Annotated in this window: 100 protein-coding genes, 2 tRNA genes and 1 pseudogene (2 of these 103 only partly in view); 69 read left to right on the top strand and 34 right to left on the bottom strand. The window is 68.6% G+C overall.

The genetic code is table 11. The annotated features are described in order from the left end of the window. The 7 genes from BDK89_RS11290 to coaE form a co-directional block, all read left to right on the top strand. Positions 1-812, top strand: partial view of an AMP-binding protein gene (locus BDK89_RS11290; protein WP_133869040.1) — the 3' portion only. It extends 1,798 nt beyond the left edge of the window; 812 of the gene's 2,610 nt are visible here — the last part of the coding sequence; its start codon lies off the left edge, out of view; the stop codon is at positions 810-812. Between the two features lie 7 nt (positions 813-819). Then, on the top strand, positions 820-1,845 hold the full coding sequence (locus tag BDK89_RS11285; RefSeq protein ID WP_133869039.1) for an extracellular solute-binding protein: 1,026 nt from the start codon (positions 820-822) through the stop codon (positions 1,843-1,845). Between the two features lie 58 nt (positions 1,846-1,903). After that, positions 1,904-3,490 carry an ABC transporter permease gene (locus tag BDK89_RS11280; protein WP_133869038.1) on the top strand — a complete coding sequence of 529 codons (1,587 nt, stop codon included), beginning with the start codon at positions 1,904-1,906 and terminating at the stop codon, positions 3,488-3,490. Between the two features lie 34 nt (positions 3,491-3,524). After that, entirely contained in the window at positions 3,525-4,550 is a 1,026-nt protein-coding gene (locus BDK89_RS11275) for an ABC transporter ATP-binding protein (RefSeq protein ID WP_133869037.1), read from the top strand. Beyond that, positions 4,543-5,268, top strand: coding sequence for an SAM-dependent methyltransferase (locus BDK89_RS11270; RefSeq protein WP_133869036.1), 726 nt, complete (start codon positions 4,543-4,545; stop codon positions 5,266-5,268). The genes BDK89_RS11275 and BDK89_RS11270 overlap by 8 nt, the downstream gene beginning before the upstream one ends. Positions 5,269-5,489: 221 nt before the next feature. Next, the gene (gene rpsA, locus BDK89_RS11265) at positions 5,490-6,704 is read left to right on the top strand and encodes a 30S ribosomal protein S1 (protein WP_133871069.1); all 1,215 of its coding nucleotides are present in this window, start codon (positions 5,490-5,492) and stop codon (positions 6,702-6,704) included. 14 nt (positions 6,705-6,718) lie between these two features. Continuing rightward, entirely contained in the window at positions 6,719-7,384 is a 666-nt protein-coding gene (gene coaE, locus BDK89_RS11260) for a dephospho-CoA kinase (protein ID WP_133869035.1), read from the top strand. On the opposite strand, the gene BDK89_RS11255 is transcribed toward coaE, so the two are convergent. After that, complete coding sequence (locus BDK89_RS11255) at positions 7,311-8,375, bottom strand: GNAT family N-acetyltransferase (protein WP_133869034.1); 1,065 nt, start codon at positions 8,373-8,375, stop codon at positions 7,311-7,313. The two genes, coaE and BDK89_RS11255, sit on opposite strands and share 74 nt — an antisense overlap. Before the next feature lie 26 nt (positions 8,376-8,401). On the opposite strand from BDK89_RS11255, the gene BDK89_RS11250 reads away from it, so the two are divergent. The 4 genes from BDK89_RS11250 (at position 8,402) to BDK89_RS11235 (ending at position 12,145) form a co-directional block, all read left to right on the top strand. After that, entirely contained in the window at positions 8,402-9,043 is a 642-nt protein-coding gene (locus BDK89_RS11250; RefSeq protein ID WP_133869033.1) for a lysoplasmalogenase, read from the top strand. Between the two features lie 11 nt (positions 9,044-9,054). Then, on the top strand, positions 9,055-9,645 hold the full coding sequence (locus BDK89_RS11245) for a gamma-glutamylcyclotransferase family protein (protein ID WP_133869032.1): 591 nt from the start codon (positions 9,055-9,057) through the stop codon (positions 9,643-9,645). A 72-nt stretch (positions 9,646-9,717) separates the two neighbouring features. Then, on the top strand, positions 9,718-10,038 hold the full coding sequence (locus BDK89_RS11240; protein ID WP_133869031.1) for a hypothetical protein: 321 nt from the start codon (positions 9,718-9,720) through the stop codon (positions 10,036-10,038). 277 nt (positions 10,039-10,315) lie between these two features. Further along, positions 10,316-12,145 (top strand): metallophosphoesterase, encoded by a 1,830-nt coding sequence (locus BDK89_RS11235; protein ID WP_133869030.1) that lies wholly within the window; start codon positions 10,316-10,318, stop codon positions 12,143-12,145. Positions 12,146-12,207: 62 nt separating this feature from the next. On the opposite strand, the gene BDK89_RS22160 is transcribed toward BDK89_RS11235, so the two are convergent. After that, entirely contained in the window at positions 12,208-12,840 is a 633-nt protein-coding gene (locus BDK89_RS22160) for a hypothetical protein (RefSeq protein ID WP_208294047.1), read from the bottom strand. Positions 12,841-13,000: 160 nt separating this feature from the next. Between BDK89_RS22160 and uvrB the strand changes: the two genes are divergently transcribed. Next, complete coding sequence (uvrB, locus tag BDK89_RS11225; protein ID WP_133871068.1) at positions 13,001-15,046, top strand: excinuclease ABC subunit UvrB; 2,046 nt, start codon at positions 13,001-13,003, stop codon at positions 15,044-15,046. 98 nt (positions 15,047-15,144) lie between these two features. On the opposite strand, the gene BDK89_RS11220 is transcribed toward uvrB, so the two are convergent. The 3 genes from BDK89_RS11220 to BDK89_RS22150 all read right to left on the bottom strand — a co-directional run bounded on the left by BDK89_RS11220 (position 15,145) and on the right by BDK89_RS22150 (position 19,501). Next, the gene (locus tag BDK89_RS11220; RefSeq protein ID WP_133869029.1) at positions 15,145-17,652 is read right to left on the bottom strand and encodes an SCO7613 C-terminal domain-containing membrane protein; all 2,508 of its coding nucleotides are present in this window, start codon (positions 17,650-17,652) and stop codon (positions 15,145-15,147) included. A gap of 86 nt (positions 17,653-17,738) precedes the next feature. Further along, positions 17,739-18,365, bottom strand: coding sequence for a response regulator (locus BDK89_RS22155; protein ID WP_208294046.1), 627 nt, complete (start codon positions 18,363-18,365; stop codon positions 17,739-17,741). Further along, entirely contained in the window at positions 18,362-19,501 is a 1,140-nt protein-coding gene (locus tag BDK89_RS22150; protein ID WP_208294045.1) for a sensor histidine kinase, read from the bottom strand. Before BDK89_RS22150 ends, BDK89_RS22155 begins: the two co-directional genes overlap by 4 nt. Before the next feature lie 121 nt (positions 19,502-19,622). Here BDK89_RS22150 and BDK89_RS22145 point away from each other — a divergent pair, with 121 nt between their 5' ends. After that, complete coding sequence (locus tag BDK89_RS22145) at positions 19,623-20,294, top strand: hypothetical protein (RefSeq protein ID WP_208294044.1); 672 nt, start codon at positions 19,623-19,625, stop codon at positions 20,292-20,294. Between the two features lie 24 nt (positions 20,295-20,318). Here BDK89_RS22145 and BDK89_RS11205 read toward each other — a convergent pair whose 3' ends face one another. Then, positions 20,319-20,981 (bottom strand): protein-L-isoaspartate(D-aspartate) O-methyltransferase, encoded by a 663-nt coding sequence (locus BDK89_RS11205; RefSeq protein ID WP_208294043.1) that lies wholly within the window; start codon positions 20,979-20,981, stop codon positions 20,319-20,321. 59 nt (positions 20,982-21,040) lie between these two features. On the opposite strand from BDK89_RS11205, the gene BDK89_RS11200 reads away from it, so the two are divergent. The 3 genes from BDK89_RS11200 to BDK89_RS11190 all read left to right on the top strand — a co-directional run bounded on the left by BDK89_RS11200 (position 21,041) and on the right by BDK89_RS11190 (position 26,249). After that, complete coding sequence (locus tag BDK89_RS11200) at positions 21,041-21,946, top strand: TIGR03564 family F420-dependent LLM class oxidoreductase (RefSeq protein WP_133869028.1); 906 nt, start codon at positions 21,041-21,043, stop codon at positions 21,944-21,946. A 114-nt stretch (positions 21,947-22,060) separates the two neighbouring features. After that, positions 22,061-24,943, top strand: coding sequence for an excinuclease ABC subunit UvrA (gene uvrA, locus BDK89_RS11195; protein WP_133869027.1), 2,883 nt, complete (start codon positions 22,061-22,063; stop codon positions 24,941-24,943). A gap of 28 nt (positions 24,944-24,971) precedes the next feature. Then, the gene (locus BDK89_RS11190; protein WP_133869026.1) at positions 24,972-26,249 is read left to right on the top strand and encodes an MFS transporter; all 1,278 of its coding nucleotides are present in this window, start codon (positions 24,972-24,974) and stop codon (positions 26,247-26,249) included. A gap of 3 nt (positions 26,250-26,252) precedes the next feature. On the opposite strand, the gene BDK89_RS11185 is transcribed toward BDK89_RS11190, so the two are convergent. Together BDK89_RS11185 and BDK89_RS11180 are read right to left on the bottom strand one after the other, a co-directional pair. Then, entirely contained in the window at positions 26,253-27,287 is a 1,035-nt protein-coding gene (locus tag BDK89_RS11185; protein WP_133869025.1) for a GGDEF domain-containing protein, read from the bottom strand. Positions 27,288-27,376: 89 nt separating this feature from the next. Further along, the gene (locus tag BDK89_RS11180; protein ID WP_133869024.1) at positions 27,377-28,288 is read right to left on the bottom strand and encodes a rhomboid family intramembrane serine protease; all 912 of its coding nucleotides are present in this window, start codon (positions 28,286-28,288) and stop codon (positions 27,377-27,379) included. Positions 28,289-28,315: 27 nt separating this feature from the next. Here BDK89_RS11180 and uvrC point away from each other — a divergent pair, with 27 nt between their 5' ends. Beyond that, entirely contained in the window at positions 28,316-30,193 is a 1,878-nt protein-coding gene (uvrC, locus tag BDK89_RS11175) for an excinuclease ABC subunit UvrC (protein ID WP_133869023.1), read from the top strand. A gap of 22 nt (positions 30,194-30,215) precedes the next feature. Here the strand turns inward: uvrC and BDK89_RS11170 are convergent, their stop codons facing one another. Both BDK89_RS11170 and BDK89_RS11165 read right to left on the bottom strand, forming a co-directional pair. Next, the gene (locus BDK89_RS11170) at positions 30,216-31,430 is read right to left on the bottom strand and encodes a hypothetical protein (RefSeq protein WP_133869022.1); all 1,215 of its coding nucleotides are present in this window, start codon (positions 31,428-31,430) and stop codon (positions 30,216-30,218) included. Positions 31,431-31,469: 39 nt separating this feature from the next. Beyond that, complete coding sequence (locus BDK89_RS11165; protein ID WP_133869021.1) at positions 31,470-32,378, bottom strand: LLM class flavin-dependent oxidoreductase; 909 nt, start codon at positions 32,376-32,378, stop codon at positions 31,470-31,472. Positions 32,379-32,476: 98 nt separating this feature from the next. Between BDK89_RS11165 and BDK89_RS11160 the strand changes: the two genes are divergently transcribed. The 15 genes from BDK89_RS11160 to BDK89_RS11090 all read left to right on the top strand — a co-directional run bounded on the left by BDK89_RS11160 (position 32,477) and on the right by BDK89_RS11090 (position 48,067). Next, a complete protein-coding gene (locus BDK89_RS11160) occupies positions 32,477-34,615 on the top strand; it encodes a hypothetical protein (RefSeq protein ID WP_133869020.1) in 2,139 nt (712 codons plus the stop codon). A gap of 51 nt (positions 34,616-34,666) precedes the next feature. Then, complete coding sequence (locus BDK89_RS11155; RefSeq protein WP_133869019.1) at positions 34,667-35,413, top strand: class I SAM-dependent methyltransferase; 747 nt, start codon at positions 34,667-34,669, stop codon at positions 35,411-35,413. 17 nt (positions 35,414-35,430) lie between these two features. Next, on the top strand, positions 35,431-36,276 hold the full coding sequence (rapZ, locus tag BDK89_RS11150) for an RNase adapter RapZ (RefSeq protein ID WP_133869018.1): 846 nt from the start codon (positions 35,431-35,433) through the stop codon (positions 36,274-36,276). Positions 36,277-36,449: 173 nt separating this feature from the next. Beyond that, positions 36,450-37,460, top strand: a complete 1,011-nt coding sequence (gene gap / locus BDK89_RS11145) for a type I glyceraldehyde-3-phosphate dehydrogenase (RefSeq protein ID WP_133869017.1) — start codon at positions 36,450-36,452, stop codon at positions 37,458-37,460. 19 nt (positions 37,461-37,479) lie between these two features. Further along, the gene (locus BDK89_RS11140) at positions 37,480-38,598 is read left to right on the top strand and encodes a phosphoglycerate kinase (protein WP_208294182.1); all 1,119 of its coding nucleotides are present in this window, start codon (positions 37,480-37,482) and stop codon (positions 38,596-38,598) included. 75 nt (positions 38,599-38,673) lie between these two features. Next, positions 38,674-39,450 (top strand): triose-phosphate isomerase, encoded by a 777-nt coding sequence (gene tpiA, locus BDK89_RS11135; RefSeq protein ID WP_133869015.1) that lies wholly within the window; start codon positions 38,674-38,676, stop codon positions 39,448-39,450. A 190-nt stretch (positions 39,451-39,640) separates the two neighbouring features. Further along, positions 39,641-41,605 carry an ABC transporter substrate-binding protein gene (locus BDK89_RS11130; protein WP_133869014.1) on the top strand — a complete coding sequence of 655 codons (1,965 nt, stop codon included), beginning with the start codon at positions 39,641-39,643 and terminating at the stop codon, positions 41,603-41,605. 125 nt (positions 41,606-41,730) lie between these two features. Continuing rightward, positions 41,731-42,687 carry an ABC transporter permease gene (locus tag BDK89_RS11125; protein ID WP_133869013.1) on the top strand — a complete coding sequence of 319 codons (957 nt, stop codon included), beginning with the start codon at positions 41,731-41,733 and terminating at the stop codon, positions 42,685-42,687. A gap of 4 nt (positions 42,688-42,691) precedes the next feature. Continuing rightward, on the top strand, positions 42,692-43,645 hold the full coding sequence (locus BDK89_RS11120) for an ABC transporter permease (RefSeq protein ID WP_133869012.1): 954 nt from the start codon (positions 42,692-42,694) through the stop codon (positions 43,643-43,645). Further along, positions 43,645-44,640, top strand: coding sequence for an ABC transporter ATP-binding protein (locus tag BDK89_RS11115; protein WP_243839148.1), 996 nt, complete (start codon positions 43,645-43,647; stop codon positions 44,638-44,640). Before BDK89_RS11120 ends, BDK89_RS11115 begins: the two co-directional genes overlap by 1 nt. Before the next feature lie 5 nt (positions 44,641-44,645). Beyond that, entirely contained in the window at positions 44,646-45,737 is a 1,092-nt protein-coding gene (locus BDK89_RS11110; RefSeq protein ID WP_133871065.1) for an ABC transporter ATP-binding protein, read from the top strand. Next, positions 45,734-46,276 carry a hypothetical protein gene (locus BDK89_RS11105; RefSeq protein ID WP_133869010.1) on the top strand — a complete coding sequence of 181 codons (543 nt, stop codon included), beginning with the start codon at positions 45,734-45,736 and terminating at the stop codon, positions 46,274-46,276. Before BDK89_RS11110 ends, BDK89_RS11105 begins: the two co-directional genes overlap by 4 nt. Before the next feature lie 11 nt (positions 46,277-46,287). Then, positions 46,288-46,527 (top strand): preprotein translocase subunit SecG, encoded by a 240-nt coding sequence (gene secG, locus BDK89_RS11100; RefSeq protein ID WP_208294042.1) that lies wholly within the window; start codon positions 46,288-46,290, stop codon positions 46,525-46,527. A 39-nt stretch (positions 46,528-46,566) separates the two neighbouring features. Next, positions 46,567-46,656: transfer RNA gene (locus BDK89_RS11095), tRNA-Leu, on the top strand. Between the two features lie 247 nt (positions 46,657-46,903). After that, on the top strand, positions 46,904-48,067 hold the full coding sequence (locus BDK89_RS11090) for an LLM class flavin-dependent oxidoreductase (RefSeq protein WP_424955303.1): 1,164 nt from the start codon (positions 46,904-46,906) through the stop codon (positions 48,065-48,067). 20 nt (positions 48,068-48,087) lie between these two features. On the opposite strand, the gene BDK89_RS11085 is transcribed toward BDK89_RS11090, so the two are convergent. Then, positions 48,088-48,477 (bottom strand): nuclear transport factor 2 family protein, encoded by a 390-nt coding sequence (locus tag BDK89_RS11085; protein ID WP_133869008.1) that lies wholly within the window; start codon positions 48,475-48,477, stop codon positions 48,088-48,090. A gap of 116 nt (positions 48,478-48,593) precedes the next feature. On the opposite strand from BDK89_RS11085, the gene pdxR reads away from it, so the two are divergent. Continuing rightward, entirely contained in the window at positions 48,594-50,027 is a 1,434-nt protein-coding gene (gene pdxR, locus BDK89_RS11080; RefSeq protein WP_133869007.1) for a MocR-like pyridoxine biosynthesis transcription factor PdxR, read from the top strand. 114 nt (positions 50,028-50,141) lie between these two features. Beyond that, entirely contained in the window at positions 50,142-50,684 is a 543-nt protein-coding gene (locus tag BDK89_RS11075) for a class I SAM-dependent DNA methyltransferase (protein ID WP_166657528.1), read from the top strand. A gap of 75 nt (positions 50,685-50,759) precedes the next feature. Here BDK89_RS11075 and BDK89_RS11070 read toward each other — a convergent pair whose 3' ends face one another. From BDK89_RS11070 to BDK89_RS11050, 5 genes are all read right to left on the bottom strand, one after another. Beyond that, entirely contained in the window at positions 50,760-53,159 is a 2,400-nt protein-coding gene (locus BDK89_RS11070) for a DNA gyrase subunit A (protein ID WP_133869005.1), read from the bottom strand. Further along, on the bottom strand, positions 53,159-55,138 hold the full coding sequence (locus BDK89_RS11065) for a DNA gyrase/topoisomerase IV subunit B (protein ID WP_133869004.1): 1,980 nt from the start codon (positions 55,136-55,138) through the stop codon (positions 53,159-53,161). Before BDK89_RS11065 ends, BDK89_RS11070 begins: the two co-directional genes overlap by 1 nt. Before the next feature lie 119 nt (positions 55,139-55,257). Further along, on the bottom strand, positions 55,258-56,214 hold the full coding sequence (locus tag BDK89_RS11060) for a class II glutamine amidotransferase (protein WP_133869003.1): 957 nt from the start codon (positions 56,212-56,214) through the stop codon (positions 55,258-55,260). Between the two features lie 105 nt (positions 56,215-56,319). Next, complete coding sequence (locus BDK89_RS11055) at positions 56,320-57,027, bottom strand: aspartate/glutamate racemase family protein (RefSeq protein ID WP_133869002.1); 708 nt, start codon at positions 57,025-57,027, stop codon at positions 56,320-56,322. 45 nt (positions 57,028-57,072) lie between these two features. Continuing rightward, on the bottom strand, positions 57,073-58,296 hold the full coding sequence (locus tag BDK89_RS11050) for an HNH endonuclease signature motif containing protein (protein ID WP_133869001.1): 1,224 nt from the start codon (positions 58,294-58,296) through the stop codon (positions 57,073-57,075). Between the two features lie 183 nt (positions 58,297-58,479). Between BDK89_RS11050 and BDK89_RS11045 the strand changes: the two genes are divergently transcribed. Further along, positions 58,480-59,124, top strand: a complete 645-nt coding sequence (locus tag BDK89_RS11045; protein WP_133869000.1) for an SDR family oxidoreductase — start codon at positions 58,480-58,482, stop codon at positions 59,122-59,124. A gap of 133 nt (positions 59,125-59,257) precedes the next feature. Further along, positions 59,258-61,456 carry a catalase/peroxidase HPI gene (gene katG / locus BDK89_RS11040; RefSeq protein WP_133868999.1) on the top strand — a complete coding sequence of 733 codons (2,199 nt, stop codon included), beginning with the start codon at positions 59,258-59,260 and terminating at the stop codon, positions 61,454-61,456. 75 nt (positions 61,457-61,531) lie between these two features. Here katG and BDK89_RS11035 read toward each other — a convergent pair whose 3' ends face one another. From BDK89_RS11035 to BDK89_RS11025, 3 genes are all read right to left on the bottom strand, one after another. Beyond that, positions 61,532-62,515: an isopenicillin N synthase family dioxygenase gene (locus BDK89_RS11035; RefSeq protein ID WP_133868998.1), complete on the bottom strand. Its 984-nt coding sequence runs from the start codon at positions 62,513-62,515 to the stop codon at positions 61,532-61,534. Between the two features lie 144 nt (positions 62,516-62,659). Beyond that, positions 62,660-64,102, bottom strand: a complete 1,443-nt coding sequence (locus BDK89_RS11030; RefSeq protein ID WP_166657527.1) for an amidase family protein — start codon at positions 64,100-64,102, stop codon at positions 62,660-62,662. Between the two features lie 418 nt (positions 64,103-64,520). Beyond that, positions 64,521-64,934, bottom strand: a complete 414-nt coding sequence (locus BDK89_RS11025) for a bleomycin resistance protein (protein WP_208294041.1) — start codon at positions 64,932-64,934, stop codon at positions 64,521-64,523. A gap of 297 nt (positions 64,935-65,231) precedes the next feature. Between BDK89_RS11025 and BDK89_RS11020 the strand changes: the two genes are divergently transcribed. The 4 genes from BDK89_RS11020 (at position 65,232) to BDK89_RS21770 (ending at position 66,642) form a co-directional block, all read left to right on the top strand. Continuing rightward, positions 65,232-65,456: a toxin HicA gene (locus BDK89_RS11020; RefSeq protein ID WP_424955302.1), complete on the top strand. Its 225-nt coding sequence runs from the start codon at positions 65,232-65,234 to the stop codon at positions 65,454-65,456. Beyond that, on the top strand, positions 65,453-65,782 hold the full coding sequence (locus BDK89_RS11015) for a type II toxin-antitoxin system HicB family antitoxin (protein ID WP_133868994.1): 330 nt from the start codon (positions 65,453-65,455) through the stop codon (positions 65,780-65,782). Before BDK89_RS11020 ends, BDK89_RS11015 begins: the two co-directional genes overlap by 4 nt. 202 nt (positions 65,783-65,984) lie before the next feature. Further along, positions 65,985-66,173: a hypothetical protein gene (locus tag BDK89_RS11010; protein WP_133868993.1), complete on the top strand. Its 189-nt coding sequence runs from the start codon at positions 65,985-65,987 to the stop codon at positions 66,171-66,173. A gap of 295 nt (positions 66,174-66,468) precedes the next feature. Further along, positions 66,469-66,642 carry a hypothetical protein gene (locus BDK89_RS21770; RefSeq protein ID WP_166657526.1) on the top strand — a complete coding sequence of 58 codons (174 nt, stop codon included), beginning with the start codon at positions 66,469-66,471 and terminating at the stop codon, positions 66,640-66,642. Between the two features lie 95 nt (positions 66,643-66,737). Here BDK89_RS21770 and BDK89_RS11005 read toward each other — a convergent pair whose 3' ends face one another. The 3 genes from BDK89_RS11005 to BDK89_RS10995 form a co-directional block, all read right to left on the bottom strand. Further along, entirely contained in the window at positions 66,738-67,064 is a 327-nt protein-coding gene (locus BDK89_RS11005) for a type II toxin-antitoxin system PemK/MazF family toxin (protein ID WP_133868992.1), read from the bottom strand. Beyond that, a complete protein-coding gene (locus BDK89_RS22675) occupies positions 67,061-67,300 on the bottom strand; it encodes a type II toxin-antitoxin system VapB family antitoxin (protein WP_133868991.1) in 240 nt (79 codons plus the stop codon). Before BDK89_RS22675 ends, BDK89_RS11005 begins: the two co-directional genes overlap by 4 nt. 287 nt (positions 67,301-67,587) lie before the next feature. Continuing rightward, the gene (locus BDK89_RS10995; protein WP_166657525.1) at positions 67,588-68,217 is read right to left on the bottom strand and encodes a TetR/AcrR family transcriptional regulator; all 630 of its coding nucleotides are present in this window, start codon (positions 68,215-68,217) and stop codon (positions 67,588-67,590) included. 73 nt (positions 68,218-68,290) lie between these two features. Between BDK89_RS10995 and BDK89_RS10990 the strand changes: the two genes are divergently transcribed. The 7 genes and pseudogenes from BDK89_RS10990 (at position 68,291) to BDK89_RS22670 (ending at position 76,232) form a co-directional block, all read left to right on the top strand. Continuing rightward, complete coding sequence (locus BDK89_RS10990; RefSeq protein WP_133868989.1) at positions 68,291-70,549, top strand: arylsulfatase; 2,259 nt, start codon at positions 68,291-68,293, stop codon at positions 70,547-70,549. Then, positions 70,546-71,391 carry a ribonuclease Z gene (locus tag BDK89_RS10985; protein WP_133868988.1) on the top strand — a complete coding sequence of 282 codons (846 nt, stop codon included), beginning with the start codon at positions 70,546-70,548 and terminating at the stop codon, positions 71,389-71,391. Before BDK89_RS10990 ends, BDK89_RS10985 begins: the two co-directional genes overlap by 4 nt. 1 nt (position 71,392) lies before the next feature. Beyond that, entirely contained in the window at positions 71,393-72,304 is a 912-nt protein-coding gene (locus tag BDK89_RS10980; protein WP_133868987.1) for a haloalkane dehalogenase, read from the top strand. Then, positions 72,301-73,173, top strand: coding sequence for an SCO6745 family protein (locus BDK89_RS10975; RefSeq protein WP_133868986.1), 873 nt, complete (start codon positions 72,301-72,303; stop codon positions 73,171-73,173). The genes BDK89_RS10980 and BDK89_RS10975 overlap by 4 nt, the downstream gene beginning before the upstream one ends. A 12-nt stretch (positions 73,174-73,185) precedes the next feature. Then, positions 73,186-73,626 (top strand): SRPBCC family protein, encoded by a 441-nt coding sequence (locus tag BDK89_RS10970; RefSeq protein WP_133868985.1) that lies wholly within the window; start codon positions 73,186-73,188, stop codon positions 73,624-73,626. Between the two features lie 23 nt (positions 73,627-73,649). Next, positions 73,650-75,365: pseudogene (locus tag BDK89_RS10965) on the top strand (sulfatase-like hydrolase/transferase); the annotation flags it as partial. A gap of 51 nt (positions 75,366-75,416) precedes the next feature. Then, positions 75,417-76,232, top strand: coding sequence for a type 1 glutamine amidotransferase domain-containing protein (locus BDK89_RS22670; RefSeq protein ID WP_424955301.1), 816 nt, complete (start codon positions 75,417-75,419; stop codon positions 76,230-76,232). A 47-nt stretch (positions 76,233-76,279) separates the two neighbouring features. Here the strand turns inward: BDK89_RS22670 and purD are convergent, their stop codons facing one another. The 5 genes from purD to purL are packed head-to-tail and all read right to left on the bottom strand — an operon-like array spanning position 76,280 to position 84,400. Next, entirely contained in the window at positions 76,280-78,496 is a 2,217-nt protein-coding gene (gene purD, locus BDK89_RS22140) for a phosphoribosylamine--glycine ligase (protein WP_208294039.1), read from the bottom strand. Beyond that, positions 78,496-79,926, bottom strand: coding sequence for an amidophosphoribosyltransferase (gene purF, locus BDK89_RS10950; RefSeq protein WP_133868983.1), 1,431 nt, complete (start codon positions 79,924-79,926; stop codon positions 78,496-78,498). Before purF ends, purD begins: the two co-directional genes overlap by 1 nt. Continuing rightward, positions 79,923-80,876: a phosphoribosylaminoimidazolesuccinocarboxamide synthase gene (locus BDK89_RS10945; protein ID WP_133868982.1), complete on the bottom strand. Its 954-nt coding sequence runs from the start codon at positions 80,874-80,876 to the stop codon at positions 79,923-79,925. Before BDK89_RS10945 ends, purF begins: the two co-directional genes overlap by 4 nt. Positions 80,877-80,885: 9 nt before the next feature. After that, complete coding sequence (purQ, locus tag BDK89_RS10940; RefSeq protein WP_133868981.1) at positions 80,886-81,605, bottom strand: phosphoribosylformylglycinamidine synthase I; 720 nt, start codon at positions 81,603-81,605, stop codon at positions 80,886-80,888. Continuing rightward, positions 81,602-84,400, bottom strand: coding sequence for a phosphoribosylformylglycinamidine synthase subunit PurL (purL, locus tag BDK89_RS10935; RefSeq protein WP_166657524.1), 2,799 nt, complete (start codon positions 84,398-84,400; stop codon positions 81,602-81,604). Before purL ends, purQ begins: the two co-directional genes overlap by 4 nt. A 141-nt stretch (positions 84,401-84,541) precedes the next feature. Here purL and BDK89_RS10930 point away from each other — a divergent pair, with 141 nt between their 5' ends. The 4 genes from BDK89_RS10930 (at position 84,542) to BDK89_RS10915 (ending at position 88,097) form a co-directional block, all read left to right on the top strand. Continuing rightward, a complete protein-coding gene (locus BDK89_RS10930; protein ID WP_133868979.1) occupies positions 84,542-85,009 on the top strand; it encodes an EVE domain-containing protein in 468 nt (155 codons plus the stop codon). After that, positions 85,006-85,680, top strand: a complete 675-nt coding sequence (locus tag BDK89_RS10925) for a histidine phosphatase family protein (protein ID WP_166657523.1) — start codon at positions 85,006-85,008, stop codon at positions 85,678-85,680. Before BDK89_RS10930 ends, BDK89_RS10925 begins: the two co-directional genes overlap by 4 nt. Then, the gene (locus tag BDK89_RS10920; protein WP_166657522.1) at positions 85,680-86,903 is read left to right on the top strand and encodes a GMC oxidoreductase; all 1,224 of its coding nucleotides are present in this window, start codon (positions 85,680-85,682) and stop codon (positions 86,901-86,903) included. Before BDK89_RS10925 ends, BDK89_RS10920 begins: the two co-directional genes overlap by 1 nt. 234 nt (positions 86,904-87,137) lie before the next feature. Continuing rightward, entirely contained in the window at positions 87,138-88,097 is a 960-nt protein-coding gene (locus tag BDK89_RS10915) for an MBL fold metallo-hydrolase (protein ID WP_208294038.1), read from the top strand. Between the two features lie 621 nt (positions 88,098-88,718). Here the strand turns inward: BDK89_RS10915 and BDK89_RS10910 are convergent. Beyond that, the gene (locus BDK89_RS10910) at positions 88,719-89,519 is read right to left on the bottom strand and encodes an SURF1 family cytochrome oxidase biogenesis protein (RefSeq protein WP_166657521.1); all 801 of its coding nucleotides are present in this window, start codon (positions 89,517-89,519) and stop codon (positions 88,719-88,721) included. 70 nt (positions 89,520-89,589) lie between these two features. Here BDK89_RS10910 and BDK89_RS10905 point away from each other — a divergent pair, with 70 nt between their 5' ends. Genes BDK89_RS10905 through BDK89_RS10895 form a run of 3 tightly spaced genes read left to right on the top strand, consistent with a single transcriptional unit; the run spans position 89,590 to position 91,300 of the window. Beyond that, positions 89,590-90,078: a DUF4262 domain-containing protein gene (locus BDK89_RS10905; protein WP_133868975.1), complete on the top strand. Its 489-nt coding sequence runs from the start codon at positions 89,590-89,592 to the stop codon at positions 90,076-90,078. Further along, a complete protein-coding gene (locus tag BDK89_RS10900) occupies positions 90,075-90,458 on the top strand; it encodes a thiol-disulfide oxidoreductase DCC family protein (protein WP_133868974.1) in 384 nt (127 codons plus the stop codon). Before BDK89_RS10905 ends, BDK89_RS10900 begins: the two co-directional genes overlap by 4 nt. A gap of 35 nt (positions 90,459-90,493) precedes the next feature. Then, a complete protein-coding gene (locus BDK89_RS10895; RefSeq protein ID WP_133868973.1) occupies positions 90,494-91,300 on the top strand; it encodes an alpha/beta fold hydrolase in 807 nt (268 codons plus the stop codon). 57 nt (positions 91,301-91,357) lie between these two features. On the opposite strand, the gene BDK89_RS10890 is transcribed toward BDK89_RS10895, so the two are convergent. Then, positions 91,358-92,218: an alpha/beta fold hydrolase gene (locus BDK89_RS10890; RefSeq protein WP_133868972.1), complete on the bottom strand. Its 861-nt coding sequence runs from the start codon at positions 92,216-92,218 to the stop codon at positions 91,358-91,360. A gap of 43 nt (positions 92,219-92,261) precedes the next feature. Between BDK89_RS10890 and BDK89_RS10885 the strand changes: the two genes are divergently transcribed. After that, a complete protein-coding gene (locus BDK89_RS10885; protein WP_166657520.1) occupies positions 92,262-93,377 on the top strand; it encodes a four-carbon acid sugar kinase family protein in 1,116 nt (371 codons plus the stop codon). Beyond that, on the top strand, positions 93,374-94,363 hold the full coding sequence (gene pdxA, locus BDK89_RS10880) for a 4-hydroxythreonine-4-phosphate dehydrogenase PdxA (protein ID WP_133868970.1): 990 nt from the start codon (positions 93,374-93,376) through the stop codon (positions 94,361-94,363). Before BDK89_RS10885 ends, pdxA begins: the two co-directional genes overlap by 4 nt. A 15-nt stretch (positions 94,364-94,378) precedes the next feature. On the opposite strand, the gene BDK89_RS10875 is transcribed toward pdxA, so the two are convergent. Further along, entirely contained in the window at positions 94,379-95,635 is a 1,257-nt protein-coding gene (locus tag BDK89_RS10875; protein ID WP_133868969.1) for a saccharopine dehydrogenase family protein, read from the bottom strand. A gap of 271 nt (positions 95,636-95,906) precedes the next feature. Between BDK89_RS10875 and metX the strand changes: the two genes are divergently transcribed. From metX to BDK89_RS10840, 7 genes are all read left to right on the top strand, one after another. After that, positions 95,907-97,085 (top strand): homoserine O-acetyltransferase MetX, encoded by a 1,179-nt coding sequence (gene metX / locus BDK89_RS10870; RefSeq protein ID WP_133868968.1) that lies wholly within the window; start codon positions 95,907-95,909, stop codon positions 97,083-97,085. Continuing rightward, entirely contained in the window at positions 97,085-97,858 is a 774-nt protein-coding gene (locus BDK89_RS10865; protein WP_133868967.1) for an Fpg/Nei family DNA glycosylase, read from the top strand. The genes metX and BDK89_RS10865 overlap by 1 nt, the downstream gene beginning before the upstream one ends. Before the next feature lie 42 nt (positions 97,859-97,900). After that, positions 97,901-98,569 (top strand): hypothetical protein, encoded by a 669-nt coding sequence (locus BDK89_RS10860; protein ID WP_133868966.1) that lies wholly within the window; start codon positions 97,901-97,903, stop codon positions 98,567-98,569. A gap of 39 nt (positions 98,570-98,608) precedes the next feature. Next, complete coding sequence (locus BDK89_RS10855; protein WP_133868965.1) at positions 98,609-98,836, top strand: hypothetical protein; 228 nt, start codon at positions 98,609-98,611, stop codon at positions 98,834-98,836. Positions 98,837-98,896: 60 nt separating this feature from the next. Continuing rightward, a tRNA-Gly gene (locus BDK89_RS10850) sits at positions 98,897-98,969 on the top strand. 159 nt (positions 98,970-99,128) lie between these two features. Beyond that, positions 99,129-103,877 carry an ExeM/NucH family extracellular endonuclease gene (locus BDK89_RS10845; protein ID WP_133868964.1) on the top strand — a complete coding sequence of 1,583 codons (4,749 nt, stop codon included), beginning with the start codon at positions 99,129-99,131 and terminating at the stop codon, positions 103,875-103,877. 10 nt (positions 103,878-103,887) lie between these two features. Further along, positions 103,888-104,580, top strand: coding sequence for a crotonase/enoyl-CoA hydratase family protein (locus tag BDK89_RS10840; protein ID WP_133868963.1), 693 nt, complete (start codon positions 103,888-103,890; stop codon positions 104,578-104,580). 6 nt (positions 104,581-104,586) lie between these two features. On the opposite strand, the gene BDK89_RS10835 is transcribed toward BDK89_RS10840, so the two are convergent. Further along, entirely contained in the window at positions 104,587-105,318 is a 732-nt protein-coding gene (locus tag BDK89_RS10835) for a polysaccharide deacetylase family protein (protein ID WP_166657519.1), read from the bottom strand. Positions 105,319-105,468: 150 nt separating this feature from the next. On the opposite strand from BDK89_RS10835, the gene BDK89_RS10830 reads away from it, so the two are divergent. Further along, complete coding sequence (locus tag BDK89_RS10830) at positions 105,469-106,518, top strand: hypothetical protein (RefSeq protein ID WP_166657518.1); 1,050 nt, start codon at positions 105,469-105,471, stop codon at positions 106,516-106,518. Positions 106,519-106,538: 20 nt separating this feature from the next. On the opposite strand, the gene BDK89_RS10825 is transcribed toward BDK89_RS10830, so the two are convergent. Beyond that, entirely contained in the window at positions 106,539-106,934 is a 396-nt protein-coding gene (locus BDK89_RS10825) for a cobalamin B12-binding domain-containing protein (protein WP_133868960.1), read from the bottom strand. Positions 106,935-106,948: 14 nt separating this feature from the next. Continuing rightward, positions 106,949-108,583: an acyl-CoA mutase large subunit family protein gene (locus BDK89_RS10820; protein WP_133868959.1), complete on the bottom strand. Its 1,635-nt coding sequence runs from the start codon at positions 108,581-108,583 to the stop codon at positions 106,949-106,951. Between the two features lie 44 nt (positions 108,584-108,627). Here BDK89_RS10820 and BDK89_RS10815 point away from each other — a divergent pair, with 44 nt between their 5' ends. From BDK89_RS10815 to typA, 3 genes are all read left to right on the top strand, one after another. Further along, positions 108,628-109,170 (top strand): MarR family winged helix-turn-helix transcriptional regulator, encoded by a 543-nt coding sequence (locus tag BDK89_RS10815; protein WP_208294037.1) that lies wholly within the window; start codon positions 108,628-108,630, stop codon positions 109,168-109,170. 462 nt (positions 109,171-109,632) lie between these two features. Then, entirely contained in the window at positions 109,633-110,256 is a 624-nt protein-coding gene (locus tag BDK89_RS10810; RefSeq protein WP_133868957.1) for a flagellar basal body-associated FliL family protein, read from the top strand. Between the two features lie 54 nt (positions 110,257-110,310). Beyond that, complete coding sequence (typA, locus tag BDK89_RS10805) at positions 110,311-112,185, top strand: translational GTPase TypA (protein ID WP_133868956.1); 1,875 nt, start codon at positions 110,311-110,313, stop codon at positions 112,183-112,185. An 18-nt stretch (positions 112,186-112,203) separates the two neighbouring features. On the opposite strand, the gene BDK89_RS10800 is transcribed toward typA, so the two are convergent. Then, positions 112,204-114,399 (bottom strand): alpha-L-fucosidase, encoded by a 2,196-nt coding sequence (locus BDK89_RS10800; protein WP_279586814.1) that lies wholly within the window; start codon positions 114,397-114,399, stop codon positions 112,204-112,206. On the opposite strand from BDK89_RS10800, the gene BDK89_RS10795 reads away from it, so the two are divergent. Beyond that, complete coding sequence (locus tag BDK89_RS10795; protein WP_133868954.1) at positions 114,398-114,766, top strand: VOC family protein; 369 nt, start codon at positions 114,398-114,400, stop codon at positions 114,764-114,766. The two genes, BDK89_RS10800 and BDK89_RS10795, sit on opposite strands and share 2 nt — an antisense overlap. Continuing rightward, a protein-coding gene (locus BDK89_RS10790) for a 1-acyl-sn-glycerol-3-phosphate acyltransferase (RefSeq protein ID WP_133868953.1) crosses the window boundary here: on the top strand, positions 114,763-115,343 show its 5' portion. It continues 418 nt past the right edge of the window; only the first 581 of its 999 coding nucleotides appear in the window; it begins with the start codon at positions 114,763-114,765; its stop codon lies beyond the right edge, outside the window. The genes BDK89_RS10795 and BDK89_RS10790 overlap by 4 nt, the downstream gene beginning before the upstream one ends.

Genomic DNA, 115,343 nt, shown 5'->3' with positions numbered 1-115,343 from the left:
GCTTCACCATGCCGATCGCCGACACCCGGGCGCGGCTGCGGTCCGGCATGCGCACCGTGCTCCGCGTCGCCGTGCCGACACTGCTGTGGACGCTGGCGTTCATGGCCTTGGGTCAGTACACCTGGCACACCCTGACACTCGTCAACAACTACATCGGCCCGCGGTCGCACGCCGGCAACCACTGGCACTTCTGGTTCATCGAGGTCTTCGTGCACGTCGTCGTCCTGACGCTGCTGTTCACGTCGATCCCGTTCGTCCGGCGTCTCGACCTCCGGTTCCCGTACGCGTTCCCGCTGACGATGCTCGGACTCGTGCTCACCCTCCGGATGGATTGGGCCGACCTGGGCGACTGGTACAACCTGCGCTTCCGCACCCACGCGGTCGCCTGGTTCTTCGTCCTCGGCTGGCTGATCCAGCGGTCGACGCGACGCCACCTGCAGGTGCTCACGAGCGTCATCGCGCTGGTCACCGCGTACGGCGTGTTCAACAACCCCCGGCGCGAGTACTTCATCGCCACCGGTCTCGTGCTGCTCGTGTGGGTGAAGGAGATCCCGATGCCCCGGCGTGCGGTTGCCCCGATCGCCACCATCGCTGCGGCGAGCATGTGGATCCTCATCAGTCACTTCATGATCTGGCCACCGATGAAGGACTGGTTCATCGTCGAGGTGGCCTACCCCCTCACCGTCCTCGCATCGATCGGCGTCTGGTGGACGTTCACGCACGGCCCTCGGCTGGTGCGCGAGCGCGTCGTTCCGGCCGTACGATCCCGACCCGTCGCCGCCTCGAACCGGCCGGCGACCTCACTCGTCTAGGAGTTCCATGACCCCCCGAATCGATCGCCGACACGCTCGACGTCTCGCACTCCCGATCCTCGCCGTCGGCGGCATCGCCCTCGCCGGCTGCGGTGGCGACGACGACGTCCTGCGGGTCTACAGCGGACGTCACTACGGCATCGAGGCGGCGTTCGAGCAGTTCACGGAAGAGACCGGTATCGAGGTCGAGTTCCTGACCGGCAACGACGCCGAGCTCCGCGAGCGCATCGCGGCCGAAGGCGACGAGACCAAGGCCGACGCCTACATCACGGTCGATGCCGGCAACCTGGCCGCCGCAGCCGAGGAGGGCCTCTTCCAGCCGATCGAGTCCGAGGTGTTGTCGTCGGCGATCCCGGCCGAGCTGAGCGACCCCGACGGGCTCTGGTACGGGCTGACGGTGCGGGCCCGCACCATCGTCTACAACCCCGACGAGATCGCGGTCGACGACCTGCCGACCTCGTATGAGGAACTCGCCGATCCGGAGTGGAACGACCGGGTCTGCATGCGCAACGCCTCGAACGTGTACCAGCAGTCGCTCGTCGCCAGCCTGATCGAGCACCACGGCTACGACGGCGCGCTCGAGATCGTCGAAGGCTGGGCGGCGAACGCCGACATCATGGGCAACGACGTCCTGATCCTCGAAGCCGTCAACGACGGGCTGTGCGAGGTCGGCGTGACGAACCACTACTACCTCGCACGCGAATACGACGAGAACCCCGATTTCGACGTCGAGCTGATCTGGGCGAACCAGGACGACCGCGGCACCCACGTCAACGTGTCGGGTGGCGGCATCACGACCCACTCCAGCCACCCCGAGGACGCCCTCGTCTTCCTCGAGTGGCTCGCCACCGACGGCCAGCAGGTCCTCATCGGCGGCAACCACGAGTTCCCGGCCAACCCCGACGTCCCGCCCGACGAGGTGCTCGTCGAACGGTTCGGCGTCGACTTCGTGCGCGACCCGCTCCAGGCGTCGGTGTTCGGCGCGCTCAACCCCGACGCCGTCCGGCTGATGGACGAGGCCGGCTACGGCTGATCGGGGCGGCACGGTGATCGAGTTCCGTCGACCGACCTCCCGGAGCGGGTGGTCGTGGATGTCGGTGCTCATCGCCGCGCTCGTGGTGATCCCGGTGGCCATGCTGGCCGCCAGCATCCTGACGCCGCGGAGCGACGTCTGGTCGCAGCAATGGGCGACCCGCCTGCCCGGCGAGATCGTCGACACCGCGCTCCTGCTCGCCGGGGTCGGCGTCTGCTCGACGCTGCTCGGCACGGGTCTGGCCTGGCTCGTGTCGGCCTACCGGTTCCCCGGCGTGCGGGTGTTCGGCTGGATGCTGATCCTGCCGCTCGCGATGCCGAGCTACATCCTCGGCTTCCTCACCCTCGCCACGCTCGGACCCACCGGTCCGGTGCAAGACCAATGGCGGAGCTGGTTCGGCACCGACGCATGGTTCCCCGACATCGAGTCGATCTGGGGTGCGACGATCGCGTTCACCCTCGTGCTCTACCCGTACACGTACCTGCTGGCTCGCGCCGCGCTTCGCGACCAGGCGGGTGGCGCCTACTTCGCGGCACGGATCCTCGGCGCCGGCCCCACGGAGGCCGCACGGCGTGTCGTCCTCCCGCTGGTGCGGCCGGCCATCGCGGCCGGAGCGGCGGTCGTGATGATGGAGACGCTCACCGACTTCGCCACGGTGCAGTACTTCGGTGTCGACACCGTGTCGGTGGGCGTGTTCCGGATCTGGCGCGGCACCTACGACCGTGATGCGGCTGCCGAGATCGCCACGGTGGTCTTGGCCTTCGCCCTCGTCGCGATCGCGATCGAGCGGATCGCACGCGGTCGGGCCCGGTTCGGGCAGAGCGGGGGAGAGGGTGCCGGTCTCGAACGTCGGGTGCTCACCGGGTGGCGCGCCGTGGCGGCGTCGGTCGCGTGCGGCGCCGTCGTGGTGGCGGCTTTCGCCGGCCCGGTCCTGCAGCTGGTCGTCTGGGCCGTGCGCGAACAGACGAGCGACCGAGGCACACCGCTCGTCGACTCGTTCCCCGAGTACCTGTCGAACTCCGTCCAACTGATGGTGATCACCGTGGTCGTCTGCCTCGTGGCGGCGGTCGTCGTCGCCAACGCCCAGCGGTTCGGGAGTCGCCGACTCACCGGCGTGGCCGCTCGTGCCGCGGCCATCGGCTACGCCGTGCCGGGCCCGGTCGTCGGCATGGGCGTGATCCTCGCGGTCGTCGGCGCCGACGAACTGCTCGAGGCGATCGGGCTCGACCTGCCGGGCGCCGTGGCGACCGGCTCGCTGGTGGTGCTGGTGTACGCGTACGTCGTCCGATTCCTCGCTCCCGGGCTCGGGGCGGTCGAGTCCGGACTCGGACAGGTCTCGGAGGAGATGACCGCGTCGGCGCGATCGCTCGGCGCCTCGTCGATCGGGACGATCCGTCGCGTGCACCTGCCGCTGTCGAAGGCGTCACTGCTGTCGGCGGCGATCCTCGTCGGGGTCGACGCCCTGAAGGAACTGCCGATCGTGCTGCTGCTCCGACCGTTCGGTTTCGAGACGTTGCCGGTGTGGGTCTACAACCTGGCCTCGGAGTCGCGGTACGAGCAGGCGGCACTCCCCGCGCTGTCGATCATCCTGGTGGCACTGATCCCGGTCGCACTGCTCTCGCGCCGTCTCGAACGCCCCGGATAGCTTGTCCGCTGGTGTTATCGATCACGGAGCGCCGATGACGGCATTGCAGTTCGACCACGTGACGAAACGGTTCGGCCGGTTCGACCGTCAGGTCGTCGCGCTCGACGACGTGTCGATCCAGCTCGCCGACCACGAGGTGCTCGCCCTGGTGGGGCCGAGTGGCTGCGGCAAGTCGACCCTCCTCCGAGCGATCGCCGGCATCCACCCGATCGACGAGGGCACGATCCGTCTCGGCGACCGAGTCGTCGACGACGGGCGCGTCCAGATGCCGCCCGAGAAGCGTCGAGTCGGCCTGGTGTTCCAGGAGCACGCCCTGTTCCCGCACCTGTCGGTCACCGACAACGTGGCGTTCGGGGTGCGCGACGACACCGCGCCCACTCGGGCGGCCGAGATGCTCGATCTCGTGGGCATGTCCGAGTACGCCGATCGGTATCCGCACGAGCTGTCCGGTGGCGAACGGCAGCGGGTCGCCCTCGCTCGTGCGTTGGCGCCGAACCCCGACCTCATGCTGCTCGACGAGCCGTTCGCGAGCCTCGACACGAACCTGCGTGCCCGAGTCCGCGACGACGTCGTGGCAATCCTGCGATCGACGCGCACGCCGGCGGTCTTCGTGACCCACGATCAGCACGACGCCCTGGCCGTCGGCGACCGGATCGCCGTCATGCGCGCCGGACGGGTCGTGCAGGTGGCGGCGCCCGACGTGGTCTTCCACCGCCCGGTCGACCGGTTCGTCGCGTCGTTCATGGGCGAGGCGAGCTATGTGCCGGTCGCCGCGGCGTCCGACGTCGTGGGCCTCGCCGACGAGCTCACCGCACTCACGGAGCCGGAGGCGACCGACCGGACGCTGATGCTCCGACCCGACGACATCGTGCTCGAGCACGGCGACGGTGCCGTGGTCGAACACGCCGAGTTCCGCGGCACGGTCTGGTGTTACACGGTGCGGCTGGCGAACGGCGCCGCCGTCAAGTCGCTGCGCAACCACCTCGAACCCGTCCAGGTCGGCTCGTCGGTGCAGGCACGACTCCGTCCCGGACACCATCCGGTGGTGCTCGATGCCTGACCGCGACCACTGGTTCGAAGACGTCGCCGACCACCTCGGCGCCGCCTACCTGCGGTACTCGTTCACCAAGGGAACCCGCCAGGAGATCGACTTCCTGGTCGACGAGCTCGGTCTCGAACCCGGCATGCGGGTGCTCGACGTCGGGTGCGGCCCGGGCCGTCACGCGTACGAGCTGGCCGAACGCGGGATCGCCACCCACGGTGTCGACGTGAGCCGGCGGTTCGTCGACCTCGCCGCCGACGGTGCGCCGACGGGCGCCACCTTCGAACGGATGGACGCCCGGCACCTGGTCGACCGCGACGACCTCGCCGGGAGGTTCGACGCCGTCATCTGCCTCTGCCAGGGCGCCTTCGGCCTGATGACCGCCGATGGTCACGACCGCACCGTGCTCGCCGGCATCTCGCAGGCGCTCTCGCCGGGCGGGCGCCTGGCGTTGAGCGCCTTCAGCTCGTACTTCGTGGTGAAACACTGGGAGGGCGCCGACTTCGACGCCGACACCGGCGTCAACCACGAGCGGACCGAGATCCGGGACGAGGCGGGCGTGGCGGCCGAGACGAGCCTCTGGACCGGCTGCTACACACCCCGCGAGCTGCGGTTGTTGTGCGACCTGACCGGGCTTGAGGTCGACGCGATCCACTCGGTCGAGCCGGGTGCGTACCGTCGCGCCGAGCCCACCACCGACACCGCCGAGTTCCTCGTCATCGCCACCCGGCGCTGATCCTGCGGGAACGTGGCCGCCTCGGCGGGTGTGCTGCTACCATGGTCGCCTGCGTTGGGGCGTTCCCGGCGCGCCCAGAGCACTACTCAATGTCCGTTTCGAAAGCAGTCCATTCCTTGTCCGATACCACTACCACCGAGCCCACCACCGATTCCAACTTCGGTACCTTCGACGAAGAGGGCAACTACACACCGCGTGAGGTCGTCTCGAACGACCTCGGCATGAGCTTCGCCGACGCCATCGACGGCACGATCGTCGAAGTCGAAGACGGTGAGCTCGTGCACGGCACCGTCGTCAAGATCGACAAGGACGAAGTGCTGCTCGACATCGGCTACAAGAGCGAGGGTGTCATCCCGAGCCGCGAGCTGAGCATCCGCAACGACGTCGACCCGTCCGAGGTCGTCAGCATGGGTGACCAGGTCGAAGCGCTCGTCCTCACCAAGGAAGACAAGGAAGGACGCCTCGTCCTGTCGAAGAAGCGTGCGCAGTACGAGCGTGCGTGGGGCGACATCGAGGCCAAGAAGGAAGCCGACGAGATCGTCGAGGGTCCGGTCATCGAGGTCGTCAAGGGCGGCCTGATCGTCGACATCGGCCTGCGTGGCTTCCTCCCCGCATCGCTCGTCGAGCTCCGTCGTGTCCGCGACCTCCAGCCGTACATCGGCCAGACGGTCCAGGCGAAGATCATCGAGCTCGACAAGAACCGCAACAACGTCGTGCTCTCGCGCCGCGCCTACCTGGAAGAGACCCAGAAGGAGACGCGCGACAGCTTCCTCAACAACCTCAAGATCGGCGAGGTCCGCGAGGGCACCGTGTCGTCGGTCGTCAGCTTCGGCGCCTTCGTCGACCTCGGTGGCATGGACGGACTCATCCACGTCAGCGAGCTGTCGTGGAAGCACGTCGACCACCCGGGCTCGGTCGTCGCCGTCGGCGACCCCGTCAAGGTCCAGGTCCTCGACGTCGACTTCAGTCGCGAGCGCATCTCGCTGTCGCTCAAGGCCACCCAGGCCGATCCGTGGCAGGAGTTCGCCGAGACCCACGAGGTCGGGCAGCTCGTCTACGGCCGTGTCACCAAGCTCGTCCAGTTCGGTGCGTTCGTCCAGGTGGGCGACGGCATCGAAGGTCTCGTGCACATCTCGGAGATGTCGGCGCACCACGTCGATTCGCCCGAGCAGGTCGTCACGCCGGGCGAAGAGCTCTGGGTCAAGATCATCGATCTCGACCTGCAGCGTCGCCGCATCTCGCTGTCGATCAAGCAGGCCGCCGAGGGTGGCGAGCTCGCCCCCGAGTACTCGGAGCACTTCGAGGTCGACGACGAGGGCAACTGGGCCGCCAGCGAAGAGGTCGAGGCTGCTTGGGCCGAGTTCGAGTCGGCTGACGCCGGCGACGAAGCGGCTGCCGAGGGTGGCGACGACGCCGCCCCCGCCGACGAGGCCTGAGGCTCGTAGCGCCGATGCTCCTGGTCGGGCTGACCGGAGGAATCGGCGCGGGCAAGTCCACCGTCTCGACCATCCTGGCCGAGCACGGTGCGGTCATCGTCGACGCCGACCAGATCGCCCGAGACCTGCAGTCGCCCGGTTCGCCGGTGCTCGACCGCATGGCCGAGCGGTTCGGTGATCAGATCATCCGCAGCGACGGTTCGCTCGATCGAGCGGCCGTCGCTGCGGTCGTTTTCGGCGACACGCCCGACGCCAAGCAGGCCCTCGCCGACCTGAACGGCATCGTCCACCCGGCGATGCAGGACGAGATCAAGCGCCAGATCGAGGCGCAGCGACACACCGACCGGATCGTGGTGCTCGACTTCCCGCTTCTCGGTGAGAACCCGCGCGACGACATCGCGGCCACGATCGTCGTCGACATCGACCCCGATGTCGCAGTGCAGCGGCTGGTCGAGTTCCGCGGCATGGACGAAGCCGACGCCCGGAACCGGATCGCCAGCCAGATCTCACGCGAGCAGCGGCTCGAGCGGGCGACCCACGTCGTCGACAACTCCGGCGACGAAGCCGCGTTGCGCCGTGAGGTCGACGAGCTGTGGCGTCAGTTGGTCATGCTCCGCGGACGCGTCGGACGATCTCGTCCAGATTGGCTGATGCCCACACTTCGCCGTCGTCGTCGATGACGCCGGTGCGCTCGAATCCGAGCTGCGCATAGAACCGTTCGGGCCCGCCCGGCTCGTCGACGAAGCTGACGTCGAGTCGATCGCATCCGTGTTCGGTCAGCATGTCGGCGATGAGCGCGATCGTCCGCCGGGCGATGCCGCGACGCTGGTACCACGTGTCGACGAGCAGCCGCCACAGGCACGGTGCCGGATGGGCGTCGTCGGGAAGGGCGAGCATGACGAAGCCGGCGAGTTGGTCGTCGGCGACGATCGCCCGATACCAGGGGCGTGAGACGACCCCGTCCCGCACCGGCGGGTGCGCTGCGTCGGCGATCGACTGGGCGACCGAACTCACGTATCGACGCTGACTCTGGGAGACCTCGATTCGACAGACGTCGTGGATGTTGTCGTGGGTGACCTCGATCAGCTCGATCGTGTCGGGAGCGCCGATGTCGCGGTTGCGCCACTTCTCCCACGCCGGGCGGAGCAGGCTGAACCGGGTGTCGTCGGCCCACTGGCCTCGCACGAGTGCCGACGATCGAACGGTGCCGTTGTGCTCGAATCCGCAGCGTTCGAGCACACGGGCCGACGCAACGTTCTCGGGGTCGATCGTGGCGGTCACCCGATGCACGCCGGCCTCCAGGAAGAGCCACTCGACGACGGCTCGTGTCGCCTCGACGGCGTAGTTGTGGCCCTGCTGCTCGGGCGCCACCGTGTAGCCGATCGCGGCGAGTTGGCCCTCGCCGTCGAGCCAGATCGCATAGTCGCCCACCACGTGATGCTCGTGATCGATCGCCAGCTGGATCCACTGGCCCGGGGTCGGCCGGCCGAGCCGTTCGACCTCGGCGACGAGTTCGTCGGCCAGGTCGGCGGTGTAGGGGAGCGGCCAGTCCTGATACCGGGCGACGTCGTCGATGTTGCGGTAGCGGACGAACTCGGGGACGTCGCGGCTCGCGAGCGGACGGATCACCAGTCGTTCGGTCTCGAGTCGGAACGCCGCCATCGGCTTCATTCAAGCCGCTCGTAGCCTGCTTCGTCGTGATCGGTTCCGTGTTCCTCGCCCTCGCCGCCGTCGTCGCCGTGATCGACTGGTGGGCGGTGGCACGCGAGCGCCGATCGGTCGAGCTGGTCGCCAAGCCGTTGACGATGGCACTCCTCGTCGCGACCGCCGCGACGTTGAGCGACCCGGCGAGCGATGTGCGCGTGTGGCTGGTGATCGGGGCGCTGTTCGGTGTCGTCGGCGACACGGCGCTGCTCGGCGACGGTGAGGGAGCGTTCATGGCCGGTCTCGGAGCGTTCGCCGTCGGCCATCTCGCCTATGCCGTCGCCGCCGTTTCGTTCGGCTTCTCCTGGGCGTGGGCGGTGCCCGGCCTCGTGTTCGTCGCCGGCCTGCTCGGCTACCGGTTCGCGACCCGGACACTGCCGGGCGCGGTCGCGCACGGTGGGCGGGTGCTCGGCGGTGCCGTCGTGTTCTACGCCGCCGTCATCTCCGCGATGGTGGTGACCTCGTGGGCGACCGGCCTGATCGTCGCTGCGGTCGGCGGCATGCTCTTCGCCGTGAGCGATTGGGTGCTCGGGCACCGACGCTTCGTCGGGCCGCTCCCCGGCGGTCGCCTTGCGATCATGGTGCCGTATCACGTCGGTCAGGCGCTGCTGATCGTCGGCCTCGCGACCGGTTAGGTTCGGAACCCATGTCGGGCGTCTGGGTGTTCGGGTACGGGTCACTGGTGAGTCCGGAGTCGTTCGGGCACACGCTCGGCCGAGCGTTCCACCGCGGTGTCGACTTTCATCCGGCGGTTCTGCGGGGGTACGGACGGCGCTGGAACTACGGCGTGATGTCGCTCGTCGGACGGGCCGACGAGCACGACGGTTCGACACGAGAGTGGACGATCGTCGCACTCGGCATCGCCGCCGCCGACGACGAGATGACCAACGGCGTCATCGGATGGGTCGGCGACGACGAACTGCCGTCGCTCGACGCCCGGGAACGGAACTACGACCGAGTCGACGTCACCGATCTGACCGACGTCGCACGACCGGTCGAAGGCCGGATCGTCACCTACGTGCCGCAACGTGCGCCGATCGAGCACTACGAGGCGGCACGTGACCGGGGTGAGGCCGCCGTCGAGCGCCGCTACTGGGATCTCGTCGACGGCGCGTTCGCCGAGCTCGGCGACGGCGAGCAGGAGCGCTACCGCCGCACGACCCCGCCGCCCGACATCCCGATCGTCGCCATGCGCCGCGACAGCGTCCCACTCCGCCACCGACTCCGCGAACCCTGACGGAGATGGTCTGACCCACCCGTGTCGTACGGTCCCTTGCGTTCCGGCGGCCGTCCCACGAACATGGTGCGGGTGAATACCGTGCAGATGGTGGGGGAGGTGCGCGAGCGGCCGTTCCGCCCGGGGGAGGGGAATCGGGTGGTGGTGAAGGTCCGCGTGCACGATGACGAGAGTGGTCGATTCGACAATGTCGAGTTCGACTCGTTCGGCGCGGTGGGGGACTTCGCGATCCGACTCTTCTCGGGTGACCGGATCGCCGTGCGCGGCCGGCTCGAGGGTCGGGTGTTCGACGACGGCGACGAGATCAAGATCGTCGCCAACCACGTCGAACTGGTGCGGCGCGCGAGCGACGCCCCGGCGAACGAACGCCACCACCACGATCACGACGACTGACCCGATCGCGACGACCGGGTGACCGCCCGGTGACGACGCAATGGAGAGTCGGCGAACTCGGATCGAGGGTGTGGTCAAGCGATCCGCCACCGTCCTACGGTGGCGTCGCGCGAGTCAGGATCCGGCTCGTGCGGCACCCCTCAGCGTCGTCATCGCTCGCTTCCGGACGGACCTCGGTCCGCACGGCTCGAACGACCCGACGTGTCGCGCCCGGATCCACCGCGCCCGGCGGGGGTGTCGAGAACCCGCCCACCACGTCACAGGGAAGACACCACCCATGTTCAAATCCGCCACGATCGGCGCCGGACTCGTCGCCGGCACCCTCGTCACCGCCGCGCTGCCCGGCTTCGCCGGAGCCAGCGACCACGACACCGCGCTGCTGACCCAGCCGTTCCTTCAGATGCCCGGACACCGCGAGGTCTCCGTCGTCTGGTTCACCGAACAGGCCGGTGAGGCCCACTACGTCATCACCGGCAGCCGCGCCGAACTCGAACGGCTCGGCGACACCATGCCGACCGACCGCCCGGGCCGCTCGATCGAGCTGCACGCCGCCGACTCGTTCCGGATGTCGCGCACGGCCGAGGACGCGTCGTCGGCCATCGCCGAGAAGCCGGCACCGTCGGACGGGATCGTCGAACGGCCCGTGTACCGCCACGAGGCCCGCGTCACCGGCGTGCACCCGCAGCACGGCAGCGACTACCGGGTCGTCTCGCTGGTCGACGGTGAAGCGGTGTACTCGCCGATCTACCACCTCGACGACGAACTCGGTCGCAACGAGGGTGCCACGATCCTGCTCACGAGCGATCACCAGCAGAAGAACAACACGCCGGCCAACCTGCAGTGGGCGTCGACGCTGCTCGGCGACATCGACGCCGTCTTCTTCGCCGGCGACCTCGTGAACGTGCCGGACCGCGCCAGCGAGTGGTTCGACGCCACGAACGAGAAGGCCTTCTTCCCCGGCCTGCAGGGCACCGCGCAGTACTCGGCGAGCAACGGCAACGTGTACACCGGTGGCGAGATCCTGCAGAACGCGCCGATCTATCCGGCCATCGGGAACCACGAGGTGCAGGGCCGCATCGACGGCATGACGTCGCTCAACGCGTCGTTCAACTCGCCGGTCCCGCGCGACGTCGCCGAGCAGGTCTACGAGACCGTCGCCGCCGACGTCAATCCCACCGGTGACCCGGCGATTCGCGAGCAGTGGATCGAGGACAACTCCTGGTCGACGACGACCTACGAGGAGATCTTCACCCTGCCCGCCGACGGCCCGGCCGGTGAGCAGTACTACGCCACCGACGTCGGCAACGTCCGCCTGATCACCTTGTTCAGCACCCGCATCTGGCGGAGCCCGAGTGTCCAGGTCGACCCGTCGACGCGGACCGGTACCACCCGCTATCAGGAGGCAGCCGCCAACCTCGACGACCCACTCGCCCAGGGGCACGGCAGCTTCCCGTTCGTGTCACTGGCGGTCGACTCCGCTCAGTACGACTGGTTGCGTGACGAGTTGTCGAGTCGTGAGACCGCTCAGGCCGACTACGTCGTCGTCATGATGCACGAGGGCCCCCAGGGCCTCGGCGACAACGTCATGCCGCACTTCGGTGAGCCGCAGCAGGTCGAGGAGTACGACGAGGCCGGCAACCTGATCGGCATCCGCTACGACTACCCGGCCGACGGCAACATGCTGCTCACCGATGTCAGCCCGCTGCTCGAGAACAGCGGCGTCGTCGACCTGGTGCACAACGGGCACAGCCACCTGTGGAATCGGTTCGAGTCGGAGAACGGTGTCAACTACATCGAGACCTCGAACGTCGGCAACAGCTACGGCGCCTACCACGAACTGTCGGGCCGCAGCCGCCCGGTGCCCCCGGCACCGTGGAACGCCGACGACTACGTCGCCCAGGGCAACCCGGGTGGTCTCGAGGCGATCGTGCCGTCGATCGCGCCCGACACGAACGATGCGGGTGTCGCGCTGCCGTTCGTGTTCTCGAACGACCGCACGGCGTTCACGGCGATCGACTCCGAGACCGGTGAGGTGACGAGCTGGGTGCTCGACACCACCGACCCGAACGCGGAGCCGTACGTGTTCGACGTGTTCACGCTCGACTGAGCGCCGCTCGACGCGAGCGTCCCGGTTCCGGCGCCGTTGCCGGAGCCGGGACGATCGGTCGATCAGCCGCAGCGGGCTTCGACGGTGCCGGCCACCCCGTCCGGGTTGGTCACCGGGTCGCCGTCGGCGAAGAAGGTGCCGGTGCCGTTGATCGTCGAACCGTCGAGCGAGAGCTCGACGCCGCCACCGAACGGTTCGTAGAGGTTGCTCGCCTCCCACAAGGTGTTGTACGAACCGTCGTACACCGAGACGGTCGCGACATCGGTGACCGTTCCCGAGCCCTCCGCCCCGAACTGGGTGATGTCGAGACCCGGGTCGTCGTACGACGTGGCGGTGAACACGATCTCCGAACCGGCGGCCTCCTGCGGTTCGAGCGTGCACAGCACCCCGAACTCGAAGGTCTCGCCGTTGTCGAGCGTCAGTGTCGCCGTCCCCGAGCCGCCGCCCGACGGCGCAGCGGGCTCGTCGGCGGGCTCCGTCGCGGGTTCCTCGGCGGGTTCGTCGGCGGGTTCCGCCGCGGGTTCCTCGGCCGCCGGTTCGTCGGCGGCGGGTTCGTCGGCGGCGGGTTCGTCGACGGCGGGTTCGTCGGCCGCGGGTTCCTCGGCCGACGACTCGTCGGCTGCTTCGCTCGATTCGTCATCGCCGCCGCAGGCGCCGAGAACGATCGCACCGGTGATCAGGAGGGCAGTGGACATCCGTCGCATGCCCCACCTTCGCATTCGATCGGGCTCGCCGTCGACCCAAATTCAATGAGAGTGACACGACCGGTCGAGCGAACGTGCGTTCGTCGATGGATGGGGAGGCGGTAGGCTGATCGGCGTGTCCGACACCACCATCCCGCCCGAACTCGCAGCGATGCCCGTGGCGCAACCGATCGCGGAGGAGCGTCCGTTCCAGGTCGTGTCCGAGTTCGAGCCGTCGGGCGACCAGCCGAAGGCGATCGAGGGGCTGGCGAAGGGCATCGACTCGGGCGAACGGTTCCAGACGCTGCTCGGCATCACCGGCTCGGGCAAGTCGGCCACGATCGCCTGGACCATCGAGCAGGTCCAGAAGCCGACCCTGATCCTCGCCCCGAACAAGAGCCTCGCCGCCCAGCTCGCGCAGGAAATGCGCGACTTCTTCCCGAACAACCGGGTCGAGTACTTCGTCTCGTACTACGACTACTACCAACCCGAGGCCTACATCCCGTCGAGCGACACCTTCATCGAGAAGGACTCGTCCATCAACGACGAGATCGACCGACTCCGCCACTCCGCCACCGCTGCGTTGCTCACCCGTCGCGACACGATCGTCGTCGCGTCCGTCAGTTGCATCTACGGCATGGGTAACCCCGACGAGTACAAGGGCCAGCTCGTCGATCTGAGCGTCGACGTCGACTACGACATGCGCTCCATCCTGCGCCGCCTGGTCGACATGCAGTACGACCGCAACGACGCCACGCTCGGCCGCGGCAAGTTCCGCGTGCGCGGCGACACGATCGAGGTCCACCCGGCCTACGAGGAGTCGGTGCTGCGCATCGAGATGTTCGGCGACACCGTCGATCGGCTCACCCGCATCGACCCGCTCACCGGCGAGACGCTCGAGGAGATGAAGCGGGCGATCGTGTTCCCGGCCACGCACTACGTCGCCGGCAACGAGCGGATGGCCGTGGCCATGGGCAAGATCGAGAACGAGCTGCAGGTGCAGCTCAAGCGGTTCGAGGAGGAGGGCAAGCTGCTCGAGGCGCAGCGCCTCCGCATGCGCACCCAGTACGACCTCGAGATGATGAGCGAGGTCGGCTACTGCAACGGCATCGAGAACTACTCGATGCACATCGACGGGCGCGACTACGGCGAGCCGCCGTTCACCCTGCTCGACTACTTCCCCGACGACTTCCTGATGGTCATCGACGAGAGCCACGTCGCCGTGCCGCAGTTGCACGGCCAGTACGCGGGCGACCGCAGCCGCAAGGACATCCTCGTCGACCACGGCTTCCGCTTGCCCTCTGCCCGAGACAACCGGCCGCTCACCTTCGAAGAAGTCCTGGAGCGCATCAACCAGGCGGTGTTCCTGTCGGCGACGCCGGGGGAGTACGAGCTGCGGGTGTCGTCGAACGTCGTCGAGCAGATCGTCAGGCCGACCGGTCTCGTCGACCCCGAGGTGATCGTGAAGCCCACGAAGGGCCAGATCGACGACCTGATGGAGCTGGTCAACGACCGCATCTCGAAAGACGAGCGGGTGCTGGTCACGACGCTCACCAAGAAGATGGCCGAAGACCTCACCGACTACCTGCTCGAACAGGGGCTGCGGGTCCGGTACCTCCACTCGAACATCGACACGATCCAACGCATCGAGATCTTGCGAGCGTTGCGTCTCGGCGAGTTCGACGTGCTGGTCGGCATCAACCTGTTGCGTGAGGGTCTCGACCTGCCCGAGGTGTCGTTGGTGTGCATCCTCGACGCCGACAAGGAAGGCTTCCTGCGCTCGGAGACGTCGCTGATCCAGATGATCGGTCGTGCGGCCCGCAACGTGGCCGGCCAGGTGGTGATGTACGCCGACAAGATGACCGACTCGATGACGCGGGCGATCAGCGAGACGCAGCGTCGCCGGCAGCTGCAGTTGGCCTACAACGAGGAGCACGGGATCAACCCGCAGACGGTCCGCAAGGCGGTCGGCGACATCTTGTCGATGCTGCGTCCCGACGACACGGCGCCGTTGCCGGGCAAGGACCGTCGTCGCCAGCGCGAGCGCGACAAGGTGCAGCGCGAGCTCAAGTCGCTGCCCCAGCAGGAGCTCGGCCGCCTCATCCAGACCCTCGAAGAGGAGATGCACGAGGCCTCCGCCGAACTCCGCTTCGAGTACGCCGCCAAGCTCCGCGACGAGATCAACGAGCTCCGCCGAGAACTCCGCGACGCCGAATAGTCGGATGGGGTCAGACCCCAACCGACCTTCGGGGTCGTGACGATCCGACCGACCCCGTCGGTTGGGGTCTGACCCCATCCGACCTCGTCCGACCGACGTCAGTCCCAGCGGTCGATCAGGTCGCGCAGGGTGGTGCCGTGCTGGGAGGTGCGTTCGATCAGGACGGCGACGCCGAGGAGGGTGAGGCCACCCACAGCGAGCCAGGTCCAGGTCGGGACGGCTCGAAGATCGGACCCCATGGCCACGAAGGTGGTCGTTGCGGTGATCACCGTGCCGATCACGAGGGGAGCAGCGAGTCGCCGCCAGGCGCCGAGCGCTGCCGCGGCCACGCCCAGGGTGACGGCGGCGGGCAGCGCCCACACTGGATTGCGCTCGATCTGGACGCCGACCAGCCAGAGCCCGCCGATCGAGAGCCCCGCGGCGTAGGCGAGCCAGCTGTTGATGCCCGCCGTGCGGCGCAACGCCCAGCCGACGGCGAGCGCCACCGCAGTCGTGGCGAACATCCACAGATCGCCGACCGTGACGTCGGCCGGCTCGACCAGCTCGCGAACCCAGTCGTCGAGATCGGTCGTGAACACGAAGCTGACGCCGGCCAGGGCGGTCACGAGGGCACCACCCGCCGTCAGGGTCGGCTGTCGCATCGCTGCGCCGTAGGTCGTCAGCTGGAGTCCGAGCACCACCCAGATGCCGGAGATCCAGACGCCGTCGATCGGCACGGTGCCGACGAGGGCGAGGAGAACACCGGCGGTGATCGCCGCCGTGTCGATCGGAGAACGGCGCTGGAGCGCCATCGCCGTCCCGGTCAACAGCACGACCGCGATCATCGAACCGAGGGCCGCCTGCTCGGCGGTCACGCCGGCACCGGCTGCGTAGGCGGCGACGGCGACCACGCTCGACGCCGCCGCTGCGTGTGCGGCGAGTTGCGAGCGTCGGCCGAGCGACACGGCGAGCAGGCCGATCGTCGCGACGACCCAGCCGACCCACGCATGTTCGTCGGTACCCGCCGTCCCGAGCGTCGGCGTCGACGTGGCCAGGCCCACGGTGGCGATCGCTCCGAGTTGCAGCGTGGTCCAGCGCGGCTCGACCAGGGCGAACGCCGTCGCCACCACCACGACGCCGGAGAACCATGCCGTCCAGGCGTGCCCGTCGACGAAGACGATCGAGAACGAGCCGAGCGCCAGCGTGGCGAGGGTCATCTCGATCCAGCCGGTCGGCCGTTCATCGGCTGCGACCCGTGCTCGGGCGGCGACGACGATCGACCCGGTGATCATCGTGAACGCAACGGCGACCCACCAGGTGACGCTGCCGACGACGTCGGTCATCGGGGCGGTCGCCCACAGCGCCCAGCCGGCCGGGACGTAGACCGCCAGCCGATGCAGACGGCGGCTCATGAATGCAGCGACTGCTGCGGCGATGACAGCAGTGCCGGCGAGCATCATCGGGGGTGTGTCGAAGGCGGCGACCGTCGCGACGACGAGTGCGGCGACGGCGGCGGTGCCGAGATCGACGAAGGGATGGTCGCTCCGATGCCAGCGAACGGTCGGCAGCAGCACGGCGAACGCGGTCAGCGCGGCGGGCACCGCCCACGGGGCGGCGAGCGAGGTGCCGAGGTCGAACTCGCCGACGACGACGGGAGCGAGCAACGAGGTGCCGGCGATGGCGGCCGCCACGCGGTCGCAGCATGCGACCCATCCGGCACGGCCTGCGGGCAGCATCCGGATCGCGATCTCGGCTGCGAGCACCACGAACGCTGGCAGGCACCACCAGGCGAGTGTCGACGAGTCGACGGTCGCCAAGCCGGTGACGATGCCGAGAATCGGTGACGCGGCGGCTGCCACCATCAGCCCGTCGTCGGTTCGACGTCGTGCGACGACGGCCAGCACCATCGCAGCGAGCAACCCGACCGTCGGGCCCGACCAGCCGAGCCGGGCGCCCACGAGCCCGGCCCGTTCGAACGTGCCGGCACCGATACCTGCGTCGGCGAGAGCGGTGAGGGCCGGTGAGACGACGGCCAGCAGGGCGAGTGCGGCGGGACGACGTTCGGCGCCGGTTGCGAGCCAGGCCAGTGCGACCAGCGCGGCGACGACCCCGCCGGCCGTGCCGGTCAGATCGGCGACACCGACCGAGGCCAGCGCGATGGCGCCGACCTGAACGGCACCGAAGAGTTGCGGTCGCCAACGGTCGAACTGCCAGGTCGCGGCAGCGCACGCCAGCACGCCGCCTGCGAGCAGACATCCCGGCCAGGTGACGCCGAAGAGCGACAGCGAGGCGATGCCGACGCTGCCGACGAGCACCGTGCCGACGTGAGCGGCGATGTTCGACGTCGTCGGCGCCGGGCGTCGGAGACGTTCCGAGGCGAGCAGGATGCCGCCGGTCCCCAGCATCAACCCGAGCACCCGGGCGGTGCGTCCGATCGTGTCCCAACTGCTGACGACGACCGAGGCCGCTGCGACGAGGACGAGCGCCCCGCCGAGGAGGGCGATCCACGTCGCGGCGGGCAGACCCGAGCGGGCACGGCGATCGTCGTCGCTGTCGCTGCGTTCGGGCGCCGGCGTTTCGGGTGGGGCCGGTGGAGGCGGCAGGAGTTCGGGAGCGGGCCAGTTCATGCAACCCATCGTCGAGCAACCCGACGATCGGCGATATCCGCACAATCCCCTAGGAGCCCCTAGGGGATCCGCGGTCGAATGTCGGGTCAGTCGAGGCCGTGTTCGACGGCGTAGCGGACCAGGTCGCTCCGCCGACTCAGGTGCAACTTGCCGAGGATGTTCCGGACGTGGTTCTCGGCCGTGCGCGGCGAGATCTCGAGCGCCACGCCGATCTCCTTGTAGGTCTTGCCGCGTGCGACGAACTGCAGCACCTCGCGTTCCCGTTCGGTGAGCGGGTCGGCGTCCGCGGCCTTGGCGAGACGCCGGAACTCGCCCAACACGAGCGCAGCGAGCGACGGCGAGAAGACGGGTTCGCCCGAAGCAGCGGCGGCGAGTGCGTCCCGGAGCTCGTCGACCGGCGTCGTCTTGAGCAGATAGCCGGCAGCGCCCGCCGCGACGGCATCGAGCAGATCGCGCTCGGCCTCGCTGACCGTGAGGATCACGATCGGGCACACGGTGGCGCAGCGCTGCACGACGGCGAGCCCGCCACCGCGGGGCATGTGCAGATCGCACACGACGAGATCGGGGGAACGTGCCGTGATCACGTCGATCGCCCCCTCGGCGTCGTCGGCCTCCCCGACGATCTCGAACCCGCCACCCAACTCGCCACGCAGCCCGGATCGGACCAGTTCGTGGTCGTCCGCCAGGACCGTCCGGATCGGGATTGCCGTCACGTCGACGATCCTCGCGCGTCGGCGCGGCTCCACAGGCAGACCTCGGTGCCCTCCGATGAGGATGTCAGCTCGACGGCGCCGCCGATCTCCTCGAGCCGTCCGATGACGGAACGGTCGAGCCCGTGTGATGTCCGAGGAGCCCCAGGGTCGAACCCGACACCGTCGTCGCTCACGCTCGCGAACACGTGGCCGTCGGGCTGGGATTCCACGAACACGACCACCCGACTCGCCTCGGCGTGCTCGAGCGCGTTGGCGACCGATTCGGCGATCGCTCGTGCCACCAGATCCTGGGCGTGCTCGTCGAGCCGGCAGCCGTCGTCGAGCACACTGACGGTCACCGGAGTCGTGTGGCCCGTCCGTGCCCGTTCGACCTCGGTTCGGACTCGGCTCTCCAGATCTGCCGTGGAACGGCTGGACGCCCCGAACAGGTAGGCGCGCAGGTCGCGGTCGGCGCGGCGGGCGGCATCGGCCAGATCGGGGTCGGTCGACGAGGTGCGCCGCTGGACCAGTGCGAGCGTCTGCAGCACGGTGTCGTGCAGCACCCGGCCGACCTCGTCGCGGGCGCGACGGTCGGCGATCTCGCCCTCCACCGCGCGAAGTTGCCGTGCCAGCCATCCGACGACGTAGCCGACCGCTGCGAAGAAGATGCTCGTGGCGACGAACGACACGATCTGGCGCGGCACGAACACGTCGAACCCGTTCAGGATCGCGCCGATCCACTCGGCCGGACCGACCAGCGCGCCGAGCAGGGCGGCGATCACCGGGCCGAAGGCGACGCCGGCCGACGCCATCGCGAGCAACGGCCACTGGGTCGCGATGCTCTGGGTCGTGCCGAAGACGTGGCCGGGTTCGAAGACGTAGCCGTCGATCATGCTGAGGGAGAGCGCGAGCGCGACCTCGCACGACACGAACGTGGTGCCGGCGAGGCGTTCGGGTGCGGTGCGAACCAGCCAGGTGCTCGCCGCGGTGAGCGCGAATGTCGCGATCACCGCGACCCACGCCACCGCCGGGTGCCGCAGCTCGCCGTGGTCGAACACGACGATGCCGATCATCCACGCGAGCGCCAGCCAGCGGGCGATCACCAACGCACGCAGGACCGTCCGGCCCGTCGGGTAGAGCGTCGGCGTGTGGGGCACGCGACGAGTCTTGCCGATCGCCGGGCGGCGTCGGTGGCCATCGCATCGGTCAAGTGACCGATGCGCCGCCGGTGTGGCGTCGGGTACGACTGATCCGACGGCGGACGATCGAAGGAGAACCATGCCCGCAACAATCCGACGCCCCGACACCTTCGTCCGGCTGATCGTCGCCACGATCGCCGCGTTCGTGGTCGTGGTGGCCCCCGGCGGCGCTTTCGCCGGCCCGCCCGTGATCCTCGAGATCGTCGACGTGCGGTGCAGCTCGTTCGAAGCCGCCCGGTTCCTCGTCGTCGACTGGACCTACGGGCAGGAGTCGGACACCGAGGTCACGTCGCTGTCGAGTGATCAACTCCCGGGCGACACCGTGGAGGTCGTCATCAGCACCTCGGACGGGACCCTGTCGCAACCGATCGTGATTCCCGTCGACGATCCGGTCTGCTGGCCGGGCGGCACGATCCCGTCGTCGACGACGACCACGACCACGACGGTGGCGGACTCGACGACCACGACGACCACGACGACCACGACGACCACGACGACCACGACGGCGGACTCGACGACGACCACGACGGTGGCGGACTCGACGACGAGCTCGACGACCACGACGGCGGCGGTCGGTTCGACGACGACGTCGCCGAGCGGCGGCCAGCAGCCGCCGTGTGTCGGCGACTGCCTGCCACCGACCGGACCGGACGGCGTGTCGGCCACCGCCCTGGTCGGCGTCGCGTCGCTCATGCTCGGTGCGCTGGCACTGATCACTGCTCGCGGGCGGCGGAGCCCCGATACGGCGTAGCGGCAGCCGGCCGGGGCGCGCCCGTCAACGTGCCCCGGAACGGTGTCCGTCTCCGCCGTGTCCGTACCGGCCGGTGAGGGGGACGAAGCAAACGGCGAGGAGTCGTTCGTGGACGTCTCCCTCATCGGTCCGTCGGACCCGCACGAGTTGTTCGACCCCGTCGCCGACCGGCAGGACCAGGCGTCCCCCGTGATCGAGCTGGTCGAGCAGCGGGGGAGGGATGTCGGGGGCGGCGGCCGTGACGACGATCGCGTCGTACGGCGCTCGGGCCGGATGGCCGACCGATCCGTCGCCCGACACCACCTCGATCCGATCGCCGCAGGCGGTGAGGCGCTCCCGAGCCTGCTCGGCGAGGGGTGCGATCGACTCGACCGTCACGACCTGGTCGGCGATCTCGGCGAGCACGGCGGCGGCGTAGCCCGAACCGGTGCCGACCTCGAGCACGCGGTCGCCCGGGTGGAGTTCGAGCGCCTGGGTCATGAAGCCGACGATGTAGGGCTGCGAGATCGTGACGTCGTGTCCGATCGGCAGCGGCGTGTCGTCGTAGGCCCGATCGACGAGCGAGGCCGGGACGAAGTCGTGGCGGTGGACCCGTCGCATCGCCTCGATCACTCGGACGTCGTCGACGCCGCGGGCGACGAGTTGCCGGTCGACCATCAGGTGGCGGCGTTGCTCGAAGTCGCTCACGTGACGTTCACGCTAGTTGCGTGCGGCGGATCGGTCGACCCGGCACTACGGTCGCCGGAATGCGAATCGGGATCTTCGACGGAGCGATCAACGACGGAACCGTGGCCCAGGTGCTGGCCGGGGCGAAGCAGGCCGAAGCCGATGGTTTCGACAGCTTCTGGGTGCCGCAGATCTTCGGTCACGACGCGCTCACGGCGCTCGGCGTCGTGGCGCACGAGGTGCCACGGATCGAGATCGGCACGAGCGTCGTCCCGACGTTCCCGCGGCATCCGATGATGCTGGCTCAGCAGGCCCTGACGGTGAACTCGATCGCCGACGGCCGCCTGACGCTCGGCATCGGCCTCAGCCATCAGCCGGTGGTCGAGGGCATGTGGGGCATGCCGTTCGACAAGCCGGTCCGCCACATGCGCGAGTACCTCGAGGCGATGATGCCGCTGCTCGAGACCGGATCCGGCCGTTTCGCCGGCGAGGTGTTCACGTCACGAGGCGATCTGTCGATCGTCGACCGGCAGCGTCCGGGCGTCGTGATCGCGGCACTCGGCGAACAGATGTTGAAGGTGGCCGCCAACCTCGCCGACGGCACGCTGACGTGGTGCACCGGGCCCAACACGCTCGGCTCGCACACCGTGCCGACGCTGCGGGCAGCGTCGGAAGCGGCGGGTCGTGACTCGACGCGGGTGATCGCAGCGCTGCCGGTCTGTGTGACCGACGACGTCGCGTCGGCCCAGGAGCGTGCCGCCGGCGTGTTCGCCATCTACGGCCAACTGCCGAGCTACCGGGCCATGCTCGACCGCGAAGGCGCCGCCGGCCCCGCCGACATCGTCATCGCCGGATCGGCAGAGGAGTGTCGCGACCGGATCGGCGCGCTCGCCGAGATCGGCGTCACCGACTTCGCGGCCGTCGAATTCTCGAGCGACCCGGACGAGGCGGGCAACACCCGAGACATGCTCCGCAGCCTTGTCTGACCACGGCGAACGACATCGTACGGGTGTTCGATTCGGTGTGGTAGCGTCACCCGAGTGATGGAAACCGATGCGCCCGCCGGGCGCCGTTGCGCGGCTCGGTAGCCTGGAACACCCATGGCTCCCCGCAAGAACCGCACCCCCTCGGGGCCGATCGTCGAAGTTCGCGGCGCCCGCGAGCACAACCTGAAGAACGTCAACGTCGAGTTGCCGCGCGACAAGCTCGTCGTGTTCACCGGACTGTCCGGGTCCGGCAAGTCGTCGCTGGCGTTCGACACGATCTACGCCGAAGGTCAACGCCGCTACGTCGAGTCGCTGAGCGCGTACGCACGCCAGTTCCTCGGCCAGATGGACAAGCCCGACGTCGACGTGATCGAGGGCCTGTCGCCCGCCATCTCGATCGACCAGAAGTCGGCCAGCCGCAACCCTCGGTCGACCGTCGGCACGATCACCGAGGTCTACGACTACCTGCGCCTGCTGTACGCCCGTATCGGCGTGCAGCACTGCCCGAACGACGGCACGCGCCTCCAGCGCCAGACGCCGCAGCAGATCGTCGACCGCATCCTCGAACTCGACGAGGGCACCCGGTTCCAGGTCCTCGCGCCGGTCGTTCGTGGCCGCAAGGGCGAGTACGACACCCTGCTCGCCGACCTCTCGGGCCAGGGCTACGTCCGTGCACGCATCGACGGTGAGACCGTCGTCATCGACGAGTTCCTCGAACGCGAGGAGCGCCTCGCTCGCTACGAGCAACACAAGATCGAGATCGTCGTCGACCGTCTCGTGCTGCGCGAGGGCATCGAGCGCCGCCTCACCGACTCGCTCGAGACGGCACTGCAACTCGCCGACGGCGTCGCCGAGGTCGAACTCGTGTCGCGCGACGATGACGACGACGCCGAGACGCTGACGTTCAGCCAGCACCTCGCGTGTCCGGTGTGCGGCACCAGCTACGAAGAGCCTGCGCCCCGCAACTTCTCGTTCAACTCGCCATACGGCGCCTGCGAGACCTGCGACGGGCTCGGCACCACCTTCGAGGTCGACCCCGAACTGGTCGTGCCCGACCCCGACGTGTCGGTCGCCGATGGCGCCCTGGCGCCGTGGCGGAGCTCGCACACCCAGTACTTCTCCCGCATGCTCGACGCCGTCGCCGTCGCGAACGACATCGACCTCGACTCGCCGTGGGGTGAGCTCACCAAGAAGCAGCAGAAGGTCCTGCTGTACGGGGCGAAGGGCAAGCTGACGGTGCGGTACAAGAACCGCTACGGACGCCAGCGCACGTACAGCACCGAGTACGAGGGCGTGATCCCCTGGATCAAGCGCCGCCACGAAGGCGCCGAGAGCGACTACTCACGCGAGCAGTTCGAGGGCTACATGCGCGAAGTCGCCTGCCACGCCTGCGGCGGTGCCCGGCTCAAGCCGTACTCGCTGGCGGTCACCGTCGGCGGCCAGAACATCGCCGAGGTCTGCGACCTGTCGATCGGTGAGTCGGCGAAGTTCCTCGCCGCGCTCGAACTGTCCGAGCGCGATCGCCTCATCGCCGAGCGGGTCACCAAAGAGGTGAACGCCCGACTCGGCTTCCTGCTCGACGTCGGCCTCGACTACCTGACGCTCTCGCGCTCGGCCGGCACCCTCGCCGGCGGCGAAGCGCAGCGCATCCGCCTCGCCAGCCAGATCGGCTCGGGCCTGGTCGGCACGCTCTACGTGCTCGACGAACCCTCGATCGGCCTGCACCAGCGCGACAACCGTCGCCTGATCGACACCCTCACACGCCTGCGCGACCTCGGCAACACCGTGATCGTCGTCGAACACGACGAGGAGACCATCCGCGAGAGCGACTGGATCGTCGACATCGGTCCCGGCGCCGGCGAACACGGCGGCGAGGTCGTGTACAGCGGCCCGGTCAAGGGCATCGAGCGGGTGAAGGAGTCGGTCACCGGGCAGTACCTCGCCGGGAAGAAGAGCATCCCGGTCCCGGCCGAGCGTCGGCCACCGCAGCTCGAGAAGGTCACCATCCACGGTGCCCGCGAACACAACCTCAAGGACCTGACGATCGACATCCCGCTCGGCTGTTTCGTGGCCGTCACGGGCGTGTCGGGCTCGGGCAAGTCGACCCTCGTCCGCGACATCTTCCTGCCGGTCCTGATGCAGAAGATCTACAAGTCGAAGACGCCGGCCGGCAAGCACAAGCGGATCGACGGCATCGAGTTCCTCGACAAGGTCATCGACATGGACCAGTCGCCGATCGGGCGCACGCCGCGCTCCAACCCGGCCACGTACACGGGCGTGTTCGACAACATCCGCAAGCTGTTCGCCGCCACCAACGAGGCGAAGGTCCGCGGCTACCAGCCCGGACGATTCTCCTTCAACGTCAAGGGTGGGCGCTGCGAGGCGTGCGCCGGCGACGGCACGATCAAGATCGAGATGCACTTCCTGCCCGACGTGTACGTGCCGTGCGAGGTCTGCAAGGGCGCCCGGTACAACCGCGACACCCTCGACATCGAGTTCAAGGGCAAGAACATCGCCGACGTGCTCGACATGCCGGTCGCCGAGGCGGTCGACTTCTTCGCGAACCAGCCGTCGATCGCCCGGTACATGGCGACCTTGATGGACGTCGGCCTCGGCTACGTCCGCCTCGGGCAACCCGCACCCACCCTGTCGGGTGGTGAGGCCCAGCGCGTCAAGCTCGCGACCGAACTGGCGAAGCGTTCGACCGGTCACACGATCTACCTGCTCGACGAGCCGACCACGGGTCTGCACTTCGACGACGTCCGGCGCCTGCTCACGGTGCTGTCGCGCCTCGTCGACCAGGGCAACACCGTGCTCGTCATCGAGCACAACCTCGACGTGATCAAGACCGCCGACTGGCTGATCGACCTCGGCCCCGAAGGTGGCAGCGGAGGCGGCACCCTCGTCGGCGAGGGCACCCCCGAAGACATCGCGGCGATCGAGGCGAGCCACACCGGCCGGTTCCTTCGCGACCTGCTGCCGACCGACGCCGACTGAGCGCGGGCCCGTCTGGCACAGTGGTGCGGTGACGACGCCGACCTCCGCCGACCCGGCGGTCACCCCCTATCGAGACGAGCAGCGGCGCACGCTGAACGTGCTGCGATTCGCCGTCGTGCCCGGCAACGCCGCCGTGGCAGGCATGGTCGCCGTCGTGTCGCTGCTCGCCAAAGACATGCTGGGATCCGACCGGCTCGCCGGCATGGGAAGCGCCGCGTTCACCACCGGCGCTGCGATCACCGCCATCCCGCTGTCGGCGGCGATGCGACGGCGCGGACGGCGGACGCCCCTCGCCGCCGCATTGTTCATCGGAGCCGCCGGTGCGCTCGTGGCCGCCACCGGTGGACAGCTCCGGTGGTTCTGGCTCTTCATCATCGGGATGGCGTTCTTCGGTGCCGGGCAATCGGCCACCCTCCAGGGTCGCTATGTCGCTGCCGACCTGGCGCCCGACCCCGACCGGGCGAAGGCGATCGGTGCCATCGTCTGGATCGGCACCTTGGGAGCGGTCGGCGGGCCGATCCTGTCGCCGTTCGAACAGGATTTCGGCGAATGGCTCGGACTCGACCAGTACATCGGCCCGTACCTGTTCGCGGCGGCGCTGTTCGCTCTCAGCGCGGTGATCTACGTGTTCTTCCTCCGGCCCGATCCGCTCGAGCTGACGGGTGCGGTCGACCCCGACGCCGAACGATCACGCCCGTTGCTGCAAGTTCGCCGGTCGTACGGGGAGATCCGACGTTCGCCGGGCGCCATGCTCGGTCTGATCGCCATGGCGGGTTCGCAGGCCGCGATGGTCGGGGTGATGACGATGACGCCACCCCACATGAAAGATCACGGTCACAGCGACCTGTCGGCCTACGTCATCGCCGTCCACATCGTCGGGATGTTCGGCTTGGCGCCGCTCGTCGGCCGGTTCGTCGGGCGCGTCGGCGCGGTGCGGGCGATCCAGTACGGGGCCGTGGTGCTCGGTGCCGGCACGGTCGCCGCCGTCGTCGCCGGCTACGTGCCCGCCATGATCTTCCTCGGACTGTTCTTGCTCGGCCTCGGGTGGAACATCGGCTTGATCGGCGGCACGACGCTCCTCACGGCGTCGGTGCCCGTCTCAGCGCGCGTCGAGGCGCAGGGAACGGGCGATCTGACCCTCAGCCTCTGCGGCGCGGTCGCCGCATTTGCGTCCGGCTTCGTGAAGCAGGGCTGGGGCTACCACATCCTCGCCGACATCGCGACCGTGGTGGCCGGAGCGATCCTGGTCTACGCCTGGCTCACCCAGGCCCGGTTCCGGTCGGCCGGTGTGACGCCGGCAGCGTGACCGTCAGGCGGCGAGGACCAGCTTGCCGCCGCCCGAGCGCTTGCCGCTCACGACGGCCGACTCGGCTGACTCGTACAGTTCCTCGAGGTCGACCAGGCCGTCCTGGTAGGCGAGGGCGGCCGTGGCCGTGACCGACTCGGGGCCGCCGTCGGACGGCAGCGGCGTGGACACCGCGGCCAGCAGGCGCTTGGCGACGATCATCACGTCGGAGCGGGCGACGTCGCCGAGCAGGACCACGAACCGGTCGTGCCCGATACGCGAGATCACGTCGGTCGGGCTGAGCTCACGGACCAGCCGGTCGGCCGTCTCTCGGAGGATGGCGTCGGACACGTCCTGCCCGTGCTCGTCGGCAACGGACTGGAAGTGGTCGAGGTCGAGCATGATCATCGTCGCGTCGTCGCCTTCGAAGTCGTCGAAGCCTTCCATGAACACGTCCGCGGCGAGCACGCCGGTGACGGCGTCCAGGCGGGGATCGGAGGCGTCCCAGGTCCGCTCGTCCGACTCGGGTTCGACGTCGACGATCGGAGCGGCGGCGGCCGCACGCTCTGCGGCGACCTGTCGCTGGTCGGCAGCGATCAGGGAGGCGTGTTCGAGCTCGGCCAGCACCCGGCGGCGCTCGGCGATGTCGGCCACGCCTCGCCACGATTCGAAGAAGATGGCAACGGCGTCGAGATGGCCGTCGCGCCGAACGCAGCCGGTGTGGGCCACGTGCACCCCGGCAGCGTCGGCCGAGGCCGTGATGACCTCGGGGAGGACGCTGACCGGACACTCGGCGGTGTCGCCGTGCGGGGCGTCGCGCCACACCCGGTCGTTGCCGGCTGCGACGGCGACGGAGACTGCGGCGCGGAGCACGCCGGTCCCACCACCCGAGACGACCTTGACGTCGTCGTCGTTCGGACGGACGACGATCACGAGCACGCCGTAGTCGTCGCGGTCGACGGCATCAGCAGTGGCGCGGGCGGCGGCCAGCAACGGGTCGGAGTCCGATCCGGCGAGGACATCGAACGACGAGGTCGAGGCGGGTGACGACGTGGTCATATCCCGAGTATCGACGGAATACGCACCAACTTTGAACCGATCTGACACACCTTGATCAAATCACAACGGTTCTGTCACACCACGTGTCGTTATCGCAACCGCTTCGACAACTCGTTGAGACGACGCTTTTCATTTGCCGAAAGTGAATCGAGGCCACCGGCCGAGATCTTGTCGAGCAGGGCGTCGAGTTCGGCCTGGGCGGCGGCCGTCTCCTGTGGGTTGGCGGCCGGTGCCGTCGGGGTGCTCCACGGGCCGTCGACGACGGTCGGGGTGTCGCGTCGCTTGCCGCGCACCTTGCCTTTCGAGGAGCGGACGGGGCCGGACGGCTTGCGCTTGCCGGTGGCCGGCAGCGGGATGTGCGGGATCTCCCATCCCGTCGCTGCACCGAGCGATCGTGCCGCCGTCAGCGAGACGAGCACCACGAGGATCGTGAGCACCACCATGCCGCGCTGGCCGTCGCCGTTGTAGCGGAGGACATTGAGCAGGGTGAACACCGCCGCTACGCCCCACAGCGGCACGACCTCGAACCAGCGGACCTTCGGGTAGGTGGCGGCGTACACCCAGATCGCCGCCAGGAAGACCGACTGGAGGCCGCTCGCGACGGTGGTGCGATCGAGGGTGTCGTTCACGAGGCCGAGGAACGTCATCATCAGCGCCGGAACGATCGTGATGGTCAGGAACCAACCGAGGAACCGGTTGCGACCCATCATCGCCTCGACGTCCTGGCCGATCATCCAGAAGAAGACGATGCCGAGGAGTGGCCAGAAGTCGGGCTGGGTCGCCGTCGTCCAGGTGACCAGGCGCCAGATCTCGAGGTCGCGCACCGCCGGCGGGAAGAAGACCAGTTCGAGCCATGTCGAGGCGCCGAGGATGCCGTAGATGAACATCGTGGCCACGGCCACGGCACAGATCAGGTCGACCGTGGTGAAGGAGAGGTTGCCCGCCTTGAACCATCCATCGTTCGGGCGACGGCGGAACGCTGATGCAAAGTACTGCGACATCGGCACTCACCGTATCCTGACCAACCCATGGTCAAGCGTCCCCCGGCAGGAACGATCCCGGACGAACCCGGCTCCTACCAGTTCAAGGACGCGCACGGGCGCGTGATCTACGTCGGCAAGGCGTCGAGTCTGCGCCAGCGCCTGTCGAACTACTTCCAGGCACCGCACAACCTGCATCCGCGCACCCGTCAGATGGTCGAGACGGCCGAATCGGTCGAGTGGACGATCGTGGCGAACGAGGTCGAGGCGCTCATGCTCGAGTACTCGTTGATCAAGCAGCACCGCCCGCGGTTCAACGTCCGACTGCGCGACGACAAGTCGTACCCGTTCCTCGCCGTGACCGTCGACGAGCAGTGGCCACGTGCGATGGTGATGCGCGGCCGCAAGCGCAAGGGCGTCCGCTACTTCGGTCCGTACGCCCACGCCTACGCCATCCGCGACACACTCGACCTGCTGTTGCGCAGCTTCCCGATCCGCACGTGCAGTCCCGGCAAGTTCAAAGAGCACGAGCGGCTCGGTCGGCCGTGCCTGCTGTTCCACATCGAGAAGTGCTCCGGGCCGTGCGTCGACGAGATCGAGGAGATGCCGTACCGGCAACTCGTCACCGAGCTGTGCGATTTCCTCGCCGGCGACACCGACGACATCGTCCAGCGGCTCGAAGCCGAGATGAAGGCGGCGGCGACCGATCTCGAGTTCGAGCGTGCCGCACGCCTGCGCGACCGGCTGGTGGCCGTGCAGAAGGCGATCGCCAAACAGCAGATGGTCGTCGACGGCCGCGAGGACGTCGACGTGATCGGCATCGCCGACGACGAACTCGAGGCGTCGGTCCAGATGTTCTTCGTCCGCAAGGGGCGAGTCGTCGGGCGGAAGGGCTTCGTGCTCGACAAGGTCGAGGAGCTGACGCCCGGCAGGCTGATCGACCGCATCCTCGAGGCCGTGTACGGCGACGAGCCGGCGATGGGCTACCCGAAGCAGGTCCTGGTCCCGTACGCGGCCGACGACGTCGACACCTACGAGGAGTGGCTCACGCACATGCGCGGCTCGAAGGTGCAGATCCGGATGCCCCAACGCGGCGACAAGCGAGCGTTGCTCGAGACGGTCACCCGCAACGCCGGTGAGGAGTTCACGCGGCACCGCATGCGCCGTGCATCCGATCACAACACGCGGTCGCGTGCGCTGACCGAGCTGCAGGAGGCACTCGACCTGCCCGAGGCGCCGCTGCGCATCGAGTGCTACGACATGGCGCACCTGCAGGGCACCGACTACGTCGGTTCGATGGTCGTGCTCGAAGACGGCCTCCCGAACAAGCGGGAGTACCGCCGGTTCAAGGTCAACATCCCCGGCAACGACGACTACGGCGCCATGGAAGAGGTGCTCACGCGCCGGCTGCAGGCGTACGTCGACGAGCGTGACCGCCCGATCGAGGAGCGAGGTGACCGGCCCGGCAAGTTCGCCTATCCGCCGCAGCTACTCGTCGTCGACGGTGGCAAGGGGCAGCTGAACGTGGCCAAGCGGGTCGTCGACCAGCTCGGTCTCACCGACGAGATCCCGGTCGCCGCGCTCGCCAAGCAGTTCGAGCAGGTGTACGTGCCGGGTCGCTCCGAACCCGTCGAGGTGGCCCGGGGGAGCGAGGGCCTGTTCATGCTGCAGCGCATTCGCGACGAGGCCCACCGTTTCGCGAACACGTTCCACCGCGAACGCCGGTCGAAGCGCATGACGAAGAGCGCGCTCGACGACATCCCGGGCCTCGGCGAGGTCCGCCGCAAGAAGCTGCTGAAGGCGATGGGCGGGGTGAACGCGATCAAGCGCGCCGAACTCGAGGAGCTGAGGTCACACAGCTTCCTGCCCGACAAGGTCGCCGAGGCGATCTACGACAAATTCCACGCCGGCTCGTCGGGCGACTGACGCCGAGGGTGTCGGGCGTCGGTCAGCTCGAGAGAGCGCTCTCCGGCACGATCGCGGAGTCGACCATTGCCTGGAGGAGTTCGGGGTTGCCCGGCGTCCAGACGTACGACCCGGCGAACACCACCTCGTCGGTGACGAACACGATCGCCGCGGTGGCCTCCTGGGGCGGGCCCTCCCACATGATGACGGCGGGGTGGCCGTCGATCTCGGTCTCCTCGACGACGGGGTCGACGTCGAGCCAGTCGGTGCCGCGTTCGTCCATCTCGCGTTGCACGGTGTCGGGGAACGGGGCCTCGGCGAGTTGGGCGATGTACTCGATGTAGCCGTCCTGTTCGGGATCGCTCGGCCTGAAGACGAGCGAGTTCTCGGAGTCGGCGATCCACTGCGGCGGTGCCAGCAGGCTGTACTCGAACGGTGCGCCGCCGGTGTTTTCGGCGCTGACGGTAACCCTGGTGTTGAGCGTGTGGTTCAGGATCGGCACGGCCATCGGATCGATGTCGATCGCCTCGATCATGGCGGAGACCTCGGCATCGAGCGCCTCGGTCGGTTGAGCGGCCGAGGTGGCGAGCACGCCGATCAGCTGATCGCCCACGGCGACGCTCTCGTGCCGGACGAAGAACGTCTCGCCATCGATCACCTGGGTGCCGCGAGTCGACTCGCCGCGGCCGCCGCCCCATTCGACGGTCAGGTCGACGTTGGCGGCGATACCGAGCGCTTCGCCGATGCCGTCGTCCCACGTGAAGGCGTCGTCGAGCAGGCCGTATCGCATCTCCCGGAAGACGATGAAGGCGACCCCCTCACGCTCCGCCGCGAGGAGCGTTTCGATCGACTCCGGGTCGGGCTCCCAGTCGAGCCCGGGCACATCCTCGTACCAGACCTCGAGTTCGCCCGCCTGTTCTCGGATGGCCCACCCGTCGGTGAGCGAGATCGACACGAACCCGGCGACATCGACGGTCTCGACGAACTCGATGTCCTCGAACGGCTCCGCCATCGTCGACGGCGGGGCGGTCGAGGCCGGCGTGCTCGTGGCGGGTGTCGTCGTCGGCGGAGCGGTCGTCTCGGGTGTCGTGGTCGCCGGCGTGCTGGTGGTGGGCGCCGTGGTGGTGGCAGGCACCGTCGTCTCAGCAGCGGTGGGGGCCGGTGCAGAGGTGTCGGAGGTGTCGGCGGTGTCGTCGCCGCCGCAGGCGGCGACCAGCAGGGCGACGGGCACGACAGTGGCAAGAGTGCGGCGGATCATGCCGCCGACTCGACCACGGTGCCGTGAACGAGGCGTGAATCAGCGGCGGCTGACGACCTCGTCGTGCAGGCGCTGCAACCGCTCGGTGCGCTGTTCGGGGCTGTCGCCCATGTTGAAGTCGGGCACGATGAACTCGTCGAAGCCGGCGGCCTCGTAGGCGGCGAGCTGGCCGAGCAGTGAGTCGGCGGTGCCAGCGATCGAGCGACTGCCCATCGGTCCGTCGAGGATGCTCGCCGCCTGATCGTCGGTGTCGGTGAGGAACACCAGCGACTGCACCGAGGTCGTCTTCGTCGCCGGGTCGACCCCGGCTCGATCACAGGCTGCCAGGAACGCCGTGCGCCGTTCGGTCGCCATCGCCACGTCGCCCCAGGTGTTCCACTCTTGGGCGTAGGTGGCGGTGATGCGCATCATGCGGTTGCCGCCCGTGCCGACCAGGATCGGCAGCGGCGACTGCACCGGCGACGGATCGGACGGCGCCGCGGTCAGGTCGTAGTACGTGCCGTGGAAGTCGGTGACGTCGTCGTCGAGCAGCGACCGGATGATCGTGATCGCCTCCTCGAAACGGTCGACACGATCCTTCGGCGCCTGCAACTCGATCCCGTACGCCTTGTGCTCGTTGATCTGCCAGCCGGCGCCGAGGCCGAGCACCATGCGACCGTTCGAGATGTGGTCGAGGGTAACGGCCCGGTTGGCGAGCACGGCCGGGTGGTGTACCGACGTCGGGGACACCAACGAGCCGATGCGCACCCGTTCGGTGACAGCGGCGATCGCCGGCAGCATCGCCCAGCACTCGTGCGTGTCACCGCGCTGGATCTCCTCGGAGCCGGTGTTCGGCATGTAGTGGTCGGCGAACCAGACACCGTGGTAGCCGTTGGCGTCGGCCCACCGGGCCCGGTCGAGCACCTCGTCGGTGGCGATGGACATGTTCGGCCAGATGGAGATCTTCACGGCGCCGACCGTACCCGGCGGTCTCCGCACGGATCGACAGGTGCACCTCGGTGCACCGGCGACACCGCGCGGAGTGACCCGGCGCGTACGGTGAGCGGATGTCCGGGCGGGACCGGCTTCTCGTCGCGATCGCGACCTTCATCGTGTTCGCCGTCGCGCCCGGCACCGCCGAACCGGTGTCGGCCGCTCCGTCGGTGCAGGGTGTCCGCTGCCTGAGCGAGGCGCGGATCGATCTGCTCGACGGATTGTTCGACAGCGAACCGGCCGGCGTGGTGGGTGCCGACTATCAGCGCGCCACGGCGCTCGGCGACGGTCGGGTGCTCTGGACCTTCCAGGACGCCGCGGTCCGGCTCGGCCCCGACGAGATCACTATCGTGCACAACATCGCGGCGCTGCAGGACGGCGGCTGCTTCTCGATCCTCTACGGCGGCAGTCGCTTCGATCCCGAGCCGTTCTTCTTCGGCGACATCACCCAGCCGTACCAGCGCTGGTACTGGCCACTCGGTGCCGAGACGGCGAACGACGGCAAGGTCTACGTGTTCGTCGCCGAACTCGAAGAGCGCGGCGACGACTACTTGAGCCATGCCGTGCCCGTCGCGACCCACGTGGTCGCGCTCGACGGGCAGACACTGCTCCCGGTCGGGCGCTCGCCGGCGCCGAACTCGTCCGCCGCGCTGTATGGATGGTCGGTGACCACCGACCGCGACTGGACCTACCTGTACGCGCAGTGCCACCGCCAGTTCGGCTTCGAGGACGTGAACGGCATCCCCGCCCACGACGACTGTGCGGCACGCGTCACGGTCGGCCGTGTGCCGAGAGGACAATTGCTGGCGACACCGCAGTACTGGGACGGATCGACGTGGCAGGGCGACCCGGCGCGAGCGGTGTCGGTCGTGCCCACGGCCGGCCGCATCGCCCATGCGACCCAGATCGTCTGGACCGGCGCGTCGTTCGTCTCGATCGACAAGCTCGACGACTGGTGGGGCGACACCGTCGTCTTCGGCCGTTCGGCGTCGCCGACCGGGCCGTTCGTCGAGTTCGACCGCGTCGCCGAACCACTCAAGTGCGACGAGCTCGAGTGCAACTCGTTCTTCGCCACGTGGGTGCCGTGGGACGCCGCCGGCCGCCCTGCCCGCACCCTCGGCTGGACCATCTCGCACAACCGGTGGGACGGCGAGATCACCGCCGGGTACCGGCCGACGTTCCACACCGTGGCGGCACCGCAGTTCGTGCCCGAGGGTGGGATCGTCGCGATCGACGTACCCGACCGTGAGGGCGTTCCGGTGTTGAACGTGACGGCGGTGGTGCCGTCGCGGGCGGGGCATCTGACGGTGTTCCCGTGTGATCGTGCGGTGCCGACGGCGTCGAACGTGAATCACCGGGCGGGGGAGACGGTGGCGAACCTGGCGATGGTGCGTCCCGACGCCGACGGTCGGGTGTGCATCCGCTCGCATTCCGATGGCGACCTGGTGGTCGACCACACGGCGCAGCTTCCGGACGGGTTCACACCGGTCGACAACCCGCGCCGCCTCGTCGACACGCGTTCGGGCGTCGGCGGTGTGGCGGGTCGTGTTGCGGCGGGTGGTGTGTTCGTGGTGGAAATGCCCGATGGTGTGGGTGTCCCGGTGTTGAACGTGACGGCGGTGGTGCCGTCGGGGGCGGGGCATCTGACGGTGTTCCCGTGTGATCGTGCGGTGCCGACGGCGTCGAACGTGAACTACGGGGCGGGGGAGACGGTGGCGAACCTGGCGATGGTGCGTCCCGACGCCACGGGCCGGGTGTGCGTCCAGAGTTTCGCCGAGACCGACCTCGTCGTCGACCTGGCCGGTCGGGCGACCACGTACGAACCGGTCGACAACCCGGTCCGCCTGGTCGATACGCGTTCGGGCGTGGGCGGTGTGGCGGGTCGTGTCGCGGCGGGTGGTGTGTTCGTGGTGGAGGTGCCCGATGGTGTGGGTGTGCCGGTGTTGAACGTGACGGCGGTGGTGCCGTCGGGGGCGGGGCATCTGACGGTGTTCCCGTGTGATCGTGCGGTGCCGACGGCGTCGAATGTGAACTACGGGGCGGGGGAGACGGTGGCGAACCTGGCGATGGTGCGTCCCGACGCCACGGGCCGGGTGTGCGTGTACACGGCCGCCGAAGCCGACCTCGTCGTCGATCACACCGGCACCTGGACCGACGGCATCGAACCGGTCGACAACCCGGTCCGCCTCGCCGACACCCGCCTGCTTCCCTGATCCCACAACCTGCTCCGAGGAGCGTTGCCCGACCGCCAGTAGGTTCGAGCCGTGACCAGCGAGACCGAACGCGATCCGTCCCGAGACCTGTGGGAAGAACACGCGAACTGGTGGATCGACGGATTCACCGACGGTGCCGACCCGGAGTACGAGGAGCAGATCCTGCCGCTGGCCGCCGGCGAGCTGGGTGACGCACGGACGATCCTCGACATCGGCTGCGGTGACGGTCAGATCAGCCGCATGATGGCGTCGGTCGGCGCCACGGTCGTCGGCATCGACCCGACGTGGAACCAGATTCGTGTCGCCCACGAGCGTGGTGGTGGCGCGCACTACGCCCGATCCACGGCCGACGAGTTGCCCTTCGCGGACGCATCGTTCGACGCGACGGTGGCCTGCCTGGTGTTCGAACACATCGACGCCGTCGACGCAGCGATCGCCGAGGTCGCCAGGGTCACCAAGCCCGGCGGCCGCTTCTGCTTCTTCCTCAACCACCCGCTCCTGCAGACGCCGGGATCCGGTTGGATCGACGACCACATGATCGACCCGCCCGAGCAGTACTGGCGGATCGGTCCGTACCTCGTCGAGAGCGAGTCGGTCGAGCAGGTCGAGCTCGGCGTGTGGATCCGGTTCATCCACCGCCCGCTGTCGCGCTACCTCAACACCCTCGCCGAACACGGCCTCGTCCTCGAACGGATGCTGGAGCCGGCACCCCCGCCCGGGTTCCTCGAACGGGCGCCGGAGTATGTCGAGGCCGCCACCGTGCCTCGACTGCTGTACCTGCGCCTGCGGCGCACCTGACCACTACGCTCGACGTCGTGGCTGAGATCGTGGTGATCGCAGGGTTGTCCGGAGCGGGTCGATCGGGCGCGGCCGACGTGCTCGAAGACCTCGGGTTCTACGTCGTCGACAACCTGCCGACGTCACTCCTGCCGACCATCGTCGACCTCGCATCACAGCCGTCGTCCGACATCGCCCGGCTGGCGCTCGTGTCGGGGCGGAACCACGAAGGCCTCATGCGCGAGGTCGCCAAGATGCGGGCCGACGGACACGTCGTGACGTTGCTGTTCCTCGACGCCGCGACACCCGTCATCGTGCAGCGCTACGACGCCACGCGCCGGCGGCACCCGTTCGCCGACCAGAGCGAGGGTGTGCTCGAGGCGATCGAGCACGAACGAGACATCCTCCAGCCGGTCAAGAACCAGGCCGATCTGGTGATCGACACGACCGACCTCAACGTGCATCAGCTGAAAGAGAAGCTGATCAGCGCGTTCGCCGAGGTCGACCACCAGCAGGTCCAGATCACGGTCGAGTCATTCGGTTTCAAGCACGGGGTGCCGCTCGACGCCGACATCGTGATGGACGTGCGGTTCCTGCCGAACCCGCACTGGGAGGACGAACTCCGTCCGCTCACCGGGCACGACCCGAAGGTCCGCGACTATGTCCTCGAACGGAGCGTGACCGCAGCGTTTCTCGATCACCTCGAGACGATGCTGGTCGATCTGTTCCCGAGCTACCAGGCCGAGGGCCGCGCCTATCTCACGATCGCGATCGGTTGCACCGGCGGTCGTCACCGTTCGGTGGCCATCACCGAAGAACTCGCACGGCGCTTCGCCGAGCACGGCGTCGCCGTCCGCACCTCGCACCGCGACGTCGCCCACTGACGTCGCCCACTGACGTCGGTGATCGATCGAGTCACGTCGTCGATTCGGGTCATCCGGCCCTCCACGACATGACCTCGGTCGGCATACCGTTCGGTAACGGCGGCGCCTTCCCACAGAACCACTAGTCTCGGCGTCGTCAGTACGACTGAAACCCCCATCGAAAGGACCATCCCATGACCGTTCGCGTAGGCATCAACGGCTTCGGGCGCATCGGCCGCAACTTCTTCCGTGCCGCGAAGGAAAGCGGCGCCGACATCGACTTCGTCGCGGTGAACGACCTCGGCTCGCTCGACACGATGGCTCACCTGCTCAAGTACGACTCGGTCATGGGCGTGCTGCCCGAGAAGATCTCGGCCACGAAGAACGGCATCAAGGTCGGCGACGACACCCTGACGGTGCTGTCCGAGCGTGATCCCAAGGCGCTCCCGTGGGGCGACCTCGGCGTCGACGTCGTCATCGAGTCGACCGGCTTCTTCACCGCCCGCGACGACGCGGCGATGCACGTCGAGGCCGGCGCCCCGACCGTCATCGTGTCGGCCCCGTCGGCCGGCGCCGACCTGACGGTCGTGTACGGCGTGAACCACAAGGAGTACAAGCCGAAGCAGCACCAGGTCATCTCGAACGCGAGCTGCACCACGAACTGTTTCGTCCCGCTCGTCAAGGTGCTCGACGATGCGTTCGGTGTCGTCAACGGTCTCATGACGACCACCCACGCCTACACCGGCGACCAGCAGCTCGTCGACGGCCCGCACAAGGATCTCCGTCGTGCCCGTGGCGCCGCGATCAACATCGTGCCGACCAGCACCGGTGCCGCCCGCGCCACCAGCCTCGTCATGGAGTCGATGAAGGGCAAGCTCGACGGCACCTCGTTCCGCGTGCCGATCCCGACCGGTTCGATCACCGACTTCACCGCGAACCTCCGCAAGAAGGCCTCGGTCGAGGAGATCAACGCCGCATACAAGGCCGCCGCCGCCCGCGGCGCCCTGAAGGGCATCCTCGAATACACCGAAGACCCGATCGTGTCGAGCGACATCGTCAACAACCCGCATTCGTCGATCTTCGACGCCGGGCTGACCATGACGATGGGCAAGCTCGTCAAGGTGTGCTCGTGGTACGACAACGAGTGGGGCTACTCGAACCGCCTCGTCGACCTCGTGTCGTACGTCGGTACCAAGAAGCGCTGATCGCATCATGATCAACGGGATTCCCACGCTGGAGGATCTCGGTGAGGTGTCGGGCAAGCGCGTCTTCGTGCGCACCGACTTCAACGTGCCCCTCGACGGCGAGGCGGACGACGACGGCGACGACCGTCGCATCACCGACGACTTCCGGATCCGCGCGGCCCTGCCGACGATCGAATGGCTCACCGAACGCGGCGCGAGCGTCGTGTGTGCGAGCCACCTCGGTCGTCCGAAGGGTGAGCCGAACCCGCAGTACTCGATGGACCCGGTCCGGGCTCGCCTCGCCGAGCTCGCGCCCGGCGTCGAACTGCTCGAGAACCTGCGCTTCGATCCGGGCGAGACCGGCAACAGCGACGAGTTCACGGCCCAGCTGACCGACGGCATCGACCTCTACGTCAACGACGCGTTCGGTGCCTCACACCGTGCGCACGCATCCATCGTCGGTCCGCCGAAGACGGTGCCGTCGGCGATGGGCCGCCTGCTCGAGAAGGAGGTCGACGTGTTGCTCGGCCTCCGCAACCAGCCGAAGCGGCCGTTCGTGGCCGTGCTCGGTGGCGCCAAGATCTCCGACAAGCTCGGCGTGGTCGAGGCGCTGCTCGACGTCGTCGACTCGCTGGTGATCGGCGGGGCGATGTGTTTCACGTTCTTCGCCGCGCAAGGCAAGCGGATCGGTGACTCGCTGTTCGAGCCCGACCAGGTCGACACGTGCGCCAAGATCCTCGCGGCGAACGCCGGCAAGATCCACCTGCCCGACGATCTCGTCGGCCTCGATGCGAACGGCCAGTTCGCCACCTGGGGTGCCCAGGTGCCCGACGGTGGCAAGGGTTTCGACATCGGACCCGGGTCGGCCGCGGCGTTCACCGACGTGATCATGGACGCTCGGATGGTGTTCTGGAACGGCCCGATGGGCATGTTCGAGGACGACCGTTTCGCCAACGGCACCAAGACCGTCGCCCAGGCCATGGCCGACACGAAGGCGTTCACGGTCGTCGGTGGCGGCGACTCCGCTGCCGCGCTCGCACAGTTCCGCCTCGACGACGAGGTCGATCACGTGTCGACCGGTGGCGGCGCCAGCCTCGAACTGCTCGAGAACGGCGACCTGCCCGGCCTCGCCGCCCTGCGCGGCGCCCCCAACGCCTGATCCAACCGAACAACCGGGGTGTGTCGGATGGTGCCTGGCACCGTCCGACACACCGAACCCACGAAGGACACCACCATGTCGCGCAAGCCGATCATCTCGGGCAACTGGAAGATGAACCTCAACCACTGGGAGGCGATCCAGACGGTGCAGAAGCTGCACTACTCGCTCCCGAAGGAGGTGTACCGCGACGTCGACGTGAGCGTGCACCCGCCGTTCACCGACATCCGCAGCGTGCAGACCGTCATCGAGAGTGACGAACTCGAGCTGCAACTCGGCGCCCAGCACTGCCATTGGGAAGAGAAGGGCGCGTTCACCGGCGAGATCTCGCCGCTGTTCCTGGCCAAGCTCGACGTGAAGCTGGTCGTGTGCGGCCACAGCGAACGACGAGATCTGTTCGGTGAGACCGACGAGATGGTCAACAAGAAGGTCAAGGCGATCTTCAAGCACGGCATGACGCCGATCATGTGCTGCGGCGAATCGCTCGAGGAGCGTGAAGCGGGGGAGACCGAGGCAAAGGTGCTCGGTCAGGTCGTCGCCGGGCTCGACAAGGTCAAGGCCGACCAGGTCGCCTCGATGGTGATCGCGTACGAGCCGATCTGGGCGATCGGCACCGGCAAGACGGCGACGTCCGAGGACGCCCAGGCGGTGTGCAAGGCGATCCGTGGAGCGGTCGCCGCGAAGTACGACGCCGAGACCGCAGCCGAGGTCCGCATCCAGTACGGCGGATCGGTCAAGGCAAGCACTGCTGAAGATCTGATGGCGCAGCCCGACATCGACGGCGCACTGGTCGGCGGAGCGAGCCTGGATCCCGAGGAATTCAGCCGGATCGTCCAGTTCGCGGCGCGGGCCTGATCGGAACACCTGAACCATTTGTTCACCGACGTTCACAATGGTGACGTTCGACACGTGCTACCCTCATGCGCACCCGATCGGCTGGGGAGGACGAATCGGGGGCTAACCAATGGCACCGCAGCGTGAACACGTCGGGGGCCTGACCTAGCTCGCACACCTCCCTCCTGTCCATCCAACAAGGAGGATCTACGTGATCAAGACGAGGCGCACGAAGCGGGTCATCGCACTCGCTGTCGGCCTGTCGCTCGTGGCCGCAGCATGCGGTGGCGACGACGACGACGCGGACGACGGCGACGACGCTGCGACCGAAGAAACGGCTGCCGACGACGACGGTGGCGACGACAGCGGCGACGAGCCCGCTGACGAGCCTGCCGACGACGGCGACGAGCCTGCCGACGACGGCGGCGACGACGGCGGCGACGAGGGTTCCGAGCCCGCCGAAGAACCGGCCGAGGCCGGCGCCGACGGTGGCACCCTGATCTGGGCGCACGAGCAGGAGCCGCCCGACCTCCACCTCGACGACCCGAACAACAACCTGTCGATCACGTCGTGGATCCGCTCCGCGATGCTCGAGGGTCTGTACGGCATCTCCGGTGCGACCGAGTACTACCCCGAGCTGCTGGCCGAGGACAATCCTCCGACCGACAACGGCGACGGCACCTTCACGGTGAACTACGTCCTGCGTGACGGCCTCGTCTGGAGCGACGGTGACGACCTCACCGCCGACGACGTCAAGTGGACGTTCGACGCCATCATGGCGACCGACGGCGAAGACGAAGAGGGCAACCCCGCCTACGTCTACCTCATCGGTGACCGCACGGGCCTCGACACCATCGTCGACTTCACCGTCAACTCGCCGACCGAGTTCAGCGTGACCTGGGAAGGCTTCTTCGCCGGTTGGAAGGCTGTCCTCAACGAGGTCTACCCGATGCACGTGTTCCCGGCCGATCCGGTCGAGGCCGCCACGGCACTCAACGAGTCGCTGCGTGAGTGGAGCGTCGACGGCGCGGTCATCCCGTCGTCGGGCGCCATGATCTTCGACTCGTGGGAGCGCGGCGTCCAGCTGAACATGGTCCGCAACGACTCGTACAACGGCTCGAACAGCCCCGACGCCCAGAACACGGGCACCGCGGCCGTCGACGGTGTGCAGATCAACTTCGTGACCGACACCGACGCGCAGATCAACGCTCTGCTCGCCGGCGAGGCGCAGATCATCATGACCCAGCCGCAGCTCGCCTTCGAGCAGCTGGCCGAGAGCGAGGACTTCACGGTCAACGCGTCGGCCGGTCCGGTGTTCGAGCACTGGGGCCTGAACCTGAACAACGTGCACCTGGCCGACCCCGCCGTTCGTGAAGCGCTCGCGCTCGCGATGAACAAGGCCGAGGTCATGGCTGGTCTGTACACCCCGCTGTTCGGCGATCTGCTCCCGGCTTCGGGTCTCGGCAACACCTACTGGCTGTCGAACCAGTCGACCTACGAAGACCACGCCGGCGACGCCGGTTACGGTATGGGCGACGTCGACGGTGCCCGTGCGGCCCTCGAGGCGGCCGGCTACACCGACAACGGTGGCATCTACGAGCACCCCGAGCGTGGTCCGCTGAGCCTCCGGGTCGGCACCACCGGTGGCAACCGTCTGCGTGAGATCCAGCAGGAGCTCCTCCAGGCCGGCTACGCCGCTGCGGGCATCGAGATCACCATCGACAACGTCGAGGGTGGCGCCTACTTCTCCGAGGTTCCGTTCTCCGAGGAGGCCATTGCCTGCTCGACGAGCGGCGGCGCCGAGGGCAACTGCGAGATCTGGGACATCACCCAGTTCGCATGGGTCGGCGGCCCCTGGCCGGGCGGCCAGAGCGCCTCGTACCTGAGCGGCTCGGGCAACAACCCGTACGGCTACGCCAACCCCGACTTCGATGCGAAGTCGGCCGAGTGCGACGCCACGGTGGACGACACCGAGCGTGCGGCTTGCTACAACGAGCTCGACAAGTACGTCACGACGCTCGAGCTCGACCCGGAGACGGGTCTGTTCATGCTGCCCATCACGCAGAAGCCGTCGTTCTACGGCTACACGTCGCAGCTGGCGACGGCTGGTGTTGCTCCCGACGCCCAGGGCGCCGGTCCGCTCACCAACGTCGCCGACTTCTCGTTCGCCGGCTGAGGTGAATGAGGTCGGCTACGACCTGATGTGACGATGACGGGGTCCCGGCGGCTCGCCGCCGGGACCTCGTCCGTTACAGGACTGTCTCTTTCCGCTCTCGACCACCTGACCTAAGGTTTCGATCAGTGCTTGCGTACATCATCAGGCGCGTCCTCGTCACGATCCCGCTCATGGCGGTAGCGCTCTACTTGGTCTACGTCGGGGTGTCCTACACCTCCGACCCACGGGCCGATTTCTATCTCTGTCTCCCGCGCTGCCAAGAGGGTTTCGACGCGATCACCGCGCAATACAACCTCGACCAGAGCATCTGGCTGCGCCCGTTCTCCTGGTTCGCGAACGCCCTGCAGGGCGATCTCGGCGAATCGGTCACCCTCGGTCAACCCGTGACCGAAGTGTTGTGGGAGCGTGGCAAGAACACCGCCATGATCGCCATTCCGGCGTTCCTGGTCGGTTCCAGCGTGGCACTGCTGCTGTCGGTCTACTCGGCCCGCCATCAGTACTCCGCCGGCGACTACATCTTCACCGGCCTCGCCTTCTTCGGGTTCGCCTTCCCGTCGTTCGTGATGGCGCTCGTCATCCAGAACATCTTCGGCGTCCAGTTCGAGAACTGGTTCGGCGTGAAGCCGTTCAACACCGGACGAAAATCGGGCGACAACTTCCTCGAGCTGCTGCGCGACATCACGTTGCCGGCGATGTCGCTGGCGATCCTCGGGATCGCCGCCGAGAGCCGCTTCGGCCGCTCCGCGATGCTCGAGACCCTCAACCAGGACTACATCCGCACCGCTCGCGCCAAGGGCCTCGACGAGGGCAAGGTGGTGTGGCGTCACGCACTGCGCAACGCCATGATCCCGCTCGTCACCCTGTGGGCGCTGAGCCTGTCGGCGCTGCTCGGTGGTGCCGTCGTGACCGAGTCGATCTTCTCGTGGCCGGGTCTCGGACCCGCGTTCCTGACCGCACTCGGCAAACCCGACCTCGATCTGCTGCTGGGCTACGTGATGCTCACCGGCGTCATCGTGGTCACGTTCAACCTGCTCGCCGACATCTTGTACGGCCTGCTCGACCCACGGATTCGATTGGACTAGTGCCATGGCGATGATGGACCGGGCGTCCCCGCCCACCCACGAAGACGTCGCGTCGGCGACCGACGTCTTCGACGAGAACCTCGACCTGGAAGGCCTGTCCGAGAAGCCGAAGAGCTTCGGACGCCTCGCCTGGGAACGATTCATCCACCACAAGTTGGCCCTCATCGGCCTGTTCGGGCTGATCCTGATCGCGATCGCGTTCTTCATCGGCCCGATCTGGTCCGACTACGACGTGTCGACCCCCGACGTGGCGAACCGGATGGCGGGCCCCTCGGCCGAGCATCCGTTCGGCACCGACGAGATCGGCCGCGACCTGTTCGTCCGCACGGCGCAGGGCGGCCAGTACTCGATGCAGATCGGCCTGCTGGCGGCGTTCCTCGCGACCCTGCTCGGCACGATCATGGGTGCGGTCGCCGGCTACTTCGGCGGTTGGGCCGACGGCCTGATCAGCAACCTGGTCAACCTGACGCTGGTGGTGCCGGCGCTCATCGTGTTGTCGGTGTTCGCGCTGTACTTCGGCTCCACATGGTGGCGACTCGCCCTGGTACTCGCGGCCCTGTTGTGGACACGCATCGCACGTGTCGTCCGTGGTGTCGTGTTCTCGATCAAGGAGCAAGAGTTCGTGATGGCGGCCAGAGCCGCCGGCGCGTCACACCCGCGCATCATCTTCCGGCACGTGTTGCCGAACGTGATCGGTGTCGTCGCGGTCGAGATCACGCTCCTGCTCGGCACGGTGATCGTGCTCGAGAGCACGCTGTCGTTCCTCGGTCTCGGCGTCAAGCCGCCCGAGACGTCGCTCGGCCTGCTGGTCGCCGACGCCAAGAGCAAGATCGACGACGACCCGATCCGCGTGCTCACCCCGGGCTTCCTGATCGTGTTGATCGTGCTGTGCGTCAACTTCCTCGGTGACGGCCTGCGTGACGCCCTCGATCCGCGTTCGCGATCGGAGCGTGGCTGATGACCGCACCGCTCCTGAAAGTCGAGGGACTCCACGTCGGGTTCCCGAGCAAGGCCGGTGTGGTCCAAGCGGTCACCGACGCCAACTTCGAGATCCGACCCGGCGAGGTCCTGTCGGTGGTGGGCGAGTCGGGTTCGGGCAAGTCGGTGACGGCGTTGGCCGTCATGCGTCTGCACCCCAAGTCGACCCAGATCACCGGCACCATCGAGTTCGAGGGCAAGAACCTGCTCGATCTGTCGGAAGAGGAGATGCGCCACATCCGTGGTCGCGACATCTCGATGATCTTCCAGGATCCGATGACGGCGCTCAACCCGGTGTTCACCGTCGGCGACCAGATCGTCGAGGCGATCCGCACCCACCGCGACATCACCAAGGAGAAGGCCTGGGCCCGCGCCGTCGAACTGCTCGACATGGTCGGCGTGCCCGAGCCGAAGCGTCGCGCTGCGCAGTATCCGCACGAGTACTCGGGCGGCATGCGCCAGCGGGCGATGATCGCCATGGCGATCTCGAACGATCCGAAGCTGCTGATCGCGGACGAGCCCACCACGGCGCTCGACGTGACGGTGCAGGCTCAGGTGATGGAGGTCCTGCACGACGTGCAGGAGGCCACGGGGTCGGCGATGATGCTGATCACCCACGACCTCGGCCTGGTGGCCGGCAGTGCCGACCGCATGCAGGTGATGTACGCGAGTCGCCTGTTCGAGACGGGCGACCTCGACGACATCTTCTACGACTCGCGCAACCCGTACACGCGTGCGTTGCTCAACTCGATCCCGAGCCTCGAGGGCCCGAAGAGCGCGCTCGAGCCGATCCCGGGCAATCCGCCGAGCCTGTTGCGGCCGCCGAGCGGCTGCCCGTTCCGGCCGCGTTGTTCCATGGCGATCGACGAGTGCAAGGAGAAGACGCCCGAGCTGCTCACCATCGAAGGCGCGCACGCCAGCCGCTGCCACCGTGTCGGTGACTTCGAGCCGATGTCGGCAGGAGCGACCTCATGACCGATATGGCCGTCGACAACGAAGCGTTCGATTCGGGCGCCGTCCCCGACGATCTCGCCGCCTCGGCGCCGCTGCTCCAGGTGAAGAACCTGGTCAAGGAGTTCCCGATCCGGGCCGGTGTGTTCCGGCGTGAGATCGGCCAGGTGCAGGCGGTCAGCGACGTCAGCTTCGACCTGTTCCAGCAGGAGACCCTCGGTGTGGTGGGCGAGTCGGGCTGCGGCAAGAGCACGCTCGGTCGCAGCCTGCTGCGCCTGATCGAGCCGACGTCGGGCACCGTCACGTTCGGCGAGGTCGACGTCACCAAGGCGTCGAAGTCGCAGCTGCGCGACCTGCGCCGAGACCTGCAGATGGTGTTCCAGGATCCATATGCGTCGCTCAATCCGCGCATCCCGGTCCGAGACATCGTCGGTGAGCCGATGCGCATCCACGGGTTCAGCAAGTCGGAGACCCGCGACTGGGTCGGCGATCTGTTGAGCCGGGTCGGGCTCCTGCCCGAGCACGGCAACCGCTACCCGCACGAGTTCTCGGGCGGTCAGCGTCAGCGCATCGGCATCGCTCGGTCGCTCGCCCTGCGTCCGAAGGTGATCGTCCTCGACGAGCCCGTGTCGGCACTCGACGTGTCGATCCAGGCCCAGGTGCTGAACCTGCTCGACGAGATCCAGGAAGAGTTCGACCTCAGCTTCATCTTCATCGCCCACGACCTGTCGGTGGTACGCCACAAATCCGACCGTGTCGCGGTCATGTACCTTGGCCGGATCGCCGAGGTCGCCGACCGCGATCGGCTCTACGAGGCGCCGTCGCACCCCTACACACAGTCGCTGCTGTCGGCGGTGCCGGTGGCCGATCCCCGGCGTGAGCGTTCGCGCAAGCGGATCATCCTGCAGGGCGACGTGCCGAGCCCGGCCAACCCGCCGTCTGGTTGCCGGTTCCGCACCCGTTGCCCGATCGCCCAGGACCGCTGCGCGGAGGAGACGCCCGAGCTGCGTGAGGTCCATTCGGGCCATCAGGTGGCCTGCCACTTCCCGTTGGCGGAGGGTGAGCTGCTGCTCGAGCGGGCCCAGTCGATGGGCCGCGAGGTCGACATCGCCTCGACGTGACCGAGTCACGTCCGACCATCACCCTGCACTCGACCTGGAGGCTCCTGCTCGGGAGCTGGGTGAGCGCGGGGATGCTCGCCACCGCCGGTACGTGGGCGGTTGCGATGGGTGGCTTCCGGTTCATCCCGGTGGTCGTGTTCCTGGTCGGTTGGGGCGTGCTCGCGATCGTGCTGTTCGACATGCCGATGGCGTCGACGTTCGACGATCACGGTGTGGTCCGGCGCGCCCCGTTGCGCAAGCATCGCCTCGACTTCCGTGACGGTGATCAGCTGACCCGGACTCGGCCCTCGGTGATCGGCATCGCCCGGTCGCTCGAACACGGGGGATTGGCGCTGCGCCGGGGGCGGCGCAAGTACCTGCTGGTCGATCGGCTGGAGAGTCTCGCCGAGTACGAGGCCCTGCTCGACGTCATGGACGCCGACGGCACGCCGGGCAGCGAGGTGGGCGCCGACGTGTTGCCGATGCCGAACGAGAAGATTCCTCCGACGTGGCTGTATCGGCGACGTCATTGGAGGCCGGAGTCGGCGGAGCGACGATAGGCTGGCCGATCGTGCGTGACGTCATGCTCTACATCGTGCTCGTGATCAATGTGATCTCGATGGTGGCCTTGATCGCCGGCATCTTGATGCACAGCGGTCGTGGCGGCGGTCTCTCCGACATGTTCGGTGGAGGCGGCGGCGCAGCCCTCGGTTCGACGGCTGCCGAGCGCAACCTGAACCGCATCACGTTCGTGTTCTCCCTCGTCTGGATCCTGACGACCATCGCGCTCAGCTTCCTGATGATGGAGTAACGAATCGGAAAACCAGGCGATAGCCTGCGCAGTCCACACGTCGAAGTGGCGGAATTGGCAGACGCGCTAGCTTGAGGTGCTAGTGCCCTATTATTGGGCGTGGGGGTTCAAGTCCCCCCTTCGACACCAGAACCGACCAGGGCAAACGCCCTGGTCGTTTTGCTTTTTCGAGGCGTGCGTGCAGGAGTCGGATGGGGTCAGACCAGATCCGACCGCTGTGCGCACTGGGGATCGCAGCGCCCAGTCGGATCTGGTCTGACCCCATCCGACGGTCCGCTCGTGTGCCGTGTCGCTCCGACACGTTGCCGGTTCACAAGGGCACATAGGGTCCAGGGCAGCGGGCACCTACCGGTCGATCGACCAGGACGGAGAACTCATCATGCGCTTACGTTTCGGCACGTTCATGGCACCCTTCCACCCGCCGGAGCACAATCCGACGCTGTCGTTGGAGGCCGATCTCGACCTCCTGGAACACCTCGACACGCTCGGCTTCGACGAGGCGTGGATCGGCGAGCACCACTCCGCCGGGAGCGAGATCATCGCCTCGCCGGAGATCTTCATCGCTGCGGCCGCCGCTCGAACGCAGCGGATCAAGCTCGGCACCGGCGTGGTGTCGCTCCCGTATCACAACCCGCTCTGGACGGCGGAGCGGATCGTGCTGCTCGATCATCTGACCCGGGGCCGCATCATGCTCGGTGTGGGCCCGGGCGCACTGCCGACCGACGCCGCGATGCTCGGACTCGAACCCAGCCAGATGCGACCGCTCCTCGAGGAATACATGGAGATCGTGATGCAGCTGCTGACGACCGACGAGCCGGTCAACTACTCGTCCGAGCGCCTCACGCTCAGCGACGCTCGACTGCACCTGCGCCCGTATTCCGACCCGTTGTTCGACGTCGCGGTCGCAGCGGTGGCCTCGCCGTCGGGCGCCAAGCTCGCCGGCAGGTACGGCGCCGGTGTGCTGTCGCTCGGAGCAACGGTGGCGATCGGTATGGATGTGTTGGCGCACCATTGGACGATCCAGGAAGAGGTCGCCGCCCAGCACGGTCAGGTCGCCGATCGTGAGAAGTGGCGGCTGGTCGGTCTGATGCACCTCGCCGAGACCGAGGAAGAGGCACGTCGAGATGTCGAGTACGGCATCACCCAGTGGTTCCGGTACTTCCAGAACGTCGCAGCGTTCCCGCAGATGGCCGTCGAGGGCGGCGACATCGACGAGATGGTCAGCTTCGTCAACGGCGGACTCGGTGTCATCGGCACGCCGGATCAGGCGATCGCCCAGATCGAGGAACTCCTCGAGCAGTCGAACGGCGGATTCGGGGCGTACCTCACCCTGAGCCACAACTGGGCCAACAACCAGGCGACCAAGAAGAGCTACGAGCTGTTCGCCCGACACGTGATGCCGCGCTTCCAAGGCAGCGTCAGCAGCCTGATCGGCGCGGCCGACCGAGCCCAGCAGTCACGTCCCGAACTCGCCGAGAAGCAGCTGGTCGCCGTCGACGAAGCCGCCCAACGCTACGAAGCCGAGAAGGCGCACGCCTGAGCATCGGCGGCCCCGCTCGTTCAGGCCCAGAAGGCGGCGACGGCGGGGCCGTCGAAGTTGTGGAACCAGATCTCGACGATCCGGTTGCCGTCCAGGCGGGCGAGGTGGACGGTCAGGTTGTCGAGCGGGGCGCGTCCTTGTCGGGTTGCGGTGATGCGGAAGTAGAGGGCGGCGTGGGTCTCGCCGGCGAGGGCGTCGATCAGCTCGAATCGTTCCCCGTCGTCGGTCTTCGCCGCCGTCTCGAGGAGGAAGCCCGCCAGCGCGTCGACGCCGTGCAGGTCGCCGACGGCGGGGATGTGGGTCACCACGTCGGGGGCGACGACGTCGAGCACGTCGCCCCAGCGGGCCTCGGCCATCGCCTCGCCGACGTGGCGGGCGAACTCGTGGGTCGGTCGGGTCTCGGTCGGCATGGTGCACTCCTCGTCGGATCGAACGGTGTCTGCCTCGACGGTACGGAATCGTTGGTCCACGAGGAAGGACCAAACAGCGGCAGCTTCGGTGGACCAAGTGTCGTAGGGTCGGGACGATGGATGTGTTCGTCGACGCGGCGAGTCGCGGCCGCACGTCGGCCTCGATCTACGAGCAGCTCCGTGAGGCGATCGTCACGGGCCGGCTGGCGCAGGGCGATCGACTGCCGACGAGCAGGGGGCTGGCCGCCGAGCTCGGTGTGGCTCGCACGACGATCACCACGGTGTACGGACGGCTGGTCGCCGAGGGGTACGTGACGGGCCGGGGGAGCGCCGGCAGCTACGTGTCCTACACCGGAGCGGCCGAACCGACGACGCCGGCAGCGTCGACACACCTCCGGCCGGTCGACGGCGTCGCGACCGACATCGCTGCCTGGTCGCAGGGTCCCTTCGGCACGCGAGCGCCTCGCTTCGACCTGCGGACCGGCCGCCCCGACCCGGCCCTGTTCCCGCACCCGACGTGGCGGCGAGCGCTGACCGACGCAGCATCGGCACCGCCGGACGGGTACGGACATCCAGCCGGTCTGCCGGCGGTACGCCGCACGATCGCCCAGTGGATCGGTCGATCACGCGGTGTCGTGTGCGACGCGGACCAGGTGCTGATCACCGCCGGCGCCCAGCAGGCCATCCACCTCGCCTCTCGGCTGCTCGTCCGGCCCGGTGAGACGGTCGCGATCGAGGATCCCGGCTATCCGCCGGTGGCCGCCCTGCTCGAGTCGCTCGGCGCGAGGGTCGTGCCGGTACCGGTCGACCGTGAGGGCATCGTCGTGGAGCACGTCCCCTTTGAGGCGCGCATCGTCTACGTGACGCCCTCGCACCAGTCGCCGACCGGCGTCGTGATGACCATGCAACGCCGGCGGGCGCTCCTCGATCTGGCTGCGGCGCAGGGCATGGCCGTGATCGAGGACGACTACGACACCGAGTACCGACACGGCGATCGCCCGCTCGAACCGCTCCACCGTCTCGATGCGAGAGGGAGTGTGCTCTACGTCGGCACGTTCTCGAAGACGCTGTCGCCGTCGCTCCGGCTCGGATTCGTGGTGCTCCCCGCAGCACTCGTCGAGGCGGCGTCGGCGTTGCGTTCGCTGATCGACTGGCAGACGCCCGCCGTCTCACAGCGCGCACTGCGCCTCTTCATCGAGGCGGGGCACCTCGACCGACACCTTCGGCGGACGCGTCGGATCTACAGCGAGCGGCACGCCATGGTGTGCGCTCGCCTCGACGAGCTGGTCGACGAGGGAGTCTTGACAGCCGTCGTGCCGAGCCAGGCCGGTCTGCACGTGGCGGCGCTCCTGCCACCCGGCCGGACCGAGCAGCAGGTCCGCGACGACGCCGCAGCGTCGGGGGTCGCGCTGGGACACTTCGGCGCATGCCATCGATCGACGCCCGGCCCGGAGGGCATCGTGGTGGGCTTCGGCGCCACCGCCACGGAAGAACTCGCCGAGGCGCTCGACCGTCTCGCAGTGGCGATCGCCGGCTCGCCACCGCGCTGAGCAGTTGTCGGCCCCGTCACCCTCTGTCAGGCTGGCGCGCGACGCCGAAAGAGACGCCGGGGAGGACTCGTGTCGGAATGGGATGAATACGCAGACGGATGGGACGACGACCCGGTGGCGCGCGCCTATGCCGCGGCTGCCTGGGAGTCGCTCCTCCGCCTCGCCTCACGAATCGGCATCGAACTCGACGGAGCGACGGTCTGTGACTTCGGGTGCGGCACCGGACTGCTGACCGAGCGGCTCGCACCGGTCGCCGCACGTGTCGACGCGGTCGACCTGTCGGAGGCGATGCGTGCCGTCCTCGCCGAGAAGACCGCGCAGCACGGCTGGGAACACGTTGCCGTGCTCGACCGGCTGCCGGCCGCGCTCACGGGCGGCTACGGGCTGGTCGTGGCGTCGTCGGTGCTCGCCTTCGTCGACGACCATCCGGCGACGGTGGCGGCGTTGGCGGAGCGGTTGGCCTCCGGCGGACTGCTCGTGCACTGGGACTGGGAAGCCGACCCGGACGACCCCGATGGCGGTGGCCTCTCCGTCGAGGCCGCCCGTGCTGCGCTCGAGGGCGCCGGCCTCGTCGAGATCTCCGTCGGCACCGGTTTCGAGGTGCCGTTCGAGGGCGAAGTCATGCGCCCCCTCATGGCCGCCGCCCGCCGCCCCTGACCCGCCGAATGCGTGAACAAACTGCGGAATAGTTCCGCAGTTTGTTCACGCCTTCGTAGGGGGCGGTGGGGTGGGTCAGGTGGGGGTGACGATTCTGCGGATGGGGACGTCGTGCATGCGGATCTTGCCGGGCTTGGCGTCGCGGGCGACTTGGGGGAAGGCGCCGATCGAGAGGGAGACCGGGTCGGGCTGATCGTCACCGTCGATGACGAGCACGTCGCCGGCGGCCTCGGTGAAGGCGCCGACGGCGGCCTTGCCCCACCGCCCGGCCGGCATGACCTTGACGCCCTTGCCGGCGCGACCCTGTTCGGGCAGCTCGTCGACGGCGAAGCGCTTGCCGTGCTTCTTGTCGGTGGCGAGCAAGATGGTGTCGCCGGTGACGGTGCCGCCGAACACGACCTGTTCGCCAGCGCCGAGCTTGATGCCCTTCACGCCGGCGGCGGCACGACCCATCTGTCGCATGTCGGACGGGACGAACCGGATGCCCTGGCCGCTGTCGGCCACCAGCACCACCGGGGTCGCCTCGTCGAACCGGCCGATCGACACCAATCGGCTGCCTGTGGCGAGCTTCACGATCGAGATGCCGCCCTTGCGGTCGCCGCCCTCGCAGTCGGACGCGGCGATCCGTTTCACCATGCCGTCCGACATCACCAGGAGCAAGTCGTCGGGCATGTCGGCTTCGAGCCACCAGACGAGCGGCTCGCCCTCGAGCCCGGGGAGGAGCGAGGCAGCGGCCGTCGGCTTCTCGGGCACGTTGTCGACCAGGGTTCGGATCAGCTGACCCGACGTCGTGATGACGACCATGGTGTTCGCGGTCGAGGTGTCGAAGGTGTGGAGCGGAACCAGCTTCGGCTTGGCCTTGGAGCCGCGACGGATGCCCTGCACCCAACCCGAGGCGTCGACGTAGACCTGGATCGGTTGGTCGATCACCATCGCCGCCTTCGACACCTTCGGTGCCTCCTCGGTGGTGATGGTCGTGACCCGGGGTGCGATGTCGTCGGTGAACTCCTCCATGACCTTGCGCAGGCCGCGTGCGACCTCGGTGCGCTGACGCTGCTCGGAAGAGAGCAGCAGCTCCAGCTTCGCCTGCTCCTTCTCGAGCTCGTCGGTCTCCTTGTTGAACTCGATCACGGCGTCCTCGGTGAGCTGGCCGAGGTTGAGATCGAGGACGGCGTTGGCCTGGATCTCGTCGATCTCGAAGCGCTCGCACAACCGCTCACGGGCGACCGCTCGCGTCTTCGACGTGCGGACGATCCGGATCGTCTCGTCGATGTCGACCAAGACGGCGAGGAAGCCGCGCAGTCGGTGGAGGCGTTCGGCGATCTTGGCGAGCCGGTTCTCGCTGCGGGCCACCACGACCCGGATGCGGTGGGCGACCCACGCCTGGAGCACGGTGCGCAGGTTGTAGAGGCGCACCACGCCGTGCTCGTCGAGGAAGTGCATCTGCACCTTGTTGGTGGTCTGCAGATTCGTGTGGCGCAGCAGACCGGGGATGATCATGTCGGGGTCGACACCGGTACCGAGTTCGAGCGTGATGCGCACCTGGCCGTCGGACGACTCGTCGTTGAACGAGACGATGCCGGCGAGGTCACCGGCATCGAGTGCGTCGCCGACCTGGCCGATGAACTTCTCGGTCGAACCGAGGCGGGTGTCGTCGTAGGGGAGCGAGGTCACCACGATCTGCTGGCGGCCGCGGCCGACCGGTTCGATCGTCCAGGCGCCTCGCACCGTCACCCGGCCCTGACCCGAGCGGTAGATGTCGGGCAGCTCGTCGCCGTTGGTGATCGTGCATTCCGACGGGAACGACGGCCCGGGCAGGACGGTCATCAGGTCTTCGACCGACGACGACTTGCGGTCGAGCAGCATCAGGGCCGCTTCGCACACCTCGCGAGGGTCGTGGGGCGGAAGGTACGACGACAGGCCGACGGCGATGCCGTTGGCGCCGTTCACCAACAGGTTCGGGTAGGCGGCCGGGAGCACGACCGGCTCGGTCGTGGAACCCTCGTAGTTCTCCTCCATCGGCACGACGCCCTGGTCGATCTCGTCGAGCAGGAGCATGCCGAAACGGCCGAGCCGCGTCTCGGTGTAGCGGGGAGCCGCCGGGCCGAAGTCGGGCGAGCCGACGTTGCCGTGGAAGTCGAGCGGCGGCAGCAGGTTCGAGAACGGCTGCGCGAGGCGGGCGAGTGCATCGGAGATCGACTGATCGCCGTGCGGGTGGTACTTACCCATCACCTCACCCGTCACGCGGGCGGTCTTCACGTGGGGCCGATCGGGGAACAGCCGCATCGTGTGCATGCCCCACAGGATGCGACGGTGCACCGGCTTCAGACCGTCGGAGGCCGACGGCACGGCACGGTCGCCGACCACGTAGTCGGAGAAGGCGAAGTAGTCCTTGTTGAGCTGCTCGACGGCGCCGAGGTCGACGACGTCCTCGGTGAACTCGACGACCGGAGCGCTCTTCTTCTTGCGGGCCATCAGCGGCCACCTCCCACGGCGAGCGTTTCGCCGGACTGTTGCAGGAACCAGGTCTTGCGCAGCTCGGACTTCGATCCGAACAGCTGCTCGGCGAGCTTGGCGAAGCCCGCCGGATCGTCGATGGTGACCCGGCCGATCTTGCGGCCGGTGCCGATCACCTCGCGCAGTTCGGCGGCGTCCATCTCGCCCAGCCCTTTCAAGCGGCCCATGTGGGCCTTGTGCTTCGGGTTCTCGGCGAGGAACGCGGCCTTGGCGGCGTCGTCCTCCAGGTAGATGCGTTCGCCCTGGTGGACGGTGGTCCACAGCGGCGGCAGTGCGTAGAAGAGGCGACCCGACTCGACGAAGCCCGGGCACCACGTGTACAGGAACGCCTTGATCAGCGAGCGGATGTGCAGACCGTCGGTGTCGGCGTCGGCCACGACCACGATCCGGCCGTAGCGGAACTTGTCGAGGTCGAAGTCCTCCCCGATGCCGCAACCCATCGAGAGGATCAGATCGGACAGCGACCGGACGACCCGCTCGATCGACTCGCGGTACGAGTTGAGCGGCTTGCCGCGCAGGGGGAGCACGGCCTGGAACGACGGATCGCGGGCGTCGATGGCGGTGCCGCCGGCGGAGTCGCCCTCGACGATGAGGAGTTCGGTCGGGCGTTCGGTCTTGTGGGTGCAGTCGCGCAGCTTGGCGGGCAAGCCGTTGCGCGACTTGGTGCCCTTGCCGAGCAGCGCCCGCACGGCGGCCTGCTCGGCGTTCGACTTGGTGCGCGAGCGCATCGACGCAATCGCCAGATCGGCGATCTTCTTCGCCGAGTCGGGGTTCTCCTCGAGCCAGCGGCTCATCGCCGGGAGCACGATCGCACGCGTCTTGCCGGCCGCCTCGGTGTTCATCAGCTTCGACTTGGAGTTACCGGCGAACTGCGGCCCCGGGAGCATGATCGACACGACCAGCAGGCCGGCGGCGAAGATGTCGCGGGTGTTGGGCGCCGACTCCTTGTCCTTCAGGAGTTCGCGATCGGCGATGTGCTTCTGCACCGCCTCGGTCACCGCGTTGCGGAAGCCGTTGATGTGGGTGCCGCCCTCGGGCGTGGCGACACCGTTGGCGAAGCCGAGGCTGGTGTCGCGCCCGTCGACGGTCCAGGCGATGGCGGCGTCGACGGTGACGTCGTCGTCCTCGCCCTGGAACGACACCACCTGCCCGACCACGCTCGTGTCGGCGGTCATCTCGGTCACCAGGTCGGCCACGCCACCGGTCGAGCACCACTCGTACCGCTCGTGCTCGCCCTTCTTGCGTTCGTCGATCAGCACGAAGGTGACGCCGGGGTGCACGAAGCTCTTGTGGCGGAACCGGTCGGAGATCGTGCGCAGGCTCCACTGCGGACGCTCGAACGGGATGCCCTGGTCGTCGTGGAACAAGCTCAGGTCGGGCCAGAAGCGGATCGTGGTGCCCGTCTTGCTCTTCGGGATGCTGCCGCTCGCCGTGATCGGCCCGTTCGGCACGCCGGGCACGATCTCCTTGCCCTGCTTCTTCGCCTGCAGCGTGAGCCGGTGCTTCTGCCCGCCACGGCGCACCTCGGCCTCGAGCTTGGTCGACAGCGCCGTCACCACCGATGCACCCACGCCGTGGAGGCCGCCCGACACCTTGTAGCTGTCGGAGTCGAACTTGCCGCCCGCGTTCGTCTCGGTGAGCACGACCTCGAGCGCGCTGCGACCCTTGTGCGGGCCTTCCTTCATCGGGTCGACCGGGATGCCGCGGCCGTCGTCCTCGACGCTGACGGAGCCGTCGGCGTGCAGGGTGGCGGTGATCGTGGAGCCGTGGCCGGCCATGGCCTCGTCGACCGAGTTGTCGACGATTTCCCAGATCAGGTGGTGTAAACCGTTCACGCCCACCCCGGCCGACCCCAGGTACATCAGGGGGCGATGGCGGACGTGGGACAGACCGGACAGTGCGGAGATGGCGGCGGCGTCGTAGCTCTTCGTGCTCATGTCGTGGAGGGGAGTCGGGCAGGCGACCGACGGGATGTCGGCGGAACCTGGTGGACCTAGTAGCCAACCACAACCGGACCCCGATCAGGGGGACCACGGAGCGCGCGAGACGTGGGGTGTCAGACCGACATGTCGAGGTCACGCATCGAGACCTGCAGACCCGACCCCGACCGTTCGATCGACACCAGTTGGCCGAATGCCAGCTCGGTCCAGTCGTCGCTCTGCTCGGTGAGCGGCTCGGAGGCGAAGATCGCCGACGTCGCCTCGTCCGGCGGCGTCACATCGACGTCGTAGGAGCCCTCGTAGTCGTCGAAGTTGCGGCCGGTGAGCAGGTACATCGGTTCGAGGACCATCGACAGGGAGTGCTCGTCGGTGCCGGCGTCGTGCTCCCGCAACTCGCGCCAGTCCTGATCCATCTCGGTCTCGCCGTCGTGGCCGAAGCCGTAGTTGACGCCGATCACACGATCTTTGGTGACCAGGCCGATCTTCATCTTCGTGAGCGCGACGAGATCGAGTTCGGTCATCGCCTCGTGACACACCCGCAGGAGCTGTTCGAAGGCACGCTGGACGTCGTCCACCCCGTCGCCGTCGAGCAGCGACAGGAGCAGGACGTACAAGAACTCGGTGTCGGTCGTGCCGCGCATCTGGCCGAGGAACCGGTCGTCGCAGTGCGGGAGCAGCACACGCTGGAGCTGCTTCCAGTGGGGGAGCGCCCCGTTCTGCGCCATGATCCACGGCGTTCCGTCCATGCGGAACGGGTGGCAATTCTCGTCGGCCAGGACGGCACCGGCGTCGTACCCGGCGGCGCGCACGTGGGCCAGCAAGGTGCTCGCCTGCAGGCTCGGGATGATGCCTTCCGCGTTGTCGTCGTAGAAGGCGGCGACCGGCCGCCGGTACACCAGCGGGTCGTCGGGCCGCACGAAGCCGTCGCTCCAAGCACCGAAGCCCCACCCGGCGAGCTGCAGCAGGGGGTGCAGCTCGGGGTCGAGGGTCTGGTTGATCAGGCTGTTGTCCGGCGTGAGCAGCAGGCTCTCGAGCGGCAGGTCGGGCCCGACATAGGCGAGTACTCGGCACATGGCAACTCCTCACTGCGCGCAGCGCAGGTCGTGGGGCGGACGACCTCGTAGGTCCCCGGTCGGGCAACTCGGCAAACCCGCTCGTGCGGCGTTGGTCGTGAGTCGTCAGTCGCGACAGTCGTCGTCGGCGAGTGCCGCCGCCACGGCGGCCTCGGCGTGGAGTCGTGCGGTGGGGAAGTAGGGCACGTCGAGATCGTCGGCGGTGACCAGGAGTTCGATCTCGGTGCAGCCGGCGATCACCCCCTGGGCTCCTGCGGCGACCAGCCGATCGACGATGTGGAGGTACCGCTGCTTCGAATCGGGGTTCACCACACCGCGCACCAACTCGTCGTAGATCACGTCGTGCACCGTCGTGCGGTCGGGTTCGGGCGGCACCAACACCGTGAGGCCACGTGCTTCGAGACGGCCTCGGTAGAAAACGTGCTCCATCGTGTAGCGGGTGCCGAGCAGGGCGACCGTGTCGAGTCGTTGCCCGAGCACGGCGTCTGCGGTGGTGTCGGCCAGGTGGAGGAACGGCACGGAGATCGCGGCTTCGATCGCCGGTGCGACGACGTGCATCGTGTTCGTGCAGAGCACGAGGAGTTCGGCGCCGGCGTCCTGCAGACGACGGCCGTCGGCGGCGAGCAGTTGCCCGGCGGCGTCCCAGTCACCGGCTTCCTGGAGCGCCTCGATGGCAGCGAAGTCGTAGCTGCGGATGATGAGGTCGGCCGACGAGGTGCCTCCCCGAGCCGCACGGACTCCCTCGTTGATGAGTCGCTCGTACTCGATCGAACTCTCCCAACTCATCCCGCCCAGCAACCCGATCGTCTTCATCCCGGGAGGATGGTACTGGTGGCGCCGGGGTCGGCTCGGGGCGTGTCAGGGGTCGGGCCAGTTGAGGCCGACCCACTGCCAGTCGACCCGTTCCATGCTCGGGGCCCGGTAGCGGGCGTCGGGGAGTTCGGTTGGTGGAAGTGGGGCCCCGCAGGGCTCGATTCGTCGTCCGTGTTCGTCGGTGAACACGAGACTGTTCGGATCGTCGGCGTTGCCCGTGATCCCGAGTCGACCCTGGTGGTGCATTCGATGATGCTTCGTGCAGAGCGCCACGAGATTCCATGAATCGGTCGGGCCGCCGTCGGCCCAGTGGATGATGTGGTGGATCTCGACGAAGCGATCGTGATGGCACCCCGGTGTGCGGCAGCCCTGGTCTCGCAGCAGCACCACTCGACGCAGACGATCGGGCACGATGTGCTGTGCCCGGCCGAGATTGAACGGAACACCGTCACGTTTCCACACCGGCTGGATCGTGCCGTCGCAGGTGATGCGATCTCGGACCGAGTCGGGGATCCGGACGCCGGACGGGGTCAGACCGTCGCCGTCGGCGTCGAGATGGACCCACACCCGTGCTCGATTGCGGCGAGCCGGGCTCTCGATGCCGTCGAGGAATCGTTCGACGACGTGTCGGAAGCAGTCGGCGAGCGAGATGTCGCGCTGACCGTCGGCGAACAGTTCTTCACGAGCCTGGACGAGCGCGGCATCGATCTTCTGGCCGGTGTCGAGGTCGAAGCTGCCGGTCAGCCGGAACCGGTGCTCGTCGTCGACACGAGTGCTCACCCATTCGGGCTCTGCCGGAGCCGGCTCGGGCTCGATGTCGCTCGTCGGGTCTTCGGTCTCGGCGCCGGTGTCGGTGTCTGCGGGTGTGTCGGTCGGGGCGCCACCCCATCGCTTCTTCACCGAGAGGCGGATGCGATGTGGCGTGGCGATCTCGGCCCAGTCCTCGAGCGAGGCGTCGGCGACCGGCGGGGCCTTCATCAGCTCGTTGACCTGCTCGAGCGAGAGTTCGCCGGCGTCGAATCGGCCGACGATGGTGGGGTAGAGGTGCCGACGCTCGGCGACCTGTACCACCATCTCGGCCCGGGTCGGGTTCGTGCCCATGCAGTGCACGACCCAGTGCTTGGGCGAGGCGCCCGACCAGGTGTTGTTCTCGATCGCCTCGGCCGTGAGTCGGGTCAGGTCGGCGTGCGCCACGTTCATCAGTCCAGCAGCGCCTGCCATCTGCTCATCGAGCGCTCGGCTCGCGGAGACCGACACTGCGGCGACCATGTGAACAGCGTACACCAGTACGATTCACTCGGAAAGAGCCAGCGTGTGATGCCTACGTGAAGTTGTGTGAAGCGTGACCGAACGACGGAAGGCGGTGGGTCGAGGACCCCATGTGGTCGTCGTTCGTCACGTGTGACGGGCGGCTCGGGTTCGACCCGCTGTCGACGTGGTATCCCGGGTGTCATGCAAGTCACGATCGCCGGAGCGCACGGGCAGATCGCCCGCCAGCTGACCACCTTCCTCCGCAGTACCGGACACCACGTCCGTGGCCTCATCCGATCCGAGGACCAGTTCGCCGACATCGAGAGCGACGGGGGCGAGCCCGTCTTGCTCGACCTCGAGAACTGCACGCCTGAGGAGTTCGACGAGGCGCTCGATGGCAGCGACGTCGTCGTGTTCGCCGCCGGTGCCGGGCCGAACAGTGGGCCGGAGCGCAAGAACACGCTCGACCGCGACGGTGCGATCAAGACGGTCGAGTCGGCTGTTCGTGTGGGTGCCGACCGATTCCTGATCGTCAGCTCGATGGGGGCCGACGACCCGCCCCAGGACGACGAGACGTTCAGCGTCTACCTCCGTGCCAAGGCAGCCGCCGACGAGGCAGTCCGCTCCGCCGACATCCCGGCCGTCATCGTGCGGCCCGGCAAGCTCACCGACGGTTCGGCCACGGGCGCCGTCGAACTCGGCGAGTCGGTCGAGCGCGGCGAGATCACCCGGGCCGACGTCGCCGCCGTGCTGACCGAGATCATCGACTCCGGCAACGGTGACGGCCGCACGATCGAGATCGTCGGCGGGTCGACCCCCATCGAGGACGCCGTCGGAGCGCTCTAGCCACCACACGGCATCATCAGGCGGGGTTATGGATGACATCACCAGAATCTGGGTCGGGTGATCTTTACAGCCAGTGATCCGGACGTGACAATGGTCGCAGGGGGAACATCCGCCAACCGCCAGGAGAGATGTCATGTCAGATTCGTTGTCCGCCGAGTGGGGATCGCTCACGTCCGCCGAGTTCCAGTCGAACGAGAAGTGGTGGCCCAACTCGCTCAATCTGCGAATCCTGCACCAGAATCATCCGGACTCGACACCGTTCGGTCCCGAGTACGACTACCGCAAGGCCTTCACCGGCATCGACGTCGACGCGCTGACGCGTGACGTCGACGCCCTCATGACCGACTCGCAAGACTGGTGGCCCGCCGACTGGGGCCACTACGGCGGCTTCTTCATCCGCATGAGTTGGCACGCCGCCGGCACCTACCGCGTCAGCGACGGTCGTGGCGGCGGCGGCACCGGCGCCCAGCGCTACGCCCCGCTCAACTCGTGGCCCGACAACGGCAACCTCGACAAGGCCCGACGCCTCCTGCTGCCGATCAAGCAGAAGTACGGCAAGCAGATCTCGTGGGCCGACCTGTTCGTGTTCGCCGGCAACCGGGCGCTCGAGACGATGGGTTTCCGCACCGCCGGCTTCGCGTTCGGTCGTGCCGACATCTGGGCACCCGAGGACGACATCTACTGGGGCCCGGAGAACGAGTGGCTGGCCGTGCACGACGAGCGATACACCGGCTCGTTCGAGGACGGCAACCGAGTGCTCGACAACCCCCTCGCGGCGGTGCAGATGGGTCTGATCTACGTCAACCCGGAAGGTCCGAACGGTGTGCCCGACGCCCTGAAGTCGGCGCAAGACATCCGCGAGACGTTCGGTCGCATGGCCATGAACGACGAGGAGACCGTGGCGCTCACGGTCGGCGGTCACACCTTCGGCAAGATGCACGGTGCGGTGACGCCCGACCATCACGGGCCCGAGCCCGAAGGTGCCGGACTCGCCGACCAGGGCTTCGGCTGGGCGAACAAGCACGAGAAGGGCCTCGGCGAGTACACCCTCACCTCGGGTCTCGAAGGCGCCTGGACCCCGACCCCGACCCAGTGGGACAACAAGTACCTCGAGACGATCTTCTCCCACGAGTGGGAACTCGTCCACTCACCGGCCGGCGCACAGCAATGGCAGCCGACCGAGGTCAAGCCCGGCTTCATGGTGCCGCCGGTCGCCGAGGGAGCGCCCGAGACGCCGCCCACGATGTCGACCGCCGACATGGCGATGATCACCGACCCGGCCTATCTGGAGATCTCGAAGCGCTTCTACGAGAACCCCGACCAGCTGGCCGACGCCTTCGCCAAGGCCTGGTTCAAGCTGCTCCACCGCGACATGGGTCCGGCCAACCGGTACATCGGCCCGCAGGTTCCGTCGGAGGAGTTCCTCTGGCAGGACAACGTGCCCGCCCACGAGGGGCCGATGATCGGCGACGCCGAGATCGCCGAGCTCAAGTCGACGCTGCTCGACTCCGGTCTGTCCGGAGCCCAGCTGATCAAGGCCGCATGGGCGTCGGCCTCGACGTACCGACGCACCGACTACCGCGGCGGTGCCAACGGTGCCCGCATCCGTCTCTCGCCGATGAGCGACTGGGATGTCAACGTGGCGTCGGGCGTCAACGAGGTCATCTCGAAGCTCGAGCAGGTCCAGGCCGACTTCAACGGGAAGGGTGGCCCGCAGGTGTCGCTCGCCGACCTCATCGTCCTCGGTGGCACCGCCGCCGTGGAAGCAGCCGCCAAGGCCGCCGGTCACGACATCGAGGTCCCGTTCGAGCCGGGTCGCACCGACGCCACCCAGGAGAACACCGACGTCGACTCGTTCCAGTGGCTCGAGCCGAAGGCCGACGGCTTCCGCAACTACGTGCAGAAGATGGGTGCCGTGCCCACCGAGCATCTCCTCATCGACAAGGCGTTCATGCTCAACCTGACCGCCCCGCAGATGACCGCCCTGATCGGCGGGTTGCGGGTGCTCGGTGCCAACGTCGGCGACGAGGGCTATGGCGAGTTCACCGACCGCAAGGGTCAGCTGACGAACGACTTCTTCGTCAACCTCCTCGACATGCGCACCAAGTGGGCAGCCGTCGGTGAGGCCGAGGACGTGTTCGAGGGCCGCGACCGCACGTCGGGAGACCTCAAGTGGAAGGCGACCCGCGTCGACCTCGTGTTCGGCGCCAACAGCCAGCTGCGTGCGCTCGCCGAAGAGTTCGCAGCCGCCGGTGGCGAAGAGGACATGATCCGCCACTTCGTCGACGGCTGGTTCGTCGTCATGCACAACGACCGCTTCGACCTGGACTGAACCCAGCAGAACGGTCTCGCCTGAGCACTGGCGAGCACGCCGCCCCGAGCAACCGGCTCGGGGCGGCGTGTTGCGTCACCGGACGAAGTTGGCGTCGATCCGTTGCTGGAGGAAGTCGCCGGCACTCGTCGGCTCGTACGACCCGCCCGGCGGGATGATCATCACCGGCTTGTTCGCCTGGGCGAAGAAGGCGACGCTGTGGCGCGACACGACCGGCTCCCCGGGCTTCGGCCCACGCACGCGGTGCAGCGTCGACGAGACGCGGTCGTCGCTCCACCGCTTCAACATGTCGCCGATGTTGCACGTGATCAGACGCTCGTCGGGCGTGACACTGGTCCACCGACCGGTCGCCGCGTCGGTGCCGGGGCACACCTGGAGCCCTGCCTGCCCCTCCCGCTGGAACAGGAGGGTCAGGCAGTTGTAGTCGGTGTGGGCGCCTGCCCTCCACTGTCCTTCCTCGAAATCGTCGGCCGACATCGGGAAGTAGCGCAGCAGGCGCAGCGTGCTCTGGTAGCCGTCGCCGGTGGGCTCGTGCGCCACGGTGAAGAAGTCGGGCGCGAAGCCCAACCGATCGGCGAAGCACGAGAGGACGTCCATCGCGATGCGCCAGCACCGCCGCTCCATCTCGAGCAGTGTCGTGCGGAAGCCGGGCACCGTCTCGTCGGCGGGCCACAGGCCCGACATGTGCGGCACCGTCACCTGGTACGTCTCTTTCTGATCGGCCACTCTCGTCGAGGGCCGCACCTGCGACCTCGACTCCCACCCGGCGTTCAACTCGCGTCGCCACGGCACCTCGGCCTTCACGTCATCGTCGAGGTCGAAGAACCGCTCTGCTGCGGCGAACGTCGCATCGACCAGCGCCGTGTCGATGCCGTGGTTGGCCAGCTGGAAGAAGCCGACGTCGCGGGCTGCGGCCCACAGCTCGTCGGTGATCTCGGCTCGCCGCCGGTCCATGTCGGCAAGGCTGATCACGGGGATCGTCCGGTCGGCGTCGACGCCGATGCTGCCGATCGTCGACTCCAGGTCGAGTTCGACGGAGCGTTCGGGGGAAGTGGGCACGGGAGGTCCTTTCGTCGGACGGAGCAATGCCCGGGGCCGTCGAGCCCTGACCGCTTCTACTCCCTGATGTGTGACCCGACCATACGGAACTGTCGGTTGCGATGGAAGGGGAGCGGCCCGCCGTTCACGAACGGTTCACACGGCTCAGGCGTACGCCGGTGGCGGGACGAAGCCGTTCCACTCCTCGACGAGACCGGCGAACCGCATCGTGGTGCGATCCTCCAGGTACGGGCCGATGGCCTGCAGGCCGAGCGGCAAGCCACGTGGGTCGAGTCCGCCCGGGAACGCCGTCGCCGGCTGGCCGGCGAAGATCGCCCACATCGGGTACACCACCATGTGGTGGTACGGCACCGTCTCGCCGTCGATCTCCAACGTTCGATCGTTGAACTTGCCGTCGGTGTGGGGGAACGCCGCATCGATCGCCGTCGGGCAGATCAGGACGTCCCACTCCTCGAAGAACTCGGCCCACGCCCGCCGAGCGAGCTCGCGACGATCGAGCAGCTGCAAGAAGTCGACGGCCGACATCGTCATGCCCTTCGCCCGGGCGATCTCGGTCGAGTCACCCGTGGCGATCATCTTCTCGGCCGCCGAGTGACGGTGGTCGTCGCTCATCGCCTGGGTCGTGATGAGCATGAGGGTGGTCAGATAGTCGTGGAAGTACTGCTCGGCGTCGAACGACGGCATCGCCTCGGCGACCCGAGCGCCCCCGTCCGACGCGAACGCAGCGAGGCTCTCGACCGACGCTTGCATCGCTCGGGACGGCTTCGCGAACGGGATCTCCGGCATCACAGCGACCCGGAACTCGCCGAGCGACTCGTGGCGCGACGGCGGTACGTCGAGCCGCCACGCTCGATCCTCGAGTTCGATCGGGCCGGCCACGACGTCGAACATCAACTCGAGGTCGGCGGCCGACCTCGCCAGCGGTCCCTGCACACCCATGATCGCCGCCGGGTTCTCCAGGTCGTGCGGTGGCATCGAACCCGATCGTGGGATCGCCGTTTCGGTCGGGCGGTGCCCGTATACACCGCAGAACGCGGCCGGTACCCGGATCGAGCCGCCGATGTCGCTGCCGATCTCGAGGGGCGTCATGCCCGCGGCCAGAGCGGCGCCCCCGCCGCCGGTGCTGCCGCCCGGACTGCGGGTCGTGTCCCACGGGTTGAGCGTGCGGCCGTACACGGCGCTGTCGGCCTGCCAGTCGCTCAGTGCGAACGGGATGTTCGTCGTCCCGAGCAGGCACCCGCCCGCCGCCGACACCCGCTCGGCCACCCGGCCGTCGGTCTCGGGGACGAAGCCGGCGAACTCCGGAATACCGGCCGACTGCGGGAGTCCGGCCGTGCGGGTCGACTCCTTCAGGGTGAGCGGCAAGCCGAGGAGGGGAGCGCTGTCGCCGTCGGCCCGGCGACGATCGGCCTCCTGCGCCGCTGCCCGTGCCCGGTCGGGCGTGTTCACCGCGATCGCGTTGATGTCGCCGTCGACGGCGTCGATCCGCTCGAGCTGCATCTCGACGAGGTCGACGCTCGTCACCTCACCCCGGTCGAGCGCCGCCAACATCTCCGTCGCCGTGCTGTACACCCCGATGTTCCCCATGCGGCGAGCGTAGACCTCGCACCCCACGAGGAACCGCTCGAGCCGCACCGGTTCGCCATAGGCCCGACCGACAGCCCGCGCGATATGTGCGCTTGATCGGCGAGCAGATTGCCGGATCCCGATCGGGTGAACCATGCGGCTTCAGGTGTCGATATGCGTGGCTGAGGCCGCGGGACAATACGCCGACCTCGCTCTGCACCGGCCCGCACGTCAAGCGGAGCGGTCTCGCCGCCCGGGTGCTAGGTGGCGCATTGTGGGCAGTGGTCACTGCGACGAGCAGACGTACCGTTCGCCGTACCGGTTCCGAGACGTGTGCTTTGGAAACAGCATGGAGAGGTGTCGGGCGATCCTGACTGTCCGACGCCCGCGTCGCAGAACCTGGGCCGGTCCGCCTCCCTGCTCGTCATGACAGCGAGCGTCAGGTGGCGTCTGGGTTCTGAACGAAGCGCAAGAGGTAGCCATCCGGGTCTTGTACGAGAAACTCGTACGCGACGTGGACCGTGTCGTCTTCTCGGTACTCAGTCCGCAGGAGATCCCGGAAGAGCGGAAGACCTGCTTCGGTGACGCGCGCGTGGAGGCGCTCGACGTCATCGACCTCGATCTGCAGGTTGATCCCTCGACCGAACGGTCGCTCGAGCAAAGCGGTTTCCCACGATGACTGGTGACGCTCTTCCAGCATCACCTGTGCATCGCCGAGTTCGAGGTAAGCGAAGCGGTCCTCCTCTCGTCGGAATCGACAGGAGAACCCGAGGACGCCGGTCCAGAAGTGCATCGAGACGTCGAGGTCGGAGCAGGACAGCTCAGGAACGAGAGCTGCCCAAGATGCCTCCACCAGGCCCAGGCTAGAACTGAACCGATCCGCAGCGACACGGCACCCGGCGGCTGACTCGCCCGCCCGATATCGCCTGTCGACACGAGGACAACTTCCCCGAGCAGTTCGGCACGACCGCGGAGCGATACGACCGGCTGGCCCACTCGATATCGCGCGAGGGGCTGACGCGGACAACGCCACCGACCAGCGCGACATCAGCTGGTTGTCTTGACCGGCCTCCGGTTCCAGCTATTGCGCGGTGGTACCGCTATTGGTACTATGCACGTTGTGGCCAGGATCGACAAGACCGTGGCCGCGATGCGCAACGCACCGCAGAACATCTCGTACAACGACCTGCACTCGGTGTGCGTTCACTTCTTCGGTGAACCCCGCCAGAGCGGTACGTCGCACGCGGTGTTCAAGACGCCGTGGCCGGGCGACCCTCGGGTCAACATCCAGAAATCCAAGGGCGGCAAGGCCAAGCCGTACCAGGTCCGCCAAGTGCTGAAGGCGATCGACAAACTCAACGAGGAACAGACGTGACCGACACCAAGCACTACACCTACCGGGTCTCGTGGTCCGGCGAGGACGACGAATACGTCGCGACCGTCGTCGAGTTCCCGTCGCTGTCCTGGCTCGACGCCGACCAGGGCCAGGCGCTGCGCGGCTTGGTCGCCCTCGTCGACGGAGTCCTCGCCGACCTGGCGGCGAACGGCGAGCCGATCCCCGAACCGATCGCCGATCGCCGCTACTCGGGCAAGTTCAACGTCCGCGTCCCCGAGTCACTGCACCGCGAACTCGCCCTCGCAGCCGCCGAGCAGGGCGTCAGCTTGAACCGTCTCGTCAGCGACCGCCTCGCCCACAGCTGAGAGATCCGCCGATCTGGCAGCCTGCCGAGGCCATGTCTCTCACGGTCCGACTCGACGCGGCCACGCATAACGCTCAGCATCCGAGGCCGCCTCGACCGAGCAGTCCGGCACTGACGCTCGAGCGCACCCGCTCGGTAATCACGCGGCCTGCCGTGCCGACCGTGCGCTGATCGGTGACACACCCACGAGGTACTCTGAACTCATGGCACGCACGCTTGATCTCGAGCCCTGGGCGGGCCGGTGGGTTGCTGTCGACGCGGAGGGTCGTGTGTGCTCCGACGCTGCATCCTTGGCCGAACTGCTCACCGCGATCGAGGAAGCGGACCTGGGTGAGGTCGAGGTGATGCGGGCGCCTGCACCGGACGATCCGGTGGTCTACGGGTTTGGCTGACGCCTGGCAGTACGCGTACACCGACTTCGGCGAGGGCCGAGGCCGCAGCCCACAACCCGTCCTGCGCGCGGTCGTAGCCGTCGCGACACCGGGCTCGTCGACGCGGTTCGCCGCGATCATTGACACCGGCGGCCCGATCACTGTGGTTGCCCACGAGGTACTCGCTGCCGGTGGTGAACCTGTCGAGCGTGGCGACACGATGATGTTGAGGCTCGGCGGAACGACGAGTGAGGTCGCGTTTTTCGACCTGACCCTCGAGGTTCGCCCGCCCGTTGGTATGCGCGAGGCTGATCCGATGACGTGGAGAGGCGTCGTCGCCGCGCTCGACCCGTGGCCGCATCAGGGAACGGCCGTGATCCTCGGCCAGTCGGGATTCTTGGACACCTTCACGGTCACGCTCGGCCTGGACGGCTTCGTACTCGAACCCGCCGCGGTGTTCCGGGATCGGTTCCCGGTCCCCGACGCCTGATGCCCCGAGGAGCGCGTAATCGCGTGCGGAAATGCCGAGATGGGCCGACCAGTTCGGCACCTCGGTGCTCGTCCACCCGCTCGAGAACGTTCCGGCTATCGGCAGTCGACTGCAACCTCAAGTGCCTGGCAGATCTCTCGCATTCGCATGCCGCTCAGTGCACCGATCCGCTCGACGAGCACGGCGGTTGATACCGACTCGATCGAGTCCAGGTTGACGGCACAGCGGCGAACGATGGGATCGTCACCCGGGTCGAGAACGACCTCACTCGGCAGACCTCTGATCGTGGTGGTGCATGGTGCGACGAGTGCACGACGCAGACGCGGGATCGCTGCATCACGCGAGAGGACCACGACTGGTCGTCGACCGATCTCCGGTGGTTCGCACCACCACAGCTCCCCCCGGACGGGCGCAGCGCTCATGTGGCCGAAGCAGCGCTTCGGAACGAGGCGAGATCGCCCCACTCATCTTCGCCGTCGATCGGGTGAGCTTCGTACGCAGCTTCATACGCGGCGTCAATTTCGGCAGACCGGTAGCGATCGAGGAGTGCTGTCAGTGCCTCATCGACGAGTTCGGCATCAGTGGTTCCGGCGTGGAGTCGGCGAGCGTCATCGAGAAGCGTGCGGTCGACAGTCGTACTGATCCGAGCTCGAGTCATGCCACTATCATGCCATGATCATGCTCCGTTGAAACCGCTCGGAATGTTCAGCCAGCCGGCCGGCGCGATCCGTCCGATGGAACGACTCGCCAGCCCCCTCGATCCGTGACGACCACCGACGGCTTCGCCTGCAGCCCGCGACTGCTCGGATCGGCGACGCTCGAACCGATCTACCCCCAGGCACGGACACTGCCAGACTCAACGGCTCGAGGCAGGTTGATGTCAGATCAGAATCGACCAGTTGCTGTCCCGACCGACCATTCTGGTCGGTCGGATGATGTCTGACCTCAACTGACGAGCAGGATGCCGAGGTTCGTTCGCCAGGCACGCCGGACGGCGCTGCGATCGAGACCTTGTTCCTGCAGCAGGTCCCAGGCTTCGAACGAGGTGAGGGCGGCGACGACGGCGACACGGTCCTTGCGGGCGGCGCTGCTCAGCGGGGTGAGCTCGGGAGCGAAGTGTTGGGCGACCTGGTCGGCGAGGGTGGCGCGGACCCGGGCGAGGGTGGCTCGCATCTGCTCGACGTCGAGCGCCTGGTGGCGGCTCATCCGGGCCATCGGTTCGGTGACCCGGTAGAACTCGAGCCGGCTCGCCACGAACGAGTCGATCCGGCGGGGGAGCGGCCCCTCACCGATGTCGGGGATCGCGATCAGGTGATCGATGCGCTCGAAGTAGCGCTGCACGCCGAGTCGCCGCAGCTCGTCGAGCGACTCGAAGTAGCGATACACCGAGGCGACCGACACATCCGCTCGCTCGGCGATCTGGTCGGCCGTGGGGGCACGGCCCCCGGCGAGGATCAGGTCGATCACCGCATCCACGACAGCGACCCGTCCGAGTTCGCGGCGGCGCCGCCGACCGTCGGTGACGGTGTCGTCCTCGTCACCGGCGGCGTGCTGCGCACTATCGCGAGTCGTCATGTCAGAAGATATTGACAGTGCGACTCGCAGAATGCAAGATGTCGTCGACGGCACACGAGGGGGACCGCCGCACATGACACTCCAGATCGGACGCACGCTCGCCGAGTCGACGCCGTCGTTCACCGAACCGCCGCATCCGGGCGACGACGCACCGAACGTGCTCGTGATCCTGCTCGACGACACCGGCTTCGCCCAGCTCGGCTGCTACGGCTCCGACATCGACACCCCGAACCTCGACGCGCTCGCGGCCGGCGGACTCCAGTTCACCAACTTCCACGTGACACCCCTGTGCTCGCCGACCCGGGCCTCACTCCTCACCGGTCGCTCGCAACACGCCGTCGGGATGCGCGGTGTCTCCAACTGGAGCACCGGCTTCCCGCACCAGCTCGGCCACATCTCGCCCCACGCGGCCACCGTCGCCGAGGTGCTCCACGACGCCGGATACGGCACCTTCTGTGCCGGCAAGTGGCACCTCGCCCCGATGGAGCAGTGTTCGGCGGCCGGGCCGATGGATCACTGGCCGCTCGCCCGTGGCTTCGACCGCTTCTACGGCTTCCTCGAAGGCGAAACCGACCAGTTCCATCCCGACCTCGTGTGCGACAACCATCCGGTCGACCCGCCGGCCGGCCCCGACGACGGCTACCACCTGAGCGTCGACCTCGTCGACCAGCTCCTGCGCATGATCCGTGACTCGAAGGGCGTCCGCCCCGACCGCCCGTTCTTTGCGTACCTCCCCTTCGGCGCGACCCACGCCCCGCACCAGGCGCCGCCCGAGTACCTCGCCAAGTACCGGGGCCGCTACGACGACGGCTGGGACGTCCACCGCCGCCGCTGGTACGAGCGCCAGCTCGAGCTCGGCCTGATCCCGCCCGACACCCAACTGGCGCCGCGCAATCCCGGGGTCGAGGCGTGGGACGACCTGCCCGACAACCAGCAGCGCCTCGCCGCCCGCCTGCAGGAGGCGTTCGCCGCCTTCCTCGACCACACCGACGACCAGATCGGTCGCCTGATCGACGGCCTTCGCGCAATGGGCGAACTCGACGACACCATCGTCGTCGCCCTCGCCGACAACGGTGCCTCCCAGGAGGGCGGACCGTACGGCGTCATGCACGAGATGAAGTTCTTCAACTTCATCCTCGAGACGCCCGACGAGGCGATCGAACGCATCGACGACATCGGCGGACCGCACAGCCACACGAACTACCCGTGGGGCTGGGCCCAGTGCGGCAACACCCCGTTCCGCTGGTACAAGCAGAACACGCACGAAGGCGGCGTCCACGTGCCGATGATCGTCCACTGGCCGAAGGGCATCGACCCCGACCAGCACGGCACCCTGCGGCACCAGTTCGCCAACGTCGCCGACATCGCCCCCACGCTGTACGACCTGATCGGGGTCACACCGCCCGCCACACGGCGCGGTCTCGACCAACTGCCGGTCACCGGCCATTCGTTCGCCGAGCTGCTGACCGACCCCGACGCGCCGGCCCGCAACACCCTGCAGTACTTCGAGATGATGGGCAGCCGTGCCCTCGTCGCCCAGCTCGACGGTGTCTGGTGGAAAGCGGTCTGCCGGCACGAACACGGTGGCGACTTCGACACCGAGCCGTGGGAGCTCTACCGACTCGACGACGACTGGTCGGAGTGTCACGACCTGGCCGACGACGAGCCCGACACCCTCGCCCGCCTGATCGATCTCTGGTGGAGCGAGGCCGACCGCCACGGCGTGCTCCCGCTCGACGATCGCGGCGTCGAACTGTTCGGTGCACGCTTCCGCGACCGGTCACCCCACCCGGCCGACCGGCGCTACGTCTACCGGCCACCGATGTCGCCCATCCCGGCCCAGGCCGCGGCGTCGATCGGAGGTCGCTCCTTCGACCTGACGGCGACGGTCACCCGCTCGTCCGGTGACGACGGCGTCCTCTACGCGACCGGCACCCAGAACTCGGGCATCAGCGTGTTCGTGCAGGACGATCGTCTCGTCGTCGACTACAACGCATTCGACGACCACACCGTCGTCGAATCCGCCGACCCGCTGCCCGACGGCGTCGTCACCCTCACCGCTCGATTCCGACGCACCGGCAGCCGGACCGGATCGGTCGAGATCCTGGTCGACGGCATGCCCGCCGGCTCGTCCGACATCCCGTTCTACATGCGGATGATCTCCTCCGTCGGCGCGTCGGTGGGCTTCGACCAGGGGTCGCCGGTCTCCACCCGCTACCCGGCGCCATTCCCGTTCGCGGGTCTGCTCCACTCGGTCGAGATCCAACTCGTCTCACGCGAGGCAGCCGGCACCGACGCCGCCCGCGCCCAACAACAGATGGCCCAACAATGATCGTCACCCTCCTCGGTACCGGCAGCCCGATCCCGGCCCCCGACCGTGCCGGACCCGCCACGCTCGTCACCATCGACGACGAACACGTCCTCGTCGACGCCGGGCGCGGCGTCCTCATGCGCCTCGCCGCCTGCGGCTTGGGTGCGGGCAACCTCACGGCGCTCCTGATCACCCACCTGCACAGCGACCACATCACCGACCTGAACGACGTGATCACCACGCGGTGGGTCACCTCGTTCGAGCCGAACCCGTTGACGATCGTCGGCCCGCCCGGCACCGCCGAGGTCGTCGACCACCTGCTCGCCGCACTGGCGCCCGACATCGCCTACCGCATCGCCCACCACGCCGATCTCACCGAACCGCCGCCCGTCGTCGTCCGTGAGTTCGGCGACGGCCAGATCGACCTCGACGCACGTTTCACGCTCACGTGTGCGCCGACCGACCACAAGCCGGTCGAACCCTCCCTCGGCTTCCGGGTCGACCACGACGGAGCGTCGGTCGTGCTCGCCGGCGACACCGTGCCGTGCGACGGCCTCGATCGGCTGTGCGCGGGCGCCACCGCCCTGGTCCACACCGTGATCCGCAAGGACGTGATCGAGAACATCCCGCTCCAACGGATGCAGGACACGCTCGACTACCACTCGTCACCCGAACAGGCCGGCGACACCGCCGCCCGAGCCGGTGTCGGCACGCTGGTGCTGACCCACTACGTGCCGGCCCTCACCGCCGACACCGTCGACGAATGGCGGTCGCGAGCCGCCACCCACTTCGACGGCGTCGTCGAACTCGGCGACGACCTCCACCGCATCGAAATCCAACCCGTCGATCCCACAGGAGCCTGACATGCAGACCCTTCGCACCCCCGACGACCGCTTCGCCGACCTGCCCGACTACCCGTTCGAACCCCACTACGCGGAGGTGCCCGACGGCGACGGCGGCACCTTGCGCGTCCACTACCTCGACGAGGGTCCGGCCGACGCCGCCCCGATCCTCCTGCTCCACGGCGAGCCCTCGTGGAGCTACCTGTACCGCTTCATGATCCCGCCCCTCGTCGCCGCGGGACACCGCGTGATCGTGCCCGACCAGGTCGGCTTCGGACGGAGCGACAAGCCGACGGAACAGTCCGACTACACGTACGCCCGCCACGTCGCGTGGATGTCGGCGCTCGTGTTCGACCACCTCGACCTCACCGACTGCACCTTCTTCGGGCAGGACTGGGGCGGCCTGATCGGCCTCCGCCTCGTCGCCGCCCAGCCCGAACGCTTCGCCCGGGTCGCCGTCGGCAACACCGGCCTGCCCACCGGCGACCAGCAGCCGAGCGAGGCGTTCCTGCGCTGGCAGCAGTTCTCCCAGACGACCCCGACGTTCGACGTCGGCTTCCTCATCAACGCCGCCTCCGTCCGCGACCTCGACCCGGCCGAGGTCGCCGCCTACGACGCGCCGTTCCCCGACGACTCGTACAAGGCGGGCGCTCGCATCTGGCCGGCCCTGGTCGTCACCTCGCCCGACGACCCCGAGGCCGGCCCGAACAAGGAGGCGTGGGAGGTGCTCCGTTCGTTCGACAAGCCCTTCCTCTGCTGCTTCAGCGACCAAGACCCAGTGACCGCCGGCGGCGACAAGCCGTTCCGGACCCTGATCGCCGGTGCCCAGGGACAGTCCCACCGCACCATCGAAGGTGGTGGCCACTTCTTCCAGGAAGACTGTGGTCCCGAACTCGCCCAGCTCCTGAACGACTTCATCGCGGGCACCCTGTGACCGACTGGCGCACCCTGTCGGGGAGGGCGGCGTTCGCCTCGCACCGCCTCGTCGGGTGGATCTTCTGGGACCCGGTCGGCATCGAGCGCTACGCGGCCCTGGGCATCCCGAACGGGCTCGGCTACTACATCACGACCCGTGCCGGCGCGCTCGTCGACGCGGGCGCCGACGTCGTCACCGCCGCGTACTACTCGATCCACGCCGACTTCATCCGGCTCTCGATCGACGAGCTCCTGAAGGTCGGCACCTCGGCCGACGCCGTCCGCGTCCGCGACGAGGCCGTGCTCGAGGGCCTCCGCACCCACGTGCCCGAGATCTGCGACGACCTGGCCGGTCTCGCCGAGCCGCTGTGGGCTGCGGCCGACACCCTGCCGTTGTCGGGCCGGGCGATGTTCGCGGCACAGCTCCGGCACCGCCGCACCGACGACCCGCTCCTGTCGGCGTGGCTCGCCGTCAACTGCATCCGCGAATGGCGCGGCGACACCCACTTCGCGATCCAGACGGCCGAAGACATCGCCGGCACCGAAGCGGGCATCCTCGACGGCGCGTGGCGGCACTACGACGACGACTGGCTGCCCCGCAGCCGCGGAGCCGACGACGCCGCGCTTGCCGCCGCCTACGCCCGACTCGAGGAGCGGGGCCTCGCCGTCGACGGACGCGTCACCGATGAGGCGATCGCCCTGCGCATCTCGCTCGAAAACCGACTCGACGACATCACCGCCAACGCGTGGCAGCATCTCGGCGAGGACGCGACCGTCCGCTTCTGCGAACTCGTCGAATCGGTCGGCGACCGCCTGATCGCCCGCGTCGACGCGACGGCGGGGGAGAAGTGGATGCCCGCTGGACGCCACCGCGACGAACGCACCTGAACGAAGGAACCCATGACGACCATCACCCGAACCCGAGACCTCCCGGCGTCGCCCGCCACCGTGTGGGCCACCCTCGCCGACTTCGACGCACTCGCCCTGTGGGCCGACGACATCGACCACTCGAGCCTGGCCACCGAACAGCGCGACGGCGTCGGCACCACCCGCCGGGTCCAGATGGGCCAGATCACCCTCATCGAGCGCGTCACCGTCTGGGAGCCCGATCACCGACTGGCCTACGACATCGAAGGGCTCCTCCCGATCGTCAAGCGAGCGACCAACACGTGGACGCTCACACCCACCGCCGATGGCACCCTCGTCTCGCTCGCCACCACCGTCGACACCGGCAAACGTCCCGACAAGGCGCTGATCGGCGCCGGCATCGCCCGCAAGATGGCCGAGGCGAGCGACATGATGCTCGACGGCCTCACCGCCCACCTGGAGAACCTCGCGTGAACCGTCCCGACATCATCATCCTGATGACCGACGAGGAGCGCGCCGCTCCTCCCTACGAAACCGACGAACTCCGGGCGTGGCGACGCGACGCGCTGCCCGGCGCCCGCTGGTTCGACGACCACGGCGTCTCGTTCGACCGCCACTACACGGGCTCGCTCGCCTGTGTCCCGAGCCGGCCGACCCTCTTCACGGGCCAGTATCCCGACCTCCACGGCGTGACCCAGACCGACGGACTCGGCAAGATGGCCGACGACTCGCGCATGCGCTGGCTCCCCCCGCACGAGGTGCCGACGCTCGGCAACTGGTTCCGGGCCGCCGGCTACGACACCCACTACGACGGCAAGTGGCACATCAGCCACGCCGACCTCCACGACGACGACGGGCAACCGCTCCCGACCAACACCGCCACCGGCGACGTGCTCGACGAGAACGTGCAGCGTTACCTCGAGGCCGACCCGCTCGGCCCCTACGGCTTCTCGGGATGGGTCGGCCCCGAACCGCACGGCGGTCTGTTCGCCAACTCGGGTCTCGCCCGCGACACCCTGATCGCCGACCGGGTCGTCGCCTGGCTCGACGACCGATACGCCCGCCGCCGCGCCGGCGACGCCGACGCGCAGCGACCGTTCCTCCTCGTCGCCAGCTTCGTGAACCCGCACGACATCGTGCTGTTCCCGCTCTGGATGCGCCGGGGCATGCCCGACGAACTGGCCTCGATCGAGGTGCCCACGGTGCCGCCCGCGCCCAGCGCCACCGAAGACCTCCGCACCAAGCCGGCGGCACACGTGGCGTACCGAGCCGCCTACCCCTCCTGCTACGGCCCGCCCGGCGCCGTGGCCGGCCTGTACCGTCGCCACGCCCAGGAGTACCGCGACCTGTACTACCAGCTCCACGCGGCAGTCGACGGCCCGCTCGACCAGGTCCGCCGAGCGGTCACCGAGCACACGACCGGCGAGGCCGTGCTGGTGAAGACCGCCGATCACGGCGACCTGCTCGGCTCGCACGGCGGGCTGCACCAGAAGTGGTTCCAGCTCTACGACGAGGCCACCCGCGTCCCGTTCTCGATCGCCCGCGTGGGCGCCGGCACCAACGAGGCGCGTCGCATCGCCGACCCGACGTCGCACCTCGACATCGTCCCGACGCTGCTCGCCGCAGCATCGATCGACGAGGCCGCCACGGCGGACGAACTGCGGTCGACGTTCAGCGAGGTGCACCCGCTGCCCGGCCGCAACCTGCTGCCCGTCGTCGACGGCGCCGACCCCGACGCCGACCGCGTCGTGTACGTGATGACCCGCGACAACATGCCCGAAGGCGACACCGGCGCCAACGCCATCGCCCGTGCCTTCGGACGCGTCGACGACGCACCCGGCCCGCTCCGGATCCAGGTCGCCGCCCACGTGGCGACGAACTTCGAGGGCGTCGTCGCTCGCGTCCCCGCCTCGGCCGGCGGCGACGACCACCTGTGGAAGCTCGTGCGCACGTTCGACGATCCGGCCACCTGGACCGAGCCGGGCGTGCGCCAACTGGCGAGCGACGGCATCGGGGGCCCGCAGTACCGCACGAACGTCCTGCCCGACCAGTGGGAGCTCTACGACCTCACCGCCGACGGCGACGAGGTCGTGAACCGTGCCGACGACCCGGCCGCCGCCGATGTGTTCGGCTGGCTCGTCGACCGGATGAAGGACGAACGGCACCGCTCGATCCCCGAACGCAACCAGCCGTGGCCGTACGTGACGAGTCGCATCACCGAGATCGACAAGGTGCCGCTGCTCCCGCCGAAGGAAGTCATCCAGATGCAGATCAAGCAGCGGCGTGCCGCTGCGGCCCATCGGCCCCGCCCCCCGCAGAAGGCGGTGCGCCGACTGTTGCAGCGGATCGGGTTGCACCCCGACGATCCCGACGCCGACGTGTTCGCGCTCGACGGCAAGCGGGCACTGGTCATCGCCACGAACCACGGCCGACTCGACCTGGGCAAGCCGACCGGCGTGTTCGCGAGCGAGCTGACCGTGCCGTACTACGCGTTCCGCGACGCCGGCATGGTGGTCGACGTGGCGAGCCCGAGGGGAGGCGACATCCCGGTCGATCCCCAGTCGCTCAAGCCGGTCATCCGGACCGCCGCCGACGATCGACTGCTCGCCGATCCGGTGCTGCGCGGGCAGCTCGCCGAGTCACTGGCGGTGGGCGACGTCGACATCTCCGTGTACGACATCGTGTACCTGGCCGGCGGGTGGGGCGCAGCGTTCGACCTCGGCACGTCCGAAGCGCTCGGTCGTCAGATCACCGCCGCCGACGAGCGGGGAGCGGCCATCGGCGGCGTGTGCCACGGGCCGCTCGGCCTCCTGCAGGCCACCAAGCCCGACGGCAGCCCGCTGGTCGCAGGTCGTCGTCTGACGGCGGTGACCGACAAGCAGGTTCGAGAACTCGGCATCGCATCGACCCCGCAGCACCCCGAGACCGAGCTGCGTGCCGCCGGCGCGGAGTTCGAGTCGAAGCACGCCTTCCGCGACCCGTTCGCCAACCACTGGGTCGTCGACGGCAACCTCGTCACCGGCCAGAACCAGAACGCCGCCCCCATGGTCGCCCGAGAACTCATGCGCCTCGTCGAGTAGATGGGGTCGGATACGTTTCGTCGGGCCCGACGAAACGTATCCGACCCCTAGATCAGGTGGACGGTTCGGGAGCCTGGTCGGCTGCGGACGAGGGTGCCGATCTGCCAGGTGGGTTCGTCGATCGATGCTTGGACGGCGTCGGCGTCGGCGGGGTCGCACACGACGACCATGCCGATACCCATGTTGAGCATGCGGTGCAGCTCGTGATCGTCGACGCCGGTCGCGAGTTCGCCGATCAGTTCGAACAGCGGGCCCTTCGGCCACGAACCGAGTCGGATCTCGGCGTCGACTGCGTCGGGGAGCACCCGCGGCAGGTTCTCCGGGAGGCCACCACCGGTGATGTGGGCGAGCGCCTTCACCTTGCCCGACTCGAGGGCCCCGTCGAGCACACCCAGATACGACCGGTGCGGTGCCAGCAGGGCGTCGCCGAGCTCCTGGTCGAAACCGGGCGGCGTCACGTTCATCGGCACCCAGTCGAACAGCTTGCGCAGGAACGAGAAGCCGTTGGTGTGGGGCCCGCTCGACGCCACGCCGATCAACACGTCGCCGGGTGACACGTCGTCGCGGGGGAGCAGCTCGCTCCGCTCGGCGATGCCGACGAGGGTGCCGGCGACGTCGAACGCACCCGCTGCGTACACGCCGGGCATCTCGGCCGTCTCGCCGCCGAGCAGCACACAGCCCGACGCCTCGCAGGCTTCGGCCATGCCGGTCACGACGTCGGCGACGAGGTCGGCGTCGAGCTTGCTTGCGGCGATGTAGTCGAGGAAGAAGAACGGTCGCGCCGACTGCACGAGCACATCGTCGATGCAGTGGTTGACGATGTCGTGGCCGATGTTGCGCACCTTGCCGAGCCGGGCGGCGAGTTCGACCTTCGTCCCGACGCCGTCGGTCGAGGCGACCAGCACCGGATCGGCTCGCTCGAGGATCCGCTTCGCCGACAGCACGCCACCGAACGACCCGACACCCCGGAGCACGTCGCTGCCGAGCGTGCGCTCGACGGCGCCCTTCATCTGCTCGACCGCCCGGTTGCCCTCGTCGATGTCGACACCGGTCGACGCGTACGAGGTGAGCATGGCGCCCGGTGCGCGCCACCCGATGTCGCGACGCACGATCATGTTCGGGAACGAGACACCGTCCATCGCCCGGTAGGCGGCGGCACGTGCGGCGGCGAGGTCGGTACCCAGGCCGGTCACGGCCAGCACCCGTCCTCCGGCCGTGCGACCGTCGGACACACCGGCCGGGAACAGGATTGCGTTCGGGTCGTCACTCGATCGGTTCGCCCAGTCGGTCGTCGAGAAACCGGTCAACGTGATCGCTGCGCCGGTGCTCGGCGAGGCCGGATAGCCGGGCGCAGCGGCCACGACGGTGCACGCCACGGCGTCGCGCACGCCGACGGGGACCGACGACACGTCGTGTCGGGTGCAGGCGAGTGCAAGCTCGGCGAGATCGGTCTCGAGGAGCGGCAGCACCGCTTGGGTCTCGGGGTCACCGAAGCGACAGTTGTACTCGATGAGGCGGGGCCCGTCGGCGGTGAGCATCAGACCGGCGTACAGCACGCCGACGTACGGCGTTCCCGACGAGGCGTAGTAGTCGAGGATCGGTTGGACGAAGGTGGCCAGCAGCTCCGTCGCGTCGAAGGCGACCGGCGCCGGCGCGTAGGCGCCCATGCCGCCGGTGTTCGGGCCGGTGTCGCCCTCACCGATCCGCTTGTGATCCTGCGCGAGCGGCAGGGCGACCGCCGAGTTGCCGTCGCAGAGGGCGAGCAGTGAGCACTCGGGGCCGGAAATCCGTTCCTCGAGCACGAACGGGCCGAGCTTGGCGGTCGAACGGATCGCCGCCTCGGTCTCGTCGTCGTCGGCGGGCACGATGACGCCCTTGCCGGCTGCGAGACCGTCGAGCTTCACGACGACGGGCTTGCCGAACCCGCGCCACCAGGCGATCGCCCCGTCGGCGTCGAGCTCCTCGAACCGCTCGTAGACCGGGCCTGGTACGCCGAGCGAGTCGGCGAGATGGCGGGAGAAGCCCTTCGACGACTCGATACGGGCCTGCTTCGACGTCGGGCCGAAACAGGGGATCTTGCGGAAGCTGCACTCGTCGGCGACGCCGTCGACCAGCGCTGCCTCGGGCCCCGGGATCACCAGATCGACGTCGTCGGCCGTGAGCTCGCCGAGATCGTCGGCCAGGCTCACCGTGTGGCCGTGCTCCTCGCACGACCAGGCGATCGCGTGCTCGCGGCCACCTCGTCCGATCACCACGACACGCATCAGGCGATCGCTCCCTCGAACGACAGCTTCGCCTGGGCTTCGTGCACGGCGATCGGGTACTCGCCGGTGAAGCAGGCGTTGCAGTAGCCCTCGGACTGGCCGACGGCACGCATCATGCCGTCGAGCGACAGGAAGGCGAGCGAGTCGGCTCCGATGTGGGCCTCCATCTCCTCGACACTGAGCCTCGACGCCATGAGGTCGCCGTCGTGGCCCATGTCGACGCCGAAGTGGCAGGCGTGGGTGATCGGCGGACACGTGATGCGCAGGTGCACCTCGGTGGCGCCGGCGTCACGGACGAGTTTGACGAGCGGCCCGGCGGTCGTGCCGCGCACGAGTGAGTCGTCGATCATGACGACTCGCTTGCCCTCGAGGTTCTCCCGCAACGCGTTGAACTTGAGGGCGACGCCGCGCTCGCGCATGTCTTGCGTCGGCTCGATGAAGGTGCGGCCGATGTAGCGGTTCTTGATCAGCCCGTCGTTGTGGGGGATCCCCGACTCGGCCGAGTAGCCGATCGCCGCCGGGATCGAGGAGTCGGGAACGGGGATGACCACGTCGGCGTCGATCGCCGACTCGATGGCGAGTTCGCGGCCGAGCCGTTGGCGGACGTGGTGCACGTTCTGCCCGTCCCAGAACGAGTCGGGGCGGGAGAAGTAGACGAACTCGAACGTGCAGCGGGCCGGCTGTCCGGACGGGGTGAGCGCCTGGATGCGGTCGATCTCGGCGCCGCGGAGGGTGACGATCTCACCGGGCCGGACCTCGTCGATGTCGGTGCAGCCGAGCGTGGCGAGCGCGCACGTCTCCGACGCGACGGTCCAGCCGCCGTGGGGGAGCCGCCCGACCGACAGGGGACGGAAGCCCCACGGGTCGCGCACGGCGATGACCTCGTCGGCTGCGAGCAACACCAGCGAGAACGCACCCTTCCAGGCCGGCAGCGTCCGCTCGAGACGCTCCTGCCAGGTGCGGCCACCGGCCGCGGCGAGCATCAGCGCGATGACCTCGGTGTCGCTCGTCGCCGTGAGACCGAACCCGCGATGGAGCAGCTCCTCACGCAACGCCGAGGCGTTGACGATGTTGCCGTTGTGCGCGACCGCCAACGGTCCGTGCATGGTCTCGATCACGAACGGCTGGATGTTCCGGTGGGCGTTCGATCCCGTGGTCGAGTACCGGGTGTGGCCGATCGCGTGATAACCCGACAGCGGGGCGAGCACCTCCGGCGTGAAGATGTTCGACACCAACCCCTCGTCCTTGTGCAGCCGCACTCGCGAACCGTCGCTGACGGCGATGCCGGCCGCTTCCTGTCCGCGGTGCTGGAGCGCGAACAAGCCGAAGAACGACAGCTCCGCGACACCGTCGCCGTGCGGCGTCGAGATGCCGAAGACGCCGCACTCCTCCTTGGGTCGATCGTCCGTGGTGACGGGGATCTTCTTCACAGCAGGCCTGCTTTCGTCAGGTTGGCGGTGAGCCGTTCGGGCACGGGGTAGGCGCCGGGGTCGAACGGCGTGCCGGTGAGCCGTTCGTAGGCGACGATGTAGCGGGCAGTCGTCGCCGACCAGACCTCGTCGGGCACGTTCGGGATCGGGCCTTCGCCCTTGTAACCGAGTTCGGCGAACGCCCGTCGGACGTCTTCTTTGTCGAGGCTCTCGGGCTCGTTGCCGTCGGCGAGGCGACGCTCGTAGCTGTCGGCCATCCACACACGAGACGAGTCGGGCGTGTGGATCTCGTCGATCAGGATCAGGTCGCCGTCGTGCGTCATGCCGAACTCGTACTTCGTGTCGGCCAGGATGAGGCCCGCCTGCTCGGCGATCTCGACGCCACGGCCGAACACGGTGAGGGCGATGTCCATCACCCGTTCCCACAGGTCGGCGTCGAGCAGGCCCCGTTCGACCACCTGGGCACACGTGAGCGGCACGTCGTGGCCGCCGGCCTGCGCCTTCGTCGTGGGGGTGACGATGTGATTCGGGAGCGGGGTGTTCTTCGCGAGCCCATCCGGGAAGTCGTAGCCGTAGATCGAACGCTGGCCCTCCGAGTACATGCCCCATACCGACGTGTCGGTGACCCCGGTGATGTGGCCCCGCACGACGACCTCGACCGGCAGCGGAACGGCCGCTCGGGCCAGGAGGGCGTTCGGATCGGGGACCGAGACGACATGGTTCGGCACGATGTCGGACGTGCGGTCGAACCACCAGGCGGCCAACTGGTTCAGCACCTGCCCCTTGTACGGGACGCCGGCCAGGATGCGGTCGAACGCCGACAGGCGGTCGGTCGTGACGATCAGGCGGCGGTCGTGACCGATCGCCCACGAGGCCCGAACCTTGCCGTCGCGCCGATCGGGGAGCGGGAGATCGATCTCGGTGAACGGCTCGAACAGGCTGGTCCTCATCGTCGACTCCTACATCTCCGCCGCTGCCGCGACTCCGTTGCGGAACAACTGGAGGCCGAGATGATCGAGCCCGCCCCCGTTGCTGAAGTGGGGGTGTTGGCGACCCACCACGAAGTTCTCCGGATGCGGCATCAACCCGAGCACGTTGCCGTCGGCGTTGCACACCCCGGCGATGTCGGCCACGGAGCCGTTCGGGTTCGTGCTGCGGTAGGTGAGTGCGATCTGGCCCGCCTCGGCCAGGGCCTCGGGATCGGGGTGCACGTAGCGACCCTCGCCGTGAGCGATCGGACAGTGGATCGGCTGCTCGATGCCCTTGGTCCACAGACACCGCGAACTCGGCTTCGGGTCGAGGACGACCCAACGGCACTCGAACCGGCCGTGTGCGTTGTGGCCGAGGGCGCCGGGGAGGAGCTTGGTGCGTGTCAGCACCTGGAACCCGTTGCAGATGCCGATAACGGGGCGGCCGGTCGCCACGAACTCGCGAAGCCGGTCACCCACACCGACGTTCAGGTCGAGCGCGAGCATGCGGCCGGCACCGAGTGCGTCGCCGTACGAGAAGCCGCCGGCGACGGCGACCAGGCGTGCCTCGTCGAGCAGGTCGGGGTTCTCGGCGAGTTCCGATGCCAGGACGATCGTCGGGTCGGCCCCGGCGAGTTCGAGCGCCAGTGACAGGTCGCGGTCGCGGTTGGTGCCGGGTCCGGCGACGACGAGGGCGGGAACGGCGCTCATGCGAGATCCTCGAGTCGGGTGAATGCGTCGGCGAGGTCTTCGACGTCGATCGGGTCGAGTCCGGGCAGGACGAGATCGGTCAGCTCGGTCACGGTGCCGATCACCCGGACGGGTTCGTGCATGACGCCCCGGAACTCGTCGAGATCGCCGGGGGCCACCTCGACCAGGAGTCGGCTCTGCGATTCGGCGAAGAGCGAGGTCACCAGGTCGTCGTGAGGGAGCTCGGTGATCTCGGCGCCGAGGCGACCGGCGATGCACAGTTCGGCGAGCGCGACCGCGAGGCCGCCCTCGCTCAGGTCGTGGCACGACCAGACCAGGCCCTCGTTGATCGCCCGATGCAGGTTGCGGTAGCGGGTCGGTGCATCCGGGTCGGGCGACGGCACCGATCCGGGATCGTCGGGTTCGCCGAGCAGCAGGTCGAGATGGCTGCCGGCGAACTCGGTCGCCGTCGAGCCGAGGAGCACGATCTTGTTGCCGGGTTGCCGCAGCACCGGGGTGACGCAGCGGTCGGCGTCGGGCACGTTGGCCACGGCGGTGATCACCAGCGTCGGCGGCACCGCGTGGCGCTTGCTGTCGGCACCCGTGTACTCGTTGTTGAGCGAGTCCTTGCCCGACACGAAGGGTGCCCGGTACGCCATCGCGGCGGCGCACGCACCGTCGACGGCGGCGACGAGCTCGCCCAGCGTCGACTCCCGTCGGGGGTCGCCCCACGAGAAGTTGTCGAGCAGCGCCGTGTTGTCGGGATCGCCGCCGGCGGCGACCACGTTGCGCATCGCCTCGTCGACTGCCCCGTACGCCATCGCCTCCGGGTCGTGCAGCCCCCACCAGGGGTTGACGCCGATGCCGATCGCGATGCCGGCGTCGTCCGTCGGTTCGGCGATGACCACACCGTCGGCGGGTGCATCGCTCAGTCGGCCCACCAGCGGTCGGATGACCGTCCCGCCGAGGATCTCGTGGTCGTAGCGGTGGATCGTCTCCGCCTTCGAGGCGATGTTCAGATGCGACAGCAGCCCGAGCAGGGTGCCGCGCAGGTCGTCGACCTCGCGGCCGACCTCCTCGCCCCGCTTCGGCTGGGGCATCTTGGCGGTCAGGGCCCGCGGTGGCCGACCGTCGTGCAGGAACTCGGTGGTCATGTCGAGCACCGGGACCCCGCCGCTGCGGACCACGAGTCGTCCGTCGCCGGTGAACTCACCGAGATCGGCCAGCTCGACGCCGTAGTAGCTGCAACGATCTTCCAGCTCGGCCATGTTGGCCGGCGGCACGGCGATCACCATCCGCTCCTGGGCCTCCGACAACCAGATCTCCCAGGGCTCGAGCCCGGCGTACTTGAGCGGCACCTCGTCGAGTTCGACGTCGGCACCGACGCCCTCGGCCATCTCGCCGACCGCCGACGACAGTCCGCCGGCGCCACAATCGGTGATGGCGCTGAACAGGTGCTCCGCACCGACGAGCACGTCGATCAGCAGCTTCTCGACGATCGGGTCGCCGATCTGCACGCTCGCGCCGGCGACCTCGCCGGTCGACGCGTCCATCGTGAGGGAGGAGAACGTCGCGCCCCGGATGCCGTCACGGCCGGTGCGTCCGCCGAGCACGACGACCCGGTCGCCGGGGAACGGGCCGTCGGGCATCGACCACCCCTCGGCCACGCCGATGCACCCGGCAAAGACGAGCGGGTTCGTCGTGAAGCCCGGGTCGTACAGCACGGCGCCGGCCACCGTCGGGAGGCCGATCTTGTTGCCGTAGTCGGCGACGCCGTCGATCACACCGTCTCGGATCCGGAGCGGATGGAGCGCCCCGTCGGGCACGCTCGACAGCGGTGTGTCGGGCGGGCCGAAGCACAGGATGTCGGTGACCGCGATCGGCTTGTGGGCGATGCCGAGCACGTCTCGGATCACGCCGCCGACGCCGGTGTTGGCGCCGCCGAACGGCTCCACGGCCGACGGATGGTTGTGGGTCTCCGCCTTCAGCGCGATCGTCGTCTCGCCCCGGAACCCGACGATCCCGGCGTTGCCGACGAACGCCGACTTCACGAACGGCGCGTCGATCGAGTCGGTGCAGTTGCGGAGCATCTGGATGAGCGACGGGCGGTCTTCACCGTCGTCGGTCGTGATCGCAGCGCGGAACGTCTTGTGGGCGCAGTGCTCGCTCCACGTCTGGGCCAGGGTCTCGAGTTCGACGTCGGTCGGCTCACGGCCGAGTTCGGCGTAGTGGGCCTGCACGACCCGCAGCTCCTGCGGATCGAGGGCGAGGCCACGCTCGACACCGATCGTGAGGAGCTCGTCCATCGTCTTGCCGATGATCTCGACCGTGTCGGCGACGCCGGACGCAACGCTCTCGGCGTGGAAGGTCGGCTCGACCGTTCCCACCTGCCACCGTTCGATCACCGGGTTCGCGACGATCCGGCGGACGATGCGGTCGGCCAGATCGTCGTCGATGTCGCCCAGTTCGACCCGGCGTCCGGTCGCAGCGCCCGTGATCGGCACGCCCAACTGCTCGGCCGCGTGCAACAGGCTCGCCGCCGCAGAGTCGGTCACACCGGGGAGGAACGTCACTTCGGTCCCGTGGCCGTTGGGCTCACCCCAGCGGCCCTGCTGGAGCAGCGGATCGACCAGGAAGCCGTGCAGCTTGTTCAGGGCGTCCTGGTCGAGATCGCCTTCCAGGAAGACGACGTCGGCGACCTTCACCTCCAACGCGTCGTCGGTGACCAAACCCAGTTGGCGGGCAGCCGTCTGGATGGCCGTCGCCCGAGGGTCGGGGTCGATGGAACGGATCGTCAAGCGGTGCCGGGGGACCACTGGAGCGAACCTACGAGATCGGACGACACCTCGTTCGCATTTGGACGAAAATTCAGGCGGGCGTGACGGGCGTCGCAGGGCGCCCGGTCGGCGGGTTCCGCATCGGGTCCGCGCACGAGCGCGTGCGGTACCGTGCCCCGCATGGCGAAGTGGCTCCTGAAGAGCGAGCCCGACGTGTTCGGCTACGACCATCTGGTCGCTGCCAAGCGTGAGGGCTGGGACGGCGTACGCAACTACCAGGCCCGCAACTTCATGCGGGAGATGAAGCGCGGCGATCGAGCGATCTTCTACCACTCGAACGCGAAGCCGCCCGGGGTGGCGGGTATCGCCAAGATCGTGAAGGGTGCCGAGCCCGACCCGACCCAGTTCGATCCCGACTCCGACTACTTCGACCCGAAGTCCGACCCCGACGACCCCCGCTGGGACTGGGTCACCGTGGCGCCCGACCGACCGCTGACCTTCCTGTCCCTCGACGAGCTCAAGGCGATGCCCGAACTGGCCGAGTGTCGGCTGCTCGCCCGCGGCAACCGCCTCTCGGTGCTGCCGTTGACCGACGACGAGTTCGACGCGATCGTCGCCGCAGCCGACGCCAAGGGCGGTCGGTCGTGAGCGACGGCGAGCACCGGCCCACCCGAATCGTCCTGGTGCGCCACGGCGAGTCGGTCGTGACCGTCAACCGGGTGGTCGGTGGGCCGCGCACCTGCAGCGGCTTGTCGGAGCTCGGGCAGCGACAAGGCGAACGGCTCCGGTCTCGACTCGAACGAACCGGTGAGGTCGACGCCACCGCCCTGATCAGCTCCGCCTATCCACGGGCTCGCGAAACCGCCGAGCTGATCGCTCCGGCGCTGGGGCTCGACGTGCAGGTCGTCGACGGGTTCGGCGAGCACGACCCGGGGCCCGAATGCGACGGGCTGACCTTCCAGGAGTTCATCGATCGACACGGCATGCCCGACTGGGAGGCCGATCCGTTCACGGTCACCTTCCCCGGCGGTGAGACCGTGGCGGCGTTCCATCATCGGGTCGGCGTCGCCCTGACCGAGGTGATCGCACAGCACGAGGGAGGAACCGTCGTGGTCGTCTGCCACGGCGGGGTGATCGACGCCATCCTGCGGCGTTCGCTCCGTGCGCCGATGACCGGCGACTTCGACGTGCACACCCTCAACACCTCGCTCACCGAGTTGGTGCTCGGCCGACCGGGTCGATGGCGGCTCGTCCGGTACAACGACGCCGGCCACCTCGAGGGGTTGCCTGCGGAGACGCCGCGCATGAGCGACGGCTGATGCCGCGCTGGGTCGTCGTCGGCGGGGGAGCAGCGGGCTGTGTCGTCGCCGCTCGCCTCGCACAACGGCCTGGACACGAGGTCCTCCTCGTCGAGTCGGGACCGCGCTTCGACGGCGTGCCCACGCCCGCAGCGTCCGACCTCGGCCCCTACCTGAGCGACCCGAACCGACTGTTGCCCACCGAGGTCGTGCGGCGGCCCGGTCGACACCCCGAGCCGTACCTGCAGGGGCACGGGCTCGGTGGTTCGTCACTCGTGAACGGGTCGATCGTCACCGGGGACGATCCGGGCGGTCACCTGCTGCCCCTGGAAGAACCGTGGGCGCACGGACCCCTGTCCGCCGCCTTGCTCGACACCGATCCGCACGCCCGGCCGGTGCGGCTGGTCCGCCGAGATCGTCGACGGGTGACCGTGGCGGACGCCTACCTCGCCGTCGCACCCGACTCGTTGACGGTCGTCGTCGGCGAACCGGTGCGCTCGATCCGCTTCGAGGGTCGTCGTGCGACGGGCGTCCAACTCGCCGGCGGCACCTACGACGCCGACGCCGTGGTGGTGTGCGCCGGCGCGATCCGGACGCCGGCACTCCTGCTGCGGAGCGGTGTCGCCGTGCCGGGGTTGGGCGACCACCTGCAGGATCATCCGGCCTTCACGCTGACGCTCTCGCTGACGGACGGTGTCGCCGACCCGACGGCACCGACGATCTCGTGCGTGGCCGATCACGGGGGATTCCAGCTGCTGCCCGTCGAACACCTGAGCACGCCGGGATACGTGGCGTTGATGGTGGGGCTGACGACGGTGTCGAGCGAGGGCCGGGTTCGTCTCGGTCGTGACGGCGAGCCGGTCGTCGAGCTCGGGCAGCTGACCGACCCAGGTGATCGGGAGCGGCTGGTCGCCGGTGTCCGATCGGCGCTCGAGCTGCTGTCGGCAGAGCCGTTCGGGGCGGTGGTCGAGCGAGTGTTCGTCGACTCGGCCGGCACGACGACGGACGATCTTTGGTCGACCCCCGACCGGTTCGAGGAGTTCGTGGTCGAGCACGCCGGCGGCCACTACCACGTCGCCGGCACCGCTCGGGAGGGTGTGGTCACCGACGCCGGTCGGGTGCGTGGTTACGACGGCCTGTTCGTCGCCGACGCCTCGGCGCTCCCGGGCGTGCCACGAGCCGACCCGTACCTCGCCGTCGTCACCCAGGCCGAGCGCCTGGTCTCCACCCTCACGGTGCCCTGACCAGGCTTCTCGGTGGCCCGGGTCCGGGATGCCGGCCTGGGTTCACCCAGATCGTGGGTCGTCGGCGGGGCAGCTCGGTTCTCGGTGACCTGGGTCCGGGATGCCGGACGGTGTCCGCCGAGAACGTGGGGCTGCTGTCCGAGCTCTCGCAGATCTGGGTCCGGGATACCGGCCTCCTTGCACTGAGATCGTTCGGACCGTCGAGCGGAGCGAGGGCGTGGTAGGCCTGTGGGGATGGGGAATCGGGAGATCCGGTTGGACGAGGTGGCCGACGGTTGTCTGGCGTATCTGCAGGGTGATGGCGGTTGGGGATGGAGCAACGCCGGGCTGGTGGTGGGCGACGGTGCCTCGCTGCTCGTCGACACCCTGTTCGACTCGGCGTTGACCCGATCGATGCTCGACACGATGGCCGACCACGTCCGCTCGGCGCCGATCGGCACGGTCGTGAACACCCACGCCAACGGCGACCACTGCTACGGCAACTCGGTGGTCGCCGATACCGCGACGATCGTCGCGTCATCGGCAGCGGCGAGCGAGATGGAGGACGTGCCGCCGGCGCTGCTCGCCGCGTTGAACAACGACCCGGGTGCCGCCGGCGATCTGTTCCGATCGTTCTTCGGTGAGTTCGACTTCGACGGCATCGAGATGCGGTTGCCCGACCGCACCTTCGACGGTCGCCTCGAACTCGACGTCGGGGGCCGATCGGTCGAGTTGATCGAGGTCGGTCCGGCGCACACGGCGGGCGACACGATCGTCGTCGTGCCCGACGCCAAGACCGTCTACACCGGCGACATCCTCTTCATCGGCGGCACGCCCATCGTCTGGGCAGGGCCGTTGTCGAACTGGATCGCCGCATGCGACCTGATGCTGGGAATGGACGTCGACACCGTCGTCCCCGGCCACGGCCCGGTCACCGACGAGGCGGGCGTCACCGCCGTGCGCGACTACCTGAGCTTCGTCGAGCGAGGGGCCGGCGAGCGGCACGCGGCGGGCATGGATGCCTTCGACGCCGCACGAGATCTCGCCGTCGCGATCGGTGCGCGGGAGGACTTCTCGTCGCTCGGTGAGTTCGGTCGAATCGCCGTCAACGTCGAGGCGGTCTACCGTGAACTCGACCCCGACCACTCGACGCCCGACGTCGTCGAACAGTTCCGCCGCATGGCCGCCATCGAAGCCGCGGGTCACACCACCTGACCCCGGCGCCTGCCAGGCGCCGGCCGGTTCTCGGTGGCGTTGGTGCGGGACATTGGACGCGAGCCCCCGAAAACCGGGGTCGGGCCGGTTCTCGGTGGCGTTGGTGCGGGATGTCGGACGGGAGCCGCCGAGAACGGTGGGTGCTGTCGGCTGGGCGGGTTCTCGGTGGCGTTGGTGCGGGATGTCGGACGAGAGCCGCCGAGAACGGTCGGTCGCTTGGTGTTGCTGTCGGCTGGGCGGGTTCTCGGTGGCGTTGGTGCGGGATGTCGGACGAGAGCCGCCGAGAACGGTGGCTGCGACGGGTCGTTGTCGTCGATGCGTCGTCGGCTCTGAGGCCTCCGGCGTCCCGTCTCCGCGGTCGCCGAGATGGTCGGGCCGGGTAGTTGGCTTCCGCGCCGCCGATCGCTGGGCGGGTGCTCGGCGGCGTTGGTACGGAATATCGGACGGGAGCCGCCGAGAATCGTGGGTGCTGTCGGCTGGGCAGGTTCTCGGTGGTGTCGGTGCGGGATCTCGGACGGGAGCCGCGGAGAACCTTGGTTGCGCCGGGACGTGGTCGGGGGCGCTGGGTCTCGGCGTCCCGGATCGACGCAGGACGGTCGGGCGACGGCCTGGCGCTCGGCGTCAGGCGGGTTGGTCGGCGGGTTCGGTGGGAGCCGGTTCGTCCGAGTCGGCGTCGGGAGCCGCGGCGCTCTGTTCCTCCCGACGGCTTCGCACGGAGTGGCGCACGGCCAGGACCCAGCCGACCGCGACGGCGATCGAGAAGATGAACCACTGGAACGCGTACGAGAGGTGGTTGCCCTCCGACAGCTCCGGTGGTGCGATCGGGAACGGCGGCCCGTCCGGTTCGGGCGGGGTCGACTCGATGAGGTCGACGTACATCGGGACCACGTCACCGTCAAGCTGGGCCGCCAGCCGGTCGAGATCGATCCGCTGCGCCTCGGTCAGCACGCCGTCGGCCGGGTCGCTCAGCTGACCGGTGCGTCGCACTTCGGTTTCGCGCAGCCGCCCGACCAGGTCGACATCGATGCCCGGCACCGGCGGAGCGTCGCCCGACACGAGCGGCACGAAGCCCCGGTTCACGATCAGGATCCTGCCGTCGTCGAGTCGCATCGGCACGGCGACGTTCACCCCGGCGGCGCCGTTCTGCGAACGGTTGACGACGCTGAACGCCCCCTCCGGCAGGTAGGTCCCCGAGACGGTGACCTGACGCCACTCCACGTCGTCGGGGTCGGTGGTCGGCGTCAGCACCTCGTCGAGCGGTGCGGCCGCCACGTCGTACCGAGCCTCGACCGTCGCGTTGAACTCCTGGCGCTCGTCGAGCCGTCGGAGCTGCCAGAAGCCGAGGTTGATCATGAGCACGATGCCGAACACCACGACGAGGTGGAACGCAATCCACTTCGGGCGCAGCAGGAATCGGTACATGTCAGGTCGGACGCTATCGACCTCGGCGCCGAGCCGGTCGAGGTAACGGCCGGGGGTAGGGTCGGAGGCGATGGAGCTGCCCGACTTCCACATCCCGCACGCGGAGAAGATCGAGTGGATGATCGAGACCGACGGGTGGGCGCTCGAGCCGGTGTCGCCACGCGCCGACACCGACCCGCCGCTCCCCGCCTACGCCTACACGATCGGGCTCCCGGCCCTGCTCGGGTTCCCCGAGCTGGTCGTGTTCGGGCTGACGCCGGTCACGAGCCGTGGGCTGATCGGGCTCGTCGTCGACGCCGTCCGCGGCGGTACCGAGATCCCACTCGAGGTCGAACTCGTCGGCCTGCTCGAGAACGAGCTGCGGTGTGCCTTCGCCCCGGTCGACATCGACACACACGGCGCCTTCTTCGAGACCGCCCGCTCCTGGTACCGGGGTGGCGAGTTCTCGATGCTGCAGATGATCTACCCGGACCGCAACGGCTTCATGCCGTACGAGACCGGGTACGAGCAGCGCATGCGTCTCGCCCAGCCCGTCGTCGGCACCTTCGGTTCGTCATGATCGCCGGCCGCCCCCTCCTCGTGTTCGACGGCGACTGCGCGTTCTGCACGACCTGGGCCCGCCGTGGCCAGCGCTGGCTCGGACTCGAGCACGTGGAGCCGTGGCAGTTCCTCGACCTCGACGAGCTCGGCCTGACCCAGGACGAGTGCGAACAGGCCGTGCAGTGGGTGACCGACGACGGTGACCATTGCGCTGCCGAGTTCGCCGTCATCGCCTCGCTGCGCCACGCCGGTGGGGTGTGGGCGGTGCTCGGTTCGGTGATGGCACTGCCGGGCATCCGGCAGCTCGCCGGCGTCGTCTACCGACTCGTCGCGAAGTACCGGCACAAGCTGCCGGGCGGCACCCCGGCCTGCAGCCTGCCCCGCGTCGATCCCGACTGACGCTCGCCGAGCCGAGGCTGGGTACCGTCGCGACCATGCCGAGCACCGTCGTCCGGAACTGCCACCTCGACTACCGCCTGACCGGCGATGGCCCCGACGTGGTGTGGGGACACGGTCTCACCTCGTCGATGGACGAGGAGGATCAACTCGCCCTCGTCGACTGGTCGACGGCCGGCGCCGGGCATCGCGTGCTCCGCTACGACGCCCGTGGTCACGGCGGGAGCGACTCGACCACCGAACCCACCGACTACTCGTGGGAGTCCCTCGCGCACGACCAGCTCGCTCTCGCCGACGCCGTCGGCATCGACCGCTACGTGGCGGCCGGTGCCTCGATGGGCGCCGCGACCGCCCTGCATGCCGCCCTGATCGCTCCCGACCGGGTTCGTGCACTGGTGTTGGTCATCCCACCGACGGGGTGGGAGACCCGAGCTGCGCAGACCGGGTTGTACGCCGCGATGGCCGATCTGGTGGAGGCGGAGCGGCACGCCGAGTTGCTGGCCGCGTCGGCCGATGTGCCGCCACCCGACCCCGTCGCCGACGAGCCGCTCTGGACCGAGCGCTTCGAGCGCAAGCTCGCCGAGACCGATCCCGTCCGCCTGGCCCGCGTCTTCCGCGGTGCGGGGACGGCCGATCTGCCACTCGCTGACGCGATCGCGACGATCGACGTACCGGTGCTGATCCTCGCCTGGACCGGTGACGCCACCCATCCGCTCACCACCGCCGCCCGCCTGCAGGAACTCATGCCCCAGAGCGAGCTGGTCGTCGCCACGACCAGAGCCGGCCTCGACACCTGGTCGTCCCGAACCGCCACCTTCCTCTCCTCCCTCACCTCGAAGGCGTGAACAAACTGCGGAACTATTCCGCAGTTTGTTCACGCATTGCGTGGACTCGAGGGAGGGTCAGGTGGGGGTGGAGGCGGCGACGAAGGAGGTCCATTCGTCGATCCAGCGTTGCCAGAACTCGGGCGGATAGTCGTGGCCCATGCCCTCGATCTCGACGAAGCGGGCGCCGGGGATCAGCTCGGCCGTGCGGCGGCCACCGCTGATGTCGATCAGGGTGTCGGCGGAGCCGTGGAGGACGAGCGTTGGCGTCGTCACCCCGGCCAGTTCGTCGGCCCACGAACCCGCAGCGACGACGGCGAAGTACTGACGTCCGACTCCGGCGGGGTCGAAGGCGCGCTCGTAGGCGCGCGCCGCCTGCGCCCGGGCCCGCTCCTCGTCACGGAAGGCCGGGCTGCCCCACACGTGGAGCGACGCGACCGCTCGGTCGAGCACGTCGTCGCGTTCGGTCACCGGGGGAGCGGTCAGCAGGGCGAACGCTTCCGGTGTCGACTGGCCGTACTCGCGCTCGCCGGTCCGCGACATCACCGAGGTGATCGTCAGCAGACGGTCGCGATGGTGGATCGCCAACTGCTGGACGATCATGCCGCCCATCGACAAGCCCATCACGTGAGCTCGCTCGACGCCGACGGCGTCGAGCACGGCGATCGCATCGGCCGCCATGTCGCGCAGCGAATAGGCCGCACCGTCGTCGCCGACCGGTGCGTCGGTGAAGTGTGTCGACAGACCGACATCACGGTTGTCGAATCGGATCACCTGATAGCCCTCGGCGGCGAAGCGCTCGCACCACGCCTCTTCGTAGTTGACGCACTGCGATCCGAGACCGTTCACGAGCAACAGCGTCGGATCGTCGGGCGACCCGAACCGCTCGAAGTAGATCGTGCAGTCACCGTTCACCGCGTGTCCGTGCGTCGTTGGCATGTCGGAAACCTACCGAGCAGGCTGCACGCGCCAGAATGCGGACGTGGAACTCCTCGTCGCCGCTGATGATCGCACCGGAGCATTCGAGAGCGCAGCCGTGCTCGCCGACCACGGCACCGGACCGGTCGCCGTCACCGCGTGGCCGCGCACCTCGGCGTCGGAGCGTCCGATCGGGGTGCTCGATCTGGGGAGCAGGCACTTGAGCCCGGCCGACGCCGCCGATCGGGTCGACGTCCTGCCCGATGCCACGTTCCACGCCCACAAGATCGACTCGACGCTCCGCGGCAACTGGCCGACCGAACTGGCCGCCCGAGCCCGCACCAAACCGGTGCTGCTCGTCCCGTCACTGCCGTCGCTCGGTCGAACCTGCGAGGGAGGGGTCGTGCTCGAACTCGGACGACCCGTACACGAAGGCAACGCCGCCACCGACGTCCGACGCGCCGTCCGAACCTCGCGGCCAGTCGAAGCGTTGCTGCAGGCGGGGGAACACGACGCCAGCGAGGTCACCGTTCGCGACGGGCTCGACGCCTGGCTGGCGGCGCCGCACGGCGTCGCGGTCGTCGACGCCGTCGACGACGACGAGATCGACGAGATCGTCGCCCGGTGGACCGAGCACGCCGCCGACGTCGTCCTCGCCGGTACGTCCGCCGCGGTCGGTGCCGCGGCTGCCGTCGTCGCCCACGACGACGACACGCTCGACGTGCCACCGGTCGACGGGTCGGTCCTGGTCGTCTGCGGCAGCGTCCACCCGGCCTCCCGCCGCCAGATCGACTTCGCCGAGCGGCGGGGCATCCCGGTCAGCTCGATCGCCGACGACATCGCCGCCCGCCAGCTGCAACGTGAGGGGACGCTCGTGATCGCGACCGAGATCCCCGTCGGCGACGTCGACGAACCGATGGCCGTCGCCGCAGCGAGCGCGCTCGCCCGCGGCGTGCACGACATCCGACGCCACGTCGAACTCGGTGCGATCGTCATCCTCGGCGGGGACACCGCCACCGCCGTCATCGGCGACGCCGACGTCGAGGTGCTCGGCTCGCTCGGTCCGGGCGAGGCGTGGGTCGACGCCGCGGGATTCGATGCGCCGATCGTCACCCGGTCCGGGGGCTTCGGCGCCGACCATGCCCTCGTCGACCTGCTCGACCGCCTCCGACGGCCATGACGGTTCCGTACGCGATCACGATGGGCGACGCGTCGGGCGTCGGACCGGAGCTCGTCCTGCGTCGAGCCGCTGACGGCGCGTTGCTCGGCGACGACGTCGTCGTGGTCGGCGACGCGTCGATCCTCCGTGCCGGACTCGAACTCCTGAGTTTGGACGCGCCCCTTCGGCTCGTCGACCGCCCGTCGCACGTCGCCTCGGGCACGCTCGACGTGATCGACGTCGGCGCCCTGTCGGCTGAGCAGCACCGGCCGGGCGAACTCGATCGTGCGGCCGGTGCCGCGGCGCTCGACTACGTGGCCCGGGCGACCGACCTGGCGCTGGCCGGTGAGGTGCAGGCGATCGTGACGATGCCGATGAACAAGGAGGCCACCCAGCTCTCGACGCCGTCGTTCGTCGGCCACACCGAGTTCATCGCCCATCGATGCGGCGCTGAGTCCGTCACGATGATGCTCACCGCCGAACACGAACACGGCACGCTCGCGGTCACCCACGTCTCGACCCACTGCTCGCTGCAGGATGCGATCGAACGCACCCGGACCGCCCGAGTGCTCGACGTCATCCGCCTCACCCACGACTCGTTGCGGGGCTACCTCGACCAGCCGAGGATCGCCGTGTGCGGCCTGAACCCGCACGCCGGCGAGCACGGTCTGTTCGGAAGCGAGGACGCCGACGAGATCGCCCCGGCGATCGCAGCCGCACAGGCCGACGGCGTCGACGCCACCGGACCGCACCCCGCCGACACCGTCTTCTTCCAGGCCGTGCATCGCGGCCGATACGACGCGATCGTCGTGATGTACCACGACCAGGGCCACGCGCCGATGAAGCTGCTCGCCTTCGACACGGGTGTGAACGTCACGCTCGGTCTGCCGATCGTGCGCACGTCGGTCGACCACGGCACGGCGTTCGACATCGCGTGGAAGGGCGAGGCGTTCACCGACTCACTCGACCACGCCCTCGCAGCGGCCCGACGTCTCGCGCCGGTCTGACCCGACGGAGAGGCGTCAGGCGGCGCCGCTGTCGGATTCGGGAGCCGGGGCGCGGTCGCGATACTCGGTCCACTCCCATTCGACGCCGTGTTGGTCGAGCAGGTCGAGGAACGGATCGGGCGGCAACGCCTCGGGACCGACGACGCCGATCGCGTTCCAGACACCCGTGGCCATGAGCTCGATCGCGACCGCCGGCATCACGGCCGTCTGCCACACGACCGCCTGATGCCCGAACTCCTTCATCGACCAGGCGTTGTCGACCACGTGGTACAGGTAGATCTCGCGCTCGGCACCGTCGTTGTCGAGCCCCTTCACCCACGTGCCGGCGCAGGTGCGGCCGTGCATGCGCTCGCCGAGTTCGGCCGGGTCGGGCAGAGCTGCGGCGACGACATCGCGCGGTGACACCTTCACGCCGCGGACCTCGACCGGCTCGGTCGACACCAGGTCGAGCTTCTTCAGCGTCTTCAACACGTTGATGAAGTCCTCACCGAGCCCGTACTTGAACGTCACCCGCTGCACATCGATCCATCGCGGGATGAGGATGACCTCCTCGTGCTCGACGTTGACGCACTGGAGCGGACCGATGCCTTCCGGGAACGTGAACACCTCCGGCTCGCTGAAGGGCTCCGTCGTGAACCAGCCGCGATCGCGCTCGTAGACGACCGGCGGATTGAGACACTCCTCGATCGTCGTCCAGATCGAGAACGTCGGTGCGAAGTCGTACCCGTCGACGACGAGGTCGGCGCCGTCACGGACCCCGATCTCGTCGATGCGGGAGAACAGGTGGTCGGCGGCGTAGCGGGCCGCGACGTCGGAGAAGCCGGGCTCGACGCCCATGCCGACGAGTGCCATCAGCCCACGGTTTTTCCACACTGGGTGCTGGGCGAACTGGGCGTCGCCGAGCCGGCGCCCCGTCTTGTTGTACGGATCGCTCGGATGCGGTTCGGACATGTGCATCGCCATGTCGACGTAGTGGCACCCCGCCGCGAAGGCGCCCTGGAAGATCGGCGGATTGAACCGCGGATCGCACGCGTTGAGAATGACGTCGGCACGGCACCGTCGTGCGAGATCGGCGACCGAGTCCTCGTCGGACGCGTCGACGAACGCCGCCTTGACTCGGCCGTCGTCCACGTCGACGGCGGTCTCGACCGCCGCTTCCGCCTTCCCGATGTCGATGTCGGCCACCGTGATGTGTTCGTACGCCGCACGGTGTGATGCGATGGCGACGAACGCCGAACCGACCCCTCCGGAGCCAACGACGAGAACACGCATTGGCGCAACGTACACCGTCGGCACGGGCAGCGCGTGTGCATCGCTCCTCGGCAACCATCTGGTCTCGGGCGGGTGCGCGCTGGTAGCGTGCGGCGCAGCATTTCGAGCGGCTCACCATCGGTCACGACGACGGGCCCGGCAACCTGGACAACGCCACCAAGGTGCCTTCCGGATGCGGCTTCGGCCGTCTCCAGATGCGGCCGGTTCGCCGGCAAACCGGCGGAGAGTCCGCTCGCGATGCGCCACGACGATCGACGACGAGAGGAACCCCATGAGCACGACGCCACCCCCGGTCTCCGGTGCCTGGAGCACCGACGACCCGGTCGGCGACCGTCGGTTCCACACCTTCGCGACCGAGCATCCGTTCGCGGTCGAGAACGGGTCGGTCCTCCGGGACGTCACGGTTGCCTACGAGACGTGGGGGGAGCTGAACGACGACGCCTCGAATGCGATCCTCGTCTGCCACGCCTGGACCGGCGACAGCCACGCCGCCGGCCGCTCCAAGCCGGGCCACCCGGCGCCGGGATGGTGGGACGACGTGATCGGTCCCGGCAAGTACATCGACACCGACCGCTGGTTCGTCGTCTGTCCGAACGTGCTCGGGGGCTGCCAGGGGTCGACGGGGCCGGCCTCGCCGCACCCCGACGACGGCCGACCGTACGGATCCCGCTTTCCCGTCGTCACCATCCGCGACATGGTCCGCGCCCAGTGGCACCTCATGCGTCACCTCGGCATCGACCAGTGGGCCTCGGTCGTCGGCGGCTCGATGGGCGGCATGCAGGTACTCGAGTGGGCGATCATGTACCCGTCCCGGGTGCGTTCGCTCGTCCCGATCGCGAGCTGCATGGAGGCCAGCGCCCAGCAGATCGCGTGGGGCGTCATCGGCCGACGGGCGATCCGCCTCGATCCGCGTTGGCGCGGCGGCGACTACTACGACGCCGAACCGGGTGACGGTCCGACCGAGGGGTTGGCGATCGCTCGACAGGTCGCCCAGGTCACGTTCCGGAGTGACAACGCCTTCACCCAGCGGTTCGGTCGGTCGCTCACCGATCGGGCCAAGATCGGCGACACCTTCGGGCTCTGGCAGGAATTCGAGGTCGAGCGGTACCTGCAGTATCACGGCGACAAGCTCGTCAACCGGTTCGACGCGAACAGCTACTTGATCATCGGCAAGGCGATGGACCTCCACGACGTCGGCCGCGGCCGCGGCGGCGTCGAGCGGGCGATGCGTCGCATCACCGTGCCGAACCTCACGATCGGGATCGACAGCGACGTGCTCTATCCCGAGTACCAACAGCGCGAGATGTGCTCGATGCTGAGCCTGAACGGTGTCGCGAACGAGTACGTGCAGATCGAGTCGACGCACGGCCACGACGCATTCCTGATCCACTTCGACCGGGTCGGTGAGCCGATCGCGAAGTTCCTCGATCAGGTCGACCGGAACGGCTGATGCCGGAAGGTCTCGAGGCCGAGATCTACCGACGCAGCGCCGACCACGTCGTCGCCCGACGGGTCGCCCGGGTCGAGGTGGACGATCATCAGGCGATGGCGGCCGAACTCGTTCGCGAGTTGCCGGGCCGAACGGTCGAGGCCACCCGTCGGCGGGGCAAGCACGTGCTGCTCGATCTCGACGATGGCCGTTCACTCGCCTTGCACTTCGGGATGACGGGCCGGCTGATCGTCGACGGGGTGTCGGCCATCGACCGTCTCGAGTACGCCAGCGGCCGCGACGACCCGGCCTGGAACCGGCTCGTCGTCACGTTCGACGACGCCACGACGTTGCGCGTCAACGACCCGCGACGATGGGCGGTGTTCACCCTCGACCCCGATCTCGCTCGTCTCGGCCCGGACTTCCTGACGCTCGACGTCGACGATCTCGTCGTCCGACTGGGTCGTCGCCGGGCCGCCGTCAAGACGATCCTCCTCGACCAGTCGGTGGTGGCCGGCTTCGGCAACATGTGCGTCGACGAGGTGTTGTGGCAGTCGGGCATCTCCCCGGCTGCGCCGGCGAACTCCCTCGATCGCGCACGTCTGGAGGCGTTCGTCGCGGCGTGCGGCGAGCACCTCCCGGCGATGCTCGAACGCGGCGGGAGCCACACCGGAACGCTCGACCCGGAGGCGCGATCGGCCGTCCCGCCGTGCCCACGCGACGGTGCGCCCATGCGTCGCGACACCATCGGTGGTCGTACCACGATCTGGTGTCCTGTGCATCAGACCGGGTGAGCTGGCAGAATCAGACGCCGTGAGCCAGGGCGTGACGGAGCGATGATCGGGGCGAGTTCGTTCGCCGTCGACATCGGCGACCCCGACAGCACCCGGACCGTGTGGGCGATCGTGGCCCTGCTCGTCGTGATGGGTCTCGGCCTCGTGATGGTGGCGTTCTGGCTTCGTCGGTCGACCCGACCCGACCCCGAGTTCCTCGGGCCCCTCGAGTTGATGGGGGAGCGCACGTGGCGTCGGGGCGACCCGGTCTGGCAGCGGCGCCGACTCGACGAGGTGCGGCCAGAGGGCGCCGAACCGCTTCGGCGCGCCGCGGCACCGCCCCGACTCGACGAGTCGTTCGACGCCGGGCCGTCGGTGACCGGCTTCGACGATCTGCACGACGACGGCCAGGACGATCGCGAACACGCGGCCGAACGGGACGCTGACGGCATCGCGACGAGCAGCGACCCGACCTCGCCGACTCGCCACACCCCGTCCGAACTCCCGGTCACGCCGCTCGGCGACGGTTCCGGCGACGACGTCGGAGTCGACGCGGAACGCGACGGTTCCGACGAAGCCGGCGATTCCGTCGCCGACGACCGGGCGGCGACCCCGCTCGGTTCGGCTCGTCCGTTTCTCGACGACCTGCCGGAGCACGAGATCGACCCCGACGAGATGCGTCGGGCGATGGAAGCGCTCGACGCCGAGCTGCAGCCCAACCGCGACGACTGACCGGTCGGGTCGGGGGACCGCTCCGATACAGTCGGCCACATGGCCAGCCTCGATGTCGACGCGATGATCCAACGCTTCCGCGACCGCGCCAAGGCGGTGAAGCAACGCCCGCTCCCGCCCGTCGCCGGCGATGAACGGCAGGCCTTCATCGCCCAGGCGAAGACCGATTTCCAGGACTTCGCGATCATCGGTGACGCCGACGCCGAGCTGGTGGACGGTGTGCTCACCCTCCGGATCGATCTGCGGCCCGAGGACGCACGCGACTGACATTCGACGAGCGAGGTTGTCCGTTCCGGGGATCTCGCTGCTAATCTTTCTCACCGCTACGCGGACGTGGCTCAGTTGGTAGAGCATCACCTTGCCAAGGTGAGGGTCGCGGGTTCGAATCCCGTCGTCCGCTCCGAAACCCCCTGCTCAGCAGGGGGTTTCCTTCGTTTTCGGGTCGGTGCCCGAGGGTTCGGCGCACACCCGTTCTCGGGACGTGGAACGATGTTCTAAGGTGCGGGACAGCCGCCCGTCGGGGCGGCTCGTGCCGCCCAACACCGTTCGGAGTTCCTCTATGCGCCTCGCCGCCCGCCTCGGCTCTGCTGCCGCCGCCCTCGGTCTGCTCGCCTCCGGCATCGTCTTGACGTCGTCGCCCGCAGCTGCCGTCGTCGCCGTGCCGGACGTCGTCATCAACGAGATCAGGATCGATCAGTCCGGCGACGACGACGACGAGTACGTCGAACTCGCCGGCACGGCGGACACCTCGCTCGACGGCTACACGTACCTGGTCATCGGCGACGGCGCCGGTGGGTCCGGCACGATCGAGAACGTGACTGCCCTCGACGGCAACAGCCTCGGCACGGATGGCCTGTTCGTCGCAGCGGAGTCGACGTTCTCGCTGGCGACGGCCGATGCGACGGTCGATCTGAACTTCGAGAACAGCGACAACGTGACGCATCTCCTCGTCACGGGCTTCAGCGGCGCCGACGGCGACGACCTCGACACGAACGACGACGGAACGTTCGACTCGACCCCGTGGACCGCGATCGTCGACTCGGTCGCACTGAGCGAGAACGTCCCGGCCGAGGATCTCGTCTACTCGACCACGATCGTCGGCCCGGACGGCACCTTCGTGCCCGGGCACACCTACCGCTGCGGTGGCGTCTGGGAGATCGGCGCCTTCACGCCGGTCGGCACCGACGACACGCCGGGCGCAGCGAACGACTGCGACCTACCGTCACCCGCCGACCTGCTGCTCACCGAGATCGTCGTGACCCCGACCGAGGGCGAGATGATCGAGATCTTCAATGCCGGATCCGGTTCGGTCGATCTGAGCGACGTCTACCTGACCGACGCGACCTTCGCTGGAGGCGGCACGTACTACTACAACATCGTGACCGGCTCGAACGCCGGTGGCGGCGGCTTCTCCGACTTCCACGCCCGCTTCCCCGACGGCGCGATGATCGCCGCCGGCGAGTACCAGACCGTCGCGATGACCGGCTCGGCCGACTTCCTGGCCACCTACGGCGTCGCCCCGACGTACGAACTGTTCGAAGACGATGCTGCCGCCGACGCGGTGCCCGACATGCGTGAGGCGACCGCCGGGTCGATCAACGACCAGGGCGGGCTGACCAATGGCGGCGAAGTGGTCGTGCTCTACACGTGGGACGGCGCGTCCGACCTGGTGCAGGACATCGACTACGCGATCTGGGGCGACACCGCCGAGGCGGTCGACAAGACCGGCGTCTCGATCGACGGTCCCGATGCCGACACCGACACCTCCACGTACCTCGCCGACACCGCCCTCGCATCGCAGGCGCTGATCGCCGACGGTCCGCATGCCACGGGCGTCACCTGGCAGCGTGACGACCTGAGCGAAGGCACCGAGACCCAGACGGGCGGCAACGGCGCCGCCGGGAGCGACGAGATGTCGGAGAACCTCGCCACCACGTGGTGCACGGGCGATCCGACCCCGAACGCCGCGACCGCGTGTGCCGTCGTCCCGTCCAGCGTGGTGATCAACGAGATCCACGCCGACCCCGAGGCGACGATCCTCGGCGACGCGAACGGTGACGGAGTGCGCAGCTCGGACAACGACGAGTTCGTCGAGATCGTGAACACGGGCACCGAGCCGGTCGACATCTCCGGCTGGACGATCAGCGACGCCGTCGGCGTACGCCACACGTTCGGTGCGGGCACGACGCTGCCGGCCGACTGCGCCGCGGTCGTGTTCGGTGGCGGCACGCCGACCGGGCCGTTCGGCGGCAGCCTGGTCCAGACGGCCTCGAGTGGCACGATCGGCCTCAACAACGGCGGCGACTCCGTCACATTGAACGACAGCTCGTCCGGCCTCGTGGCCACCGTCGCCTACGGCGCTGAGGGCGGCAACGACGAGTCGTTGACCAGAGACCCGGACCTCACCGGTGCCTTCGTCGGTCACGCAACCGCGACCGGCTCCGGAGGCGCACTGTTCTCGCCGGGCACCAGCATCGACGGCGCAGCGTTCGGCACCGACTGCGTCCCCGAAGTCGCCGAGGTCTTCATCCACGAGGTGCAGGGTTCCGGTCCGAGCGTCGCGATCACCGCTCCGGTCATCGTCGAGGGCATCGTCACCGGCCTCATCGAGGACGACGACGTCGTCGAAGGCTTCTTCGTCCAGGAGGAAGACGCCGACGCCGACGCCGACTCGGCCACGTCCGAGGGCATCTACGTGTTCTGCAACATCTACTGCCCGGACCCACTGGCGGTCGGTGACCTCGTCTCCGTGAACGGAACCCCGGAGGAGTTCTTCGGGATGAGCCAGCTCGACGCTGTCGATGCAGGCGACGTCTCGATCGTGAGCTCCGGCAACCCGCTGCCGACCGCCGCCGCGGTCACCCTCCCCGCAGCCGGGAGCTATCTCGACGAGGCGACGTTCGAGTCGCTCGAAGGCATGCTCGTGACGTACCCGGACACCCTCGCGGTCAGCGAATACTTCCAGCTCGGCCGCTTCGGTCAGCTGGTCCTGACCGCCGACGCCCGGCCCTTCCAGTTCACCCACGACAACCCGCCCGACGTCGCCGAGTACGCGGCGTTCCAGGACTCGCTGGCCACCCGCCGGGTGATCCTCGACGACGACAACAACGACCAGAACGACATCATCGTCGGCCCCGACGCCGACGAGCCCTACGCCTACCCGCAAGGCGGGTTGAGCACGACGAACCGGTTCCGTGGTGGCGAGACCATCACCGGCCTGACCGGTGTCATGCACTGGTCGTTCCCCGGTTCCGGCGACAACACGTGGCGTCTGCGTCCCGTCGACGGTGTCGACTACTCCTTTACTCCGGCCAACCCGCGCACGGCGACCCCCGACGACGTGGGTGGCGACGTGATCGTTGCCTCGTTCAACGTCCTCAACTACTTCGCCAACGTCGACGCCGGCAGCGACATCTGCGGCCCGTCGGCCAACATGGAGTGCCGCGGCGCCGACTCCGAGGCCGAGCGGGTTCGCCAGCTCGACAAGATCGCCGCCGCGATGGCGGAGATGGATGCGGACGTGATCGGCATCATCGAGGTCGAGAACGACACCGGTGCGGCCACGCAACAGATCGTCGACGCCGTGAACGCGATCGTCGGTGCCGGCACCTACGACTTCGTCGACACCGGCTTCATCGGGACCGACGCCATCAAGGTCGGTCTGATCTATCGCACCACCACGATGACGCCGACCGGCGACTACGCCATCCTCGACAGCAGCGTCGACCCCGACTTCATCGACGACAAGAACCGTCCGGCCCTCATCCAGACGTTCACGCAGACGTCGACGGGCGAGGCGTTCACGGTCGCCGTCAACCACCTCAAGTCGAAGGGATCGGCCTGCGCCGGCGACCCCGACCTCGGTGACGGTCAGGGCAACTGCAACGTCACCCGCACCGATGCGGCGCTGGCGCTCGCCGATTACCTGGCGACCGACCCGACCGACAGCGGCGACCCCGACGTACTCATCATCGGCGACCTCAACGCGTACGCGAAGGAAGACCCGATCACCGGGCTCGCGAACGCCGGCTACACCAATCTGCTCGAAGCCGAGTTCGGTTCCGACATCTACAGCTACGTGTTCGACGGCCAGCTCGGCTACCTCGACCACGCCTTGGCGAACAACAGCCTGCGGCCGTCGGTCACCGGTGCGACGGTGTGGAACATCAACGCCGACGAACCCGTCGAGTTCGACTACAACGATGCGGTCCTCGACGGTTCCGAGCAGTCGTTCGAGCGTGAATCGTCGGCCCTCACCACCTACGCCGCCGACCCGTACCGGTCGTCCGACCACGACCCCGTGCTCGTCGGGCTCGCCCTGACCGACCCGCCGACCGTCGACCTGGCGCTCGACGCGGGCCAGGACGATCCGACGAACAAGTCGCCGATCGTCCTGACGGCCTCGTTCGACCAGGAGGTCACCGGCCTCGACTCCGACGATGTCGTCCTCGGCGGTGCTGCCGCACCATCGACTGCGGCCGTCACCGATCTCGGTGGCGGCGACTTCGAGATCGCCGTGTCGGGGATGACCGGCAGCGGTGACGTGGTCGTCTCGATCCGCGACGAAGCAGCCGAGAACGCCGGTGGCCAGGCGAGCGGTGCGTCGAACGAGGTGTCGGTCGACTACGACATCACGCCCCCGACGCTCACCGTTCCCGACGGTGTCTCGGCGCCCGCCGACGACGGCGAGGCCGGTGCCACAGTCACCTTCGTCGTCACCGCCGACGATCCGGAGATCCCGACGGGCGCGCTGACCGAAGCGATGCTCGACTCGTCGGCGATCGTCTGCTCGCCGGCCTCGGGGAGCGTCTTCCCGATCGGCGACACCACCGTCGAGTGCACGGCCACCGACGCTGCCGGCAACGTCGCAGCCGACTCGTTCATCGTCACGGTCGTCGACGACCAGGATCCGGTCATCACCGAGCCGGCCGAACCGACGGTCGTCGTCGAGAGCGACGGACCGACCACGGTCGAGTACGACCTCCCGGCCGTCTCCGACAACTCCGACGACGTGGAGATCGTCTGCGATCCGGCCTCGGGGAGCACCTTCCCGGTCGGTACCACGACGGTGACCTGCACGGCGACCGACGGCAGTGGCAACACGACGACCACGACGTTCGACATCGTCGTCCAGTCGAACTCGGTGACGCCGACGACGACCGTCCCGGTGCCGTCGACCGTCGCTCCGGAGCTCCCGGCCACGGGTTCGAGCCCGCACACCGCAGTGCGATGGGCGATGGTGCTGCTGGCGGCCGGCGCGGCCCTCGTGCTGGTCACCGTGCGCCGTCGGACCTCCACGACAGCATGACGGAGACCCGATGATCTCGTACGACCTGAGCGACGGCGTCGCCACCATCACGATGGACGACGGGCGCGCCAATGCACTCTCGCCGGCCATGCAGGAGGCGATCAACGAGACGCTCGACCGGGCGACGGCCGACGACGCGGCCGTCGTCCTGGCCGGCCGTGACGGTCGGTTCTCGGCCGGCTTCGATCTGTCGGTCATGTCGGAGGGCGGCCAGGCGGTGGTCGACATGGTCATCGGCGGGTTCGACCTGTCGTTGCGACTCCTCGAGTGGCCCCGGCCGGTGGTCGCCGCCTGCACCGGCCACGCGATGGCGATGGGTGCCTTCCTGCTCCTGTCGTGCGACGAGCGGGTCGGCGCCGACGGCCCGTTCAAGATCGCCGCGAACGAGGTGTCGATCGGGATGACGATGCCCCACACGGCCGTGGCGCTGATGCGGATGCGGCTGACGCCGCCGGCGTTCCAACGCTCGGCGATCCTGTCGGAGACCTTCGATCCGCAGAGCGCCGTGACCGCGGGCTACCTCGATCGGATCGTGGCGCCCGACCAGGTCCTGGCCGAGGCACAGGCGCGAGCAGCACAGTTCCTCGCGCTCGACGCCCGCGCACATCGCGACACGAAGGGCCGAGTGCGAGCACCGGGCCTCGACGCGATGCGGGCCGCCCGTGACACCGACCGTGCCGAACTGACGGCCCTGTTCGCCTGAGCCGCTTCAGCAACCGGGGAGCACGGTGAACCGGTAGCCGTCGCGACCCAGTTCGCGCAGGATCGTCCCGAGTGCGTCGACGGTGGCGTCGCGGCCGCCGCCCCCGTCGTGGAGCAACACGACGGCGCCGTCCTCCGCTCCGTCGATGACGCGACGGGCGATCGCATCCGGGTCGTCGGTCTGCCAGTCGAGTGGGTCGACGGTCCACATCTCGACGGTGAGGCCCTCCGCTGCCGCCATGTCGACGGCAGCGTCGTCGATGACGCCCTCCGGCGGGCGCAAACACGTCGGTACGGTCCCGGTCGCACGTTCGACGGCGATCTGGGTGCGTCCGACGGCCGCGTCGAAGTCCCAAGCCGTCAGGTCGGCGAGTCGGTCGTGCGCCCAGGTGTGGTTGCCGAGTCGGTGACCGTCGTCGACGGCCCGCTCGAGCAGAGCGGCGTTCGGTTCGACTTGTTCGCCGATGGGGAAGAACACCGCCTCGGCGTCGTACCGGTCGAGCAGTTCCAGGATCTCGGCGGTGTAGCCGGGTGTCGGTCCGTCGTCGAACGTGAGATGGATCTCGCCGCGGGCGTTCCGGTCGCGCAGCTGGTCGGCCGCCGCCTCCGTGCCGCTCGACACCGCCCCGCGCAGGGCGTCGACCGTCAACGGCCCACCGAAGCGCTCGGAGGCTGCGACGACGAACACGAACGCAGCCACGACCAGGTAGCGGCGGGGGAGTCGTCGGCGCTCGCTCACCCCTGAACTCTCCCAGGCCACAGCCCGCCGGTCGTGGACCCGACCGAGACACGGAATCGACACGGGAACACCTCGTCCTGCGCCGATCCGGTTGAACTCGCGGTCGAACGGGAAGGCCCGAGGTGCGACCCAGCGACGAAAGGACATCGCATGACTGATCAGACGACCAACGAGACCGACACACACGTCGACGACCGAACGACATCTCGACGGGGACTGTTCGGTCGTGGTGCTGGTGCCGCGGCGGCCGCTGCGGTCGGCGGGATCGCTCTGTCGAGCCGGGCGTCGGCGGCGAACGGGGAGTCGCTCGTGATCGGCGCCGGAAACACCGGCACGGCGACCACCGAGCTCACCGGAGGCTCCACGATCCATGTCCAGGACGGCACCTCGGCAGGCAACGCCTCGCTGTACGGCGTGAGCAGCACCGACACCCGGATCGGTGTCCGGGGCGACTCCAGCGGCGTGTCCGGGCGAGGTGTGTCGGGTCTGTCCACCGGGAACGGGGGCGCCGGCGTCTACGGCGAATCGAACGGCGCACCCGCCGGAACCGGCGTGATCGGCGTCTCCGACAGCGCCTCCGGTGTGGTCGGCCGGTCGACCAACGGTGTCGGCGTGGTCGGCGAGGGGACCGAGTGGGACCTCTACGCCGACCAGTCGGGCCGGATCGGCATGGCGGCCACCGCAGTCGGCACGACGACGCCGGGCATCGCCGGCACACTCGCCCGCAACACCGACGGTTCACTCTGGTACTGCTACGCCCCCGACCGATGGCAGCGCCTGGCCGGCCCGGCATCGGGCGGCGGGTTCCACCCGATCACGCCGGTTCGCGTGTTCGATTCACGCGTGCCGACGTTCCCCGACAGCGGCGTGTTCCTCCCGTCGTCGCAGCGCGACATCAGCGTTGCCAACGGCCGCAACGGGACATCCGGCGCGATCACGACACCGAACGCCGTCCCGCCCGGCGCCACGGCCGTCACCTTCAATGCCACCGCCGTGCAGACGACCGAACCGAGCTACCTCTCGGTCGTCCCCGGCGGCGTCGGCACGACCGACACCTCGACGGTCAACTGGGTCGGCCCCGGCGAGACCGTGGCGAACGCGTCGCTCTCACGCCTCGGCGGCGACCGTCAGCTCCGCCTGATCGCCGGCCCCTACGGTTCGTTCCACGCCGTCATCGACATCACCGGTTACTACGTCTGACCCGTCGACCGGCCTTCGGTTCACTGAGCTCCTGCCAGGGCGCGGCCGACCGATGCGACGATCTCGTCGGCGGTCGCCCCTGGTGTGAGCACGGTGCCCACACCGGCAGCGGCGAGCTCGTCGAGATCGCTGTCGGGGACGATGCCGCCGACGATGACCGGGATGTCGGCACCCCGGGCCCGGATCGCCTCGACCACCAGGGGAGCGAGCGTCATGTGTGCGCCCGACAGCATCGACAGGCCGACGGCGTCGACGTCTTCGTCGACCGCGGCGGCTGCGACCGTCTCGGGTGTCTGGAACAGGCCGGTGTAGATGACCTCGTAGCCGGCGTCGCGGAGGATTCGAGCCACGACCTTGATGCCGCGATCGTGGCCGTCGAGGCCGACCTTGGCGACGAGAATGCGTCCTGCGTGCATGGTGGTGACTCCGTTCAGATGGTCGGCACTTCGACGTGGCGGCCGAACTCGTCTTCGAGGGCGTGCATGATCTCGCCCAGCGTGGCATACGTCTTCACGGCGTCGATCAGCGCAGGCATCAGGTTGACCTCGGGGTCGGCCGCCTCGGTCTTCACTCGGGCGAGTGCCGCGGCGACCGCATCGGAGTCTCGGTCCTGTCGGACGACGTCGAGACGCTTGCGCTGACGCTGTTCGTCCTCGTTCGTGATCTTCAGCAACTCGAGCTGGTCGTCGTCGTTGCCGTCGGTGAAGCCGTTCACGCCGACCGTGATGCGCTCGCCCTTGTTGAGCTTGCGTTCGAGCTCGAACGCCGAGTCGGCGATCTTGCCCTGGAACCAGTTCTCCTCGATTCCCCGGATCGCCCCTTCGAGCATCGACCCGTCGCCCATCTCGTCGAGTTCGGCGAACAGCGCCTCGGCTCGACGTTCCATCTCGTCGGTGAGTGCCTCGACGTAATCGCTGCCACCGAGCGGGTCGGCGACGTGGGCCACGTTCGTCTCGTGGGCGATGACCTGCTGAGTGCGCAGCGCGATGCGAGCCGCCTTCTCGGTCGGGAGCGCGAGCGCCTCGTCCATCGAGTTCGTGTGCAGCGACTGGGTGCCACCGAGGACCCCGGCGAGCGCCTCGATCGCCGTGCGGACGATGTTGACCTCGGGCTGCTGCGCGGTGAGCGACACACCCGCCGTCTGGGTGTGGAAGCGGAGCTGCATCGAGCGTTCGTTCTCGGCCCCGTACCGCTCCTTGAGCCACCGGGCCCAGATGCGGCGCGCCGCCCGATACTTCGCGATCTCTTCGAAGAAGTCGATGTGGGCGTTGAAGAAGAAGCTCAGGCGGGGAGCGAACGAATCGACTGCCAGACCGGCCTCCTTCGCCAGTTCGACGTAGGCGAACCCGTTGGCCAAGGTGAACGCCAGCTCTTCGGCCGCGGTGGAGCCCGCTTCTCGGATGTGGTAGCCGGAGATGGAGATGCTGTGCCAGCGAGGCATCTCGGCCGCCGTGAACGCAATCGTGTCGCGGACCAGCCGCATCGACTGGCGGGGCGGGAACACGAACTCCTTCTGCGCCTGGTATTCCTTCAGGATGTCGTTCTGCAGCGTGCCGCCGAGCCGCTCGCGGGCGATACCCGCCTGTTCGGCCTGGGCGACGAACATCGCGAAGATGACGGCCGCGGGGGAGTTGATCGTCATCGACGTGGTGATCTCGCCGAGATCGATGTCGCGGTAGAGGTCGGCCATGTCGGCCAACGTGTCGACGGCAACGCCGCACCGACCGACCTCGCCGAGCGCCATCGGATCGTCGGAGTCGATGCCGAGGAGGGTCGGCATGTCGAACGCCGTCGACAAGCCGGTACCGCCCGACTTGATGATCTCCTTGAAGCGCCAGTTCGTGTCGTCGGCGGTGCCGAAGCCGGCGAACATGCGCATCGTCCACAACTTCGAGCGGTACATCGACGCGTACGGGCCGCGGGTGTACGGGTACTGGCCCGGGAACTCCCCGTCGTCGGGGCCGTACACCGGATCGAGCGGGATGCCCGACATGGTCTCGTACGGCGTGTCGCGGAGCTTCGACGAGTCGAAGGCCTCCTGCCAGCGTTCGCGATTGGTCGCCATGTCGACAGCTTAGTTTGACATCAAAGTACATGTACAGTGGGAGCGTGACGTCGATCGACGAACGCAACGAATCCGCCGGTCTCCGCGTCGACCCGATCTCCTTGGCGCACGACAACTGGTCGGCGGCGGGGTGGGGCGACGTCGCCGACGGCATGGCGCTCGTCACCTCGATCATGCGGGTGCAACAGCTGATGCTGGCCCGTGTCGAGGCGGTCCTCCGACCGTTCGAACTCACCTTCGCCCGATTCGAAGTGTTGATGCTGCTGCACTTCAGCGGTCGCGGTTCGATGCCGGTCGGCAAGATCGGGGAACGGCTCCAGGTGCACCCGGCGAGTGTCACGAACGCCGTCCAGCGACTCGCCGCTGCCGGCCTGGTGGAGCGCAGCACCAACCCCGACGACGGACGGAGCGTGCTGGCCGCGATCACGACGACCGGCCGCGACCTGGCGCTCGAGGCGGCCGAGGCGTTGAACCGTGACGTGTTCGCCGACGTGGGCGTCGACGCGGGCGACCGGGTCACCCTGTTCGGGCAGCTCGCCGACTGGCGCGCGGCGCACGGCGATTTCTCTCCTGACCAGGGGAGATGAGCTCAACTTCGAGCTCGCCGTCGCCGATAATGGGGTGTGCCCCCCGCCGACACACCGCCCCCTTCGAACAGCTCCGACGATCGTGCCCGCAACGGTGGGACGTCGGCACCCTCGGGCGGGTCGGTCTGGGATGTCGGTCCGACGTCCTCGCCGCTACCCGACGAGCAGCCCGCACCGGCCGAACCGGACCCGGTTCCGGAGCCGGCAGCCGCTTCACCGGAGCCGGCAGCCGCTTCACCGGAGCCGGCAGTCGCACCACCGGCACCGAGTGCCGAGCCCGAACGCCCGACCGAACCGCTGCTCGGCGCGGCCCCGGCGCCCAGCCCATCACCGGCGCCGAAGCCCGAACCGGCAGCGCCGAAGCGAGCCGTTCCGCAGACGCCCAACGCGCGCAAGCGGGAGAAGGCCCGACAGGCCATCGCCGCCGCAGCGGCCGGAGAGCCGGTGCGGAGCGGACCGAGCGTGAAGACGCTGGTTCTCGTCGGCATCGGCGTGTTGCTCGTGCTCGCCCTGTCGGTGATCGCCTGGGTCGTGCTGCTCGGGGGTGACGACACCGAGGCGGCCGTTCCGGTCGGCACGCTCGCCGAACAGACGCCGGCACCGACGACCACGCTCGAACTGGCCGACCTCGAGGTCGAGACGACTCCGTCCACGACGGCCACCCCGTCGACCACCGTGGCGCCGTCCACGACCGCTGCACCGTCCACGACCGCTGCACCGTCCACGACCGCTGCACCGTCCACGACCGCTGCACCGTCCACGACCGCTGCGCCGTCCACGACCGCTGCACCGTCCACGACCGCTGCACCGTCCACGACCGCGGCGCCGGCCGTCGGGCCGCAGATCGTGATCGAGCCCCGGAACGAGCCGTGCAAGTTCGGCAACGACTGCCTCGTCGCCGGGTTCACCCTGGTCGACTTCGGGTTCCAGCCCGACTCGTTCGTCTGTGAGTTCGCCGACGGATCGCGCTACACCTTCCCTCTCGAAACGCGCAGCGTGTCGTACGCCTGCGCTACCGGTTCCCGCGGCGACTCGATCACGATCGACATCGGCGGCGTCCGTTCCGAGACCGCCGTCCACGACTGACCCCCACCGGGGCCGCGTCGAACAAGGCTCCGGGGTCGATAGCGTGGTACGGCCATGCATGTCGACACCCCTCACCTCACCGGCCACGGGCCGGCTCGTCGCGACGATCTCCGGAACCTCGCCATCGTCGCCCACGTCGACCATGGCAAGACCACGCTCGTCGACAGCCTCCTGAAGCAGGCCGGCACCTTTAGCGCCCACGAGTCGATCGCCGAACGGGTCATGGACTCGAACGATCTCGAGCGCGAGAAGGGCATCACCATCCTCGCGAAGAACACATCGGTCCGCTGGGGCGGCGTGACGCTCAACATCGTCGACACGCCGGGCCACGCCGACTTCGGTGGCGAGGTCGAGCGTGCCCTCACGATGGTCGACGGCATCGTCCTGCTGGTCGACGCCGCCGAAGGCCCGCTCCCGCAGACGCGCTTCGTGCTGCGCAAGGCGCTCGGCTACGACATGCCGGTCATCCTGGTCATCAACAAGATCGACCGTCCCGACGCCCGGGTGAAAGAGGTCGTCGACGAGGCGTACGAGCTGTTCATGGACCTCGACGCCAGCGACGAACAGCTCGACTTCCCGATCGTCTACTGCTCGGGTCGTGACGGCTGGGCATCGCTCGACGAGAACACCGCCCACGACGAGTCGCTGCGTGGCGACTCGCTGGCCCCGCTGTGCGACGTCATCCTCGACACGATCCCGTCGCCGGCCTACACCCCCGATGCTCCGCTGCAGGCCTGGGTGACCAACCTCGACGCCAACCAGTACGTCGGCCGCCTCGCCTTGTGCCGTGTCATCGAAGGCACCATCGAGAAGGGCAAGCAGGTCGCTTGGTGCCGCCTCGACGGCACGATCCAGCGCACCAAGGTGGCCGAGCTGTTCCTCACCGAACAGCTGACCCGCGTCCCGGTCGACTCCGCCGGACCCGGCGACCTGGTCGCCGTCGCCGGCATCGAGGAGATCACGATCGGCGAGACCCTCGCCGACGCCGAGAACCCGGTCCCGTTGCCTCGCATCACCGTCGACGAGCCGGCACTGTCGATGACGATCGGTATCAACACCTCGCCGCTCGCCGGCAAGGACGGCTCGAAGATGACCGCCCGCCTGGTGAAGAACCGGCTCGACGCCGAACTCGTCGGCAACGTGTCGCTGCGCGTCAACCCGACCGATCGCCCGGACGCCTGGGAAGTCCAGGCCCGTGGCGAACTCCAGCTCGCCGTGCTGATCGAGAACATGCGGCGCGAGGGCTTCGAGCTCACCGTCGGCAAGCCCGAGGTCGTCACGAAGGACGTCGACGGCAAGCGCCACGAGCCCGTCGAACGGGTCACCATCGACGTGCCCGAAGAACACCTCGGTGCGGTCACCCAGCTGCTCGCGCAGCGCAAGGGCCGCATGGAGAACATGGTCAACCACGGCCTCGGCTGGGTGCGCCTCGAGTACCTCGTTCCGGCACGCGGCCTGATCGGCTTCCGAACCGAGTTCCTCACCGAGACGCGTGGCACCGGCGTCGTCAGTCACATCTTCGAGGGCTACGAGCCCTGGCACGGCGACATCCGCGCCCGCGAACGCGGCTCGCTGGTCGCCGACCGCCAGGGCCCGGCGACCACCTACGCGATGATCAACCTGCAGGACCGGGCGACGATGATGGTCGGGCCGGGCACGATCGTCTATCAGGGCATGATCGTCGGGGAGAACTCGCGTGCGGGCGACATGGACGTCAACATCTGCCGTGAGAAGAAGCTCACCAACATGCGTGCGTCGTCGTCCGACGAGACGGTCAAGCTCACCCCGCACCGTGTGCTGTCGCTCGAGCACGCGCTCGAGTTCATCGCCGCCGACGAGTGCGTCGAGGTCACGCCGAAGCACATCCGCCTGCGCAAGGTCTTCCTCGACCCGCACGACCGGGTGAAAGCGGCCCGCGCCGCCAACTGATCGCCGATCGATCGGGCGTCAGGGGCCGACGACGACGTCGTGGCCCTCCGACGTGAGGTCGGCGCACATGTTGTCGCGTTGGCGGAACTCGCCGGCGCCCCACGCCAGCAGCCCGACGCGGCAGCGCGCCCAGTGGTTGCCGCCGATCTCGGCGTTCGACGCTCCGTCCTGCAGGACGCAGCCGCTGTCGCCGTCGGAGACGGCGTTGCTGGTCACGCGGGCCTCCGTGCCGCCGTCGATGTCGACCGCTCGCATCGTCGACTCGATCGCGTTGCCGATGATGTCGGTCGCCTCGCAGTCGACGGCGCTGATGCCCCACCAGCGTGCGCGGATCCGGTTCGCCCGGATCGTCGAACCGATGGTGCCGGTGAGCACGATCGCGGCTCGATGGCCCTCGAACTCGCAACTGTCGATCAGGTGACCGGCGCCGCCCGTGATGGCGATGCCGACGTCGGTGCCGATACCGCCGAACGTGCTGCGGACGATCTCGATCCGATTCGGTCCGGCGGCGACGACGCCCGACGCGGTGGACGAGATGATGCGAGGTGATCCGCCGTCGAGGGCGACGTGGCCGACGACGTCGCAGCCGATGATGGTCGCACCGTCGCCCGCGACACGGACACTGAAACGCGGCAGATGACCGACCCGACGTCCGCCACCGCGCGTCCGGCAGTGCTCGAAGCGGCTCCCGGTCCCGAGCGTGACGGCGACACTCTCGGCCCCGTCGACCGTCGTGCGGTCGGGTCCGAGTCCGCGGACCGTCACACCGTCGGGGATGCGAGCAGGGCCGACGTAGATTCCCTCGCCGAGCTGGACGATGTCGCCCGGCTTCGCGTCCGTGAGCAACTCGGCCAGTTCGGTGTGCTGTTCGGCGCCTGCGGGGAACAACTCGATCGGTGGCGGCGGTGGTGCGTCGTGCTCGACGAGGTACACCGCCGGCATCCGCTGTGAACGTCGCGGCGGCCTCGTGAGACGGACCCCGCCGTCGGTCTGGTCGAACTCGACGGGGTTCCCGTCGGCCGTGCTGATCGACACCACGCGGCCGTTCTCGTTGCCGAGATGAGCGAATCGGCCCTGTCCGCTGACGTCGATCGCGTACAGCTCGTCGTCGACCGTGAGATAGCGGGCGTCGGCGTCGCCCCAGTGCGCCCAGGGTCGGCCCTCGTCGATGAGTCGCTGATGACGTCGCACCCAACCGCCCACGGCCCGGAGTCGTTCGACGACGGCATCGGCGAATGCCCCGCCGGCGTCGGGACCGACGCGGAGCAGCATGTGGCCGCCCTTCGCCACGACCTCGGTCAGTTCGGACACGAGCGCGGTCGGCGACGCGAGGGCGTCGTCGGGTTCGGCACGGTTGAACGCTCCGCTGGCACCGAGGGCTCGGCGGTACTCCCACGGGTCGGTCTCGATGCCGCCGGGCAACCGGTGTTCGACGACGCGGACGTCGGCACGGCTCGCCCACCAGTGATCGTCGACCAACACCTCGGGGCGGATCCGGCGGAGTGCCTCGTGCAACTCGTCGCTGCGCCACCGATCGCCCCCGGCACCCCAGTGGCCATCGGCCCAGACGAGCTGTGCTCCCATGCGCTCCACGAGATCGATGACCTGCGGATGGACGACGTCGTCGACGTAGTCGGTGCCCGGATATCGGCCGTCCGACCAGTCGAGCAGCGAGTACGAGACCCCGAACACCACCTCGGCGCGTTCACAGGCTGCGGAGAACTGTCCCAACACGTTGCGGGCCGGTCCGTCGTGCATCACGGTGCGGTCGGTGCCCGGCGCATCCCACCAGCACAGCCCGTCGTGGTGCTTCGCCGTCATCACGGCGTAGCCCATGCCGGCGTCTCGGGCGAGCCCTGCCCAGGCGTCGGGGTCGAAGTCGTCGAAATGGAGGAAGGGGAAGAAGTCGTCGTAGTCGTCGACGTGTCCCCAACGTTCACGGTGATAGTGGAGTGCCTCGACGAGCGACGTCGGATGCAGGTTCGCGTCGGCGACACGACCGTCGATGTGCGCCCGGTACCACGAAACGTCCTGGCCGACCGGGGCCCATCCGGGCACGGTCGCCAGGCTCACGTCGACCAACATCCCGAAACGTCGGTGTCGCCACCATGCCGAAGGCTCCATCTGTCGCCCATGTTCGCACGTCGGTGTGGCGCGCGCCGCAGCGCGGCATGTCCGGACGAGCTCCGCACGGGCGAAGTACGGTGTCGGCATGTTGATCGCCGACATCCACCACGTGTCGCTCAACGTCACCGACTCCGAGCGAGCGCTCGGCTTCTACCGCGATCTGCTGGGCATGTCCGAGCTGGAACGACCCGCGTTCTCGTTCGGCGGAGCATGGCTCGACGCCGGCAACGGTCGCCAGGTCCACCTCATCGAGACACCGCACGTGCCCGACGACGTCGGACAGCACGTGGCGTTCTCGGTCCACGATCTCGAGCGCGCGGTCGACGCGCTGCGCGAGGCCGGGTGCGAGGTGTCCGATGCGAAGTCGGTCGGTGGCACGACGGCGCGGCAGGCATTCGTGCTCGATCCCGACGGGAATCGAGTCGAGCTGCACCAGCCGGCGCAGAGCGGATGACCGCGCCCGGGCGCACACGACGGGCCCGTCTGAAGCGGCGCGCGGTCACGATCCCGTCGCTCGTCGCGATCGCCGTCCTGGCCACGCTGTCGACGCCGCTGTGGTTGCCTGCGGTCGTCCTCGTGGACGCGGTTCGTGGCCGCTTCCGGTTTCCTCTGGCCCGACTGGGCGGGTTCGGCGTGTGCTGGGCGTGGATCGAACTGGCCGGCGTCGCACGGTCGTTCTGGGCGTGGGTGACCGGACGCGCCCACGACGAGGCCTACCACTACGAGCTGATGCGCTGGTGGGCCGGCCTCCTGATGTCGGCACTCGGTGCCACCACCGGGATCCGACCGCAGCTCGAGCAACCGGACGCCTTGGCGGGAGGGAACGCGATCGTCGTGGCCCGCCACGCCAGCCTCGCCGACTCGCTGCTGTCGGCATGGGCGATTCGGTGCGAGGCCGGCCTCCGACCGCGGTACGTGCTGAAGAAGGAACTGCTCGGCGACCCGTGTCTCGACATCGTCGGACTGCGCGTCCCGAACTACTTCCTCGACCGACAGGCGGCCGACAGCGACGCCGAACTCGATGCACTGCG

The organism is Ilumatobacter fluminis (assembly GCF_004364865.1).
Classification (GTDB): domain Bacteria; phylum Actinomycetota; class Acidimicrobiia; order Acidimicrobiales; family Ilumatobacteraceae; genus Ilumatobacter; species Ilumatobacter fluminis.
The sequence above is the reverse complement of the archived record's forward strand: the minus strand, read 5'-3'. Positions and strand labels throughout refer to the sequence as shown.

What these genes read in the sequence shown, in the direction of transcription:
- BDK89_RS10915 (WP_208294038.1), top strand. Translation starts at nt 87,138, where the DNA reads ATGGGGAATCGGGAGATCCGGTTGGACGAGGTGGCCGACGGTTGTCTG.
- BDK89_RS11070 (WP_133869005.1), bottom strand. Translation starts at nt 53,159, where the DNA reads ATGGCCCGCAAGAAGAAGAGCGCTCCGGTCGTCGAGTTCACCGAGGAC.
- BDK89_RS21770 (WP_166657526.1), top strand. Translation starts at nt 66,469, where the DNA reads ATGACGTGGAGAGGCGTCGTCGCCGCGCTCGACCCGTGGCCGCATCAG.
- BDK89_RS22670 (WP_424955301.1), top strand. Translation starts at nt 75,417, where the DNA reads ATGCAGATCAAGCAGCGGCGTGCCGCTGCGGCCCATCGGCCCCGCCCC.
- BDK89_RS10825 (WP_133868960.1), bottom strand. Translation starts at nt 106,934, where the DNA reads ATGCACGCAGGACGCATTCTCGTCGCCAAGGTCGGCCTCGACGGCCAC.
- pdxR (WP_133869007.1), top strand. Translation starts at nt 48,594, where the DNA reads ATGGATGTGTTCGTCGACGCGGCGAGTCGCGGCCGCACGTCGGCCTCG.
- BDK89_RS10890 (WP_133868972.1), bottom strand. Translation starts at nt 92,218, where the DNA reads ATGCCAACGACGCACGGACACGCGGTGAACGGTGACTGCACGATCTAC.
- BDK89_RS11005 (WP_133868992.1), bottom strand. Translation starts at nt 67,064, where the DNA reads ATGAGCGCTGCGCCCGTCCGGGGGGAGCTGTGGTGGTGCGAACCACCG.
- coaE (WP_133869035.1), top strand. Translation starts at nt 6,719, where the DNA reads ATGCTCCTGGTCGGGCTGACCGGAGGAATCGGCGCGGGCAAGTCCACC.
- BDK89_RS11200 (WP_133869028.1), top strand. Translation starts at nt 21,041, where the DNA reads ATGCGAATCGGGATCTTCGACGGAGCGATCAACGACGGAACCGTGGCC.
- BDK89_RS11185 (WP_133869025.1), bottom strand. Translation starts at nt 27,287, where the DNA reads ATGACCACGTCGTCACCCGCCTCGACCTCGTCGTTCGATGTCCTCGCC.
- BDK89_RS10905 (WP_133868975.1), top strand. Translation starts at nt 89,590, where the DNA reads ATGGAGCTGCCCGACTTCCACATCCCGCACGCGGAGAAGATCGAGTGG.
- BDK89_RS10830 (WP_166657518.1), top strand. Translation starts at nt 105,469, where the DNA reads ATGACTGATCAGACGACCAACGAGACCGACACACACGTCGACGACCGA.
- BDK89_RS10800 (WP_279586814.1), bottom strand. Translation starts at nt 114,399, where the DNA reads ATGCCGACACCGTACTTCGCCCGTGCGGAGCTCGTCCGGACATGCCGC.
- uvrA (WP_133869027.1), top strand. Translation starts at nt 22,061, where the DNA reads ATGGCTCCCCGCAAGAACCGCACCCCCTCGGGGCCGATCGTCGAAGTT.
- BDK89_RS11050 (WP_133869001.1), bottom strand. Translation starts at nt 58,296, where the DNA reads ATGGTCGCCGCAGTGTCGGTCTCCGCGAGCCGAGCGCTCGATGAGCAG.
- BDK89_RS10840 (WP_133868963.1), top strand. Translation starts at nt 103,888, where the DNA reads ATGATCTCGTACGACCTGAGCGACGGCGTCGCCACCATCACGATGGAC.
- gap (WP_133869017.1), top strand. Translation starts at nt 36,450, where the DNA reads ATGACCGTTCGCGTAGGCATCAACGGCTTCGGGCGCATCGGCCGCAAC.
- BDK89_RS22145 (WP_208294044.1), top strand. Translation starts at nt 19,623, where the DNA reads ATGCCCGCAACAATCCGACGCCCCGACACCTTCGTCCGGCTGATCGTC.
- BDK89_RS10920 (WP_166657522.1), top strand. Translation starts at nt 85,680, where the DNA reads ATGCCGCGCTGGGTCGTCGTCGGCGGGGGAGCAGCGGGCTGTGTCGTC.
- BDK89_RS11160 (WP_133869020.1), top strand. Translation starts at nt 32,477, where the DNA reads ATGTCCGGGCGGGACCGGCTTCTCGTCGCGATCGCGACCTTCATCGTG.
- BDK89_RS10900 (WP_133868974.1), top strand. Translation starts at nt 90,075, where the DNA reads ATGATCGCCGGCCGCCCCCTCCTCGTGTTCGACGGCGACTGCGCGTTC.
- uvrC (WP_133869023.1), top strand. Translation starts at nt 28,316, where the DNA reads ATGGTCAAGCGTCCCCCGGCAGGAACGATCCCGGACGAACCCGGCTCC.
- BDK89_RS10995 (WP_166657525.1), bottom strand. Translation starts at nt 68,217, where the DNA reads ATGACGACTCGCGATAGTGCGCAGCACGCCGCCGGTGACGAGGACGAC.
- BDK89_RS10980 (WP_133868987.1), top strand. Translation starts at nt 71,393, where the DNA reads ATGCAGACCCTTCGCACCCCCGACGACCGCTTCGCCGACCTGCCCGAC.
- BDK89_RS11235 (WP_133869030.1), top strand. Translation starts at nt 10,316, where the DNA reads ATGTTCAAATCCGCCACGATCGGCGCCGGACTCGTCGCCGGCACCCTC.
- BDK89_RS11030 (WP_166657527.1), bottom strand. Translation starts at nt 64,102, where the DNA reads ATGGGGAACATCGGGGTGTACAGCACGGCGACGGAGATGTTGGCGGCG.
- BDK89_RS11020 (WP_424955302.1), top strand. Translation starts at nt 65,232, where the DNA reads ATGCGCAACGCACCGCAGAACATCTCGTACAACGACCTGCACTCGGTG.
- BDK89_RS11120 (WP_133869012.1), top strand. Translation starts at nt 42,692, where the DNA reads ATGGCGATGATGGACCGGGCGTCCCCGCCCACCCACGAAGACGTCGCG.
- tpiA (WP_133869015.1), top strand. Translation starts at nt 38,674, where the DNA reads ATGTCGCGCAAGCCGATCATCTCGGGCAACTGGAAGATGAACCTCAAC.
- uvrB (WP_133871068.1), top strand. Translation starts at nt 13,001, where the DNA reads ATGCCCGTGGCGCAACCGATCGCGGAGGAGCGTCCGTTCCAGGTCGTG.
- BDK89_RS11280 (WP_133869038.1), top strand. Translation starts at nt 1,904, where the DNA reads ATGTCGGTGCTCATCGCCGCGCTCGTGGTGATCCCGGTGGCCATGCTG.
- BDK89_RS11060 (WP_133869003.1), bottom strand. Translation starts at nt 56,214, where the DNA reads ATGTGCCGAGTACTCGCCTATGTCGGGCCCGACCTGCCGCTCGAGAGC.
- BDK89_RS10795 (WP_133868954.1), top strand. Translation starts at nt 114,398, where the DNA reads ATGTTGATCGCCGACATCCACCACGTGTCGCTCAACGTCACCGACTCC.
- BDK89_RS10990 (WP_133868989.1), top strand. Translation starts at nt 68,291, where the DNA reads ATGACACTCCAGATCGGACGCACGCTCGCCGAGTCGACGCCGTCGTTC.
- BDK89_RS11170 (WP_133869022.1), bottom strand. Translation starts at nt 31,430, where the DNA reads ATGATCCGCCGCACTCTTGCCACTGTCGTGCCCGTCGCCCTGCTGGTC.
- purD (WP_208294039.1), bottom strand. Translation starts at nt 78,496, where the DNA reads ATGCGTGTCGTGGTGATCGGACGAGGTGGCCGCGAGCACGCGATCGCC.
- purQ (WP_133868981.1), bottom strand. Translation starts at nt 81,605, where the DNA reads ATGAGCGCCGTTCCCGCCCTCGTCGTCGCCGGACCCGGCACCAACCGC.
- BDK89_RS11270 (WP_133869036.1), top strand. Translation starts at nt 4,543, where the DNA reads ATGCCTGACCGCGACCACTGGTTCGAAGACGTCGCCGACCACCTCGGC.
- BDK89_RS11110 (WP_133871065.1), top strand. Translation starts at nt 44,646, where the DNA reads ATGGCCGTCGACAACGAAGCGTTCGATTCGGGCGCCGTCCCCGACGAT.
- BDK89_RS11245 (WP_133869032.1), top strand. Translation starts at nt 9,055, where the DNA reads ATGTCGGGCGTCTGGGTGTTCGGGTACGGGTCACTGGTGAGTCCGGAG.
- BDK89_RS10895 (WP_133868973.1), top strand. Translation starts at nt 90,494, where the DNA reads ATGCCGAGCACCGTCGTCCGGAACTGCCACCTCGACTACCGCCTGACC.
- BDK89_RS10845 (WP_133868964.1), top strand. Translation starts at nt 99,129, where the DNA reads ATGCGCCTCGCCGCCCGCCTCGGCTCTGCTGCCGCCGCCCTCGGTCTG.
- BDK89_RS11180 (WP_133869024.1), bottom strand. Translation starts at nt 28,288, where the DNA reads ATGTCGCAGTACTTTGCATCAGCGTTCCGCCGTCGCCCGAACGATGGA.
- typA (WP_133868956.1), top strand. Translation starts at nt 110,311, where the DNA reads ATGCATGTCGACACCCCTCACCTCACCGGCCACGGGCCGGCTCGTCGC.
- BDK89_RS11255 (WP_133869034.1), bottom strand. Translation starts at nt 8,375, where the DNA reads ATGAAGCCGATGGCGGCGTTCCGACTCGAGACCGAACGACTGGTGATC.
- BDK89_RS10875 (WP_133868969.1), bottom strand. Translation starts at nt 95,635, where the DNA reads ATGCGTGTTCTCGTCGTTGGCTCCGGAGGGGTCGGTTCGGCGTTCGTC.
- BDK89_RS10985 (WP_133868988.1), top strand. Translation starts at nt 70,546, where the DNA reads ATGATCGTCACCCTCCTCGGTACCGGCAGCCCGATCCCGGCCCCCGAC.
- BDK89_RS10855 (WP_133868965.1), top strand. Translation starts at nt 98,609, where the DNA reads ATGGCCAGCCTCGATGTCGACGCGATGATCCAACGCTTCCGCGACCGC.
- BDK89_RS11055 (WP_133869002.1), bottom strand. Translation starts at nt 57,027, where the DNA reads ATGAAGACGATCGGGTTGCTGGGCGGGATGAGTTGGGAGAGTTCGATC.
- BDK89_RS11065 (WP_133869004.1), bottom strand. Translation starts at nt 55,138, where the DNA reads ATGAGCACGAAGAGCTACGACGCCGCCGCCATCTCCGCACTGTCCGGT.
- BDK89_RS22675 (WP_133868991.1), bottom strand. Translation starts at nt 67,300, where the DNA reads ATGACTCGAGCTCGGATCAGTACGACTGTCGACCGCACGCTTCTCGAT.
- BDK89_RS11085 (WP_133869008.1), bottom strand. Translation starts at nt 48,477, where the DNA reads ATGCCGACCGAGACCCGACCGACCCACGAGTTCGCCCGCCACGTCGGC.
- BDK89_RS10930 (WP_133868979.1), top strand. Translation starts at nt 84,542, where the DNA reads ATGGCGAAGTGGCTCCTGAAGAGCGAGCCCGACGTGTTCGGCTACGAC.
- BDK89_RS10970 (WP_133868985.1), top strand. Translation starts at nt 73,186, where the DNA reads ATGACGACCATCACCCGAACCCGAGACCTCCCGGCGTCGCCCGCCACC.
- BDK89_RS10860 (WP_133868966.1), top strand. Translation starts at nt 97,901, where the DNA reads ATGATCGGGGCGAGTTCGTTCGCCGTCGACATCGGCGACCCCGACAGC.
- BDK89_RS10865 (WP_133868967.1), top strand. Translation starts at nt 97,085, where the DNA reads ATGCCGGAAGGTCTCGAGGCCGAGATCTACCGACGCAGCGCCGACCAC.
- BDK89_RS10820 (WP_133868959.1), bottom strand. Translation starts at nt 108,583, where the DNA reads ATGGCGACCAATCGCGAACGCTGGCAGGAGGCCTTCGACTCGTCGAAG.
- BDK89_RS11220 (WP_133869029.1), bottom strand. Translation starts at nt 17,652, where the DNA reads ATGAACTGGCCCGCTCCCGAACTCCTGCCGCCTCCACCGGCCCCACCC.
- metX (WP_133868968.1), top strand. Translation starts at nt 95,907, where the DNA reads ATGAGCACGACGCCACCCCCGGTCTCCGGTGCCTGGAGCACCGACGAC.
- katG (WP_133868999.1), top strand. Translation starts at nt 59,258, where the DNA reads ATGTCAGATTCGTTGTCCGCCGAGTGGGGATCGCTCACGTCCGCCGAG.
- BDK89_RS11010 (WP_133868993.1), top strand. Translation starts at nt 65,985, where the DNA reads ATGGCACGCACGCTTGATCTCGAGCCCTGGGCGGGCCGGTGGGTTGCT.
- BDK89_RS10945 (WP_133868982.1), bottom strand. Translation starts at nt 80,876, where the DNA reads ATGAGGACCAGCCTGTTCGAGCCGTTCACCGAGATCGATCTCCCGCTC.
- rpsA (WP_133871069.1), top strand. Translation starts at nt 5,490, where the DNA reads ATGAGCTTCGCCGACGCCATCGACGGCACGATCGTCGAAGTCGAAGAC.
- BDK89_RS22160 (WP_208294047.1), bottom strand. Translation starts at nt 12,840, where the DNA reads ATGTCCACTGCCCTCCTGATCACCGGTGCGATCGTTCTCGGCGCCTGC.
- BDK89_RS11045 (WP_133869000.1), top strand. Translation starts at nt 58,480, where the DNA reads ATGCAAGTCACGATCGCCGGAGCGCACGGGCAGATCGCCCGCCAGCTG.
- BDK89_RS11115 (WP_243839148.1), top strand. Translation starts at nt 43,645, where the DNA reads ATGACCGCACCGCTCCTGAAAGTCGAGGGACTCCACGTCGGGTTCCCG.
- BDK89_RS11275 (WP_133869037.1), top strand. Translation starts at nt 3,525, where the DNA reads ATGACGGCATTGCAGTTCGACCACGTGACGAAACGGTTCGGCCGGTTC.
- pdxA (WP_133868970.1), top strand. Translation starts at nt 93,374, where the DNA reads ATGACGGTTCCGTACGCGATCACGATGGGCGACGCGTCGGGCGTCGGA.
- BDK89_RS11285 (WP_133869039.1), top strand. Translation starts at nt 820, where the DNA reads ATGACCCCCCGAATCGATCGCCGACACGCTCGACGTCTCGCACTCCCG.
- BDK89_RS10910 (WP_166657521.1), bottom strand. Translation starts at nt 89,519, where the DNA reads ATGTACCGATTCCTGCTGCGCCCGAAGTGGATTGCGTTCCACCTCGTC.